The organism is Natranaerofaba carboxydovora (assembly GCF_022539405.1).
Taxonomy (GTDB): domain Bacteria; phylum Bacillota; class Natranaerobiia; order Natranaerobiales; family Natranaerofabaceae; genus Natranaerofaba; species Natranaerofaba carboxydovora.
In genome coordinates, this window is record NZ_CP054394.1 from 2,143,872 (window position 1) to 2,259,214 (window position 115,343).

Genomic DNA, 115,343 nt, shown 5'->3' on the forward strand with positions numbered 1-115,343 from the left:
TAATCATTGAAAAAAACACTTTCCAAAAAAACCTGGTAAAAATAAATATACTTGAATCTTTAAGGTATGCAGATAACAGTTTTGATATTCTAGAAAAATATTTAAACAATGAGATGGAGCAAAATTCAATACTAATGCTTGAAAAATACAACCATAACTCAGATATTCTTACCTGGAATTTAGAGGATTTAAAAGATCAATTTGAAAAATATGATATCTATATTTTAGATAAAGAGCTAAAGATAATTAAGACAACTTTTGCAGAAGATTTGGGGTTGGATTTTTCTGATTTTCCAAGCTTTGCAGCACTGTTACAAGAAAGGTTAGAAGGGAATAACTTTATCTCTGACAGACTAGATATATCTCCTACCACTGGCAAAATCAAAAAATACAGCTACATCCCAACTCCTGATAACAAATATCTTTTTGAATTAAGCATTGATATATCAAAGTACTTTCCGGCTTTAAAAGAGCTTAATATCTTTTCTAATGCTGAAATAATCAAAGAAGAATATGATCTAATCGAAGATATTTTATTTTATAAGTTTAATGAAGATGGTAGTGAGATAGGACTTGTTAGTCAAGAGGGTGGTCTTTATTTAGATACAGATAGTATATCAACTAGGGAAAGAGATCTTGTGTCAAAAGCAATTTCATCAAACTCTATCCAGGTCGTCAGTAGCAATTACAATCATACTACTCAAACGGAAAAATCCCTTGAATTTATACCTTATTTAAACTATTTTGATGATGAATATAATGATGAGCAAAAAGCACAACTTGATTGGTGGAGTTCTTACGTAGTAGGAATAACCTATGATGATAGTATAACCGAAAAAGAATTACTAAGAGAACGAAACTTGTTTATAGCAAAGATCACGATTATTTCCATAGTTTTTGTGGCTTTTACTTTTTCACTTAATTACCTTATAAATCATACAGAAAAAGTTGCTTCTTCTGATCCTCTGACAGGTCTTGTAAGCAGAAAACATTTCATGAATTATTTAAGCAAATTAATAAATAATAATACCAATAATGAATTAGTTGCTGTAACTTTTATAGATCTTAATAGTTTTAAATATATCAATGACACCCACGGACATGAAGCAGGAGATATTGTTTTGAAAGAAGTAGCAAAGAGGTTAAAGAGCTCATTAAGAAAAAATGATATGGTTACAAGAGCAGGTGGAGACGAGTTTTTAGTCCTTATCAATGGATTATCATCTAATAGGGACGTCGAAACAATAGCAAATAAAATCAAAGATCTCTTTAGTTATCCTGCAATTATAAATGATATTGAAATTAATATAGAAGCAAGTATAGGTATAAGTGTTTTCCCAAATGATGCTGTCCATCCAGAAGAGCTATTACAAAAGGCAGACTCTGCCATGTATAAAGCCAAGAAAAACAAAATACCTGGAAGTTCCGATTACGAAATATATTAAACTTTCCAAACCAAAAAAGACAGGGACAACCCTAAAAAAAGTTAAAAGTTGAGGGCTGTCCCCTAAAAGTTCAAACGATTGATTTGCCGATAAAAACTAACTTCTTATTGCCATTTCAGCAGTTAATTTTCCTACAAATTCATCTATGTTTTCTTCAATTATACCAGGTGGTTTAGCTTTATCGGACCTAGAAACAACTTTTACAATAAGTTTTTCTGCAAAATTCATTTTTTCTGTATTAAACATAGCCCCAAAATATTCTTTGACTCTAGCACTATCATAAAGCTCACCAAATGCTTCTTTCATCTGTTCCATTGCCTTATCTTGAAAACCACAACACACGAATAATCCCAAGGGCTTTTCTTTGATTAAGTAGCCACTTTGCTGAATTAATTCTTTAATCTCTTTTTGAATCCTTCCAGCATAGATAGAACCACCTAAGATAATACAATCAAATTCAATAAGATCAGGCGTTTCTTGTGTTTTTAGGTTTACTTTTGTTACATCACTACTAATTTGCTCTGAAATCTTTTCTGTCAATTTAGCAGCTGCTTTCTCAGTACAACCATATTTAGTTGCATACAATATAACGGTTTTCATCTTTTCTATCCCCATTCTGATATATTTTTGCAAATCACTATTTGAACGTCATCATTTTGATCATTCTAATTATATTTTTTCCAAATTATTCACTATTTATCACCTTGTTACCTGCCAGGCTCATAATCATGCCTGATAATTAAATATACGATAAGCCCAATCACCGGGAAAAACAAAGTAGCTATTAACACAAGCATTGAATACTCTTTGCTGTTTCCTTTGCTTAATGCGTCTCTGTATGCCCAGATACTTGTGATAACATTTAGCACAAGTATCCCTAGTGCAAAAGCTAGAAAAAAGGGTAATGCTAACATCCTCAAAGTAACTTCAGCTCCTCTCATAACTGTGATAAAGCTTAACTATATTTCATATTGCATTTAATATTACTTTAATGTACCTCGATTTGGTTTGTTTATATTAATTATATCATCTTTTCTGCAGTTAATAACATTAATTAATTTTTATTTTTGAATTATTTTACTTTGGAATCCCGGATTCACAAGGTACTTTAGTCTGACATTTGCCACAAGGGCTGTAGGGATAGCCAAATTCTTCTCTTTCTTTTTTAGTCAAATCTGTTTCTAATAGATGCTTAGCACAGATCGATTTATCTTTAGTTTCCTTAGATATAGCACCGGCCGGGCAGCGATCTATACATTTTCCACACTTTCCTTCTGTGGTATATGGACAATAGGAATATGGATCATCATATTCTCTTTTGGTAGGTATTAATTCCAGATCTGTGATTATACTTCCAAAACGCCCTGCTGTTCCTTTTGCTGTGATCAAGCTTCTAGAATGACTAAAAGTACCAAGTCCTGCAATATAAGCTACATGTCTCTCTGACCAGTTGCTAGTATACACCTCAAAATCCTTGAAAAATTTTTCCTCAAGTAATGGCCCCACAGCTTCTCCGCCTCTAATCTGAATTTCCTCAATTATCAATCGCCTGACATTATTATTGAATTCTTCACCTTGAAATCTAGCATGAAGCCACTCCGTTGAACAAGGACCATCAGAATAATTTGAACTTTTTACTTTTTCACTAAAGGGTAAGAAGTATGATATTACTGACTTTGCTCCAGACAACCATTCTTCGGGCATACAGAATATATCACCAATAATACTCTCATCTTCTTTAAACTTTTTAAAAAGTGGGTCATCAGTTTTGGTCACTCCGACTATAGGTACATCATAAATATTTGTCTGCCCATCAATAAAATTGGCGTCATCTCTCTCAGCCAACCTTGAAATACTTTCTTTTAATTCTTTAACTATTTCATCCATGACCTTTCCCCCCTATTTGATAAAAATACAAACGTGATTCTAGTGCAATATAAAACACTATAACTCATAACTTCTGTTTTTATATTACAATTCCTCTGTTATACGACATAATTGGCAGGTTTTTTTTGTTTGTTTTAGAATTAATTATTCTAAATATTTAAAATTATAATGGCTTACACATTTAATTAAATTATATAACGGGGTGATAATAATTGACCAATTTGCTTAGAATAAATCTTTCTAAAGTCTCAGTAGTAATAGCTTTTTATATGTTTATCCTCATCGGAGCCGGTTTTTGGTATGGCTTTGAAAAAAGTTTTATACAGGATCTGTATAATATTTCAATAGCACCTTCAGTTTTGATAACTGACTTTTTTGTCGTTGGTAGTGTTGGTATTTCTCTTGTTAATGCAGGACTTGTTGGCTTAAGCGGGATAGTAATTACAAAGCTTTGCCAGGTAAATATTAGAGGTCCGGTGATAGCAGCAGTTTTTACAATGGCCGGATTCTCTTTTTTGGGCAAAACTATTATTAATATTTGGCCAATTATTCTTGGGGTTTTCTTGTATTCAAAATATATGAAAGATACTTTTACGCATTATCTTTTAAACGCATTATTTGGGACCGCCCTTGCCCCTATCGTAACAAGTACTGCAGTTGCTTTAGAGTTAGGGATAATAGGTGGGATATTGACCGGCATTATAGCAGGATTTTTGGTTCCACCCCTGGCAGGCCATCTATTAAGTGCTCATCAAGGACTTAATCTATATAACATTGGATTTACTGCCGGCTTTATAGGAACACTTTTTACAGGTATTTTTAGAGGATTTGGGTATGACAAAGAATTGGTATTAATATGGGGCGAAGGATATACTTCTACAGTATTACCTTTCTTCCTAGTATACATAGCTTCCATGACTTTAGTTGGATTAATATATAGCAGGGGAAGTTTTAGCTCTTTTTTTAAAATCCATAAGATGTCGGGAGCTCTTGTATCTGACTTTGTAGAGCAAAGAGGTTTTGGAGCTACTTTTATTAATATGGGTGCTGTAGGAATTTGGGGAATAATATATTTACTCCTTATTGGCGCAGAAATTAATGGCCCAAGTCTTGCGGGTATATTCACTATGATAGGATTTGGAGCTTTTGGGAAGCACAGCAAAAACATCTTACCCATTATGCTTGGGGCATATATATCTCTGTTATTATTCAAATGGCATCCAACAGAACCTGGACCTGTACTAGGAGTATTATTTGGCACCACTCTCTCACCTATATCAGGGACATACGGTCCTTTGCTAGGGATAATAACAGGAGGATTGCATATTTCGATGGTTATGAACGTAGGTTACCTACACGGTGGTCTCAACTTATATAATAATGGCTTTGCAGGAGGTATTGTTGCTACAATTATGGCAGGTCTAATTAAAAATTTAGAGAGGGGCGATTAATATGGGGCCTGAATGGAGAAAAATAAAAGGCATATTAGATGAGCTTATTCGTAACTCGATGAAAGCTGGAGCCAAAATTTTAGAGGCGAAAATAGAAGAAAAAGATGATCACTTTGAGATATATATTAAGGATAATGGAGAAGGTATGGATGATAAAACCTTAGAACATGTTAAAGAAGCATTGTCTATGCCCCGTCGTTGCGAAATAGAAGAGTATTATGGCAATCTAGTTGGACACAGTAGTGGAGACTTTGGGCTTTCTATGATAGGAATGATGACTGATGATTTTTATATCAATTCCAAAAAAGGTAAAGGTACCGAAATTAAAATTATTAGGAAAAAAGAGTGCCGATAAACTAATTCTAACAGTTAAAAACTAGTTTAACTTTAGGCCTATCGAACTGTATGGTAGGTATAATTTGTATGATATAATTAATGTCAGGGTTAGATAGAATTAATTACTAACAAGGGGGAATGAATCATGGATATCTATTCTGCGCTTCAAAATAGGCGAAGTGTAAGAAAGTACACAGAAGATCAAGTCCCTGAGGATAAACTTAATAAAATATTGGAAGCAGCAAGAATTGCACCTTCATGGGCAAACAAACAGTGCTGGCGCTATATTGTAGTAAAAGACGATAACAAAAAGAAAGAATTACAAGCTGCAATCCCAGAAAAAAACCCAGCAGCGAAATCATTGGCTGACGCTCCAGTCGTTATAGTACAGTGTGCTAATCCAGAAGAGTCCGGCAATATGAACGGAAAAGAATATTACTTACTAGACTGCGGTATCTCCATGCAGCAGTTAATGTTAGCAGCCCACGCTGAAGGCCTTGGCACCTGCTGGATAGCATGGATAGAAGATGAAGATAAAATTAGAAACGCGTGTAAAGTTCCTGAAGATTTGGAAATCGTCTCAGTAACACCTCTTGGCTATCCTGCCAAAGAATCAAAAATGCCCCAAAGAAAAGAACTAACAGAAATTGTATCAGAAGAAGAGTGGAGCTAGTAAGTTAAGTTAGACTCTCTAAAAAAATAAGGGACCGTTCCCAAAGTAATTAAAGTTTTTGGGTTAGGGTCCCTTACCCCTAAGTTGGTCAAAACCACGACTTATAAAGGCTTAAGCACTACTCTTGTAGTTAAAAAAGCTACGAAAAACATTATAACCCCAGCTAATAAAAATATATTACTCATCCTTGTTGCATCTAATATTATCCCATTTGTAAATGTTCCTACAGCTCCTCCTACAAACATATTAAAAGATGCTAAGGACATGGCCGTTCCTTTTAGCTGAGGCATCACCTGTTGAGCACGCATAATCATTGATGATTGAAGTAATACAAAAGATAAGCCAAAGCCAAACAAGAAGATTATTAAAGTAAAGACAGAGCTTGATATTGAAAGTAATAATAAAGATATACTGCCCAAGATACCTGCAAAAATAAAGTATTTATCTTTAGCTTTTTCTCTAAACCAGCTGGCTTTTCTACCACCCAAAACTGTAGCTGCTCCAAATGATGACAGAATTACGCCCACCATCAAAAGATTTAAACCAGTCTGTTCTTCAACATAACTACCTGCATATGTGAAGCTTCCAAATATAGCAAATCCTATAATGAATATAGTTCCAACAGTTTTTAATAATAACTTGTTACCAAATGCTTTTCCATAGACCTCTCGATATTTTAATTCATCTACTACACCCTTACTTTTTACTAGAACTTTTATCATAATAAGGGCTGTTACAAGCTCGGCAATTCCATAAAAGCCATATACCAGTCTCCAGTTGCCTAAATAAGCCAAAGCTCCACCAAGGGCAGTAGCTGAAGCCGCTCCCATAAACATCATTCCCATTACTTTTCCTATTGCGTTTTGCCTGTGTTCATCAGAGAAAGTCTCGCCTATAAGTGCCATAGTAACGGGAAAAATACCCGCTGCAAAAGCTCCGTTAATTCCTCTTAGAATTATTAAAGATGGAAGGTTAAAAGAAAAAGCAGCCAAGGTACTAAAAATCGCAGTACCAAAGGCAGCAATATTTATAATTTTGGACTTCCCAAATCTATCACCTAACGGCCCAAATATTATCGTAAAAAGCCCAAATGAAGCCATGTAAGCAGTTACCGAAAACGCAGCCTGGGAAATACTAATATCAAGATCTCTAGCTATGTCCGGAAGTAGCGGTGCTGCAGCATAGTTATCACCGTTTGCAAAAAAGGCGATTATCCCTAGTATTAATAACATTTTTTTGTGTTTTTCTTGCATGATACCACTCCTTTATATTTGCCTGCATACTAACAATACTAAACTTTTGAATGCAGGTTATTCATTAAGCTACAAAATTTTCGTAATGTATAGCTTCTTTTGATAGACCTTTTTCTTCAAGTATTTTTGTCACATCGTCAGCCATAGCTTTTGTCCCACATATATAAACTACTGTGTTTGGAGCTATATCAATCTCTTTTAGAATTTCTGTCACATAGCCATTAGGAATATTTTCTTTGTCTTCTCTTGAGAGTGTTCTATGGTAATTAAAGTTATAATGTTTAGAGTCAAGTTCAGTAAAAAGATCATCGTAGATTAGATCTTTCTCATATCTCGCCCCATATAAAAGAGTGATCTCTCCATCAAAATTATACTTATCTTTATATTCTAACAAAGTCTTAGAAGCAGCAGCAAAAGGGGTAATCCCTATACCATTAGCTACAAATAATAACTTAGCTGCTTTTTGGTCTATCATTAGTTCTTTACCCATAGGGCCTTTGAGCTCTACTTCATCGCCTTCTCTAAATTTGTTAAAAATAATATTTGTTCCATAACCATCTTCTAACTTCTTGATAGTTAAACTTATTTCGTCTCCTTTTTCGTTAATTGAGGAAACGCTGTAAGCCCTATATAGTTCTTCGTTGGCATCTATTTTAATTATTACAAACTGTCCTGGAACAAGGTTCATTTTTTCTGGTTTATTCAATTTGATATTGTATTCTTTAATATCTTCTGTTAAGTCTCTTATTTTTGTTATCTCACCTTTGTAATAAGTGCTCTCTTCAAACCCAGTCAGGTCAGCATTTTCTTTACTGTCCTTTGCTTTTTCTTCATTAGTAATTTCTAATATTCCTGCTGGACAGTTTTCTACACAGGTATAGCACCTGATACATTTTTCTTCATGATACTGGTTATTATCACCTTTAAAAGATTTGTAAGGGGCTAACTGCATAGGACATACCCTTGAACACATACCGCAGGAGTGACATAGCTCAGAATGCTCGGCGGTAACTTTTTCGTCTGTCTTTTTAGTGGCACCAATGGCTTTGCCTAATTTGTAAAAGATTATCTGAATTGTACCCATTGGGCAAAAGTGGCACCAAGCCCTTGAACTAAAAAGAATACCTAATATTCCTCCGAATATTAACACCATCAAATAAGTGTTTGAAAATATTGAGCCTGCACTATATATAAGTGAAATCTCTCCAATATTCTTAAATGCATTAATAAAATTACCTGTAAAGTTATACATGAAGAATAAAAAGAATAATACCAACACAACTTTTGACCGTAAAATTCCCGGTATATTTTTGTTCCTGGTGAATGGTAATATTATAAAGTCATAAAAACTACCATGAGGACAAAAATTACCACACCAGTACCTTCCTTTGAAAAAACTCATTGCCATCAAAGCTATCATTATAAATGGAACAATAAGACCAATCGGTGGGAAAAATTGCCCCCCTATTGCAACTGCAACGGTTACTATCCATGCTGTCTTTCTTATGCTAGTAAAAGTTCTATTTGCTTTAATATAAAATTCAGGACTTTTCATAATTAATACCTCCAAGTTTGATTCCCCCTTGCCTTGTACCCCCAGGGGGTATATTTATAATATAAGATTTCCACTTATTTGTCAAATATTAATCCTAACAATTAATCCTGAACAAAGTAACCTGATAAATCTATAAATTTAATCTTATCAGTGTATATTTCAAACAATATTCTCAACTTTCCCCATTCTAAAAATAGGTTCAAAATCATTTCGAGGTAGAGGCTTACTGAACAAATACCCTTGGGCTAGGTAACAACCATATTGGGTTAATAACTCAATATGCTTTTCTTCTTCTACTCCTTCTGCTATTACATCAACATTCAAACTTTTTGCCATAGATATTATAGCTTTTGTAATAGCAGAGTCTTTTTGACTATCTATCATTTGATGGATAAAGCTCTGGTCAATCTTTAATTTGCTGATGGGAAAATTTTTGAAACTGTTAAGGGAGGAGTATTCAATTCCAAAGTCATCTATCGATACATTAATCCCTAATTTTTTCAACTCGTTCAGTTTTTCTAATGCAGTTTCCAAATTATACATAGCTACACTTTCAGTTATTTCTAACTCCAAGTATCTAGCTTCTAAGCCAGTTTGGTTAAGTACATCCTTGACCATTTGGACAAAATCCCCGTGATAGAATTGCTTAGCAGATACATTTACTGCAATATTAAGACAGGCAAAGCCATTTTCCTGCCATTCTTTGTTCTGCAAACAGGCATTCTCCAAAACCCATCTGCCAAGAGGGATTATAAACCCTGAATCTTCAGCTACAGGTATAAAGTCTCCTGGAGAAACAATACCCCATTCAGAGTGATACCAGCGTACTAACGTTTCTACACCAATTATTTCCATTGTTCTCGTATCTATCTGTGGCTGATAATATAATGCAAAATCATTATTATCTAGAGCTCTGACAAGCTCCCTTTCAATTGTTAGTCTTTTTTCAACTTTCTCTCTCATTTCAGGAGAAAATATTTGAATTCTATTTTTCCCTTTTGATTTTGCCTCGTGAAGTGCCAGGTCAGCGTTACTGATCAGCTTATCTAAATCATCTGCATGCTGTGGATAAAAACCTATCCCTACACTAGCTGACAAATTTAGTTGATAGTTATTAACTTCAAAGTGTTCCTGAAAGACATTTAATATAGAATGTGCAATTGGCTTGGCATTTTCTTGGCCTTTAATAATAATTACAAAAATGTCCCCGCCAAACCTATAGATATTTTGGTTCTCTGAATAGTTTTTCATAACAGTTTCTAATCTAAGAGAAACATTTTTAAGCAGTATATCGCCAACTTTGTGACCTAATGTGTCATTTATATTCTTGAACCTGTCTAAGTCTACGAAAAATAACGAACCTTCATTACCATGTTCAGAGGCCTGTTTAATCATATCACGCAAATCATCATAAAACTTTATCTTATTAGGTAGTCCAGTCAAAAAGTCATAATAAGCACTTTCCCTAAGCTTTTTATATGGATATTTTACACTACTAATAAAAATAGCCTTATAAATAAATACATAGGCTATAATCTTAAATATATGACCTACAATATTATAGATTTCACTTACATCTTTATATAAAGTAAATAAAAAGCTGCTTAGAGCCATAACTGACACAGCTGCAAGTAAGTTTACTTTATCATAAGGCTGTGGCATATTACGCATCAAAACTAAAGCCAATAAAGTTGCTACATGGATTCCAATGATTATATATTCTATACCAATTTTGAAAGATGTTAGACCTATATTTTCTATATAGGTAGGCGGGAAAATACCAGGATAGTATAATATTAATCCATACATCAACAAAGTAACTATTAAGGTAATAATTAAAAATATATATTTTGACAAACTTTTCTTTAAGGGCTTCCAAGGCAAGATCACAGCAGTTAATAGTCCAACAGCTGCAGCGAACCGAGCCGCAAGCCAAAATAATAGCATCTTATGGGTATTATTAGGCGTTATGAAGTCTGGCATACCGGGAAAAGACAAGGTATGGCCTAAGTCAAACAATCCTACCATTAAAAAAACACAGGCTATAATAATTATATTTACGTCCCTTTCTCTAGTATAAGCATGCCATCCAATGCTAAAGACCATTACTGATACAATTATAGAAAACAGTTCAGTTATATTGTGAAGAAGCAAGTACAAATCATAATCTTCGAGTACGTAGGAAGGACCAAAGATCAACATAGCTACTGTAAATAAAAAAGATAAAGCTACTATGAATACAGTGACATTAGTTGGTCTATGAATATAATAATGTTCATTATCAATATTAGGATAGATTTTTTGATCATCATTTTTATTAATCATAATGTTCACATCCCATTCAACAATAATATTCATATTCAACTATATTTCTATATCTTTCTATCTGATTAGTCAAATTACCTCCAGGGCTATAACTTTTGTTCTACAATTTTTAAAATTTCGAGAAATATTAACGGCCTTATAATATCTAACCATTACAAGGCCGTTAATTGCCGCATAATAAGTTTAATTTGTCTATTTATTCATATATCTTTTCTTCTTTTGCTTCTGCCTCTCTTGCATCTTGTTCATAATCACGTTCTTTTGTTATCTGTCTGTTTTTCTCATACTCTCTATACCATTCATGGGCTGTTACTACCGACATGACTTCATTTGTACCTACCCAGATTGAAGCAAGACCAAGGTCTCTTGAGTGACGTTCAATAGGATAGATATCAGTATATCCTATCCCTCCCATCACCTGCATACATTTCCTAACTGCCTCCTGACAGGACTCAGTAACAAATTTTTTGGTCTGGCAGATAAATCTTCTAATCTTTTTCTCTTCAACACCGTTATCAACAGCCGAACCAGTAGTATAAACTTGTGATCTGCAGGCATCTACTAATTTCACTGCGTCAGCCACTTGAAAACTAACTCCCTGAAAACGATTAATAGGCTGACCAAACTGCTTACGACGGCTGGTATATTTCGTAGCGACATCAAGGGCTGAACGAGCAGGTCCTATTGTCATAGCAGAAGTCCCTAGTCTCTCGGGAATCATCATGGTGTTAAAGACAGGATAAGCTCCGTGTAGCTCACCAACTATATTTTCTTTAGGAACTTTTACATTATCAAAAACTAACCTTCCTGTGCCTCCACCTCTACAACCCATCAGGCCATATATATAATCAACTCTAACATCATCTGTCCTGTCAACGATAAAGCATGTAAGAGCTTTTCTTGGATCTACATTTGGATCACTATTTGTCCTTGCATAAGCCAGGAAAAAATCCGCTCCCTCTGCCCCAACGATAAATCTTTTTTGGCCATTAAGCACAAAATGATCGCCTTTATCCTCGGCAATAGTCGACGTCCCAAAAAAATCAGAACCTCCTCTTGGCTCCGTCAGACACTCAGCAGCGAATTTTTCTCCAGCAAGCAAGGGTTTTACGTACTTTTCTTTTTGGTAGTCCGTGCCATGCTGAATAATTGCATCACATACAAGCTCAGCTCCTACTCCAAAGGTACAGGCAAATATATAACCAAGGGTTCCTATCTCTTCCATTACCATAGTCGTTGTCACCCAGTCCATGTCTCTTCCGCCCCACTTCTCAGGATATCTACAACCCATAAGATTTCTTCTACCAGCTTCCTGTAAAAATTCTTTTGGAAATTTAATTTCATCTGCATCCATATCAAGGATCATTTGCCTTGGCACCTGGGAAACAAAGTCTCTTACCTCTTCCCGAAATTTTAGCTGTTTTTCACTCAAAAGATGATCAAACATTTAAATATACCTCCATTTGATTTAATAAAATTCTATTCATAATCTCCAGTCATCTATCTAGTTCCTTTAGTTTCTCAACAAACTTAGAACGTAGATTTAGAATTTCTTCTTTTAAAAGTGTCAATTCTTCAATTTTTTCTTCTATTTCTTCAAGTTTTTGATCTCCGTATTCAATGGTTTTTTTTAGCTGTTCTTTTTCTGTTGGGTCTACTTCGTAGAGTTCAATCATTTCTTTAATCTCATTTAGTGAAAAGCCAAATTTTTTACCGCGAAGGATAAGTTTTAACCTTGCCCTGGCCTTTCGATCATAAAGACGCTGCTTACCTACTTGTCTTTCTAATGGCTGTATCAACCCAACTTCCTCATAATAGCGAATAGTACGTGTACTAATATCAAATTCATCTGCTAAGTCCGATATTGTAAAGACATTCATAATTCAAACAACTCCTTCCTTTTATTTTAACTCTAGTTAACGTTAACGTCAATATGTTAAATTTTCTAACAACTTAGAGCAAGCTTTACCTTATGTACTATGTTTACCTTTCATGCCATAAGGAGTTTTTAAATTAGCATGTATTTTGCTAATTTTTTATGAGCGTTGGCATGAGAGGCAAACATTTGCTAGCTATTTTACAGGAATATATTAGCAATTACACCTGCTATTAATATAGCTGGCAATAAATTTGCAATCTTTATCTCTATAATATTTAGTATATTAAGACCTATAGCCATAATCAAAAGCCCACCTACTGATGTCATCTCTGCTATCACTTCATCTGCCAAAAATCCAGAGATGCTTCCTGCCAAAAGAGCAATACTACCCTGATACAAAAAAACCGGGATAGCTGAAAACATAACACCTATCCCTAAACTAGAAGTAAATGCGATAGCAGAAGTCCCATCTAAAAGAGATTTGGTATATAATATTTCATGATTATTATTAATTCCACTTTCAAGGGAACCAACCACTGCAAGTGCACCTACGCAGTATATCAGACTAGCAAATACAAAACCTTCCGTAAATTGACCTTCTTCACTTCCGACCTTAGCTTTTAGTCTATCCCCTAGAGAGTTAAGCCGTTTTTCAATTCCAAAAGCCTCTCCTAATATCCCACCAAGGACCATACTAAAGATAGTTATCAGGATCTCAGCTCCTTCAAATGCCATAGACATTCCAAGATAAATAACCACGAGGGCAATCCCCTGCATAACTGTTGTTTTTATGTTTTCTGGTATTCCTTTTTTTAATATTACTCCAGCAAAGAACCCAAAATTACAGCACCAAAGTTAACTGCAGTGCCTGTAAGAGCATTTGCTAGTTCGAAGAACTGCATGATATTACTCCTTCCTGCCCAAATTACTTAGACAATTATGCCTGATTCCTTTTAATTGAAAATTGTTTTTGTAGTTTGAATTCCCATAAAACCAATATACCTGTTACTATAAAAGCAAGAAAATCACTTAAAGGACGCGAAAACCAAACTCCTTCCAAACCATATATGTTTGATAACAACAAAACTATAGGAATAAAGAGCATGGCTTCTCTTAGTAAAGACAGAAACAGCGAAGGAAGTCCTTTTCCCACGGCTTGAAAATACACAGAAGCCATATTATGAAGCCCAAGCAAGGGAAACATAATAACCATTATCCTTAGAGCACCCGTTCCAAGTTCAAGAAGCTCTGGATCCGTGGTGAAAAGGCCCAAGAAAAATCCAGGACTGATAAAATAGGCAGCACCAAAAACAGTTATGAATAAAGTGCTAATACCCACCCCTTTGACAAGTACTTCTCTAATTCTATCGTTATACCCTGCCCCATAATTATAACCGATAAGAGGAAGAAGCCCTTGCTTGAACCCAATAGCAGGCATTATCGCTAACATCTGAAGCCTGAAAAATAACCCCATTACTGCTACAGGCACATGACCATAGCCTGCAAGAATACTATTTGCCACCATGTGCGATATATTTATTGAAAAAGGAAGTACCATTGCCGGGACACCTATCCTATAAATTTCTAGAACTGTTTTAACAGTAGGTTTAATATTTTTTAATCTAAGTTTTAAAACACTATTTGGGCCTAGAAACCTCCAGAATATAATAATTATACCTGCAACTTTGGCAAGGACTGTAGCAACTGCAGCACCCTGAACTCCAAGGCCAAATAAAAAAATAAAAATTGGGTCTAAGATAATATTAACAACTGCAGAAACAATCATCACTTTCATAGAAAGAATAGGGCTCCCCTCTGCCCTAAGCACATTATTAAGTCCCATAAGAAGGAAAAACATTATTGATCCACTTGTAATAACTATTATATATTCCCACGCAAGAGGCAAAATTTCAGGTGTTGCTCCTGCCATAACCAAAATGGGTTCTAAAACAAATAACCCTCCAACAAAAACAATAATACTATAGATTATAGATAAACCAATCACCTGACCAAGAGCTTTTTCTGCTTCTTCATTATCTCCGCTTCCAAGGGACCTAGAAATCAAAGAAGCTGCCCCCACTCCAGTTCCTATAGCAACAGAACCAAGAAGCATCTGAATAGGATGGGCAACAGTTAAGGCAGCTATGGCTTCGCTTCCTAACATCCCGATGAAAAAAGTATCCATGATATTATATGTGGCCATTACCACCATACCTACAGTAGAAGGAAGGGAAAACTGAAGCATAAGCTTCATAATATTTTCTGTACCCATCCTTGCCGTATCATTTTGCTGCATTATTAATAATCCTCCCCAATCATATCTACGTAAATATCATATCAACTATATTAACTGAATAATCCTGGCTCAAATCTTTAAATGTTTCTCCCACTCTTATTAACGGTCTTGTAAGAGAATGCATGTTTAACATTACAATCTCTCCAATTTCATCATTATCTAATACTACACTTGCTCCAACAAACATATCAGATATTTTTTCCAAAAAGGTTCTGGCAGCTTTTGGGTCTAGTTTATGAAAGCTGTCATCATGAAGCTGTTCTACAGCCTTAAATGGGGAATCTTTAGATTTGTAAACCCTATTGCTTGTCATAGCATCAAAAATATCAGCAACAGCAACAATTTTGGCAATTGGATTTATTTCACTTCCTTTAATTCCTTTGGGATAACCGCTTCCATCCCTTTTCTCGTGATGCTGCAGAGCGCTCACAGTTATACTAGAACCATACTTTTCTTTCAATTCTTCTGCCTCATTTAAAATTTCGTATCCATAGACCGTATGTTTTTTTATCTCCGCAAACTCTTCTTTATTCAAAGGACCTGGCTTCTTTAAAATATTATCAGGAACATGGTATTTCCCAATATCGTGTAAAAGCCCTGCTATCATAAGAATTTGCTGATTTTCGTCAGAAACTCCAAGCCATCTGCCAAGCATGGCTGAATATATCCCAACGTTCATTCCATGCTGATAAGTATAACTATCTTTTCGCTTCAATTGATTTATTAACTTTAAATTGAAAAAACTTTCACTATAACCTAAAAGTTCATCCCCTAAAGTTTCAACTTCTTTTGCTGGAATATTATCTCCTTTTTTTACACCATCAAACAGGCTTTTTACCGAATCTAAGGATTTGTTATAACTTTCTTTGAACTCTTCATACTCCTGTTGTCTTTCCTGTTGAACCTCTTTTTCTTCTTTTTTTATCACAACTTTTTCAAATCTCCAACTTCTTATATATGAAATTATCTTTTCATTTAATATGGTATCTATAGGAATCAAGGTAACACCTTGAGAAGATACTATGTCCTGCCCCAATTTCATTCCCGGGGTAAGCTCTGACACCTTGTAAGTAGGCAAAACTAGCGCCCCTTTCTTTTTGACATGGTCATAATAATGGCGAAAATAATTATTTGCAATAGCGGAAATACTATGCAATAATATTATAACACAAGAACAAAATTTAAGGAGGGTCTACAAGTGCTAAAATTTTACTGCTACACTAAATGAAGAACCTGTCAAAAAGCGAAAGCGTGGCTTTCAGAAAAGGAAGTTGACTTCGATTATATTGATCTTGTTAAAAATCCACCAGAAGAAGACGAGTTAAAAAACCTGGCAAAACTAGCAGGTGAAGAAACTGATAAGTTAGTAAATAAAAAAAGTAAGGCCTATAAAGAATTAGATATAGATGTTAATTCTCTTAATGAAGATGATCTGGCAAAAACATTAACAAATAACCCAAAAGCAATTAAACGACCTATAATAACAGACGGTGAAAAAGCGCTAATAGGTTATGATGAAGATAAAATAAAAGATACTTTTTCAATCTAAAAAAACAACGCTATATTAATCTAAAAACCTTCCATCATCCTCAGATCCCTGAAGTCTATCAATATTTTTTTCTAGCCAGCCAATCCTTGTGTCTTTTCTTGCATCATATTCATTTACATAAGGTTTAATATCTAATAAAGGAGTTCCATCAACTACATCAATATCTCCAACATGGAGAATATTATCTTCTATGCCCATTAATTTTACAACAGAAAAACCTATAGGATTGGGCCTGGCAGGTCCTCTAACAGAAAATATTCCGCGTTCTTTGTCATCTAAGAAAGGAACACATCTTAATCTTGATCTTTTGATCAAATGAAAATGATATATAAGATAAATATGAGAAAAACCATCTAAGTCCTTAAGTCCATCCACATAATCTGAAAACACCTCAACTTCGCCTTTGTAACCCATTGCAGCTGTAGGCTGTATTGGAGTCCCTTCCGGTTTTTTGTGAGGCGATCTAATAATCCCTATTGGACTATATTCAATCTTTCTCATTTTTTAATCCACACCTCCCTTTTACTATATTTTAACTTATAAAGCAAAGTTAAACACTATAAAAATAATTTTCTTTAAATTACTTAAAACACTATTAATGTAGATTTAAATATAAGACACAAAAAATCAGTTGCAGATTGAAACCGTTGATTTTAAAATTATTAGTAAGTATGGGACAGATATTTTATCATTTCAGGATATTTGTCCTCTTTACAATTAATATTAAAGAGAATATAATCAATCCATAGCAACAGTTTGAGAATGATTCTCATTCTATGAGTTATTAAGCAATATTATGTGTTAATAAATCAAACAAAAATTTTTCACATTCATTGAGAATCATTCTCGCTGTTTCTGTTAAAATAATGCTTCTTAAAAATTCAGGGGGGAAGAGATATGAATTCAAAAAAACTAATAATTATTATGCTAGTGGGGGGACTATCACTCGGCTTATTACTTACAGGTTGCGGAGATGAAGCAGGTGGAAGTTCTGATGAGTTAGTAGTATATTCTGCTAGAAATGAAAGGTTTGTAGAAAACTTACTAGACAAATTCACTGAAGATACCGGTATTGAAGTAAGAGCGCTACACGGAGCAGACCCTTTGCAGGTAAAGGAAGAAGCAAATAATGTTCAGGCTGATGTTTTTATATCAAATGATTTGGGAGCTTTGGGATATTTGGATCAAGAGGGTTTACTACAGGGTGCAGACTTTGATGGAATAGAAAGTATCCCTGAAAACTTCCGATCCGAAGATAATTCATTCTTTGCAATCTCATCTAGATCAAGAGGGTTTATCTACAACAAAGATATGATAAGTGAAGAGGAAATGCCTGATAGTATTGAAGACTTGAAAGATCCAAAATGGACAGATATTGAAGGTGGTTATGCAATCACTAGAGGCGGTAATGGCGGTATGATAGGTAATGTATCAGCACTTCGTTATGAGTGGGGTGATGAGAAAACTTCTGAGTGGATTCAGGCAATTAGGGAAAATGCCGCCAGTATTAACCAGGGGCATAGTGATATTAGAAGAGCGGTAGGAGCTGGAGAACATGCCTTTGGTCTCGTTAATAACTATTATTTCCACCAGCAGTTAGTAGAGCCGGATAATAACAATGTAGGTTTCATCTACCCAGATCAGGGAGAAGATGAAATGGGAACTATAGCTAACGCAGCAGGGGCAGGGCTTATTAATAATGCCCCGAATGAAGAAAACGCCAAGTTATTTTTGGAGTGGTTATTAGAACCAGAAAACCAGGTTGCCTTCGTTGGAGAATCATTAGAGCTTCTAATAAATTCAGAATATGGAGCAGAATACCCTTCAGAGATCGAGCCTTATATAGTCGATTTTGACGATCTGAAAGTACAAGATATGCCAATCAAAGAGCTTGGCAACTATTATGATGATACCACCGATTTGATTGAAGATTCAGGGCTAGATCTTGATTTAAGATAAGGAACCAAAAGGCCAAAGGATAGCAATGATAATTTTACAGGTAGTATAGTGTGAAATAAGTTAATATGTAGATGGTTGGCAATAACTAGGAGGAAACAGTTATGAAAAAACTTGCAGAAAAGATTAACGAAAATCAAAATATTACTGAGGTTGGAGAAAAAAACTCTCCAACCTTTCTCCAATTTCTAAATAGAAAGTGGTTGCAGATTTGGAAAGGAAATCCACCTGGCTTTTTACTTCTTTTGATTGGTTTAATTATTGCTTCAATCATGATAATCCCAACTATATACGTGTTGTGGCAATCTGTCTTTGCAGGTGCAGAACGATGGATGAGGCTTTTGGACGAAAGAATTCCAGTGCTATTATGGAACACTATCTCTCTCACTGCTGCCGTATCACTATGTGCAGTAGTAATTGGAGTCTCTCTTGCCTTTATCGTTGTAAGAACCGATTTGCCGGGCAAAAAGTTATGGCGATGGCTCCTGGCATTACCTTTGGTCATACCTCCTTATGTTGGTGCTGTTACTTTCATTATTGTATTTGGTAGAAGCGGGTGGCTTAGAGATTTGTGGATAGAGTCTTCCTTTTTAACTAGCTTATTTGGGGAGTATCCTGTTGATATTTACTCATTTTGGGGAGTCTTTTTTGTTTTAACTATGTTTACTTACCCTTACGTTTATCTTATTACAAGTGCCTCTCTTCGAAAGATGAATAATAACTTTGAAGAAGCAGCTAGAATCCAGGGGTTAAATACAAAACAGGTTTTTTGGAATGTGACCCTACCTATGCTTCGCCCGGCAATAGGGGCAGGAGCTATTCTTGTCTCCCTTTATGTTCTGTCTGACTTTGGCGCTATTGCAATGCTTAGGTATGTTACTTTTACTGCTGCTATTTATTTTCAAAGAACAGGTTTTGATACAGCTTCTGCAGCAGTTTTAAGCCTGGTTCTTATTTTATTGACAGTTATTATAATGTGGCTTGAGTCCAGTACTAGAAAAACTAACAAATATTATCAGACTTCAAACAGCTTTAGAGAGCCTGCTATTTTACAATTAGGAAAATACAAACCTATCGCTTTATTCTACGTAAGCCTTGTGTTTATTTTTTCTGTTTTAATTCCTATCAGTGTATTAGCTTACTGGTCAAATATTGGAATACAAATGGGAGCTCTAAACAACCGGTTCTTTAATGCTGTTTTGAATAGTCTGCAGGTTTCAGTTATAACTTCTTTAATCTGCATGTTTCTTTCTGTACCGGTGATTTATCTAAAAGCCAGATACCCTTCAGTAATCTCAAGCGTTATTGATAGATTTAGTTATGCAGGTTACGCACTTCCCGGAGTAATAGTGGCTCTTGGTGTGGTTTTTATCTTTAACAACCATATCCCCTGGTTGTATGGCACATTCATAGTTATAGCAATAGCTCTGGTTATTCGTTTTCTACCTCAAGCGATGCAGGCAGGCGAAGCATCCTTAAGTCTTATCTCACCCAAAATTGATGAGGCTGCAAGAAGCTTAGGTTGTCCACCGTGGAAGGTGATGTTTAAAGTCATCCTGCCAAATATGCTCCCAGGGATTTTGGCCGGTGGGGCACTTGTTTTTGTAAGCTCAATCAAAGAGCTTCCAGCTTCGCTAATGCTAAGACCACCTGGCTTTGACACTCTTGCTATACGAGTATATTTTGAAGCACATGACGGCATCTACCACTTTGCAGCACCAGGCGCACTTTTGATCATTTTGGTGTCGATTATTCCTTTAAGGTATATGTTAAGTAAATACTGATACAATTACAAACAAAACTTTGTTCATATAATTTTTTGCAGTAGAATCAATGCTAAATTTTCTATAAGGAGTGGTATGATCATGTATGATATAGAGTTAAAGAATGTTACTAAAACATATATTGGTACAGAAGAACCGGCGGTAAAAAATCTTAATCTAAATGTCAATGAAGGTTCAATAGTAACCTTACTTGGACCTAGTGGTTGTGGTAAATCTACTACCCTCAGGCTTATTGCAGGTTTTGAACAACCCGAAGAAGGAAGTATTGCACTTGCAGGAAAAACAGTATGTGATCACAGCACCCATATCCCGCCTGAAAATCGGGGAGTAGGGATGGTATTTCAGGACTATGCTCTTTTCCCTCATTTAAATGTTTTTAAAAATATTGGCTTTGGCTATAAAGGAAAAGACTATAATTCCAGAGTTAAGCAAGTTATAGAATCTGTTGGCCTAAATGGGTATGAAGATAGGTATCCAAATGAATTGTCAGGAGGTCAGCAGCAAAGAGTGGCCCTGGCTAGAGCTCTAGTTAGAAAACCTGTTGTCATTTTGTTAGATGAACCTTTTAGTAACTTAGATGCTGATATGAGAGTACAGATGCGCCTTCAGGTCAAAAGAATTATTAAGGAAGCTGGAGCAACTGCGGTCTTTGTATCCCATGACCAAAAAGATGCACTGGCTATATCTGATAAAATTGTAGTCATGAATGAAGGTGTTATTCAGCAGTACGGCACACCAAAAGAAATCTATCAGTATCCTGAAAATAAGTTTGTAGCTAATTTTGTAGGTCAGTCTAACATTTTGGAAGGTAAGATGAATAAAGACGAAAAGTCTGTAATTACGAATATAGGAGTTATACCCTGTAACCATACTCACGGTTTTAAATCCGGAGAAGAAGTTTATATATCTATTAGGCCAGACAGCCTAGAGATGGATAAAAAAGGCAGTATGACAGGCTGTATAAAAGAAACAATCTTTACCGGTGAATCCATTGATGCAGTGGTAGAAGTAAAATTAGATGATGGTTCCAAGCAGGAATTATTAACACATATACACCCTGAAGAAGAAGTTAATATTGGAGACACTGTTAAACTCACAGTACTACCTCACTTTGTTGCAGTTATCAGACATGATTAATAGATGTATTAATAAAAAGACTAAATCAAAATTTAATTTTGCTATTGCCTATCACCTACTATATGTTATAATAGGTTTATAATATTTCATATACTACTATAGGATTGTAGGTGATTTGCTGTGAGGCATCTTTTTAGCGTCGGACCTTTTGATGTGCATTTTTTTGGGGTAATGGCTGCAATAGCAATACTAACAAGTATGTTTGTGTTCCTTTTTGAAGCTAAAAGAAGAAATTTAGAAACTGAGATATTAATTGATGCGTCATTATATGCTTTAGTCGGTATTTTTATTGGCGCAAGGTTAGCTTATGTGATCTTTTATAATCCTCTACACTTCATACAAAATCCCATAGAAATATTGTTTATCCATCAAGGTGGGCTTTCAGTACATGGGGGGATAATCGGAGGGTTTTTGACGGCTTATATATTTAGCAGAAAAAACAGTCTTCCGTTAATGAAAATATTGGACACAATAGCACCTGTGTTAGCTCTTGGACTTGCTATTGGAAGGATAGGCTGTGATGTTTTTGGTGCTCCAATAGAAGGGGCACTTCCCTTTGGAGTTGAAATCGAAGGAACGCAGTACCATCCGGCTCAAATATATGAAGCAGTTTTAAATTATTCTCTTTTTGCTTTCTTATGGATCAAAAGAAAAACTATTTTATATGAAGGTCAATTATTCTTGATCTTTGTCCTGGGGTATTCTGTTAATAGGGCAGTTGTAGAGTTCAGTCGTATCAACCCCGAAATAATAGGCCCTATAACTATCAGCCATCTACTAAGTGGTATTGGAATAGTGGTGGCTATATACTTCATGAACAAAATGAAAGCTGAAAGTATAAGCAATAATTCATTAAAAAACAAAAAAGCCGAACTCGAAGTTCGACCTATACAGACAATTCTGCTTACACTTGCATTAATAATCGTCTCCACCTTTATCTTTTATTTTGTTCACGGCTAAAGACAGCTTGACTCTCCCGCCGACTAAACCTAGTATCAATAAAAACACATGCCCTGCTACCATAAGCTTTTAATTTGCGAGATTTTTAGCAAATAAATTCCCCCGACACGTTGGTAGCAGGCAGGTGTTTAAGTTTGATAATCCATTCTTTTTCTGATTTTTTCTTTTACTTCGTGCCCTGCAATTTTTTCACAAATATATAAACCAACATCTATAGAAGAAGTTACACCCCTTGCTGTTATTATTTCACCTTCATCCACGATCCTCTCATTCAAAGATTCTTTGCAGTAGTCTTTAAGAAGGTCAAAATAATCTGGATGTGTGGTAGCTCTTTTATCATGTAAAAATCCTGCCGCTCCTAAAATCAAAGACCCTGTGCAAACAGACACGAGCTGTTTGCAGTCTTTTGCAGTTTTTATCCACTCGACAAAGTCCTTGTCACCAGTAAACTCTTTGGCCTTTAATCCTCCAGGTATAATTAGCATATCATACTGTCCTAGGTCAGTTCCCATCTTATCAGGCTTAAAACATAAACCATTAATATCCCGAATTTCATCTTTTGAATGTGATATTATATCAAAATCAAAATCTTCAACAAATCCCATTCCTTTTAGCCTTACAATTGGATCATAAGCTCCTACAAAATCTAAAGATGTCATCCCTTCAAAAATAACAAATCCTAATTTCAACTATATCATCTCCTTAATCTAACTAACTAAATAATTTTGCTAAGATTTTATAATTTTGGTATTAAATTCTTCAATAACTTTTAGCAGGTGACTATCTAATTTTTCTTTAACTTTTGTTAAAATGGACTCTGGTACCTCATTGTAATATGCGTATGCTATACTTCCTGCTATACAAGCAATTGTATCACTATCTCCACCTAAAGATATTCCTTTTCTAATGGCATCTTCTAGATCTTTAGATTCCAAAAAACATATTATTGACTCTGGCACAGAACCCTGACAGGTAACGTCAAATGAATACCCAGGTCTGATCTCTTCAACACATCTTTCTAAATCGTAGCTAAAATTGTTTGTTATATATTCTTTTATCTCGCTCTTATCATGATTATTTCTTGCTAAATAAACAGCTGCGGCTGTTGCCTGTGCCCCTTTTATGCCCTCAGGGTGGTCGTGAGTAGCTGCCGAACTCTTTTTAGCCTCTTCATTTACTTTTTCTAAATTATCATAAGCAAAACCTACAGGGCTAACTCTCATTGCCGATCCATTGCCAAAACTGCCATAGGGCTCGTAACTATCACTAAATATCCAACGCATAAAGTTTCCACCATAACCGGCATTAGGGTATTTTCTACCGTATTCTTTAAGTTTTTTGGCATAGTTAATATCATTAAGAATCGCATCAGCTACAGCCACTGTCAAAACACTATCGTCTGTATAAACACTCCCCATAGGGAAAAGATCGATCTCTTCTGATTTGACAGGATTTCCCTCATATGTCGAACCTATAATGTCCCCACAAATAGCTCCCCACAACAAAGAACACCTCACTAATGCTTCGATTTTCCATGATTTTCTAAGTAAAGGCTGTAAGTCAATGAAATTATAATTATCCCAAGAACAGGGGGGAAATATTCATAATTGATGTCTACATTGGCCCCCACTATTTTCCCTCCCAGTCTTCCGGTTATTTTACCGTCATTTTTAAAAACTTTTAGCTCTACATTATAGCCGACCTCTTCACCAATTCGGCCAGAAAACCCTTCAGTTATTGAACCTTCTAAAGAAACATCGCAGTAAGAAGCTTTTTCATTTAACTTGCCAATTATGTCGTAATAAATATTATTCTTAGGGCCCTCTTTATGAAGGGATAACTTTAGGTTTTTCTCCAAATTATCTCGCCCTAAACGACCAGATATTTCAGTTAGCTCTGACGATAAGTTAAGATCTATATCATGTCCTTGAAGCTTTCCTCCAAGGTTTCCTTTTATTTCAAGTTCATCGGATGAAATCTCGCTTTCAATATAATATCCTTTTGATTTTCCTCCTACTTTTCCATAAAGCCTACCCAATTATAAACCACCCCGCATTCAACGCTTTATTTTATAAACCTGATAGCAAAAGGGTATCTGTATGCATTACCTTTACTAGATTCAACTGCAGCAATAATACAAAAGATAAAGGAAAATATTCCTACAGCAAAAGCAAGTAAAAATCCGATTAATACTAACATTAAAACACCAGAAATTAAATAACCAATAATTATTGTTAACTGAAAGTTCAGTGCTTCAATGATTTGATCCCTATTAAAATCATTTTCTTTGTACACCAGATACATAACAAGCGGCCCCAAAAATCCAGTCAAAAGTCCCAAAACATGTGCTACCACAGACATGCTAGTATCTTTTGCCATTTGCCCCATATCATAAAACCTCACTTTGAAATATTTTTGAATAAATTTAAATGAATTTTCCACCAAGTTCACATATTAACCTTTCCGGTGATTTCCCCCGGTTTTCAAGATCCTCCTTTAATATATCTACTCTGTTAAACAATTCCTTATTTCCCATATCTCCAGCATAACGATAAAGTCCTAATCTTCTTCCAACACAAAAGTTCTGCTGTTCTTCCTCAGTTAGTTCTAAAAATTCATCTATAATACTAATCATTTTCTCTTTATCTTCAGGCAGTTTGCCATTTACTTCTTCAAGCAAATTCAAAATATGATCACTTCTAAAATAACTGTCTACATCCAAATTTTCAATCAGTAGTTTCTTTTCTTTAAGAATTTCTATATCACTGGCAAGCTTTAAACCTCCGTCTCTTACTTTTTCTACAAGAGGTATCCCCTCTCTTACTCCAAGGGTTCTAACTCTAATATAGTGAGGATTAATTTTGGATAATACCCTTGCAGTATCCAAAGCATGCTCTGTTGTCAAATCCTGACCTCCAAGACCTAGGATTACATATTCACTTAAAGACAAGCCAGCTTCTTTTAATTTTAGCCCACCTTCAATATGCTCATCAGGAGTAACACCTTTTTTTATATATTCGAGAAGTGGGCCGTGACCTGTCTCAAGTCCCAAATGAACTCTTGTCAAACCCGCTTTTTTTAATTCTTTTAATTCTTCAAGTGATTTCTTTGAAGCAGTTTTGGCTCTAGCATAAGTCGTTATCCTTTCCACCTGGGGAAAAGTTTCTTTTATGTTTCGTAGTATCTGGGCTAAATCTTCTGTTTTTACAGCAAGATTATCAGCATCCTGCAAAAATACATTCTTGCCTCCACCCTGTAACCATAATGCTATTTGTAAAAATCTTCTCTCATGGCTATACACTTCTTTTACTACTTCTTTTGTCACTTCCTCTTTGCCTGTTAGTTTGACTGCCATCTCTCTGACCTTCTTTTCTCCTTCTTTTATGTTATTTATGTCTGATAGTACCTCTTCCACAGATCTTTTAGAGAATTTCCGATTTTTATAAACAGGGCAAAACAAACATTTATTCCAGGGACAATTCCTAGTAACTCTAATCAGTAAGCTCTCTGCCTCATTAGGAGGCCTTATAGGCCCCATTTCATATATTTCCACCATCTTTTTCCACCTCCCAAAGGGCTTTCTTGGAGGTTCTATTTTATCTTAAATTCTTTAAAATCTAAAATGTTATAGAGCTATACAGAAAGAAAAATTTTAAGCCCATAAAAGAAAATATTACAATCAGGGCAATTACCGCGCCAACTTTAGCTAGGTTATTCTTTTTTTCGTACTTTTTAGTACATTCATCACATAAAACAACATTCTCATATTCAACAGGAAAGGTTTTACCAAATGAAAATTTTGTTCGTATCATTTGAGTCGAGAGTCTTTGATCTGCCACTCCACAAAAATTGCAGTGTTTTTCGTCCAAAAGTAGAGTCCCCCGATCATTAATAAATATTGTTTTATGACATTATATCATAAAGTCTTAACCAATTTCACAGTATTACCTTTATCATTATAATACAAATAGTCACAACCTTGTCTGGCTATATTTATACCCAGGCCTCTCCCATCTATCTCCTCCAGTTTTAACTCTTTACCAACCCTGCTTTTCCAGTGAAATCCACTTCCTTCATCTTGAATGCTGGTTTTTAAATAAAGATTAGATTTAGTAAGCCAAACCTTTACTTTTTTATCAAAGTCCAGGTTATTACCATGCTCCATAGCATTTAAAATCATTTCATTAATACTCATTATATAGGTATCAATATCTGGATTATAAGGCCAATCCTTTACATAGAAGTTTTTTATTTTTTCTAACAATTCTGGTACCAGGACAAAATCACTATTAATTTCAAAGCAGGTAGTTTCTGTGTCTTCTGGTATACTCTGAACAATCAGATATGTGATATCATCTTCTCCCTGATAATACCCGGTAAATTCTTTAAACCCTTCATTTATATTATGCTTTATAAGGTCTGGCGGTAAGTAATAATTTTTTTCAAAAATTTTTATAGATTTTTCTTCAAAATACTCGCCATTTTTTTCTTCTTCTGTAAGACCATCAGTTGTAATCAAAAGAGTCGAACCAGGAGAAAGCTTTTGGGTATATTCACTAAAATCATTAAACTCCGAGGAAATTAATTTAGATATTGGTAGTCCACCGGTTGGAAGGTGTTGTAAGTTATTGTTAGTAGAAGCAAACAAAACAGGAGTTTGAAATCCCACAGTTGAATATTTAAGCTCTAATGCGTTAAGATCAATAACACCTATAAATATACAGATAAAGAACTCCTGGGGGAAATTTTCATTATAATATCTTTTTTGAAGGTGTTTCATTAGTTTTTTTGGGGTTATATTTTTTTCATAATCGGAATCAAAAAATTCCATCACCGTAGATATATATCCATCCAAAGTATTTTTTATAAAGTTTGCCATTATAGTACTATCTAAACCATGACCCGTCACATCTGTTAGATAAAAGAATAGTTTATCCCCAACATTAATTACATTATAAAAGTCTCCTCCTATATCTTCTGCAGCTTGATAGTAGCCTTCTATAGAAATATTCTTTAGAGCCGGAAAATTCTGAGGTAGTGTATTTAAGTGAAGTATTCTAGCTTTTTTGACCTGATTGTTGATACGCTCATATAAAGAGCTTAGCTCTTCATTTTTGGTCTCAATTCTTTTTGTGTATTCTTTGATCTTTTTGTCTGCCCATTTCTTATCAGTTATATCCCTTATAAAACATGTCACCTCGCTACCTTCATTAGGGGCAAGTCTAACTTCATAAAAATTATTACTAAAAATCTCGTTACCATCATTCATAACACCAAACTCAAAGGTATTTAAACTGTTTTCGGATAGAGTTTTTTCTATGTATTCATACATTTTTTCTGTAAAATCATCAGGTAAAATCTCGTCAATTTTTTTGCCAAGCAAATCCTGACCATTATTAAAAAAGTATTCTTTATCTTTTTCCCATATTCCGATTAGTCTACCTTCCTCATTAATTCTTAAAAGGGTATCTGGAATAGCATCCACAATGGAACGGTTAAAAGTTTCATTTTCTTTCAAAGCCTGAAAGGCTTCCACCTTCTCAGTAATATCATAGCCGATTGCTAAATATTCCTTTGCTTTACCCTTATAATTAAAGAACCCCCTTAAGCTCCATTTAACCCACCGTAAGGTATCATCTCCAGAAAATATGCTATTTTCCAAAGTCCTAATAGAATTATTTTCATTTAATTCACTAACAAAGTCTTTAAATTCTTTTCTATAATGCTTTGGCATTAAATTCAAAAAACTTCTTCCCAGGAGATGTGAAGGAATAGTATTAAAAAAATAACAAAAGTATCCGTTTACATATACAACAGTTAATTTGTCATCAGCTGTAAATCGACATACCAATGCAGGTACATCATGAGCTAAATCATACGAACCGCTTTTTAGTTTTTCAATTAAAGAAGAAAATATTAATCTAACCATGACAAGTTCTCCTATTCATCAAATAAGTCGTCTAATCTTTCAATCTCCTCTGGAACCGTAGGCTGAAATACCCCTGAAAGAATACCTGACATATTCTCAAAAGGCCTCCCTATCGTCATTCCTCTACCATCTATGTTATATTCTCTTATCCTCTTATCGTGGGTAGAACCTCTCATCTTTAGTAAAGTTATAGCTCTTTTCATCTCACCAAAAGCTTCAACATATCTTAATAAAATAATTAAATCTGTTATAGTCGATATATGAGCTTCGGTTATAGTTGGACCACCTAGCAAGCTTGGGGTAGTAGAGGTAAATAAACCTGTTATTTGCATTTCCTTTAAAAATGAGGAAAGAGAAACTACAAATTCTCTAAAACCTTTGGTAGTAGAAACCCTTTCTAACGCTGACAAACTATCAACCGCTACCCTTGTTGGCTGAAATTCTTTTATGTAGTCTTGTATCAAAGTTAAGTGTTCTTCTAAAGTACTTGTTTCTGGATATTCACAAATAATTTTTAATTTTCCTTCTTTCTCCATACTTTCAAAGTCAACACCCCAGCCACTTGCATTTCTTAAAAGTTGATCCCTGCTTTCCTCAAATGCAAATAACATACACTTATCCCCTGTTTCTGTACCACCAGAAATAAATTCAGTGGTTATCAATGTTTTACCTGTACCAGTAGCGCCTGAGATTAATGCAACACAGTCTCTGAAAAATCCACCATCACACATCTTATCTAAACCTTTATTACCTGAAGTTATCCTTATATTTGTTGAGCGCTGTTCCATTTTCATAGCAGAAAGAGGAATAGCAACGATACCACTTGAGGGGTCTATAGTAAAAGGAAACTCACCCTTTTGGTGCATTGTTCCTCGAAATTTTAATATTTCAACCGTTCTTCTTCTTTTCTCTTTATCCATTGCATTTCTAAGCACAATGACATTATCCGTTACAAATTCTTCTATTCCAAAACGTGAGATATCACCATATTCTGCGCTTCGCTCTGCTGTTAAAACTGCAGTCACGCCCATTTTTTTAAGTGTATAAGCTATTTTATATATTTCATGTCTAACCAAAGAAGCATCTTCAAAATGGTAAAATATAGAACCAAGAGAATCTAAAGTCACTCTTTTTGCATCTACTTTTTTGACCGCGTGCTTTATTCTAGCAAGTAAAGCTTCTAGGTCAAACTCTCCGGTAAAATTTAATTCCTCTTCTGGCGAAGGCGAACCATCTACAAATACCCACTTGTTGTCTTCTTCCCACTTTTCTACATCCCAGTTAAAACTTTTTAGATTAGCTTTAATATCTTCCGGGGTTTCTTCAAATGTGACAAATACTCCCGCTTCTCCAATTTCAATCCCACCTACCAAAAACTGAGCTCCAAAAACAGTTTTAGCACTACCCGCAGTCCCACTAACAAGTGTAGTCCTTCCTCTTGGAATTCCGCCTAAACATATTAAATCAAATCCAGGAACACCTGTTTCGACTTTAGGCAAGCTATTTTTGTTAGAATTTTTCATTTGTTTAGTTTTCACTCCCAGCACTATAAGGTTTTAAGTCAAGCCCAAGTAAAACTTTTTCTCTATCTGACAGATCTCCAATAACTCTTCTTAAAGGCGGTGGAAGCTGCTTAACAAGAGTTGGAGTTGCCATTATTTTTTCATCTTCAGCAAGTTGAGGACGTTCTAAAACATCGACAACTTCCATTTCGTACTTTGTATCAAGTTCTTCTTCACATATTTTTCTTAAGTTTGCAATTGCCCTCTGAGAGCGAGGAGTCTTACCGGTCACATAAAGCCTAAGTAGATACAAAAATAGCACCTCTCTTAAAATTAAATAAATAAATTTTGATTCATATAACGTATAACATTCTGTAATAAAGCATTAAATAACCTAAAATTTCAATAACTAAGATCCTTCCCTCATCAATATAAATTTTTATATTGTGCTCAAGCATACTTTTATTAAGCTTCCTTAAAGCTTCTGTATAAATATCTAAAATATCTTTGGGCAGCGCCATCAAGTGATATAGTTCTCTAGCCATCTTATTTATTTCTTTTGATATTTCAAAATCTCCATTGCTTTTTTCCTGATAAATTCTTTTTCTTACAGCCTCTGTTAGTAATTTATAAAACTTTTCTAAGAGGTTTTTAAATGTATCCGGCAAAGTTACTTTGATTGGCAATTCTTTTGTTTGCTCTAAAACTTTATCCCCAAATTCTTTTTTTGCAAAAAAATCTTCTTTGATATTTAATTCGCCTTTTAATAACGATGATTTAAATGAATGTTCAGTTTTGTTATTTTTCCTAAACTTTTTCTCCTTTAAGATTAGCTCCATTTGATGGACAAGTTCTGATTCTTCAGGGGCTTTTAATAAAGCATCAATTTTACTTAACAGATAATAGTTTTGATCACTTTGTCCTTTAACTTCATATGAATTATAAATAACAAATATACTTAGCTCGCTATCTAATCTCTTCAAGTAGGAAACCTTATCCAATATTTTATCATCTAGTCTTAGAGTTACAAAAAAAACATTAGTAGTCTGAAACTCATTCCATAATAATTGACTAATCTCGTTAAAGCTACACTGGCAGATTTTTTCATCAATATAATTTTTTGTAATATAATTTACTACCTGTTCATAAAAATCATTCTTTTCACCAATTATCAAAAAACTCATTTTACTAGTTCCTTTCAAAATTATATCTACTTTCTATTTATTTGACGTAGTATAATTCTACGAAAATCATGAAAATTCCTACAAAAAAGCATAAATTAATAAAAATTATTATTCCAAATTTTCATCAAGGTCTTCTATTAAATCATTTACATCTTCTAAGCCAACTGACAGCCTGATCAAATTATCCTCAATTCCTAACCCTTTTCTCACATCGTCTGGCACAGAACCGTGGGACATAGTAGTAGGATAAGATATAATGCTTTCAACTGCTCCAAGGCTAACAGCCAAAACTGGGATTTTTACATTTTCCATCACTTTCAAAGCCTTATTTTTGTTTTTAACTTTAAAGCCAAGCACCGCGCCAAAACCATCTGCCTGCTCCAAATGTATCTCCCTACCAGGATGAGAGGGCAGTCCTGGATAGAAAACTTCTGCAACCCTACTATCTTCGCTAAGCCACTCGGCAATTTTTATCGCAGATTCTTCCTGCTCTTTCATTCTAGCTTTTAGGGTTTTAATACCTCTTAATGTCAACCAGCAGTCCTGGGGTCCAAGAACAGCACCAAAAGATGTTTGTACAAATTTCAACCTCTTAGCTAGCTTTTCATCATTCACAACTGCAAGCCCAGCCAAAACATCACTGTGCCCTGCCAAGAATTTAGTAGCACTGTGCACAACAATATCTATCCCAAGGTCAACAGGCCTTTGAAGAAGGGGTGACATAAAGGTATTATCTATTATTGATAAAAGGTTATTATCTCTAGCTATTTGGGCAGCCCCCTTCAAATCTGTAATCTTTAACAAGGGATTACTAGGAGTTTCTAAATAAACAGCTTTTGTGTTATTTTGAATAGCTTTTTCGATATTTGATAGATCTGTAGTATCCACAAAGGTTACTTCTATATCAAATCTATTAAATAATCCGGTTAAAGCCCTATAGGCTCCTCCATAGATATCAGCACATGCAACTATATGATCACCGGGGGCAAACAGCATGAATACCGATGAAATTGCAGCCATCCCAGATGAAAATGCAAATCCATGCGAGCCATTCTCCAAACTCGCTATGCTTTCTTCAAGAATCTCTCTAGTAGGGTTCTGTCCTCTAGAATACTCATACGGACCAATATCTGTAGCTTTTGTTTGCTTATAGGTAGAAGCATAATGGACAGGAGGTACGACAGCCCCAGTCATCTTATCAACTTCGTTACCAATATGAAGTAGTTTGGTTCCAATGTTCATTGATTTTTGCCTCCTTCTAAAGCTTTTTCTAAATCATAAATTAAATCTGACACACCTTCAATGCCAACAGACAGACGAAGAAGCTCATCTGTTATACCGATTTTTTCCCTGGTTTCTTTAGGAATATCTCCGTGCGTCTGCTCAGAAGGAAAAGTTATCAGTGATTCAACACCGCCAAGGCTTTCGGCAAATGAGATTAAATTTAATTTATTTAAAACTTTTGGCACTAGAGATCTATCTTTTACTGTAAAAGATATCATAGCACCATATCCCTGTGCCTGTTTATTCATAATTTCATATCCCGGGTGCTCGGGTAATCCAGGGTAAAACACTTTTTCTATTAAAGGGTGCTTATCAAGCCACCCGGCAATTTCTTTGGCATTTTGTTCCTGTCTGTCAAGTCTAATACCAAGGGTCTTTAGCCCCCTTAGCAAAAGCCAGCTATCCTGAGGTCCAAGCACTGCTCCAATAGAGTTTTGTAAGAACTCTATCTTTTCACCTAACTTTTCATCCTTCACAGCTACTATCCCGGCAACAAGGTCATTATGTCCGCCCAAATATTTCGTTGCACTGTGAATAACAATATCTGCTCCAAGCTGTATTGGCTTTTGAAAATAAGGGGTTAAAAAAGTATTATCTACAATTGTCATAAGATCATAACTTTTGGCAAGTTCATTAACCGCCTTTAAATCTGTTATTTTCATCAATGGGTTTGTAGGGGTTTCTACAAATATTGCTCTGGTATTTTTGTTAATGTTTTTCTCCACTTCTTCTAAATTATCTGTCGGAACATATGATACTCTCAAATCAAACTGACTAAAAACCTGATCAAATAACCTGTATGTTCCACCGTATAAGTCATCAGATACTATTATGTGATCATTACTCCTAAAAAGAGGTAATATACTTGTTATTGCCGCCATTCCAGAAGAATAGGCAAATGCTCTGCTTGCATTTTCAATTTCTGCAGCTGTCTTTTCTAAAGCTTCTCTTGTAGGGTTTAGGCTTCTAGAATAATCATAACCTGTGCTTTCTCCTTTTGACGGATGGCTAAAGGTAGCTGATTGATATACGGGAACGCTAATAGCACCTGTCTTAGAGTCAAAGTTAACTCCACATCTAGCAAGGATAGTATCTAGCTTCAATTCTTTCTCTTCTCTCATTTAGTCACACCTCCGGTTCACACCCATTTAATATTCCTTTAATCATATAGGAGTGAGGGTGATTTTGTCAAGAAAAAAACAAAGCCTTGATAAGCTTTGTTTTGTATAATGTGAATAAACTTTTTGCAGTACAATCATATTTTTACTTGTCTTAATTTAAGGCTCACGCCTTTGTATTGGCATGCTCATACATCTTGGGCCACCCATACCTCGTATCAACTCAGATCCTTCAAAGTCTAAGACCTTTACTCCGTTACGAGATAATATTTCGTTAGTGATTTCATTCCTGTTATAGGCCACTACTTTACCCGGGGAAACAACAAGAATATTATTAGAACCGCTCTGCTGTTCCCTGGATGATGTTAAATCATCACTTCCTCCCGAGTAAATTATTTGTATAGAAAAGCCAAATGCATTTTCTAATAATTTTCTAAGAGAGTTTTCTTTTTCGCACCTAATATATCCTTCTCCATCTTGATAGCCAGACGTTAATCTATAACAATGGACTTTATTCTCAATCCCTGGAAAAAGCAAAAATTTGTCCCGGTCTACCTGATTTAACACCATATCTAAATGAAGATACTGTTTCTTGAAAGGAATCTGAACAACAAGAACTTGCTTACAAATCCCTTTATCAATCAAAAGGTGTCTGGCTGCTTTTTCTATTGCTTCTTCAGTAGTTCTTTGACTTAAACCAACCATCACCGTATCCGAAGAAAGTACTAGTACATCTCCGCCTTCTAAACCTTTTGGCAGCGAAAATTCCATGCCTTTATCAGCGTTTGAAAATAAGGGATGATAGTAAGTCAAATATTTTATAAATAAACTTTCCCGTTTTCTTACTGGGTATACCATTGATGTTAACAAAATATTGTTATCAAGCATAACCCCTTGGTCTCTAGTAAAATACATACTGGGAAGAGGGGGAATATAAAAAGGAAATGAATGCTGTGTATAGTCACTCAATGATTTAGTTTTTTTTAAGTTTTGCACAAAGTTTTTGTTAAGCCCTCTTATCAAGGCATCAACTGTCTCAGATGGCGTTAACTGAAGTAAATAGTTATAAATAGCTTCCATTGTAAAGGGTTCAGTAATTCTAGATTCTTTTAGATTTTCTTTTATGAAGCTTACCCTTATTTCTTCATCTCTTAATATCTCCTCCATCAACTGATCTAAAAGAAGTACTTCAACGCCTTCTCCCCTCAACCTTTCAATAAATTGTTCATGCTCTTTTCTCGCACCATGAAGCCATGGTATTTCATTAAAAAGCATTTGTTCTAAATATGTAGGATATATATGCAGTAATTCTTTACCTGGTTTATGTAGTATGACCTTTTCAAGATATCCTATTTCGCTTGTCACCTTTGGATATGTTCCTACTTTCATGTTATTCCCCCATTTGAAGAAATTTAAATAATAAAACTTTGAATCTGGTGCAAAAAGTCTATTCACATAAGTAGAGTGTTTTTAATTAATACATCTAAAACTCGTCAGCAGTCGAAATAAGGCTTCCGCATCAAGATGTATTATAATTAAAAACAAAACTTTGCTCATATGACTTTTTCCTCAGTATTAGTTGTTCCCATTAAACAAAAAAAGATGCTAGCTTAGCTAGCATCTTTTTGGGATATTTCCTGTTTTTCCATAAGTTCTGTTAGGGTTAATATCTCTATATCTTGATCTACTGCATACTCTACAACAGATTTAAACTTATCCGTAGTTATACCGTAATCAAAAGGGTCGTCTTGAACATCATGGGTAAAAAATATAACTATTTTACGCTTCTCTATTGCCTTATCTATTAATCTTTTAAGTCCATCTGTCGAATGTATCCCCATATCAACCGCATCTAAAAATTTGTCCTCAAGAGGGAAAGGATTTAATGTGTTCTCTGCTTTTCTTACAGTTGTTCTATATGAAAAAAGTAAATCTTTTACTGTGTCATTGTAAGCACCGTGGGGTAGAGCATGATGTTCTGGTATATCTAATCCTTTCTTTTCAAAAGTTTCATTTACTTTCTCCATCTCCTGGTGTATATCTTGTTCGGTCAGTTCTGTCATATTTGGGTGGGAATATGTGTGATCTTCCACGTCCCATCCGGCTTCATCTAATGCTTTTATCTGCTCCCAATTCATATATTCACCTAATTTTTTTTCGGCAAAAATAGGAGATATATAGGTCACAGCTTGTATACCCTTTTCTTCTAAAATAGGATACACCACTTCATAATCTGTCTTATATCCGTCATCAAAGGTTAATATCATTCCGCCGTTGTCTAATACTTCTCCACTTTCATTATTCCTACCGTTATTGCGATCATTATTACTTTTACTTTCACCATTTCTATCAACATTTTGCTTTTCGTTATTTGTAGTCTCTTCATTAGTGTTGCAGGCAGTAAAATTTAAAAGACTTGCAGAAAGAATTAACATCAAGCTTATAGCTAGTAATCTCTTTTTCATCATATATCTACTCCTATCCCTATTGTATCATGTTATGCTTCTTTACTCTATCCACTAATTATAATAGATATTAACTATAATGTCATCACTCAAAAAGTATTTTAAATTTTAAATTTTTGTTAATTTTTATTTAAAAATCAAAATAAAATATATAAAAGCCAGTATACCATTGCTGAAATAGCTAGAAAAAAACCTAGTGGTATTTGAAAACGAACTTTTTCTTCATTTTCTAGATCGATCAATTTTAAGTTCAATGATAATTTAACTTTCACTTTTCGGCGAAATAAAATATATATTGATATAAATAAAAGTAATATACCTGTTCCTAAAATGGCTGAAGTCAAAATAGTATCCGGACCAACAAAAGAACCCAGGGTAGCAATCAACTTAATATCATTAAGACTGACCCAACCTAAAAAATAAGGTACTACCATCAAAATTGCACCAATTAATACCCCTAGAAACGCTGAATTAAACCCCTGATTTCCATTAAAGCCTACATTCACTAAAAAACCAATAACAAGAAAAACACCTACAAGAATGTTATATATTTTTTTAAATTTGACATTACAATACAAAGCCATGCTTAGAAAGATAAGCATCAAAAATGTTATTAATAATATATCTATTTTAATAATTGCTTTTCCTCCTTTCCGGTATTTAATTAAAATATTTAAGTTTATTCAGGAAGGAAATACATATTCCTGTTTATATAATGTATTCATAATATACTCTCCTGTTAATTTTTTAAGTTAATTAATGCTAAATGAAAAAATCATAGAGGAAACTGTCTTTTTTTGTAGAATCTAGTTACTCAAAATAGTCTATAAAAAGAGGTGTTAGCAAATTGGATAAAAGTCAAAAAATTATTATTACAGTAATAGTGGCCGCTCTTTTCTTTACAATCGGCACTGCCTTTCAATCATACTTCTCTCATGCAGATGCTCCACCAGATGAAGAAGTAACAAGCGAAAATGGAGACAAAAACGAAGATAAGGAAAAGGATACCAAAGAAGAAGACAAAAAAGAAGACAAAGATAAAAAATTAGAAGAAAAAGAAGAGGAAGAAAAAGAAGAAAAGCCTGCTCATGGTCTTGAGTTTAGTTATCCTGATGCTGTTCGGGGAATTTATCTTACTGGTCACTCTGCCGGTGGACAGAGATTTGACGATCTTGTAGAGCTTGTTGATAATTCCGATCTAAACTCAATGGTAATCGACATAAAAGATGATACGGGGAACATAACTTTTAAGCTTGAAGATACCCCTTATGATGATTACAGTAGAAATTATATTGGAGACCCAGAAGAAGTATTAAAGACTTTAGAGGAACATGACATTTATCCCATCGCAAGAATAGTTGTTTTTAAAGATAATGTTTTTACTGCTGATAACCCTGATCTTGCACTGCGTAACCCTGATGGTAGTTTGTGGACTAATAGAAGGGGCGAATCTTATGCTAACGCATTTAAGGAAGAAGTTTGGGAATACAATTTGGAAATCGCAAAAAAAGCTGCAGAAATGGGCTTTCAAGATATTCAATTTGATTATGTGAGATTTCCGGAAGGATTTGAAAATAGAGAAGATGAACTAGACTATAGTTTTGGTAATTATACCGAAGAGGAGCTAATGCCAAAGATTTTGGATGAATGGGAAGAAGAAATACAGGAAACTGAAGAAAAAATGGAACAAGCAGAGCAGCAAATTGAAGAGGATGTCGAAGACGACAGCGATGAAAAAGAAAATTCAAATGAAGAAAATAATGATAATAATGACTCAGATAATGAAGAAGAAAATGATGAGCCAGAGCCTCCAGAGTACAGCTATGGACTTGCAAGAACCCAGGCTATAACAGATTTTGTAGCCTATGCCTATGACGAGTTGAGCGAATACGATGTTGATGTTTCTGTAGATATTTTTGGATATACAGCTGTTGATATGGATGCTCATGGTATAGGTCAAAATTTCTTGGATATTAGCAGAAATGTAGATGTTATCTCCTCTATGATTTACCCAAGTCACTGGGGACCTGGTTATTTTGGAATATCTACACCTGATACAGAACCTTACAGACTTACTGAAGAATATATTATAAGGGAAAACAAAATTTTGGGGCAATTAGAAGATCCACCAGTGTCAAGACCTTGGATTCAGGACTTTACAGCCACATGGCTTGGGTCAGGCAATTACATCTCTTATGGCAAAGAAGAAGTTGAAGCACAGATTAGAGCATTGAATGAACATGGTGTTGATGAATTTTTATTATGGGACTCAAATAATAATTACACCAGAGATGTAGATTACACACCTCTTGAAGATTAGAGATTAGAAGAAAAAAAGGCCTAGACACCCAAAATTTGGGGGTTAGGCCTTTTTTTATATATCATACATCGTATTACACTTCTTCCTTTTACACATCGAGCACTTTTTCTATAGTAATTTCTCTATTTTTTTTCAGGTCTACAAATTCATCTCTCACCTTAATCAATGGTCTACCTGGCTCATCTCTATTAACCATTATTACCTCTGCTATACTTTCATCATTTAATAAAACTTTTGACCCTATAAAAAAGTCCATCAGCCTATTCATGAAAGTTCTAGAAACAAGTGGATCTAGCCTATTAAAGCTTTCTTTATTAAGATGCTCTATAGCTTTGAATACACCCTTTTTTTCTCTTTCAAACTTTACTGAAGTCATCTGATCAAATACATCAGCTACTGCAATAATTCTAGCAAAAAAGTGTATTGAAGAACCTTTTACTCCATCAGGATATCCTTCCCCATTCATCCGTTCATGGTGCTGTAATACTCCTTTGGCTACATTATCGTTAAACTTAGTCTGGCTTTTTATAATTTCGAAACCTTTTCTTGGATGTTCTTTATCTAGTTCTTCATTTTCTTTGCTTTGGCTAGTAGCCTGATCATTACTTTTAGTCATTGTTCTGCCCATATCATGCAAAAGCCCTGTTAAACCTATTTCTTGAACAACAGAGTCATCAAAGTCTAGCCATCTTGCAAGTAGAGAAGAATAGATACCTACATTAATACTATGCTGAAACAACCGATTATCGTCATCTTCTAGCTGAGTTAAGAGCTTGAAAAAGTAATAATAATCCTCTGTAAAATCCATCAGCTCTTTGGCTGTTTCTTTTACTTCTTGTTCGTATATTGTTTCTCCGCTCTCTAACCCTTCAATCATCTTGGAGACTTTTTCAACAGATTTATTATATTTTTCCTTGACCAATTTTTCTGTATCTCTTCTAGTTTGAACGACCTCTGCCTCTTCATCTTTTACATAAACACTTTCTACATGCCATTTGTCTAGATACTCAATAATCTTTTCCGTTACAATATTATCTTTTGGGTATAGTACCAAACCATCAGGAGAAACCACATCTTTGCCGAGCTTATATCCTGGTTCTAATTCAGTCACTTTTATCTTTTTCATTTTACTTACCCCCTGACATTCGCTTATCTACAATATTTTATTAGCCTTGTTAAAACTTTTGTTAAATCTTACTTAATAACTTTTCTAAAAATATCAAAATATACCTTCTTCTTTCATTAAAAGGGGTATAATAGACTAGTTTAATCTAAGTTAAAAATCCTATTTAAATTAATACAATAGTCCCGGGCCAATAAGCTTGTTTTCATATTAAAATTATTATATAGTTGAATTGCTAATAGATAAAAAAGGAGTTAAAAGAATGGTAAATTTAACCTGTCCTCGCTGTAATAGTGAAAATATTGAACAAAATAAAGTTAATAAAAACAATATAATAAGCGTCATTATTATATTGATAGTTTTTATCTTATTTTTAATGCCTGTACTCTCATATTTCTTGGCTGTATACTATTCAGTCTCTTTTGAATTATGTTATTTGTTTATAATAATAACCGGAGTAATAGTACTTTTCAGGGAATTTTTAAAGAGGCATAACTTTTGCAAGCAGTGTCTATACAAGTGGGATAACAAAAAATCAAAGCAAAAAAGTTACTAAGAATTTATTCGTCATACAAAATATTTTTTTCTTTTAGAACATCTATTATTTCTTTTGTATTAAAGGCAATCCCTCTCACTTCGTCTTCATTTATTTTTCTTGCAGCATATATAATTCCTACAACTTTTCCTTCATCATCAAAAATTGGACTTCCACTGCTCCCAGGATATATAGGAGCATATACTTCTAAAAGTGGCTCAGCATTTCCTGTTTTAACTACATTTACAAGTTTCCCTTCTTTGGCGATTCTTGTAAATCCTAAAGGGTTGCCTATAATTATCACTTCATCGTCAATCGACATGTTCGGATCTTCTGACATTTTGACACTGGGAAGATCATTTGCATCCTGTAATCTCAAAAAAGCCAGATCAAGATTAGTAGATGGGATTATTACCTCTTCAACACGATAAACTCCATCTTCTTCAAAAGTCACTGTCATCATACTACCATTTTCCACAACATGTCGGTTAGTGACTATAAATCCATCCTCTTTTATATTAAACCCAGACCCTCTAAAGGTTTCTTTTCTAACTCCAGGGCCCCCTCCACCGTCTACTTGTATTTGAACAACTGATTTTTGAAGTCCGGATATCTTGGGGTCCTCTAATAATTCTCCTGATTTATGTATAAAATCCAAAGGCGGCAAGGTAAATATCCTGAGAAAATTAGATAATACAAAAATAACAAATACGACCAATAGTACTGATCCTGTTATTCTAAAAAATATCTTTCTTCGTCTATATTGATCTTCTAGATAGCTTGAATCTTCGTCAAAGTCTTCTTCTGTAAATTCCTCTAATTCATCAAGTTCTTCAAATTCATTCTCGAAACTATCGTCTTTGTAATTATTATCTTTGTATTTCATATCTAGTCCTCTCTTTTAATCATTAAAATCTTATTTCAAAGCTATCATATTTACCCTCCGCTTCAAGCCACTCAGCATCAATTTTGTCAACTCTGCCGGTTCTGCTATTTTCTATTCTTGAATACAAATCCTTTAATTTTTCTTCCGTACCTTCACCAGCCAACTCTACTCGACCATCGGGCAAATTTCTTACAAAACCAACAATTCCTAGATCATCTGCCTGTTTTTTTACGTAGTTTCTCATACCTACTCCCTGAACAATACCTTCCAAATAAGCATGCAAACACTTTTTTGCCATATCAATAATCCCCCTTTCACTTAAGTTCTATTCTAAACTAATCAATCTGCTTCCTGTTCATAAATTCTCTCAAATTCTTTTTCGAGGGCTTTAAAACTTTCTAAAACCCGGGGACAAAAATGTTCTGGTTCGACCCTACCATCACCTTCGGTAATTATTTTATAAGCTTTTTCGTGGCTAAAAGAAGGTTTATACGGTCTTTTGCTTCTCAATGCATCATACACATCACATATTGCTACTAACCTAGCAGTAAAAGGTATCTCTTCTCCTTGCAAACCATAAGGATAGCCTGTTCCATCATAGCGTTCATGATGATACATTGCAATTTCTCTTGCCATTGCAAAATATGGAGAATCTCCCAGAATCAAAACACCATATATAGTATGGTTTTGCATTTCCATAAATTCCTCTTTGGTCAAAGGCCCTTCTTTTAGGAGTATATCAGGTCCTATTTTAATCTTGCCTACGTCATGCATTTTGGAAGAGTACGATAGTTCGTCTAGCCCTTTACCAGAAAAACCAAATTGTCTTGCAAGTAAAAGACTATATTTACTAATTCTTTTAATATGATTTCCTGTTTCAAAATCTACAGCCTCTGCAGCTCTTGAAAGAGCACCTGCTGTATATGTAAAAGCACTTCTAAGCTCTTTTGTCTGTTCATTCATTCTTTTGTATACAGTTATCTGGTTAACTAACCCTCTCAAAATTTCTTTTTGTAAAAAACCTATTTCAGCCATAAAGTTTACTGCCACTACAGACACATCTTCATAAGATGAGGTTATATAATTAACTACATCATTCAAATCCAATATATACCTATAAATATTACATGTCTCACATTTTAAAGAAAAGTAACTACTGTTTTCTTCTCTGTCAAGTTCCATCAAACATGAAGTAGTGCCAGTACCCCTCCTAAGCACATTACACATAACCGGCCCTTCATTTGAGGCCAAAATATAATTATCTACTAAAATATATCTGCTCATTTGGAACAGATATTTTCGACATCTTACATAATCATTTTCCCTTAAAAATATATAGACCACTTCAGGTGCAGAGATACTATACTCTGAAAAAAATACCTTATCAATTAATTCTTTTTCCACCGTTTCTAATTCGAACCACATCAGATCATACTTATCAAACATCTCTTCTGAGTATGATAGTATCTGAGTGAGGCTATTGTTAACTGTTTCTAATTCAAGGTTAGAAGTTCTAAGCTCTAGAAGGTTATTTAATCTATACCAGAGTTCTTTATCATCTAGGGGCAGATAATATATATCATCCACGCCTTTACTAAGCGCCTCAATCCTTTGCTCTCTTGTAATATTATTACTTACCAATATAATAGGAAGTTCAAACTTTTCCTTTTTGTTTCTTATTTTTTCACAAAGTTTTAATGAGTGTTCTGTATTATCAAAATCAATGATAACAAGGCGTAGAGACAAGTCAAAATTTATTGTATCTAACATTTCGGGGTCATTTTCTACCTGTTTAAGATTAACTCCCAAAGAAGATAATACTTGCTCCATAATATGTATTATATCCTCTTTTTTATTTGATATTACCAATGCATTTCCAGCTCTATACAAAGCGGTTTCCCCTCTTTCTACACAAAAATAATCTCAGATACTTTTAATCATATTAACCCGATTTCCCCTGGAGTTATAAAACACATAATCAAAACAGCATTTAGCTATGATAAGGCCTCTACCTTCATCGGAAAAATCATTCGTATTTAAATTTTTTTCTATTCTACTATTCCAGTCAAAACCCTCTCCTTCATCCTGTATGCAAACTTTAATATAGTCAGAGGTTTTTTTGAACATGATATGAATTTTCTTTGAATCATCGTGTTTGTTACCGTGCTCGAGGCTGTTGTTAAGCATCTCGTTTACTCCAAGCATAACTTTGTCCACATCTAATTCATCTTTATAATTATCTATTAAATAGTGATAAATGTTCTTCTTAGCAATATGGATTTCATCAAAAGTACTATTAATGGTGAAATTTTTTTCGATCAATTCATTCGGATCCATTTGAAGGGCCAAAACTATAATGTCATCCTCTTTAGGGGAAATCCCTAGAAACTTTTTGTGATCACGCTTAATTAACTCTGTTATTACATTTGGATCATATCTATGATGTTTGTAATAGATCTTTTCTAAACGTTTTAGACCATAGATTCTATTCCTTACTCTAGTATTTAGAAGACCTTTAGTATAAAACAAAAGGGTATCTCCTTTGTTAATTTTACATGTTTTGTTGTCAAACTCAAACAATTTTTTATCAATTGATGAAGATACAGGAAGCCCCTGACATTCTAATTCTTGTATTTCACCATCCCACCTAGATAACAAAGGTGGTAGATAAAACCCGGCATTACTATATTCAAACACATTAGTTTCAAGATCCAATACCCCAATATAAATGCAGATTAAATAGTCTGAAGGAAAGTTTGCTTCAAGAAATTTTTCAGTAAGATAATATAAAATATCTTTGGGGTTGATATTTAGCGATCCAAAATTTTCTAAGAAAAAGTTGTTTATTGAGTTTTTTATGAAAATATTTAAAATTAGGCTTTCGTAATCCTGTGTGCTAACATCGGCAAAAAAGTAAAATATTCTACCTCCTATTTTTTGTATATCACAGTAATTACCTTTTAAGTTTTCAGCAGGCTTGTACCATGAAGAAAATGTCAAACCATTAATCTCTGGATGGTTAACGTTTGACATTTGTTTGGACAGTACATTATTTTCTTTTAGCGTTCTATTGATTTTTTGATCCAGCCTGCTTAATTTTTCTTCAGCTTCAATTCTTCTTTTTCTCTCATTCTTGGTCTCAAACATATACTCCATACAACATCTTATAATGTTTGGACTTAACTCATCTTTGGCCATGTAACAACAAAGGCTGGGTTTTCTTTTAATTAAAGACAACTTATCTTCAAAGTTAACTTCCTCGTAAATTATAATTACTGGTAAATTAATGTTGTCTCCAATATTACAAACTTTTAAGGCAAAATTTTCATCCAACATATCGAGAGTTTTTTCACAAACAAATACCATATCATAATAATTATGTTTTAATTTTATTTTAGTATCTCCATAATTAAATACTCTATCAATAATAAGTTCTTCTTTTCCTAAGCCTGCTTTTAAGTACTCATATAGCCTTGAATACACATCCAAATTTTTTTCAAATAACAATAGCCGCACTTAACTACAACCTCCACAGGAAAAATTGTTATTTTTTAGCATCGCCATCTTCTATTTCAATTACTTTATTCAAATGTATCATGGAAAACATTTTATTTACATAGTCACTTGTAACATTTATTATCTTTAACTTTCCATTTCTTTCGCTGAGCTTTTTCTGGATTAAAAGTAATTTGCCAAGTCCAGAACTATCAATCCCATAAACTTTCTCGAAGTCTATAATTATAGTATCGTAGCCTTCATTATAAACAGAAAGTAGGGTTTCTTTAAGGTCTGAAGAATTTGTAATATCAATCTTACCTTCAGGAATAATTAGTACACTACCGTCTTCTTTTTTTTCTACTTTCATAACTAACCCTCCATCCTAACAAGTATTATGTAACGTATATACATTAAACCATTTGCCGTTAACTACTTCTAGATAAGCTTAACAAATCCTTTTTTTCTCAATTTTTTTCAATTCAAACTGATAACTAGTTCTGCTTAATAAAAAAAATATTTTAAGGTCTCCAAAACTAACACTGACATAGTCTCCCGGAAACCTTAAAAAAATTTGAATCAATCCGCTTTTAATCACATTTCCAAAGTGTTTTTTGTACCTGAGTAAGTCCCAACAGCTGCTAAACCAATAGCTGTCCCAATTAACACAGCCTTTGCTGGTTCATCGGGTGCTAAATAAATTAAGCTCAGAATATTACCAATAACAATAGCCAAAATTGGTGACGCTTTTTTTGGGAAACCAAGCATTTTGGCCACCTGAATAAGTCCTACCACAAAAGGAACCAGGACAACATCATAAACTTCAAATTCCAACAATTTTCCCCCTTACCCTTTAAGGTATTATAATTTTAGAAAAACCTAAAGAAAGGCTTAATTATTAATATTTCTATTTGGATACAAATATCACCTTAAAGGGCAAGAAAATCTCATCTGATTAAAAACGTTTGCCAATATCTCCATGATAAACACTTATTCTACCTTCTTTAATCATTTTATTTATTTTTTTATAGACTATATCCTTGATAATACCTCTTGTTAAAGGAATAAGAAAACTAAAACCAGCCAAATCAGTGACAAGACCTGGAGTTAATAAAAGCGCACCTCCAACTAAAACTGAAGCAGCATTGAAGAGTTCCTTTGTAGGAAGTTCACCAAAATTAAGTCTCTCTCTAAATCTTCTCAAAACCTGTACTCCTTGACTTTTGGCCAAGAAAACACCTATTGAACCCGTTGCAGCTATAATGATTATCGTTGGCAAAGTACCAATTAGTCCTCCCAGTTCAATCAACAGCCATATTTCTAATAAGGGGCCCAGGGTAAACAGCAAAAAAAGCTTAAATAACAAGTCAGAAAGCCTCCTTTAATAGGATTCACCTTTTTCATTTCCTGAGTTTTTCATTAAGCTTATCATATAATTCACTAGAATTCTTCTTTAAATTCACTGGTTTAGCGTTGTTGTTTACAAAAGCATGTATAGTTTCACCAAATGCAAGCAGCATATTATCTGGCTTTCTATATATATTATAACAAAAAGTTAGCCTTGCAGGTGTAAAATTTTTGACACTTGTTTTTAAGCTTATCAGGTCATCATAATAAGCTGGTGATTTGTACTCACAACTTGATTTCACCACCGGCAAGAAAAGACCTTCTTTTTCAAGTTCGACATACGGAAAACCCAGTTCCCTAAAATATTCATTCCTACCTACTTCAAACCATATAAAATAATTGGCATAATAGACTACTCCCATTTTATCAGTCTCCTGATATTTTACCCTTAAAGATATTTCTTTTTCCATCATAATATTTAACCACCTCATACATTCCGATGATTCCGGTGCAAAAAGTCATATGAACAAAGTTTTGTTTTACAAAATTACAGCTTCTCCTTCATATACTAACCCTCTAAAAGGATCTATTGTAACTACTTCTCCTTCTTCTAATGCTTCAAAAGCTTTTTTTACACCAACAACTACAGGAATATTAAGTTCAATGCCTATGATGGCTGTCTTACATGTCAGACCATCTTCCACTGCTATGATCCCTTCCACATTAGACAGTTTGGGCACTATATTTCTTGTTGTTCTGTCTACAACTATTATATCTCCACCTGATATTCTGTTTATTTTCTCTTCACTATCTATAATATTAATCCTTCCTGTAGAAGGCTTTTTGCCTATCCCCGTTCCTGATGTTTTGATCTGGCCTACAGTATGTACTCTTATTAAATTTGTGGTCCCTGATATTCCCACGGGCACCCCGGCAGTTAATATTACTAAGTCACCATTTTTTAGATATCCAGCTTTCAAAGAAGTACTTATGGCCTCACTAAACATCTCATCTGTTTCATTAGTTTCTTCACACAATAATGGATATACCCCCCATGACAGATTTAGCCTCCTCACTATTTTTTTGCAGGGAGTAACAGCCAAAACTGGGATAGAGGGTTTATATTTTGCCACCATTCTTGCCGTATAGCCCGATTGAGTACTAGTCAAGATTGCTCTTGTTCCAAGACTTAAAGCCATCTGGCAGGTAGAAAATGCTATAGCATCTGTCACACTTGTATTTGTATTTCCTGCACTACTTTCAAATTGTTTCTCTCTGTTTTTGCTATAATAACTGCTATTATCAAATAGCTCATCTTCTGTCCTTTTAACAATACTATACATAGTCCTTACGGTTTCAATTGGATATTTTCCAATGGCGGTTTCTCCGCTTAGCATCACAGCATCAGTTCCATCAAAAATAGCATTTGCCACATCACTTGCCTCAGCCCTTGTAGGTCTTGGGTTGTTAGTCATAGATTCTAACATCTGTGTAGCTGTAATAACTGGTTTACCAAGGTGATTAGCCTTTCTTATTATTCTTTTTTGAATCAAGGGGACATCCTCTGCTTGAATCTCAACACCCAAATCACCTCTAGCAACCATAACACCATCTGAGACTTCCAAAATTTCATCAAGATGTTCTACACTTTCCTTCGTCTCTATCTTTGAAATAATCGGTATATTGCTTCCCTTATTTTCTAAAACCTTTCTTACTTCCAAAATATCTTCAGCATTTCTAATAAAAGATGCCGCAATAAAATCTGCAGATTCGCTTATGGCTATATCCAAATCTTCTTTATCTTTTTCAGTTACCACAGGAATGGACAAATGTGCACCGGGAATACTGACACTTTTTTTATCTTTGATCACTCCACTGTTTTTTACAAGACAATGTACACCGTTATCCTTAATTTCATTAACCAAAAGCTCTATCATTCCATCATCTAATAGGATTGTTATGCCAGGTTTTATCTCATCAATAATCTCAGGAAGATTTATTGCCGCCCTATAGGAATCCCCTAGTATATCACTTTTGGTTAACACAAATTCCTGACCTTCTTCTAACCATGTTTCTCCGCCTTCAAAATCTTTAAGCCTAATTTCAGGACCTTTAGTGTCCACTACTACAGCACCTGGCCTTCCCAAATCATCAAAAACTTCTTTAACCATTCTAATATTTTCCCTGTGCTTTTCTTTCTCTCCATGAGAAAAATTAATTCTGACAACATCCGCTCCATTTTCCACCATTTTGGCAAAAACAGCCTTGTCTTCTGACGAAGGCCCTATTGTAGCAACAATTTTTGTCTTCTTAATATCATTCATACTAGCCGCCCCTCTCTTCTATAACATTATCGTCTCCCTGTCAGCTTATCAACCACCATACCATAAGGGAACTTTTGATCCCTAACCAATAATCTGGTTTAAAAAGTCTTACGAGTAAATTTTTGATTTTATTGTTAATACATCTTATCGAAGAAGCAGTTGAAATAAGGCCTGATGACATGAGGTCATCAGCTAATCTAGCTCAGGAAGAGCTAATTGATTAGGAAGCCTTATTTCGACTGCTGATGAGTTATAGATGTATCAATAAAATCACTTACTTTGCGAGTAGACTTTTTAAACCAGATCTTTAGTGGTACTTTATCCTAATAGCATCACTTCCTAACATATTTTTTACTTCACCTATAAATTTTCTATCTAAGCTCGCCCAGTATTCTTGAGGAACTTTTTTCACCCTCTTTTCCTTTGGAAAATAAATAAAAACCGGCAGTTCCCTCTTTTCTTTTTTTAGTAGTTCTTTTAATTTTTCTAGTAAATGGTGCTGGCTATCTTCGATTTTGATATAAATACTTTTATTATTTTCTATTTGATCTGAGCTATAGCCGTTATTATTAACATTGTTATAACCATTATTTTTATTTTTTAATTCGCCCTTATTAACTTCTTTGAGTAAACGTATATCTTTACAGATTATCTTTATTTCATCGTCTTCTTTTTTGTCTAGCCTACCTTCTACAAAAAGTGGGTCTTCGCTATCAATATAGTCTTTAATTCCTTCGTATTCAGGCGGAAAAACCACAACTTCTACAGAACCCGTCATATCTTCAAGGGTAAGAAAAGCCATTAGATCGCCTTTTTTGGTTGTAATAACGTTTATATTATTTTTTATCCCACAAATGTTTACATTTGAACCATCGCCGTATTGATTAATAGTTGATATATAAGGGATAGATAGCTCTTGGGTCTTATCCCTATATTCTTCTAAAGGATGTCCACTTACATAAAAGCCTAAAAGTTCCTTTTCCATTGACAACCTTTCCTTTAAGCCAAATTCTTCAAAATCAGGAAATTTCACTTCTATGCCCGGAGCTTCTTCATCAACTAGATCCCACATAGACATTTGACCCTTTTCTCTTTCTCTGTTTAGAACCTGGGCCTGGTGTATTACTTCATCAAGTACAGATAAAAGTTTCTTTCTGTTGGTGCCAAAATCATCAAAAGCACCCACTTTTATAAGACTTTCTAAAGTTTTTCTGTTACACGCCCTGAGATCAACCCGATTCACAAAATCTAAAAAAGAAGTAAACTTTTCATCTTCTTCTCTAGTACTTATTATCTCTTCTACTGCTGCTTTGCCTACATTTTTGACAGCAGCAAGTCCAAATCTTATCTTGCCAGGCTCTACCACAGTAAAATTAACCAAAGATTCATTGATATCCGGCGGCAAGATCTCTAGGTCAAGCTGCTTCAAATCTTCAATGTAAAGAGATATCTTATCACTATCATCCATAGAGTTGGTTAAAAGTGCAGCCATAAACTCCGTTGGATAGTTAGCTTTTAGATAGGCAGATTGATAAGCAAGATAAGCATAAGCAGCAGAGTGGGATTTGTTAAAGCCATAATCAGCAAATTTAACTATCAATTCATATATTTTTTCCCCTAACTCTCTGTCATAACCGTTATTTACACAGCCCTCAACAAATTTTACCCTTTGCTCATCTAGGATATTTTTTTTCTTTTTTCCGATAGCTCTTCTTAACAGGTCAGCTTCTCCAAGGCTAAAGCCAGCTATAATGTTAGCTACCTGCATAATTTGTTCCTGATATACCATTATTCCGTAAGTTTCTTTTAATATGGGTTCTAATTTTGGATGCGGGTACTCAATTTTCTGCTCTCCATGTTTACTTTTTATGAAAGTTGGTATCTGTTCCATAGGACCCGGCCTAAATAAAGCTGACACAGCAATTATATCTTCAAAACGCCCCGGCTTCATATCTTTTAGGACATTTCTCATGCCGCTAGATTCAAGCTGGAAGATCCCCAGAGTCTTGGCATCCTGTATAAGTTTAAATGTTTTCTCATCTTCAAAAGATATTTTGTCTAGGTCTATCTTTTCTCCCCGGCTATTATAGATTATCTGTACAGCATTGTTTAGCATTGTCAAAGTTTTAAGTCCCAAAAAATCCATCTTTAATAGACCAAGTTCTTCGAGGGTTCCCATAGGAAACTGGGTAACAACCTGGTCGCTATTTTTCTGCAGAGGAACATATTCAGTAAGAGGTTCTTTGGATATAACTATGCCCGCTGCATGAGTAGAAGCATGTCTATAAAGGCCTTCAATTGACCTCGAGATATCTATCAACTCTTTTATATCGTTATCAGCTTTATAAAGTTCTAACAGCTCATTATTTTCTTTAAGAGCATCATCTATGGTCACACCAAGCACATGGGGAATCATCTTGGCAATTTTGTCTACTTCCCCGTAGCTATAACCAAGAACTCTACCGACATCTCTAACAGCAGCTCTTGCCTGCATGGTACCAAAAGTCATAATCTGAGCTACATGCTCACCACCATACTTCTCTACAACATAATCTATTACTTTTTCCCTTTTTTCATAGCAAAAGTCAATATCTATATCTGGCATGTTTACCCTTGCCGGATTCAAAAACCTCTCAAATAACAAGCCATATTTTAAGGGGTCAATGTTCGTTATGGATAGACAGTAAGCCACCAAGCTGCCTGCAGCAGAACCCCGACCAGGACCAACAAGTATGCCATTTTCATGGGCAAATCTAACAAAGTCCCATACTATCAAAAAATATGAAGAATAGCCCATTTGTTCAATAACATCTAATTCATAATCTAGCCGTTCTTTTATTTCAGAAGTTATTTCACTATACCTTTCTTCAAGGCCCTCGTAACAGAGTTTTCTTAAGTAGGTTTTTTCATCGTAACCTTCTGGAACTTCAAAATAAGGCAGGTGCAAACTGCCTAAATCTAGCTCCACATCACATCTCTCTGCTATTTTGGCTGTATTTGCTATAGCACCTGGACATTCTGAAAAAAGTTCTTTCATTTCATCAGGAGATTTTAAATAAAATTCATCACAGGGAAACTTCATACGTTCGCTATCATTAATTTCTTTACCCGTCTGTATGCATAAAAGCACATCATGAGTGGAGGCATCTTTTTTTTCAAGATAGTGAATGTCATTTGTTGCGACAAGGCCAATATCTAACTCCCTTGACAAGCGTACAAGCTCAGCATTTACCTGCTTTTCTTCTGGCAGGCCATGATCCTGCAGTTCCAAGAAGAAATTATTTTCTCCAAAAATACTTTTATATTGCATAGCTTTTTCTTTTGCCTTCTCATAGTCACTCTTAAGTATACTAGTTGGGATCTCTCCACCAAGACACGCACTAAGGGCAATCAACCCTTCTGAATGCCGCTCTAAAAGCTCGGTATCTACCCTCGGCTTATAATAAAAACCTTCAAGGTAACTTTTGGTCACAAGTTTCATAAGGTTTTTATATCCTGTTTCATTTTCTGCCAAAAGAACCAAGTGGTACTGGTTAGAATCAATCTTGGGGTCTTTGTCAAATCTTGTTCTTGGAGATACATATACCTCCGAACCAAGAATCGGTTTTATCCCTTTTGCTCTAGCCTCTTTATAAAAATCCACCACACCATACATAACTCCGTGATCTGTTATTGCAACAGCATTCATGTTTTTTTCTTTTACCATTTCAATAAGTTCTTTAACACGGCTAGCACCGTCCAAAAGGCTGTATTGTGTATGCACGTGCAGGTGAACAAAGTCATTACTCATATTAAATCCCTCGCTAAAACTATCAAGTTATAATAATAAAATAAGCCAGCACCTGCCCGCTGGAGGCGTGTCGCAAGAATTTGCTACAAATCTCGCAAATTAAAAGCTTTGTATATGTTTTATATTATTAGTTCTCCTACCAAAGAAAAATATCCTTCCAAAATCATTCTATAGAATCGAACTTTAGCTAGTTGAACCTTTTTCTCATATTTAATAATCTAGAAAAATAAATTAAACTAAAGAGTGATTCTGGTGCAAAAAGTCCGCATGAAAACCAGGGAGGTTGTATTATGCCTAATACATTTTTAAGCACTTTATTTTTAAATTTTTTTATTGCCTTTGGAGTTGTTTTAGGCGGTTCCATATTTGGTGGGATAGGCTCAGTATTTGGTGGAATTGCTCCCATGCGTACTATGATAGATACAGCAGAAAATTTAAAACTCTGGGGAATGTTTGCAGCATTAGGTGGAACATTTACTGCTATGAAAGAGCTTGAACTTGGTTTTATTGAGGGTCAATTAAATTCGGTAGTTAAACAATTTATTTTTATATTAAGTTCTTTTATGGGAGCACATTTAGGTGTTGTAACTATAAATTGGCTCTCAGGAGGTAGCGGTACGTGAACAAAAAAAATATCAGCTTACTCCTAATTGGAATTTTGATAGGATCATCTATTACAACCATTTATCTTGGCCATGAATTAGATAATTTATATATTGAGGTACAAACTTTAGAACATGACTTGCAAAAAGCAGAAGAAAGGGCCAAACAGTTAGAAGAAGATATCCAAAAAAAAGAAGAACAGCAGGGTGCTCCCGCAGTTCAACTAGTTAAAGACGTTGATATAATTATTGATTATCAAGATGATGAGTTCACAAGTTTATATATTCAAGAATACTGCGAAGAAATAACAAAAAAGCTCCTTGGTCAAGAGGTGCAAAGTCTTGAACCAGAGCTTATTTTTCAAATTTTGGATCAGCGTATTGTAAAATTAGAAGAAAAAGAATACAGACTTTATGTTAAAAGCCTAATCATAGCAGAAAAAACATCATTTCATATTGAGCCAGTACTTTTAGAAGAAGATGACGAAGACTAAAATTTATTTTAATTCTATTTGCTGCTTTTTAATATTTTAGCTGCAAATAAAGCACTTGCTACGTAATAATCATTATGGACTATCTCTACACCAACTTTACCAGCGTTTCTTGTTTTCTCAATAATCCTTGCCCTTACTTCAATTTCTTCATTTAGCTGAACAGGCTGCAGATAATAAAGGGTAAAGTTCTCTGGGACAACCTCGTAATCATTGTCATTGCGAAGGGCTGCATGAGCAGCAGCAAGAATTATAGTGTTAAAAACACCACTGTTTAAACCTCCCATTTGATCTAACATTACAGAAGTCACTTCACCTTTAAATGTTATACCATCTTTATGTTTTTCATAGGTAAAGTTATCAAGCACTATATCCCAGTAGCTTGATTGTACTTTCGTCCCTTTGGGGCCAAATTGCAAAGCTTTCATAACATCGGTACGGGTAATAACTCCTACCAAATCACCTTCATCAACTACAGGTACAAGTTCTACTCCTTCCCATACCATCAAATGAGCTATAGAAGCTACAAGGGTCCTAGGAGAGGTAGTCAAAGGATTCTTCGTCATGATTTTGTCTACTTTAGATTCCATATTTCTTTTGTTAGTTATATCAACAGAAGTTATAACCCCTCTTACCTTCATATCATCATCAACTACAGGAAACCTTGTATAATTGGTATCCTCAAACATTTGCTTCCAATCCTCTATACTATCTTTTACATTTAGGTAATAGGGGGTTTTGTTCATTACATCCTGAACAAGCAAAATATCTTTTCTAACGTCATGATCATACAAAGTACGATTTATCAAAGTGGCTGTAGTATAGGTGTCATATGGGCTTTTAATAAGAGGAAGCTCAAGTTCGTCTGCCAATTTTTTATTTTCTTCATTGGTATCAAATCCTCCTGATATAAGTACAGCAGCCCCTTTTTCAAGTGCTAGCTTGTGAGCATTGTATCTATTACCAACAATCAATAAACTTCCTTCAGAGATATACTCTGCCATCTCTTCAAGTTCCATAGCTCCAATCAAAAACCTTTTTAGAGTCTTGTGAAGTCCTTCTTTCCCACCCAAAACAGTACCATCCACTGCACTAGCTAGTTCCGCAAAAGTAACTTTTTGCTCATATGTTCTTTTAGGACTTTCTATCCTAATTGTCCCAATTCTAGGCACAGTACTTACAAATCCCTTGGCTTCCGCATCCTTGATAGCTCTATATGCAGTTCCATCACTAACATTCAAGTTTTTAGAAATACTTCTAACAGATATTTGACTTCCTACCGGAAGTCTCTCAATATAGCTTAATATTTTTTGATGCTTGTTCATAAAATTGCCTCCTAAATTGTTTTCAAATTAACCTTAGCTCCTTTTGTATTCCCGACTTTTGCTTGTTTCTATTTTAATTTCCTCCTCTTGCTCATCCTCAACACCAAGCTTTTCTTTTTGATAAAAAGCAACCCTCAAATGAGAAGCTAAAACTACTATAGCAAACAATAGCCAAACAAGGGTAAAAAGTGAATCAACCCCCGCCAGCCCTATATCAGGCAATCGGGGTAAAAATACAGCTATAGCAAAAGCCAATATAATACTTACAATATAAGAAATCTTCTTTTCAGAAAATCTCAGCATAAGTCCTTCCTCCATAATTAATATACTTATATTACTTTTCATATCTCTTTGTTTTATATTATACTTTTTATTACATTATGATTCTTGTTGAAATATATTATGGAGAAATAATTATTTTTTAGCCAAAAATCCTGACAACTTCTTAATAAATCCTTTCAGGCCCTGATTGTCTGGATTCTCTCTTCCCAATATTTCATTACTTATCATTTCTATTTCTTGTGCAGTTTTTGATCTTGGCCATTCTATCATTATGGGTTTTTGCTTTTTAATAGATTGAGAAAAGGTGGTATTATCCATTACATGACCTAAATACTTTACTGATGCACCAAGGAATTGCTTAGAGGCCATTACAATTTTTTCTCCCACATAATCGCCTTCTCTTTTGTCATCCACTTTGTTAACAATTAATCTAATAGGAAGCTCTGGACTCTCTCGCATTATAATCTTTATCATGGCATAAGCATCAGTTATTGCGTGTGGTTCAGGTGTGGTAACAAGCAACACCTCATCAGAAGCTAGTAAAAAATTAATTACATTCTTATTAACACCAGCACCTGTATCGAGAAGAATTACGTCAGCATAGTCATCTAATTTGTTAAAAGCTTGTAACAGTTTACTAAACTGAGAATCTCTAAGGTTTGCAATCTCTTGCCAACCAGATCCTCCTGGTATAATCAAAATACCTTCCGGCCCTTCCAAAACTATATCAAAAATGTCTTTGTATCCCATTATTAAATGAGTCAAGTTATATTTTGGACTTAAATTCAACAATACATCTACATTAGCCATCCCTAAATCTGCATCAACCACGCAAGCTCTTTGCCCAAGTCTTGCCATGCTAATAGCTATATTTATAGACAAACTGCTTTTTCCTACTCCACCCTTACCACTTGTCACTGCAATCACTCTAGCGCTTTTATTATCAGTCATATTATCCCTCTGCCCCCTGAAAATTGATCCGGGTCTAGCTATTTCAAGGTTTTTGTCATTTCCTAATTTTCTCGAAAGAACCTCTGAATCAAATGAAAACGAACTATTGCTTACTTTTAGTTTGGTACCTACAGCCAGGGGAATAAGTTTTCCCTTGTCAAATGGCACAGAGATTACGATATGGTTATTATTGATTTCTATTACTTCACTGATATATTTGCCGCTATAAACATTAGTCGCAGGCTCTAAATAAATCTTGTCTCCGGGGTTAATTGAAATATTATTATCCAAAAATAAACCTCCTATGCCATATATAAGCACAACATACTATGCCTTAATACCATATTTTCTATGGGAATGAAAATTTTCCTTCTTTTATTTGACAAGATTCATCAAGGAAAAAATTATCATACTCTAATACGAGGCATTTTTACAAGTTCTACAAAAAAATAAGGAGGGGAAAAATTGAAAATTAATATTAGCAACAATTGTAAACTCAAATCTTCGGTTAAAAATGACAAACACAAAGGTAAGTTAGAAGAAATAGAATTAGTTAGGCCCTGGGCTGAAATTATCAAAATGGAAGGAATTCAAGCAGGCAATAATTTAAACGCCAGGGCAACAATTAAAAACATTGCTTTTCAAACAATTTCTCCAGTTAAAATCAATATTACTGGAAATATAGACGTAACAACAGAAAAATATAACCAAAAAAACTCTACCAAACCCATCAAGCTAAAATGGGATAAAACTTTAAGAACAATACCTGAACAGCATAAAAGCATCTCACTAAATACCCTGTTAAAAATTCCAGAAAACAAACCTAAAATAAAACAGCTAAAAACGATAAAGCCTGAACTAAAATATATAAGCGCAAAAACTCTACCTAATAGAATTGCTATAAAGGGAGAAGTGATATTTAAGATTTGGTACTACCACAAAGATTAGCTGCATTTTTCGCAGAACCCATAAAACTCTAGTCTGTGATTAACAACTTTAATATTATTTTTTTCTTGGGCCCTTTCATTCAAATTGTCTTCTACTGGCAAGTCTAAATCAATCACTTCATCACAGCTATTACAAACAAAGTGATAGTGGTTTTCAGGGTTACCATCAAATCTACTATAAGTGCTACCATAATCTAACTCCATTATTTCTCCCATTTCCTTTAATACTTTTAGATTTCTGTAAACAGTACCAAGACTTATATTTGGCAGTTTTTGCCTAACTTGGTCATATATCCAGTCCGCAGTAGGATGACATTTAGTATTTTTTAAAACTTCCAGTATCACTTTCCTTTGTTTAGTCATTCTTTTCTTTTCAGCCATATTCAAAAACTCCTTTGCCTTTAATTAGTAATTAATACTATTCCGCCTTCAGTATATACTATAACATAACGTACTCTTTGTCAAAAAAATTAAACAATTCTTTTAGTGAACCCTGCTTGTCCGGTAAAAGCTTGTATTTTGTACCACTATTTGTATTACTATCATGCCCTTCAAGATAATCAGTTACCATAAATACTTTCATCCCTGTTTTTTGGGCAGCTAAATCATATCTATAATCATTGCCGACCATCAAGCAGTTCTCGGGGGATTCATTTATATACTCACAAATTTCTAAATAATACTCTGGGTTAGGCTTTGCAAAATGCATTATTTCGTATGAAGTTATCAACTCAAATTCTAGATCTAATATACCTGCCCATTTCATCCTGGTTTCAATTGCCTTCCTTGGGAATACAGGATTAGTTGCTATTACTACCTTGGTTCCCCAGGAGTTTAATTTATTAATTATTTTGCGGGGAAGGTCATTTTTTTCTTTGACCATACTTTCTAACTGATTAAACTCATTTTTATAAAATTCATCAAATAAATCAAATATTCTTCTTTCCGTAACACTGAGTCCTTTTAAAAATTCTTTCATAAAAACTTCCTGGTTAGTTCTAAGAGGATTATTTTCTTCAATCATTTTATTTGTACTCATTAAAAATCTATCCATAAATTCATTGCTGTCCATAATTGTTTTTGCTTTATTGGTTATAAGTTGGATATATTTTTCAATAAAATTTTCAGTATCTATAGGCAGCAAAGTACCATCCAAGTCAAACATAACAGCATTATACATATTAGTATTCTGCCCCCTTAAATACATTCTCAATTGTACATTTTATATTATAATACAAATTTAATAAAGGGCCCCGGTAAAAAACATACCGAAGCCCTAAATATACAACCTTTATAGTACTACTTTTATACTAAATCATCTATTCATTTTTTCCCAGTAAACTTTAACTTCAATACCAGCATCTTTTAGCAAATTAAGCCCCGGACAACGTTTTTCAACTTCACCCTGCAGCTCTTCTAGCCTGCTTTTTGATTCCATTGTGTCTAAGTAAATATACTCTTCTACCTTTTGAAAATGCTGGTTTACCCCATCTACTCCCATAGCACCTCTTTCGTCAATCACACCCTGTGACTCAATTTCGATGGAATCAACCTGAAAATTTAATTCCTCTGCAATCGTAGATATCATAACTGTACTGCAGCCACACAAAGAACCTATTACATACTCCATCGGATTTGGCGCTGTATCATCCCCTCCCATTTCTTTTGGTTCATCCATACAAAAGGGAGAAAAATCCCTAACATATATGGAGCTTTTAGATCCTCCCTGCCATTTTGACGTAGCTTTTATTGGTTCTAATTTGGGCTCTTTCAAAGGTTCTTTCTGCTTCACCTGGTGTCCTCCTTTATTTTCAACACTTTATTTTGCAATAGTTTTCCGCTATAATTCAATAATATTCTTCTTCAAATTAATCCTTCGAAATTATTTTGTCTTAAAGCTTCATAAGTAACCACTGATACAGCAGTACTCAAGTTAAGTGATCTTAACCCTTCTTTCATCGGTATCCTAACCTGTGACTTTTTATATTTTTCCATAATCCAGGAAGGCAGTCCAGCAGTTTCTTTCCCAAATATCAGTACATGTGAATTTTTATAGTTTAACTCAGCGTAATTTTTTTCCCCTTTTGTAGTAATTAAAAAAAAAGGATATCCTTTTAGCTCCCTTTCTACCGAAGTAAAATCTTTATGTAATCTATAACTTAATTGATCCCAATAATCAAGTCCAGCTCTTTTTAGATGCTTTTCATCTACAGAAAAGCCAAGAGGTTCAACAAGGTGTAGTGTACTTCCTGTCACAGCACATGTTCTAGCAATATTCCCTGTATTTTGAGGGATCTCTGGTTCTACAAGCACTACATGCTGATCTATTGAATTTTTTTCTGTCAACATCCTATCACCTTCATCCAAATATTTTTTCTATTAGTTTTTGATATTCATCTTCTAGTTCTTCTGACCATATATCTTTTCTCTTTCCTCTAAAGTCTTTCAATATGTTTTCTACTATTACCTTTTGTTTATTAGTTAGATTATCATATATCATACCAATAGACCATAAGGAGTGACAAGTTACAATTTCACCCTTTTCTTTTATACTTTTTAATAGAAGATCTAACCCCCGTGGATCCTTCAAATTGCCAGCAGCTATGGCTGCATTCCTTTGAATTACAGCTTTCCCCCGCCACGAAATTGCTGTATTACCATAATACATTTTGAATTTTTTATTTGATAATCCAAGCAAAAAATCAAGCCTCGGAAAAATGTCATCTTTTGTTAGATCTTTTGGCAATAATTCATCTATATCCTTATCAGTATTTCTATCTACACATTTATCTTCATGTGAATAGTTAACAGGACAAACCTCAACACATCTATCACATCCATATATGTTATCAGCCATCATTGGTCTATATTCTTCTTCAATATACCCTTTTTTAACAGTCAAGTAAGAAACACACCGCTCAACCTTTAGCCTGTTACCGTACAAAAGAGCATTCCCTGGACAGCTTTTAATACATTTTTCACATTCTAGACATCTTTTAGATGCTTTTTCTGCTTCGTTATCAATTAATCCACGTGGTAGTTCTTTGTCAGTTAAAAGCCCTCCTATAAATATAAAAGATCCACCCTGGTTGGAGATTAAATTATTATTTTTGCCAAAAGTTCCAATCCCCGCTCTAAAAGCAAGTTCTCTATCCGCAAGAGGGCTTGTATCTACAAAAGCTTGATATTTACAGATCACATTTTCTCTTCGTAGCTGTTCCCCTAGGGCGTTTAATTTGTCTTTCAAAACGAGGTGATAATCCTTACCCCATGCCGACTTAGAAATTCTTCCCCTCAGATGTTCGTCCACAGGTTTTTTAGTAAGCCCGCCTCTAAAATTATACGGGAAAGTAACAACAATAACAGAGTTAGCCCAAAAAGCATACTTTTTTGGGCTAACTCTAACGGTGATATCCCGCGGTACAAACGGTGTGTTTTCACCTAGTTTTTTTCTTTTAAGGAGACGTTTTGCACTATTAACGGAAAATTTAGCATCTATTATTCCAATATCCAAAAAACCTAAGTCATTAGCTTCGTTTTTTATCAAATCTAATAATTCCATTTAGAATTCAACTCCCGGTATATCTTTCATCTATTCACATTCACCGGTTTAAGATTTATTAATGTTTTTATTCATAAAAGTCAGAATTATATTCGACATTTCATTATCTTCTAGCCTGTAGTACGCAATTTTTCCTTCTTTTCTATAATTGCAAAGACCCATATCTCTAAGAAGTCTCAAATGATATGAAGCCCTTTGTACAGAAGAATTAACTATCCCTGCAATATCACAGACACATAACTCCCCTTCATTGTGCAGTGAGTATATTATTTTTAGCCTGTTTTCATCGGACAATGCTTTAAAAACCTGAGTCAAATCAAGCACGTCTTTTACCTGCTCTCTTTGGCGTTTTACTTTGTCCGGAGAACATAATAACTCGTCAGGAACTACTTCCTCATAATATTCCTCGATAATCTTTGTATATTTTTCTTCTTTATTTGACATGTTATCCCCCTCCTCACTGATATTAATGATAGTTAATATGGATTAGTCCACGGGATTATCACAATTAATATATAATGAACAAGTTTTACATTCAGGTTTTCTTGCTTTACAAATATTTCTACCATGATATATTAACAAGTGATGAAAGATCCCCCAATATTCCTCAGGTATTTTCTCTGTTAGTTCTTTTTCTACTTCTAAGGCTGTATTTCCTTTAGATATGCCAAGTCTATTTGCCACCCTAAACACATGAGTATCAACAGCAAAAGCTGGAATATTAAAAGCATTTGCCAAAACCACGTTAGCTGTTTTTCGTCCTACTCCAGGGAGCTTTTCTAAATTTTTTCTGGTTTTTGGCACCTCACCTCCGTATTCATTTAATAAAATTTCACAACTTTTCAGTATATTTTTACTTTTATTATGATATAATCCTGCACTTTTTATATACTTAATTAATCCTTCTCTTCCTAGTTCTAAAATTTGCTCGGGTGTATTTGCCACTTTAAACAGCTCGTTAGTTATTCTATTCACTTTTTTGTCTGTACATTGGGATGAAAGAATAGTAGCTACCAATAACTCGAACGCTGTCCTATACTCCAATCCACATCTAGCTTCCGGGTAAAGCTTTGTTAGTTCATTATAAATTTTCTTTAACTTATATTCCATCAAGGCTTCCCTCTTTCCTGCCAAATAGATTAAATTTATTATAAAATAAATCCACGTAAAAATCCATTGACAGAAGCTTTAGCATTTATTTCTCAGCTCCATTTTCTTTTTCCTCGTTAAGTTCTTTAAGATCAATACATTTAATACATTCGTTATAAGCACATGGGTCAACATGAACAAAAACCCGTTCCACATCTTTTAGATCGCTTTCTAACAAAGACCTGACATCTGCAGCAATAGAATGGCCTTTCTCCACCGTATAATCCTTATCCACGCAAATCTTCAGGTCAACATAAACTCCCATTCCATGCATCCTAGCCTTTACTTCTCTGGCATTTCTAGCACCGGGAATGGTTAATACCCTATATCTAATTTGTTCTATCTTCTCAGTTTCTGGTGCTGTATCAATTAATTCTTTAATGGACCTAAAATATATTTTTAGACCCATCCTCAAGATAAGTAAAGCTACAACTCCTCCGGCTATCGGATCAAGCACCGGGTAGCCTATTCTTGCTCCAAGAACACCTATCAAAGCCGCAACAGAAGAAAGGGCATCAGAGCGGTTATGCCAGGCATCGGCTATCAACGCACTGCTATTTAGCTTTTTGCCCATGTAACTAACATACTGATACATAATTTCCTTAACCAAAATAGAAATCACAGCAATCCAGATCGCTCCAACCTGGGGAGTAGTTACCTCCCTGGCAAAGCTGTAGACAAAAGAATAAATCAAACTGACTCCAGTAACTATTAGTATTAAAGCAACTATTTTTGCTGCAACCGATTCAATTTTCCCATGTCCGTAGTGATGACTGCTATCAGGCGGACGACTGGCAAACCTTATCCCAAGTATAACAACACCATTTGATAATAGATCACTTAGTGAGTGAAATGCATCAGCAACAAGTGCAGCACTTCCAAATATAAAACCAAAAACACCTTTTAAAATCGTCAAAAATAAATTACCAGCTAGGCCTACATAAGATACTTTTTGAGCTTTTTTATTTTTATCTATCATATACTTTTCACCTAACTTTTTTCTACTACCTATAATTTCATTACTAATTTATTATACATAAATAAAATATTCAAGTACATTTGAAAATGATTTTGAAAATAAATCAGAGGAAATATTTGAACCGCCGCATAAAAACGGCGGTTCAAATTTAAACCTCTTTAATCGCCTCTGTAGGACAGTCTTCAATGGCATCCTTGGCATCATCTTCTTTTCCTTCTGGGACTTCTTCTGTGCTGGCCTGGGCTATGCCCTCGTCATTCCATTCAAAAACCTCAGGATATTCATCAACACAAAGGCCACAACTAATACAAAGCTCTTGATCTACTTCAACTTTCATACTCCATTCACTCCTTGTTTTATGCTTTGATTTCTACTATATTTATTGTTGCATCAATGATACCTTATTATTCCACAGAATTTTGTACCAGGTTTTTTGCCGATTCATATTTTGTCTTATCAACATAAATATCTACATTTTTGACCGTTCCAAGTATAACCTTCGAAGACACCCCTCCACCAGGATAATGTTTTCTTGCAGGTATTTCATGACTTTTTAACAGTGATATTACAATATCAGCTTCTATATCATCAGAAACATTCATCAAATATGTCCATTCTTCTGAACTCAAATTTTTCACCTCTAAATAACAAGCTTTGCAAATTTACTTCTATGAATGCCCATAATTATCCATGTTAACTCCGGTTTAGTAGGGTCCATCTTCCTGTTTAGCTCAGTAAATCCACATTTTTCGTACAGCCTTATTGCACGTTGATTAAATGATGCCACACTTAACCAAGCTTCCTCTAGCCCTTTTTCATAAAACAAATGAGCTAACAACTCTCCTATCGCTGACTTTCCTATACCTTTGCCCCAATACTTTCTGCCCAAACGTATAGCTATTTCCACTCTTTTTTTCTTCCAATCAATATTTCTATATCTAATATATCCAACTCTTATATCTCCAATGTATTCATCCCACAACATAATTGTAAACCAACCGGGCACATATCCATCTTGTACCTGCCTGGTAAATTCCGAAACAGCACTTTTGGATGGGGTGCCTGTAACACTACCTAAATCAAGATAATTAGAAAAGGACTCATTCCACCAGCTTACATAGTGCTTAACGTCACAAGCTTTAGGGGGGCGAAGATATATTTTATTTAAAAACTGATAAGAAATAGCCATACGCTTCACTCCACTTTACATAATAATTTAAACTTTTTAAAAGCTTTTCGCTGCATAACACTTTTTATGCCTAATTTTAACTATCATTTGAAAAAAGGCGCTATTTTATATTCTAGGATCTAATAACGTATTCCTTCTTGAAAAATAAAGATAAAACTTTGGTCCCGAAATTTTTAATCAAGCACTAAAAGTCCTATTTCACTTGCCCATTTTTTAACTTTCATTATTTCCATCATCCCAGGCCGTCTGTCTAATTCTATGTACTCTGATGCTCTATAGGCAGGGAAATATTGACCCATTATATTTATAGGAATATCTTTTGATATTTTACTAATTTCATTAAAAATTTTATTGCTGTTTGAAAGATCGCCCGGCATTACTAGGTGTCTTACAAGAACCCCTTTATATGCAATGCCCTCATTATCTACGGCCAATGGTCCTACCTGCTGATACATCATTTTTAAATTCTTTTTTACGGTTTGATAATAATTTTTAGCACCTGTGTATTTTTCAGCAGTATCATCATCACCAAACTTAATATCAGGAAGATAAATATCAACTACCCCGTCTAACAGTTCTATCACATTATTAGAATCATAACCACCGGTATTATATACCAAGGGAATATCAAGCCCCTTTCGGGCAGCTAAGTTTAGGGCAGCAATCACTTGAGGCACAACATGGGTAGGTGATACTATATTTATATTGTGACACCCTCTATTTTGAATATTAAGCATTATATTTGATAGTTCGTTTACTGTTATTTCCTCTCCGCCACCGTAATGACTGATATCATAGTTTTGACAAAATACACACTTCAAATTGCAATATGAAATAAAAATTGTCCCGGAACCGTTTTTGCCAACGAGGGGTCTTTCTTCACCAAAGTGTGGGAAGCATGACGAAATTTTTAATTTAGCGGTCGTATTACAAAAGCCTTTTTCACCTTTTATTCTATTAACCATACAATTTCTTGGACAAAGAGTACATTCATTTAATAATTTATAGGCTCTTTTTACTTTTTTGTTTAGTTTCCCCTCTTCAAATAATTTGACATAGCCAGGCTTTTTTGACATAACACCACCCCTTAATTTATTCTTTTTATCTCTTTATAAGGTTTTATTTCTTGAAGATAGGTGTTTAACTCCGCCAAAAACACCTCTTCTTTATCCGGTGTTATCCCAAATTTTTTTAATTCAGTTTCTATTAGAATAATATCTTTTTTTGATCTTGTTGCACACATAAAAACTTTTCCTTCATCCTTATAAGAAGAATAAAAAATTGAAAAACCGGGAAGCTTTAAACTAGGCCAGAAAGTATGATTTAGATTTTTAGTTCTAACATTTACAACTGTTTCTAAATCTATGGCATATTTCAAAGGCCCAAATTTAACAACAAGAGACTTTGGAGAAAGTTCATATCTCATAGTAAAAAACCAAACTGTCAAAACTAAAAAATCTATTACTAACCCAACCGAAACGATAAGGGTGAATACCGCGCCAATATCACCTGTCATTCTATAAGCCTGCAGTGCAAAGTATGCCAAAACAGCAAAAATCAGAGCAGCAATTAAAAGTGATATCCAACCGTATGATTTTTTTGGAAAATATATTGACACTTTTTTTGCATCACCATTTATTGATGCTTCTTTTACTAGTCTACCCTGAAACATTTAAGGAAACACTCCTTTATGGAGTTATTTATTAGGTAGTATATCAACCTTTTAATGGTAAAGCAAACTCACTTCGTTAAAGTAGTAATAATTTAGCAACGAATTAAATCTTAATCCGCTGGGAAAACTATGTATCAAACGATAAAAAAAGGAGTGATTTTTGTGGATAGAGTAGCCCTCGTTCTTGTAATTATTGGCGCAATAAACTGGGGACTTATTGGCTTTTTTGGTTTCGACCTAATAGCCAGTATTTTTGGCGGCCAGCTAGCTACCGTAAGTAGAATTATATATGGTATCGTCGGCTTGGCTGGAATATATTCCATCTCCTTCCTATTAAAAGAAAGAGAAAAAGTTTAAAAAAAATAAAACAATCATAGGAATTAGTTAAATTTATACTTATATTTCCTATGATTGTTTGTCAAAATTTATAACCCGTTTCTTAATTATTAGTCAAAATTAAGTAGTCCAAAATCGACATCTGGGCTACTTAATTTTTTCTTGTTTAATCAAGCTTGTTTAGAACAAGTCCACTAATTAGTTTCGGGAAGAAGTAAGTAGACTTTTGCGGCAGGCGCTCATTAGTCTGTGCTAAGTTAACAGTTTGGTCTAGTCCTGGCGGGTTAAGTATAAATGACACCTGTGCCTCCCCATTAACCACCAGATCTACTGCTTCCTGATCAACTCTAGTATAGGATAGACTGTCTCCTGATTTTATATCTTCTGGTGTAAAGTTTAACCTTTCTTGTAACACTTTTTCTTGTAGCCAGCTAACATCGAGTTTTTCATCTGAATATTTTTCTTTTGATTCTAGCATATAAACCTTATCCTTAGTAACCATCCCAAAAGCAAAACGATCATCGCCTCTCTCATTAAGCTTTTCAGTAAAATTGTCTATATCAATTTCAGTTGGCGAAGACCATTCCTCCAATTCGAATTCATCTTCTAAGCTAGAAACCAATTTGTTCAAGTCTAAATTTTCCATACCTTTAATAACCCTGTGAGTTGGAAGTATTAAAAGTCCTGGGCTATAAAGATTTACTAAAACTGCTAATACTCGATCATATCCTTCTTTTCCTTTAGCTTCCATTTCTTTGGCAAAATCGAGTTGAGTCTCATAACGATGATGACCATCAGCAATAAATATAGTAAAGTCTTCAAATTCCTCTTGAATTTCTTTTTGAATAGAAGCGTCTTCTATAACCCAAAGTCGATGCCTCTGCCCGTTATAATCATTAAAATCCATAATAGGTTCTTTTTCTTTTATAGATGCACATTTATTTTCTACAGCTTTTTCTTTATCTGGATAAAGACCAAAAATAGGACTAAAGTTAGTCTTACAATGACGTAGAAGCTGTAATCGGTCCTCTTTCGGCTTAGATAAAGTCTCCTCATGAGGTATAACTGATTTATTTTCATAAGGCTCTGTCTTTAAATTGGCAATAAGGCTATCTCTTTGATAACTATTACCTTCCCAGGTATATTGCTGCTCGTACAGATAAAAGACTGGCTTATCTTCTTGAATCAGGACATTTTCCTGCATCCACTGGGCTAAATCATTAGCCGCTCTAGTATAACGATTATCATCTGGAGTATCCTCCTTGGATTCTTTACCGTACTCTAACCGTATAATATTGTACGGACTTATTTTGTAGAGCTGCTCCTGCTCTTCAGGCCCGATTACATCATACGGAGGTGCAATCACATCCGCTGGTGAGCTTATCTTTTCAGTATTGTACCTTAGGCCTGAAAAAGGATAAATGGTTGTCATATTATTCCTCCTTGTACTTACTTTAATCATTTGGATTGACAAAAAACATTTTAATATAACAAGTATAAAAATGCAAATATACGGGTCACCCTTGGACCAGCTATAAGGGCAAGAGGAGTATTTGAACTTAACTAAAATGATATAAGGTGATTATTCTTCCGATTACGGTAAGAAAAGCAATAAATGTTAAATTATCATTATGATATCCATTCTAAACCATCATCATCATTATGTAAACAAAACATAGATAAAAAAAGAGCGTACAAGTCAAGAAAGTTTCCTTAGTGCTTACCTTAAAAATAGCAAGTTGCCTTTTACTTAACAGCGCTGCTATAATCTCCTTTAGTTATGTAAACTAAAACAAAGGGGGAATTACATGTTAAAAAAGGTATTTTGTAGTTTGTTGGTCTTAGGTATATTGTCAGTAGTACCAGCAGCAGGTCTGCAAGAAACTACTTATGCAAGTAGCTCTAACTCTCAAACATATACTGTAAGATGGGGAGATAGTCTTTGGAAGATTGCTAACCATTATGGGACAAGCGTAAATGCCCTGAGACAAGCAAACAATATTTGGGGGAATTTGCTTTATGCCGGACAAACGATCAGCATTCCTACTTCAGGAAATACAAGTTCTGGCAGTACAAGCAGTACAGACAGTGATAGTGGTTGGAGAAGATTATATGTATCAGATTACGAGAGAGATCTGATGGCGCGAGCTGTTTATAGTGAAGCCAAAGGAGAAAGCTATACCGGACAGGTTGCAGTTGCAGCTGTAGTAATTAACAGAGTTCACGACCCGGATTATCCAGGCACTATTGAAGGAGTTATATTTGAACCCTGGGCTTTCTCACCAGTACACGACGGCAGGTTCTGGATGCAACCTGATAGCACTGCTTACAGCGCAGTAGAGGACGCTCTAAAAGGCTGGGATCCTACTTACGGAGCTACAGTATTTTATAACCCTGTAACTGCAGAATCGCCGTGGGTTTTTACTAGACCAATAATCACACGTATAGGAAACCATGTTTTTGCAAGCTAAAGACTAAAAAGCAAGTAATTAATAGTAAAATAAGCAGGAAGTAGTTACTATATTACATAGGGTCGAATTCTAAAATCTCTTTATTGTGTATTTTAGGATTTGGCCCTATCTTTTTTTGTTTTTTTAGTGTTGTTATATAATAATTTCGAAAAATATGTGAACTTTTATAAAATTATATGTATTGCTATTGCATAACAATTTTAGACCTGTTATAATAACAAGCATCTCAAGGGAAAACAAACATCAAGAGGAGGGGTTATAATGAGAAAGTTAGAAAAATTACTAAACAGAGTAGCTGAAACTAACAGAAAAGTATTTGGAGGTGGGAGAATAAGTTACCAGAAATTAAAGAAACACTTTTAATTAAAGCTTTCTTCCATAATGGTTCTCCCATTATTTTATTTGTGGTCTTATTATAGTAATACATAAAAAAAGCTATCCCGGGTTGTTATAATACACGCCTGGGATGGCTTTTTTTAACTTATTTTAGAATATTTCAAATAATTACAATGCTCTATATTCAATCTAAACCGATTTAAAAAGAAGGATATTAAAAAGAAAGAGAGAATATATTAGGTATGGAGCGCTAATTCTAAAGGAAGGTGATTATTTTGAAAATTTATCGTGTAAACCTCAATACTGAGGAAGTAAAGACAGAAGAAGTCCCTGAGAGCTACGCCCCACTAGGTGGAAGAGCTTTGACCTCTCAGGTAATAAGTGACGAAGTAGACCCGGGAGCTCACCCACTTGGTGAAAACAACAAACTAGTATTTGCGCCTGGTCTATTGTCAGGAACAAGGGCACCAAGCTCCGGACGTCTATCAGTAGGAAGCATCAGCCCTCTAACAGGAGGAATCAAAGAGAGTAACGCAGGCGGAACAGCTGCACAGTATTTTGGCAAATTAAATATAAAAGCACTCATAGTAGAAGGTGCTAAAGATGACGGCAAAAACGTCCTTGTAGTAAATAAAGACGGAGTAAAATTAGAAAAAGTTGACGGCCTAAAAGGCCTCGGTAACTACGAAGCAGGGGACAAGCTAAGAGAAAAATACGGCAAAAACGTCTCGGTTATGACCATTGGCCCTGCCGGAGAACACAAGATGACAGCAGCAAGTATCGCAGTCTCAGATATAGACAAAAACCCGGCAAGAGCAGCAGGCAGAGGTGGCCTTGGGGCTGTTATGGGCTCAAAAGGGCTAAAAGCTATAGTCATAGACGATACCGATGCACCTGGCGTAGTAATGCATGACGAAGATGCCTTCAAAAAAGCAAGTAAAAAGTTCTCCAAGATTATCCTTGACCACCCGGTATCAGGAGAAGCCCTAAGAAACTACGGTACCGCTGTACTAATCAACATCCTAAATGAAGCTGGTGGCCTACCCACTAAGAACTTCGAATCAGGAAGATATGACAAAGCAGATGACACAAGCGGTGAAACCATGGTAGATATAATCAAAAAACGTGGTGGCAAAGCAAGTCACTCCTGCCATCCTGGATGTATAATGGGATGCAGCCAGATCTACAACGATGAAGATGGTAACTACTTCACTGCAGGATTCGAATACGAAACAGTCTGGGCTTTTGGGGCTAACTGCTTGATTAACGATATGGACGCTATAGCATACTATGACAGATGCTGTGATGATATCGGCCTTGACACCATAGAAACAGGTGTAACCATGGGTGTTGCCATGGAAGCTGGAATAATAGAATTTGGCGACAAAGACGGGGTAAAAAGACTTTTTGACGAAGAGATCAGAAAAGCCACACCTCTTGGAAGACTCCTTGGTTCAGGTTCAAAAGTAACCGGCCAAACTTACGGGGTTACCCGTGTACCTGAAGTAAAAGGACAGGGTATACCCGCTTATGACCCAAGAGCTGTCAAAGGTGTGGGTGTAACTTACGCTACAAGTACCCAGGGCGCTGACCACACAGCAGGCTACTCTGTAACTGCTAATATCCTAAAAGTCGGTGGAGAAGTAGACCCACTGAAAAAAGAAGGCCAAACAGAACTATCCAAAAACCTTCAGGTAGCTACAGCTGCAATTGATTCTACAGGGCTTTGCCTCTTTGTAGCTTTTGCAGTACTTGACAACGAAGAAGCTGTGCCTACTATAGTGGATATGCTTAATGCGCAGTACGGTATCAGCCTTACACCTGACGATGTAACAGAGCTTGGTAAACAAATCCTTAAGGTAGAGCGTAACTACAACAAAAAACTAGGCTTTACCAGGGAAGATGATAGAATGCCTGAATTCTTCCAGAAAGAAAAGCTGCCACCACACGATGTTACTTTTGACTTTACAGATGAGGAGCTTGACTCTGTTTATCAGGATTTAGAATAAAAGAGTTCAAAGTAAATTAGGATAGATTAATTGATTAGGTTAAAAGTTTAGCCAGTAATATTCAGTAAGTTAGTTTTAACTATTTGCTTCAAAAAAGGGCCGGGTAAATAATTATACTTTTCCCGGCTCTATTTATTCAACTTTATTAACATTTGATCATTTGGTTATTAATTGTTAATAATAAGTAGTTTATAGTAGTTATAGGGGGTAAATAAAATATGACTGTTGAAATAAGATGTCATGCAACCCTTAGGGATTATCTCCCGGAATCGGCCAAAAAAGGGATCTATCAATACGAGCTTAAAGGCGAAAAAAATGTCCGTGAGGTTGCAAACTCTTTAGAACTTCCTGTAGAAGAGCTTCATTTGATTATAGTGAATGGTGTACAGAAAAACTTAGACGCACCCATACAAGACGGGGACAGAATAGGACTTTTCCCTCCTGTGGGAGGAGGTTAATTTTTATGGACAAAGATCATGTAAAAATAAATGTTTCAGATGGAGTAAAAGTCATCCCAAAAAAAACAGACCTAAAAAAGCTTTACATCGAGTTAACCACAAGGTGTAACTTTAATTGTACAACATGCATCAGAAACTCATGGGATGAAGAAATAGATCATATGTCAGAAAAAACTTTAAAAACTATATTAGATCAAATTGATGAACTCCCAGAACTAAACACAGTACACTTAGGCGGATTTGGTGAACCTTCAACTCATCCTTCGTTTTTTGAGGTTTTAGAAACAATCAAAAAACACGAATTGAAAGCTGAATTTATTACAAATGGACATTTTCTTACTGCAGAAAACTCTAAAAAAATAATTGATCTTGGTGTAGATAGGATAATTATATCTGTAGACGCTCCAGAAAAAGAAACCTTTGAAGAAATAAGGCTTGATTCTGACTTTAACCAGTTGATAAAAAATATCAATTATATCAATGAATTAAAAAAAGAAGCTAGAGCAAAAAAACCCGAGTTATGGATAGAGTTTGTCGCAATGAAAAAAAACTATGAGATGCTTCCCACCCTTGTTAAAATGGCAGGCAAATACATGATAGACTCAATAATTGTCACCAATCTTCTGCCTTACACTGAAGATATGATAAATGAAGTTTTGTATGATACAGGAGAAGATGAGCTTGATATTGGAAGTGGTGGAGGTCTTATATACTTTAAATCCAAGCTACCTGAAATGAAGTTACGAACTACGAGATACTGTAATTTCGTTGAATCAAATTCTGCTGTTATAAATAGACATGGAAAAGTTAGTCCTTGTTACGGTTTTTTGCATGATCACACAGAATATATTTATGGGCGAAAAAAGATTAATAACAAGCATTATTTCGGTGATGTTAATAAAGAAAAACTAAAAGACATCTGGCAAAATGATAGTTACGTAAAGTTTCGTTCATTAGTAAAAGACCAGCAGTTTCCATCTTGTACAGATTGTAAGTATCTAGAAGGATGCTCAATGACAGATGATAATTTCCTTGACTGCTGGGGTAACTCCCCAACATGTGCTGATTGCTTATGGTACCGAGGAATCATTATATGTCCCTAATTAATTTCGTGTTATGAAGATTAAACGCTCCGGCGGAGAATAAACTAAAATTCTTCCCCGGAGCTTAATTTATCATATAATCTTTTTATCTCCTGTAAGTCTTCCCATGACTCCTTCTTCTTAGGTGGATTTCTAAGCAAAAATGCCGGATGGTATGTTGGCATTATAGGAATATCTTTTTTCTCATGCCATATTCCTCTAACCTTAGTTATTTTGGCCTTTGGGTCAAGCAAACCTTTTAATGCAGCAGAACCTAATAAAACCAATATTTTGGGCTTAATTAATCTAAATTGCTGTCTAAGTATTGGAAGACACGTCTCCATTTCTTTCAAAGTAGGGGTTCTGTTATTAGGTGGTCTGCACTTTACGGCATTTGTAATATATACATCTTCCCTTTTAAAATCTATAGAAGAAATCATATCAGTAAGAAGCTGCCCTGCTCGTCCTACAAATGGCCTTTGAAGCTCGTCCTCTCTAGCACCAGGACCTTCTCCTACAAACATTACATCTGCTTTCGGATCACCCTCACCAAAAACGACTCCTTTGCATCCTTCTCTAAGATGACAAACATTACATTTCAAAGCTTCTTCTTTTAGCTCTTCTAATGATTCATAGCTATTGTTAAAATTCATAAGATTAAGGCTCCTTTCCCTCAAAAATCATAATTTTTATTTCTCTGTTATCTTTTTTTATCCTGCATAAAATACTTCAATTCTTTATTATTAAATCTTCTTTTATCAATCTTTTTCAAAAGTCCCTTTTACAAGTAAGCTCCCATTATTAAACATAAGCCTACCACCAGAAATCACAGTTTCTATTCTTAAATCATCTTTGTTTACTATTAATATGTCTGCATCCATGTTTTTTCTTAAAATACCTTTTCCAAATAACCCTAATATCCTGGCCGGATTTTTTGTCACCACATTTAAGACATCTTGTATGTCAAGACCTTCTTCAAAAACTGCTTCCCTTACAGATTTATAAAGTGAGGTCAGTTTACCACTATAGAGGCCACACAGCACCCCATTTTCATCATAATCAGGTAGACTTCCCTGCCCATCTGATGTAAAAGTTATATTATCCAACAATACTTTTTCTTCTAATAATAGTTTTAAACCTTTACTTGCTTTAATTTCACCTTCTTTTAAAAACTGTTCAGTAGTTGTAGTTGTCATGTCTATAAAACCACCTCTACGCGCATAGTCAGCAGCTTTTTCAAATAATTCTCCCGTTCTATTTACATGAGTGGGCAAAAACTGTTCTAAAGGTAACTCAGATTCTTTAGTTAAGTTTTCAATATGTAATAAATGATCTTTACCACTACCAAGATGAAAATGCACAACTGCCTTTTTACCCGATAATATCCCACCAAGTCGTGTGGCTGAAGCTATTTTTATAAGTTCTTCTGAACTTGGATGGGATGATCTGTGGTCTGAGAGGGCAATCTCACCTACTCCAATTACTTTATCTATAAAAATTAAATCTTCCTCAATTTTTCCTGTTATCGTAGATAAAGGAAGTTGATAGGAGCCAGTATAAATAAAACTAGAAATTCCTTCTTCTTCTAGGGCTTTTGCTTTTGCATACAAGCCCTTCATATCCCTTGTGATTCCATCGGTTCCTAGACAACCTACAACAGTAGTTATACCTGCTGTGATCAAATCTGATAACTGTACCTCGGGGGTCCTTGTTTTGAATCCGCCTTCTCCACCTCCACCTGTAATATGTACATGAGCGTCGATTAACCCCGGGACAACTAGCTTATTTTTTGCCTGTATTACTTCCTTTCCAATAATGCTTTTTAGATTAGTATCCAAGTCAATTCTATCTTCAATTGCACCAATTTTTTCGCCAAGTATCAAAATATCCTTTTGGCCCAAGTACCCAGGAGCATAAACTTCGCCACCTTTGATAACTTTAATCATTAAATTGCATCTCCTCCGTTTAGTTTTATAATTTTTAATTAAAACTTTGATTCTGGTGCAAAAAGTCTATTCACATAAATATAGTGTTTTTAATTCAATTAAAAACAAAACTCTGTTCATATGACTTTTTACACCAGAATCAATCTTGCAAATCAAAATCTCACTTATAGTATGCAGGCTAAATTATACTCCTATTATAATAAGCATAATTAGGCTAATACTATAGTATTTCAAGTATAATTTAGTTATATAAAAAAATAGAGGAAGAATCATTTAATGATCCTCCCTCCGTTTCTTTTTCTATTCATTTTCAAGATGTTTTAATATCTCTCTTGCATCAGGTGGGCAGCCTTTTACTGATTTTTTAAAGTCTTTGGTACACAGCCCAATACCAAGGCCATCCAGGCTTTTTTCTTTATAGCCAGTGCCTATACATATTTTTTTATCTTTTATGGTATATAGTTGGTTTTTATCGTCTAGTCTTGCCAAGGCATGAATTAAGCTGCCATAGCACGGCGAACAGGCACCATCCTCTTGTACATAGTCTGCATACTTTTCAGCCAGGTTACTATTTTCAACACTTATCTTTGGCTTTTTATCCCTGTCTAGCTCTACAAGCTGTTCATCACTAGCAAAAAACTCACCAACTCCAAGCCCTTCTGCTATCTTAAGATGCCCTACGTCTTCGATTTCATAACCCAATAATTTGGCCGCATACGAATCAAGTAATACCGGATCTTCGCATAACATAATCCTGCCCATCTCAACAGGATTACCCCCACCTTCATAAGTAAGGTCGCCGATAATACCATCAACTATTACTAGATCAGACTCAATAATAGTATTTAACCTTGCTATTGGCTCATCTAACCCAAGAGAGTGAAACCTTCTTTTCTCATCATTAGGAACACAACCTTTAAGGTTTTTCAAAGCACAGGTTAGATTAGTTTGGCAGTGTGCTTTTAAAACGGGCAAATTAATAAAATAATCTACATTCATAGGCCTTTTAAATACATTTATTTCATAAGACCCGCTTTTTACAGTCTCGTATTCATGCTCCTGCAGATTTAATAATGGAATTCCATACTCTCTTGATAGCTGTGTATAACCACAAACATCAAAAGCCTTTTCGGTACTGGTCTCTACCCATGAGCTTTCCATAATAACAATATTATTAAACCCTTTATCTTTGAGGAATTCTAATACACCGGCAACCATCTCAGGCGAAGTAGTAGCCCCAGAATCAGAGTATTTAGGCTTTACCAAATTAGGCTTCAACGCTATCCGGGCGTCTTTAGTCAGATCCTCCATTTTGGGTGGATATTGATCAAGTATTTTTTTAACCATTTCCTTTGGAGAATTCCCATAAATCGTGTATATTTTGCCTTTTTCCATCATATCAGACCCCTCCTGATTGGGCATTAATTGTAAACAATTATAAGCCACACTATATTTATTCTAAAAAAGCCTTAATTATCCTTTTAAATTATCTAAATCAATTTAATCTTATATGTTATAATTTATCATTAATAGCAAAATATTAAATAATTGATTTTGACGAGTAAAAATCGATAACGATAACAGGTAAGAGGTGAATATCTGTGAATAATAAAATCATAAGGCTAGAAACAATTAAAAAAATATTCAATGACAAAGCCCCCAAATTACTTGGGACACACAGCAAATTTTCAGTTTTAGTTCCAATAGTAAAGGTAAATAACCATCTTCATTTATTATTTCAAATTAGAGCCCAAAAATTAAAAAACCGCCCTGGGGAAATTTCTTTTCCTGGCGGTGCTTTAGAACAAAATGAAACTTTTGAAGACGCATGTATTAGAGAAACCAGAGAAGAGCTAAATGTCAAAAAAGAAAATATAAATCTTTTTGGTGAGCTTGACTACATACTAACCCCATACGATGCCTTTGTTAAACCTTTCATTGGAGCTTTAGAAAATATAAATCCAGACAACCTTGATTTTAATAAAGATGAAGTAGACGAGTTATTTACAATCCCCCTAGAATTTTTCGAAAAAAATTCTCCCGAACTTCATTATGTTTATCTAGAGCCAAAAACAGGCGACGATTTTCCTTTTCATAAGGTTCCCGGGGGAAAGAAATACCCTTTTAAAAAGGGAAAATATCCGGTCTATTTTTATAATCATGATGATTATAATATCTGGGGAATTACAGCGAGGATAGTTAATAATTTTATTGAAACTTACAAGAAATTTCTTTAGTAACAAGGGTATCAAATAATATCTTCATATTTTTGCTTGCTATATAATACTCGCATAATAATAACTTCGTTTTTTTCTTCATTTATAATATAGAAACCAACGTAATTTTCAATAATAAGTTTGCGATAACCTTTGTTTTTGAGGATTTCGTCTTCTACAAGATTGCAGAAAAACGGGAATTCCCTTAATCGTAAAAAAGCTTCTTCTATTTTATCTATCAGGTTTTCTGCAGCAGGTCTATTATAAAGGTCATTTACAATGTATTTGTAAATGTTGTCTAGGTCAGCATAAGCCGCAGGAGTCACTTTTAAATTGAATTTATTTTTTGACATGTTTGTTCCTAAGTCCTCTAAATACATCATCAGCTTCTAGTAGTTCTTCCCCGTTTTTTGCCTGTTCCTCTGCTTTAGCTAATTTTTCATACAAACCTAACTTAGCCATTTTCTTTTCATAAGCTTCAATGCTCATAACAACTAAATCCCCATACCCATTTTTTGTAATGTAAATAGGCTCATCCGTTGCGTGACAAAGTTCAGAGATTTCTGTTGTATTTCTTAAATCTTTCATAGGTCTAATTTCAGGCATAACATCAGCTCCTTTGTCTTTATTATGACATAATTATAGCATAATTATATATGAAATCCAAATGTATTAATCACCTATTCTTTTAGGAGCTTTCTTAGTAGACTTAAACGAAAAAGGGGCTGTCCCAAACCTCCAACAAAACAGCCCTTCTATTTATCCACCCTTGACATCAATACTACACACTCCACATGAGCAGTTTGAGGAAACATATCTACCGGTTGGATTTCCTCTGCTTTGTATCCATGTTTAGCTAAAAACTTCATATCTCTTGCCTGAGTTATTGGATTACAGGAGATGTAAACCACTTTTTTCGGCGATATCTTAACTAGTGAGGACAAGAATTTTTCATCGCTTCCGCTCCTTGGAGGATCCATTATAACTACATCTAGTTTTTCACCGCTTTCCTTCATCTTGAGCATAAACTCTCCAGCATCTCCTTGATAGAAGCGAGCATTATTTACTTGGTTTTGTTTAGCATTTTTGATGGAGTCCCGTACTGCATCTTTGTTCAATTCCACTCCTATCACCGATTTGACATTTTTGCTTAGGATTATCCCTATTGTTCCTATGCCTGAATAGGCATCCATGACCACTTCATTGCCTTTGAAATTGGCCATCTCTATGGCTTTACCGTACAGTTTTTCTGTTTGTTTAGGGTTAACTTGATAGAATGATTTTGATGATATGTTAAAGGTGTAACCGCATAGTGTATCCTGAATGGTTCCTTTTCCGTACAAGACTTTTTCTCTGTCACCCAACACCATACTAGTTCTTTTATTGTTAATATTCATGATAATAGTTTTGATTTCAGGGTGCTCTTTTCGCAAAGCCTTTATAAAGTTATTCTTCGATGCAAACATGGTACTAGGGGTGACTAGGATTACCATTATTTCCTTTGTGGCAAACCCTACCTTTACTAGGACATGCCTAATTAGGCCTCTGCCGGTATCTTCATCATAGGGGTTCATTTTAAAGGACTTCATAAGTTTTCTTATGGTTTTGTGTATATCATCGGCCTTAGTACTCTGAATTAGACACCGATCCACTGGAATCACCTTATGGCTTTTTTCTTCATAGAAGCCTGAAACTATTTTTCCGTTTTTATATGAATATGTAGCATGGGCCTTGTTGCGGTAATCATAGGGGTTATCCATTGTAATAATGGAGTTTACTTTAGCAAAGGGCTTCATTAATTTTTCTACCATTAGCTGCTTATGTTGGAACTGATCCTTATATGACATGTGCTGCAGTTGACATCCCCCACATTTATCGTAATGGGGGCACCTCGCTTTAACCCTTTTGGGAGATGGTTTCAATACCTTCAAAAGATTTCCTGTTATATGCCTTCCCTTTTTTATAATTTCTATTTTTGCAGTTTCATCTTTTATTAGGTTTGAGATTCGTATTTCTTGACCATTATAATTAACTATCCCTTTGCCCTCTGCATCTATGTCGATACATTTTGCTTCCACAATTTCTTTTTTAGAAGAGCCTCTTTTGCCGCTTGCTTTTTTGCTATTATTTTTTTTATTGTTACCTTTAAATTTTTGTTTTGTTTTTTTCATAATATCCATCCTTACTCTCAAAACTTTTTTCTGATGATGTTTGAGTCGTTCATACTTTATCAAACTTTTATAATAGCATCAACGTATTCCTACTGATATAATTTATTTCTGTTCTATCAACACTATCGTCTCCACATGCACGCTCTGCGGAAACATATCCACTGGCTGCACAGCTTTGACATGATACTTAGTTTTGTCTGAGTTCACAAGTAGGTTCAAATCCCTTGCAAGAGTTGAAGGATTACATGAGACATATATTATTTTTTGAGACTTTAGATCCAATAATGCCTGCAAAAAATCTTTGTCACACCCTTTTCTAGGCGGGTCAACTACTACAATTTCAGGTTCTTGCTCTTTATGTTCTCTTAATTCATAAATAATCTCTTCTACTTTTCCATGCCAAAATACAGCTTTGTTTTCTAAATTATTTATCCCGGCATTATCCCTGGCATCATTAACAGCTTCCTTAACAACTTCCATCCCTATAACTTCATCAGCATATCTAGCAAAATTTAGAGCTATCGTACCAATCCCACAATAAGCATCTATAACCAGTTTATTTTTTATATTTGTTTCATTTGTTTCATTATGTAAACAAGCTAGCTCTATACTCTTGTTATATAGCTTTTCTGCTTGAAAAGAGTTAACCTGATAAAAGGCAGCCGGTGAAATTTTAAATTCTAAATTTCCCAGCTTATCTTTTAGATATGATCTACCCCAGATTGTCTTTTCTGCATCACCTAGGATCACATTTGTACGCTTTTGATTAATGTTATGTACTATCCCTACTAGGTCTGTAACATTATCTTCTAACTCTTTAATTATCTTCTTCTTGTTGGGAAATTTGTTTTCCCTTGTTACAAAAACAATCAAAATCTCTCCGCTATTTGCACCAACTCGAATTATCACATGACGTAATAACCCCTCATGTTTAGTTTCATCATAAGGAGGAATGTCGTATTTTTTCAGGATTTCTCTAACTTTTTTCAAAACTAAGTTGCCTCTTTCATCCTGGATCATGCAGTAGTCCACTGGTATTAGATTATGAGACCTTTTCTTAAAAAAACCTAATTCTGTCTCATTGTCTATTTTTCGCACCGGCAGCTGAATTTTATTTCTATAGTTCCAGGGATGTTTCATACCCATTATCGGCAAAAATTCATACTCTTCGCTATCTATTCCACCAATTTTCTCTATATTCTCTTTTACCTGCTTTTCTTTAAATTTTAACTGCCCCTCATAACTAAGATGCTGAAGCTGACAACCTCCACAATCTTTATAATAAGGGCAGGGCGGGCTCACTCTATCTTTCGAGCTAGTCTTTATCTCTGTAATCAAAGCCCTGGCATAATTTTTCTTAGTACTTATCACTTCACATTCAACCTCTTCTTCGGGCAAGGCTTCAGGCACAAAAATAGCAAAGCCCTCATACCTTCCTATACCTTCTCCCTGGTGATTCATATCATCTATATCAACGGTTATTCTGTCTCCAACTTTCACCGGGATGGTTTTTTTCTTACCCATTTCGTCACTCGCTCCTTCGTTAATGAAATTATATTTGATTTGTACTGTTTCACAAATTCTAGAATATATTTCTTATCCCAATAACAAATATCATTCCGGTAAATACAGTAAGCATCATATTTTTAGTCTTAATAGCAGTCAAAAAAGTAGGTACTGCTGCTAGTAGGAAAGGATTATCAAAAGAAATAAACAGTTCTGACTCTTCCATCATTACCCCTGGAGCTAGAAGAGCTGCTAATATTGCAACAGGTACGTAGTTTAACCACCTAATGACAATATCAGGAATTTCTAAGCGACTAAAAAGTGCTAGGGGTAAAAACCTGGGGATATAAGTGACAACCGCCATTCCGATGAGTATTAACAATACTTTATGGTCCATATTATTTCCTCCTAGATCAACCCTTTAAATTATTCATCTTTTTATTTATCTTTAGTTATCCTTATTAGTTTTACTATTCTGACCGTCTGTTTGGTTTTTATGGTTATTTTCCATTATAAGCCCAATCGTTGCAGCAATAATTGTCGAAGCCATTATATACCAGTTGTTATCCGGAAAGAAAACATTAAAAACCAAGGCAAAAAAAGCAGAAATTAATGCAATCTGAATTAATCTAAAATTATTAAGCTGAATTGTTAACAAAAATATAAACATGGCATACAAAACAAAATCAAAGCCAAGAGCTTCTGTATCAGGAACAAGCTGATGAAAATAAGCTCCTGCTGCACTTCCCAATATCCAGGCGCCATGGGAAGTAAATTGAAGCCCCAAAACAAACTTCTCATCTCGATCATAATTTTTAAACTCTACAGAATTAACTGCATAAGTTTCATCAGTGATTCCAAAGGCTGCAATAGGCAAAATTTTCCCGGGGAATTTTTTAAAGTTAACAGAAAGGGATGCACTCATCAGTAGATGACGCAAATTAACAAGAAAAGTAGTAGTAATAATACTAAAAGGATCAGCGCCCCTACCAAAAAGTTCTACTCCTATAAACTGAGCAGAACCTGCATAAACCAACACACTCATCATAACTGTCTCTATTAAATTTAGACCAACCTCTCTAGCTAAGACCCCATAAGCAAATCCAATGGGAATATATCCTAGTACAATCGGCAGTGCTTTTTTGGCACCTACTAAGTACATTGTTTTTCACCCCTAACGGAAGCAGCTTCTACAAACAGCATTAACAGACACAAACTTAATAAAATCCTGCTAAACCTCGTTAAAGATCTAGCAGGATTTTATTATACATTGTTAAACAAAATTTATTTAATGATTCTGGTGCAAAAAGTCATATGAGCAAAATTTTATGAATAGACTTTTGCACCAGAATCAAACTTAAATTTTTTCTTTTAAAAGATCATTAACCATTTGAGGATTGGCCTTACCTTTAGACTTTTTCATTACCTGACCAACCAAAAAGCCCATTGCTTTATCCTTACCATTTCTAATATCCTCTATAGTTTCTGGGTTTTCTTCGATTACTTCTTCAACAAATTGCTCTATCTCACCCTGATCACTAATCTGTTTTAGACCTTTCTTTTCTACTACTTCTTCTGGTTTGTCTCCATTTTTGTACATTTCTTCAAAGACTTCTTTTGCAATTTTGCTGCTTATTGTTCCATCCTCTTCAAGTTTACAAAGTTCTACTAGCATATCAGATGTAATTTTTATTTCATCAATTTCTCTATTTTCTTCATTTAAAACCCTTAACAGATCACCCATTATCCAATTAGCTGGTTTTTTGGGATTTTCGGATTTCTTAGCGCATTCATCAAAATAATCAGCAATCTTTTTATCCGAAGTCAAAACTCCTGCATCATAGTCGCTCAAATTATACTCTGATACAAAGCGCTCTTTCTTTTCCTTGGGTAGTTCTGGAATATTGGCTCTAATCCTCTCAAGTTCAGATTCTTTCATCACAATAGGTGGTAGATCAGGTTCCGGGAAGTATCTGTAATCATGAGCTTCTTCCTTCGAACGCATAGAGATTGTCACCTGCTTACTCTCATCCCAGCGCCTTGTTTCCTGAACTATTTCTTCTCCGTATTCTAACGCTTCCATTTGACGCTCTACTTCATATTCAAGGGCTTTTTCTACAGCTTTAAAAGAGTTCATATTCTTAACTTCTGTCTTAGTCCCAAACTCATCGCTTCCTTTTGGCATTATAGAAACATTGGCATCACAGCGAAGGCTGCCCTCTTCCATTTTACAGTCAGACACTTCTGTATACTGCAAAATGTTTTTTAACGCCTCAAGGTAAGCTTTGGCTTCCTTGGGACTTCTGATATCCGGTTCAGTAACTATCTCAATAAGGGCAACTCCGGTTCTATTAAAGTCAACCATCGAGTCCCCTCCGGCAGCATGCACAAGTTTACCTGCATCCTCTTCCATGTGAATTCTATTTATACGAACTTTCTTTTTCTCGCCTTCCACTTCTACTTCTATATAGCCGTTTCTTGCAATTGGCAGGTCAAATTGTGATATCTGATAAGCCTTGGGCAGATCAGGATAAAAATAGTTTTTCCTATCAAACTTGCTAAATTCGGCAATTTCACAGTTCAAAGCCAACCCAGCAGTTACTGCAAGATCCAAAACATTTTTATTAAGAACCGGCAAAGTTCCAGGCATCCCTAGGCAGATGGGACATACATTCTCATTTGGTTTCTTACCAAACTCTGTAGAACACCCACAAAATATCTTTGTATCTGTTAAAAGTTCGGCATGAACTTCAAGGCCAATCACCGTTTCATATGACTGCATATGTTTTCCCCCTTTATATTGCTTAAACTTACAACAAACTTATAACTTACCTGCTATTTTAGCTCTCTCCTGGTATCTTTTGCCCCAAATTCAGTGTTTTTTCTAATTCTGATGCCACCTGCAGTACTTTAGCTTCATCAAAAGGCTTACCTATAATCTGAATACCTACAGGGTTTCCTTCAACAAAGCCGCAAGGAACTGAAATTGCAGGGAGTCCGGCAAGGTTAACCGGTACGGTACAGATGTCGTTTAAATACATGGTAGCTGGATCATCAATCTGCTCACCTATATTAAATGGCAGAGTTGGAGTAGTTGGCGCCATCAGAACATCATATTTTCCAAATATGTCTTCGAACTCTCTTTTAATCAGAGTTCTAACTTTTAAACCTTTAAGGTAATAATCATCATAATACCCAGAGCTCAAAGCATAATTTCCAAGCATAATTCTTCTTTTAACCTCTTCTCCAAAACCCTGACTTCTAGTTTCATAGTAAAGACTCTTTAGATTCTCATCAGATAATCTTGTTCCATACCTTACACCATCAAATCTGGCAAGGTTACTTGATGCTTCTGCAGGACTTATAAGATAATAGGAAGTAAGTGCATACTCTGTGGTTGGAAGTGATATATCTTCCACCATAGCTCCTTGATCATCAATAGTATTTATAGCATTTTTGACTACATTTTTTATTTCACTTTTTACCCCTAGTTGGAAATATTCCTCCGGTATACCAATTTTCATTCCATTGACACCTTTGTCTAATGATTTAGTAAAATCAGGTGCATCTATGTCAGCAGAAGTGGAATCCATCTCATCATGGCCAGATATAACGTTCATACTAAGAGCAACATCTTTAACATTTCTAGCAAAAGGACCTATCTGATCAAAAGATGACGCAAAAGCCACAAGTCCGTATCTAGATACTCTTCCGTATGTAGGCTTAAAACCCACTACACCACAAAAGGCTGCAGGTTGTCTGATAGAACCACCCGTGTCTGATCCAAGAGCAAGGGGTACTTCCGCTGAAGCAACAGATGCAGCAGACCCCCCACTTGAACCACCAGGAACTTTATTCAAATCCCAGGGATTTTTGGTGGTAAAAAACGCAGAGTTTTCGGTAGATGAACCCATGGCAAATTCGTCTAAATTAGTTTTTCCTACCATAATAAACCCTGTATCTCGAAGCATTTTGACAACGGTCGCATCAAAAGGAGGCACAAAATTTTCAAGTATTTTTGATGCACACGTAGTCTTAATACCATCAGTACACATATTGTCTTTAATTGCGACAGGTACCCCAGCGTAAGGCGGGAGTTTTTCTCCCTTAGCCCTGTTGTCATCTATTTCTTCAGCTTTACTTATTGCTGTCTCTTCATCTACGGATATAAACGCATTAATTTTTTCATCTACTTCATTAATTCTTGAAAAGGTTGAGGTGACCAATTCTTTTGCACTAAACTCTTTTTTATCAAGTCCCTCTTTAGCTTCATAGAGACTTAGTTTATGTAATTTCATAGGCATATCTCCTCCAATCGAATTAGCTTTATTCTTCTATAATTCTTGGAACTTTAAAGTATCCATCTTCTTTATCAGGTGCATTTTCAAGAGCCTTTTCTGTAGATAGAGATTCTCTTCTTTCGTCATTTCTAAAGACATTTTTCATATCTAGAGCATGAGCAGTTGGCTCTACCCCATCAAGGTCTAACTCCTGTAATTTGTCTGCCCACTTTAGTACCTCTCCTAGCTGCTCTGCAAAAGCGTCCACATCTTCATCCTTGACATAAAGCCTCCCTAGATCCGCTACATGCCTGACAATATCCTTATCAACCTTCATATCACTTACTCCCTCCTTTTATCGATTTCTGTTCATAATTGTAAAACTTGATTCTGGTGCAAAAAGTCTATTCACATAAGTAAAGTGTTTTTAATTGATACATCTAAGATTCGTCAGCAGTCGAAATAAGGCTACCTAATCGAATAACTCATCCTGAGTCAGGTTAGCTAATGACATCGGGGTCATTAGACCTTATTTCTACCAGCTCCCTCATCAAGATGTATTGCAATTAAAAACAAAACTTTGATCATATGACTTTTTGCACCAGAATCAAAACTTTCATAGAATCATCACTTCTTAAGTCCGCTGCCACAAATCCCCAAAGGTAGGCTATGTGTAGTTCGAACGATTTAGGATTTTTCGCTTTCTAAAAATCCGCTAAGTGAGAACTACAAATAGCCTACCTTATCTAAGAATTCCTCCCCACTCATAATCTCTACCCCAAGCTCTCTTGCTTTATCAACCTTTGAACCTGCATCTTCACCTGCTATTACAATGTCTGTATTCCTGCTAACACTATTTTTAACATCAGCACCAAGCCTGTCAAGGATTTTTTTAACCTCTTCCCTTGAGTATCCTTCTACTTTTCCTGTCAATACAACGCTTTTGCCATTAAAAATACTACCTTCAAAACTTCTATCCTCACCTTCATCTTCTTGCGTTTCTTCCATATTAACTCCTGCTTCTTTTAACTTATTGATTAAACTTAATGAGTTCTCATCACTTAAAAACTTAACTATGCTGTCTGCTATTTTTTCTCCCATACCGGGGATTTCTGCGATATCTTCTTCTTTAGCGTCTAGAAGCTTATCAATAGTGCGATACTTCTTTGCCAAAAGGCCTGCTGCTTTCTTACCTACAAATCTTATCCCCAGAGCGAAAATTAGATTAGTAAGGGGGCGGCTTTTACTTTCTTCAATTGCATTTATTAAGTTCTCAGCAGATTTTTCGCCAAATCCTGACAGACCAGCTATATCATCTTTTGAAAGATAATAGAGATCTGCAACGTCTTTAATTAATCCTTCGTTATATAGTTTTTCTACTAATTTGTCACCTAACCCTTCAACATCCATTGCATCTCTAGAAACAAAATGAATTATCTTTTCTACTGTTTGGGCAGGGCATGAAGGGTTGATACAGCGAAGTATTGCTTCATCTTCTAATCTCACAGCTTCAGTTTTACAGACTGGACATTCTTTAGGGTAGACAAAATCTTTTTCTTCTCCAGTTCTTTTTTCTTCTATAACCCTTACTATTTCCGGTATAATATCCCCTGCCTTTTGTATTTCTACAAAATCCCCAATTTTTATACCCTTTTCATTCAATATGTCTTCATTATGTAAACTTGCTCTCTTAACTACCGAGCCTGCAACATTTACTGGCTCCAAAAAAGCCACAGGGGTAAGGGCTCCAGTTCTACCTACATTTATTATAATATTTTGAACTTGGGTAACTTTCTTTTCAGCAGGAAATTTGTATGCTATAGCCCACCTGGGACTTTTTGCAGTTGTACCAAGTTCATTCTGTATTGAAATCTCATCTACCTTTATCACAATTCCATCAATATCATATTGTAATTCAGGTTTTCTCTCCAAAAAACCAGTACAATAATCAACGACCCCTTCTATAGTTGAAAACTTTTCAATATATGGATTAACCTTAAAACCAATACTTTTGATAAACTCTAGAGTTTCATAGTGACTCTGAAACTCTTTTTTTTCAATATTTTCTTCAATATCGATATAAGGTACAGAATATAAAAAGATATCTAACTCCCTTTTGGCAGCTATCTTGGGATCAAGCTGTCGCAGTGAGCCAGCAGCAGCATTTCTAGGGTTGGCAAAAGGTTCTTCGCCTTTTTTTTCTTTCTCTTCATTAAGTTTATAAAAAGCACCCTTTGGCATAAACACTTCGCCTCTAACTTCCAGGTTATAACTGCTGTTTAAACTTAGAGGAATAGATCTAACTGTTTTTAAGTTATTAGTGATATCCTCTCCAACTAAGCCATCTCCCCTGGTAGCCCCTCTAACAAAAACACCATTCTCATATACCAAAGATACAGCAAGTCCATCAATTTTTAGCTCACAAACATAAGAAAATGACCTATCATCACCTATTAGACGTCTCAATCTGTTATCAAACTCTCTAAGCTCCTGTTCATTCTCAGCATTAGCTAGACTAAGCATAGGAACAGTATGACGCACCCGGGAGAATTCGTCTAATGGTTCTCCTCCAACCCTTTGACTAGGAGAGTCTGGTGTTTTTAATGAAGGATAGTTTTCTTCAAGTTCTATAAGCTCCTTCATCAGCCTGTCATATTCTTTATCATCAATTTCCGGGGAATCTAGTACGTAGTATTTATGATTGTGATATTCAATTGTCTTTTTTAGTTCTTGAATTTTCTTTTTAGCTTGTTTTTCATCCAAGGTTACACCCCCGGCTATTTGATCTTTTCAATCGGGGCAAGACCAGCAGCTAGCTTTTTGATCCCTTCGTTTTCGAATTTGACAGTAAGCACCCAATCTCCACCAATTTCCTGTGCTTTAAGAACTTCTCCTTCGCCCCATTTTTTGTGTTTTAAAATCTCACCTTCTTTATAACTTTCGCCACTTTGTTGTTTAGGCGTTTGCGGTGTATTAGAAGTGTTAAAAGAAGGAGGCTTTGGACTTTTTAGATTTGAAGAGCTGTCAGTTTTGCTGTTATTATAGGATTTAGATTTATTATTCTTAAAAGAACTATCATTAAAAGAATTAAAGGAGTTAGACCCATAAGAAAACCCTTTAATAAATGAATTTTCATTTGCAATAGATTCCGACTCATTGGATAGATCTTCTATCAAATTTTCGTCTATTTCATTCAAAAATCTTGAAGGCAAGAAAGGCCTATTTCTTCCATATAGAGTCCTTCTATTTGCTCTTGTTAGATATAATAGATTTTCTGCCCTGGTTATCCCTACATAGCAAATTCGCCTTTCCTCTTCCATCTCTGTTTCATTTTCTAAAGCTCTAAAGTGAGGAAAGATCTCCTCTTCCATACCAGTCAAAAACACTACAGGAAATTCTAGACCTTTGGCACTGTGTAGAGTCATCAGAACAACTCCATCGTTATTATCCTGATCTTCTTCTTCATCTAATTTGTCCAAATCAGTTACAAGAGATAAGTTAGTCAAAAACTCATGCAAAGTCCCACCATATTCCACGTCAAAATCCGCAGCCGTTGAATAGAGTTCTTTGATGTTCTCTATCCTGTCCTCTGCTTCCCTGGTGTCTTGCTTTTGTAAGGCCTGGATATAGCCGCTTGTCTCAGCTACCTCCTGCAGCAGTTCTTTTATCGTTAAGTATTCCCTCATTTTTCTAAAATTACTAATCATTTCAGTAAATTCTTTGATTGATTTTACTGCTTTATTCCCAAGACCTATCTGATCACACTCTAACAATGCATCAAAAAAGGAAATCCCATTTTCTTCTGCATGATTTTTCACCTTTTCTATAGTACTCTTACCAATCCCACGTTTTGGTTCATTAATAACCCTCTCTAACTGCAGATCTGCACCTGGATTTTCTATTACCATCAGATAAGCCAGGATATCTCTTACTTCCTTACGATCATAAAAACTTGTCCCTACAACTTTATGCCTAATATTTTCCTTTAACAAAGCCTCTTCTATTGCTCTTGACTGGGCATTTGTACGGTATAATATGGCAATTTTCGAGTAGTTATTTAGGCTTTCACTGATTTCCCGGGCAATAAATCTAGCTTCTTCATATTCATTCTCACCACAAAAATATTTTATCTTTTCGCCTTCACCATTATCTGTATACAGTTTTTTGGGTTTTCTATTTGGATTATTGCAGGCAACTTTGTTGGCCGCATCAAGTATATTTGTAGTTGAACGGTAATTTTTTTCTAGCTTAATCACCTTACACGAACCATAGTCCCTTTCAAAATATAATATATTTCTTACATCAGCTCCCCTGAATAAATAAATCGACTGATCATCATCTCCAACTACGAATAGATTATTTTCCGGGGAAGCAAGTTTTTTTATCAATTCATATTGAATCTGATTTGTATCCTGAAATTCGTCCACCAAAATATGGCCAAATTTATTTTGATAATACTCCAATACATCCTGATTATCCTCAAATAATTTGAGTGTAAATAATAATAAATCATCAAAATCAAGAGCATTATTTTTCTTTAACTTCTCCTGGTATATTTCTTTAATCCTCTCTACATTCTCATAAAAATAGCTTGGGTTATCTCCATAATTTGTTTCGCCAGAATCCAAAGGTTCATTTTTCACTCTGCTAATATGGTTAGAAACCACGGCAGGCTTGTACTTTGTACTATCTAAATTTATTTCATTAATACACTCTTTAACAAGAGCATTTTTATCCTTAGTATCATATATCAAAAAATTGTTATCATACCCTAAATGGTGTATATCTTTTCTTAGTATCCTAACACAAGCAGAGTGAAAAGTTGACACCCAGCTTGGTGGAGCTGTTTTCACAAGGTTTCCTACACGCTCTTTCATTTCGTTTGCAGCTTTGTTGGTAAAAGTAAGCGCAAGGATACTCTCTGGATGAACACCCGCATCTTCAATAAGATAGGCTATCCTATGGGTTAATACCCTAGTTTTCCCACTACCTGCCCCTGCCAATATTAGAAGAGGACCTTCCCCGTGACATACAGCTTCTCTTTGAGCTTCATTCAACAATGAATCATCCACCACATTCATCACCCTTACTTTACATGTTTTTTCATACCTTAATATTTTACCATTAAAATAAAATAAACAAAAGAAAAGTAATCCAATATATTTCATGGATTACTATTGCGAGCTTTTGATTTGTGAGGTCTTTAGCAAATCCTAGCGAGTCGTTGGTATTATAGATTAACTCCCTTATCGCCAATATCCCTTCTATAATGCATATCCTTAAAATCTATCTGACCAAGTCTTCTATACGCCTTTTGCTGGGCATCTGCCAAAGTGTCAGCCATAGCAGTCACACCAAGAACCCTGCCACCTGCAGTGACAGGAACACCTTCTTTATCTTTGACGCCTGCTCCAAAAAGCATCACATCACTTGAATCATCAAAATCATCAATTCCCTTTATCTCATATCCTTTAGTATAAGATCCAGGATAACCCCCAGATGCTGCTACCACACACACAGCAGGTCTATCATCCCAATCAAGGGTAATACTATCTAATTTACCATTACATGCTGCGATCATAACATCCACCAGGTCAGTTTTTAACCTTGGAATCACAGCCTGAGCTTCAGGATCACCAAATCTGACATTAAACTCCAATACCTTTGGCCCTTGTTCTGTCATGATCAGTCCGGCATAAAGAATGCCTTTAAAGGGAACCCCTTTTTCACCCATTGCTTTGACTGTAGGCTTTAGAACATTTTTTGTGGTAAAGTCCATGTCTTCATCACTAAAGATGGGCGCTGGCGAATATGCTCCCATGCCACCGGTATTTGGCCCTCTATCACCATCATAAGCAGGTTTATGGTCCTGACTAGATACCATGGGAATAATATTTTCCCCATCACAAAAAGCAAGAACCGATACTTCCTGACCTTCTAAGTACTCTTCAATCAAAATTTTGGCGCTAGCATCTCCAAACTCTTTTTCTTCCATAAAACCTACCACTGTCTGCAAAATCTCTTCTCTACTTTGTGCAATTACTACCCCTTTCCCGGCACAAAGACCATCAGCCTTTATGGCAACTGGCGGGACAAGAGAAGCGGCGAATTTTTTTGCTTCATCACTATCTGTAAACTCACTTGCTCTTGCCGTTGGTATATCATTTTCCTCCATTACCTGCTTGGCAAAGACTTTACTAGACTCTAATTTGGCAGCTTCTTTTGAAGGGCCAAATATTTTTAGCCCTTCCTTTTCAAATTCATCTACTATTCCTAAAGCAAGGGGGGCTTCAGGTCCTACTATAGTTAAATCGATCTCCTTTTCCTTGGCAAAAGAAACAAGAGAAGATATATCTTCAACTGAAATATCAACACAGCTAGCTTCCTTTTTAATCCCATAGTTCCCGGGTGCCACGAACAGCTCTTTTACTTTGGAACTTTCATTTATCTTTTTGCAAAGGGCGTGTTCCCTACCCCCTGAGCCAACCACCAAAACTCTCACCAAAAATCCCCCCTATTAACTCTATTTTTTAAATATATTCTTGATTCTGGTGCAAAAAGTCATATGAACAAAGTTTTGTTTTTAGATGTATCAATTAAAAACACTTTACTTATGTGAATAGACTTTTTGCACCAGAATCATTTTTTTGCAGGCAAAATTAGTGTTTAAAATGTCTTGTTCCTGTGAAGAACATAGCTATATTATTTTCTTCGGCAAGCTTAATAGAGTCTTCGTCACGCTTAGAACCACCTGGCTGTACTATAGCTGATACACCAGCATCTACTCCCTGCTGCACTGTATCATTAAATGGGAAAAATGCATCAGACGCCATAACACTTCCCTTTGCTTTCTCACCAGCCTCTTTTATAGCTATGTCAGCAGAGCCGACTCTTTTCATCTGTCCTGCACCAACGCCAACTGTCTGGCCGTCTTTAACAAGAACTATAGCGTTTGACTTAACATGCTTAACAACTTTGTAAGCAATTTCCAGATCTTTCATCTTATCCTCTGACAGATTTCCACCGGTCTTTTGCTCCCAGGTTTTTACACTTGCTGTTTTGTTATCTTTTTCTTGACATATATATCCCCATGTGAGTGGTTTTATGTCTAGTTTAGTCCCTTCTCTACCATAATCTGTCTCAAGGACTCTAATATCTGGCTTTTTCTTAAATACCTCTAAAGCCTCTCTTGAGTACTGAGGCGCTATAACAACCTCAACAAAAATTTCTGTTATAGCCTCAGCAACTTCCTCACTGCACGGTCTATTTAGAGCTACTATTCCACCAAATATACTTACAGGATCACTGTCATAAGCTTTTCTGTATGCTGTAAGAAGATCGTCACTTACACCAACACCACAAGGGTTAGTATGCTTAACTGCTACAACACAAGGGTCGGTAAACTCTTTGACAAGGTTTAGGGCAGCTTCTGTATCATTAAGATTATTAAAGGATAACTCTTTGCCCTGATGCATCCTTAGATCTACATCTTCTGTGTGATAGAATGCTGCATTTTGATGAGGGTTCTCACCATATCTTAAACTGGTCTTATTGAAAAACTCAATACTATCTTTTTCCTTAAATACTTCTGCATCATCTTCACCAGTATCAGTTTCTTTATCATCAATGTTTTTACTCAAATAGTCAACTATCACACTGTCATAATAATTAGTGTGTTGAAAAGCCTTTAAAGCAAGCTCTTTTCTAACAGATTCTCTTATCCCACCGTGGTTATCAAGTTCTTTTAAGATATCAGAATAATTACCTGGGTCAACAACTATACTCACACGGGGCCAGTTCTTAGCTGATGCCCTTATCATAGTAGGGCCGCCAATATCGATATTTTCTAGAGCATCATCCATCGTGACATCAGGCTTACTAACAGTTTCTTCAAAAGGATATAGGTTTATTGCTACAAGATCGATATATGAAATACCATGCTCTTCAAGCTGTTTTTTATGTTCTTCATCTTCTTTAGCTAGAATACCCACATGAATATAAGGATGCAGTGTTTTTACCCTTCCACCCAAAATTTCCGGAAATGAAGTAATCTCACTAACTTCTTTATGAGGAATATCGTTTTCTTTTAGTTTTCTTGCTGTTCCACCCGTAGAGATTATCTCTACACCTTGATCTGCAAGCTTTGAAGCAAATTCCACCAAACCCGACTTATCTGATACACTTATCAGCGCTCTTTTAACTTCTTTTACATCACTCATTGATTATAATCCACTTCCTTTCGTCTATTCTTTTTAAGTTACCAGTTACCAAAGCCCTTACAGCCCTTGGCAGTAGCTGCCATTCACGTTTTTGAATTCTTCCTTTTAGACTATCTGCAGTATCGTTTTCAAACACTTTTACCGGTCGCTGTATCAATATAGGACCTGTATCTACACCTTCATCAACAAAATGAACTGTACACCCCGTAAATTTAACACCATAATCAAGAGCTTCTTTAACAGAATTATCACCTGGAAATGCCGGCAAAAGAGAGGGATGAACATTTACAATTTTGTTTTTGTACTCCTTTACAAAAATTGACGTCAAAAGACGCATATATCCCGCAAGTATTATGTAATCAACTTCTCGATCTTTTAGCTCTTTGATCATTTCCCTCTCCATAGCTTCTCTATTTTGATATCTTGAAGGATAAAAAATTCTAGTATCTATATTCGCTTTTTTAGCCCTTTTAAGAGCTACTGCCTGAGCGTTGTCAGTAATCAACAGCTCTATACTTGCAGGTATATAACCAGTATCGACAGAATCAATAATAGCTTGAAAATTCGTTCCACTTCCAGAAGCAAGGACTGCTATTTTTTTCCCCTGACTTTTATCAGTTTTGTTAGTTTTATCAGTCATAGAAAATCACCGAATCTTCCATATTATTTTCACTTACATCTTCTTCTATATTCTCTTTTGGCATAACCTTTCCTATGATATTAGCCTCTTCATTTGATGAAGCAAATAGATCCATAGCTTTTTTGGCTTCACCTGCACCCAGTATTAATACAAAACCAATCCCTAAATTAAATGTTCGTCTCATTTCCTGCTTTGAGATATTACCTTCTTTTTGGATCAAATTAAAAATCGAAGGCTCTTCCCAGGATGACTCATCCAAAAATGCAGCTAGTCCCTCCGGTAATATCCTGGAGATATTTTCAACCAATCCTCCCCCGGTAATATGAGCCATACCTTTGATCTCTATATCTTCATTAAGTAAAGAACCTACCTCCTTAACATATATACGTGTAGGTTCTAATAGCTCTTCGCCAAGAGGACGATCAAGTTCTGGAGGTGTATCCTGTAGGCTATACTTGCCACCTCCACCCTCTTCTTCAAGCAAGACCTTTCTGACAAGAGAGTAACCGTTACTATGAATACCTGTTGATGGAAGGCCTATCAAAACATCTCCATCTTTTATACCTTTACCATCAACTATCTTATCCCTTTCTACGCCTCCAACAGTAAATCCTGCCACATCAAACTCACCAGGGGGATAAAAACCCGGCATCTCAGCAGTTTCACCACCTAAAAGAGCACATCCTGCTTCTCTACAGGCGCTATCTATTCCTTTAATTATCTCTTCTACCTGACCCGGATCAAGCTTTCCCGTAGCTAAATAATCAAGGAAAAATAGAGGCTTTGCCCCCTGACACAAGACATCATTTACACACATTGCTACAAGGTCTTTTCCAATGGTATCATAGATCCCCGTTTTAAAGGCCAGTCTTAGCTTTGTACCAACCCCGTCAGTTGCTGCAACAAGTACTGGATCTTTATAGGCACCACCAAGGGAGTAAAGGCCCCCAAACCCACCTATACCAGAAATCACTCTATCATCTGCGTTAGAATCAGTGATCTTCTTAATTCTATCAACAGCATCCTGCCCCGCTTCAATATCAACTCCTGCTTTTTTGTAACTATCCTCTGTCAATTACGCCTCCCTCCTCCTTCTTTTAATCTTGGTGCAAAAAAGTCACACTTAGCACCCTGCCCACTCAATATCAACAAGCTTAGTGGGGTAATCACCATCAAAACAGGCAGTACAAAAGCCACCTTTGGTACCACCTATACTCTCTACAGCCTTTATCATTCCCTCTTTACTTAAGAAACCAAGGCTATCAGCACCAATAGCTTCTCTTATTCCTTCCGTATCTTTCTCGGCACCAATTAGTTCACCTTTGCTCGAAGTATCAATCCCTAGATAACATGGATGGGTTATTGGTGGGGAGCTTATCAGCACATGAACTTCTTTTGCACCGGCATCTTTTAGCATTTGAACAATTTTCATCGAAGTAGTTCCTCTAACAATTGAATCATCAACAAGGATAAGCCTCTGTCTATCAACTGTTTGGTTAACCGGGTTAAGTTTAAGTTTGACACCGAGCTCTCTTAATTTTTGGGTAGGTTGGATAAAAGTACGCCCAACGTAACGATTTTTTATTAGCCCCATCTCATATGAAATCCCAAGTTCTTCAGATACACCAGAAGCTGCAGACAAACTAGAGTCAGGTACACCGGTAACAACGTCAGCTTTCACCGGGTACTCCCTGGCAAGCTGTCTGCCAAGCTCTTTTCTAACAAGATGAACATTTCTTCCATAAAGGTTACTATCAGGTCTTGATAGATAGATGTATTCAAAAATACAGAGACTACTTTTTTGCTCCTCCATAACATCTATTGACCTTATACCCTGTTCGTCAATAACAACCATCTCACCAGGGTCTATATCTCTTACAAATCTTGCTCCAATGGTATCAAAAGCACAGGTCTCGGAAGCAAGAACATAACCTTCACCAATTTTACCAAGAGAAAGAGGTCTAATTCCATTTGGATCCCTAATTCCAATAAGTTTTGAAGGTGTAACAACCAAAAAACTATAGGAACCTTTAATTTCTGGTATTGTTTCTTTTAAGGCATCTACAATATTGTCTTTTTTTGATTTTGCAATTAGGTGTGCTAAGATTTCGCTATCAGTAGTAGTTTGAAATATAGTTCCTTCTTCTTCTAATTCATACTTTAGCTTCTTAGAATTAACTAAATTCCCATTGTGAGAAAAGGCAAGTTTCCCAAGGCGACCGCTAATATATAGAGGCTGTGTATTATTAATTGAACTATCACCTGAAGTAGAATATCTTACATGCCCTATAGAGACTTTTCCTGTCAGCTCTGATAATCCTTTATCATCAAAGACTTCATTACAAAGTCCAAGTCCCTTTTGAATCCTAAAGTTTTCACCATCACCTGTTACTATCCCCGCACTCTCCTGACCTCTATGCTGCAGGGCATACAGGCCATAATAAGTCAACTTGCCAATCTCATCTATTGGCGCAAAAGCCCCAAAAACTCCACATTCATCCTTAGGTTTGTCAAAATTCTCAGTTATATTATTTAACTCATGGCACATGGGATACTATCCCTCCATTTTTTATTCAAAGTTTCAAAAGGAATAACCAATTCCTTGTCATTAACCACTAACCCCTGCTCTTTTTCTTTTACTTCCCCTATAACTTCTGCAGATATACCTGATTCTCTTGCTTTAGATAGTAATTTTTCTTTATTTTTTTGGGGTAAAGAAACAACTACCCTTGACTGACTCTCTGAGAATAGAGCCGTGAATAAATCTTCACTGACTTTTGTCAGGTCAACTACCACTCCCCTGTCACCCTTTATCATACTCTCACTTAGCGCAGCTGCTAGCCCTCCCTCAGACAGATCATGAGCAGAGCTTAAGAGCTTTTCGTCATTGGCATTTATTATTAGCTCTTGCAGCCTATTTTCTTTTTGTAGGTCAATCTCAGGTGGTCTGCCGCTAGTTTTGCCAAGAAGATGATATACAATTTCCGAACCGCCAAATTCTTCTTTGGTATCACCAAGTAAAACTATCAAATCTCCCTTTTCCTTGAAATCTGTAGTCAATCTATTGTTTACATCCTGGATAAGTCCTACCATACCAACAACAGGGTTTGGCTTAATTTGTCCATTTTGACTCTCGTTATATAGACTTACATTCCCACCTGTAACAGGCGTATCAAAAACCTTACAGGCTTCACTCATACCTTTTATTGCCATAGCAAGCTGATAATACCCTTCGGCCTTTTCTGGAGAACCAAAGTTTAGACAGTTTGTTATTCCAAGAGGAGTTGCTCCTGCACAGGCTACATTCCTAGCAGCCTCTGCCACAGCAATCTGTCCTCCGATATAAGGGTCTAGATAAACATACCTCGGGTTGCCGTCTGTAGATAAGGCTACCCCTTTGCCATTTTCTCTTATTCTTATCATAGACCCATCCCCACCAGGGTTTATAACTGTAGAAGTCCTAACCATATAATCATATTGGCTATATACCCATTTTTTGCTAGCTATATTTGGAGAAGCTAAAAGATTTGTAAAAACTTCATCCATCTCATGATTATCCAAAATCTCTTTTTTTATTTGATCCGTGTATTCATCTTTATCTTTTTCTTGATTAAGTTCTTTTATATATTGAGGTTTTACTATATCCCTCTTGTATTCAATAACATCATCTACAAGGGCATTAACAGGAATTTTTGCAGCTACTTTATCTTTATCCCTAACAGTTACATTTCTGTCCTCAGTAACCTCACCTATCTTTGTAGCTGTTAACTCCCATTTTTCTACAACATCTTTAATGTCATCTTCTTTACCTTTTTGTACGATTACAAGCATTCTCTCCTGGGATTCACTAAGCATAACCTCATAAGGAGTCATCTTCTCTTCCCGGCGGGGAATCTTGTCCGAGTCAATTACAACACCTGTTCCCGCGCGGCTTGCCATCTCTGGTGCAGAAGATGTAAGTCCTGCTGCTCCAAGATCCTGGATACCAACCACAGCAGGAATCTTGGCTAATTCTTGACAAGCTTCCAAAAGAAGTTTCCCCATAAAAGGATCTCCCACTTGAACAGCAGGGCGATCTTCTTCAGATTCTTCAGTCAGTTCTTCCGAGGCAAAACTTGCCCCTCCAATACCATCTCTGCCTGTTTTTGAACCTACTAATATGAGAGAGTTTCCAACGCCTTTGGCAAAACCTTTTCTGATCTTATCTTTTTCTACAAGGCCTACACACATTGCATTAACGAGAGGGTTGTCTTCATAAGAAGAGTCAAAATACACTTCTCCTCCAACAGTAGGAATTCCAACACAGTTGCCATATCCACCTATCCCGGATACAACCCCATCAAATAAAAATTTAACTCTGTTATTATCCAAATGACCAAATCTTAACGAATTAAGGAGAGCTATTGGCCTTGCTCCCATGGCAAATATGTCCCGGAGTATCCCCCCAACACCTGTAGCCGCTCCTTGATAAGGCTCAATTGCAGACGGGTGATTATGACTTTCTATCTTAAAGGCAAGTCCAAGACCATCACCAATATCAAGCACACCTGCATTCTCTCCCGGGCCTTGAATCACCTGTTTCCCTTCAGTAGGGAATTCTTTTAACAGAGCTTTAGAATTTTTGTAACTGCAGTGTTCACTCCACATAACCCCAAACATTGCCAGTTCAAGGTCATTTGGTTCTCTATTCATAAGTTCTGTTATTTTATCGTACTCTTCTTTGGTTAGACCCACCTCTTTATACTTTGTTTGCTCCATCCTCTTCCCTCCAGTAGCCAAGGATTGAATTAAATATTTTAAGTCCATCGTCCGAGCCCAAAATCTCTTCTCCCACCCTTTCCGGATGAGGCATCATACCAAGGACATTTTTCTCTTTATTACAAATCCCTGCAATATTATACCTTGAGCCATTTGGGTTATTATCTTCTGTGATATTGCCATCTATATCCGAATATTTAAATATAATTTGATTATTATCTTCCAAATCTTTGATAACATCATCAGATGCATAATAATTACCTTCATTATGGGCAATTGGTATTTTAAGAATTTCACCTTCACTGCACTTTGCTGTAAAAGGGGTATTATTATTTTCTACTTTTATATAGACATCATCACAAATAAATTTCAGATTCTTATTTCTCATCAGAGCACCCGGCAAAAGGCCAGCCTCTACAAGTATCTGAAACCCATTACATATCCCTATAACAAGTCCACCTTTCGAGGCAAAGTCGACAATGTCTTTCATTATGGTTGAAAACCTGGCCATAGCACCGGGTCTAAGATAATCACCATAGGTAAAGCCCCCTGGCAAAATCACACAATCTATATCACCCGGCAGAGAGTCTTCATGCCAGAGATACAAAGCCTCTTCTTCTAGGACATCCTTGACAAGATGGTATGAATCTAAATCGCAGTTAGAACCGGGAAACATCACCACACCAAATTTCATGTTGATACCTCCACAATTTCGTATTCATAGTCTTCTATTACCGGATTTGCAAGTAATCTCTTGCACATCTCTTCTACGTTTTTTTCTGCTTCATTTTTTGATTCATTATCAAGCTCTAAGGTCATATATTTCCCTATGCGAACATCTTTAACTTCATCATAGCCCATGGCCGATAACGAGCTCTGTACTGCTTCACCCTGGGGGTCAAGAACTCCTTTTTTCAACATTACCTTTATTACTGCTTTGAACATCTACTGTTCACCTCCGGATATTCTCTGCAAGATTTCACTGTAGCCTTCTAGTACTTCCCCCATATCCTTCCTAAATCTATCCTTATCTAATATTTTATAAGTTTCTCTATCCCACAACCTGCATGAATCAGGTGAAATTTCGTCAGCAAGAATAATATTTTCATCAGAATCCCTGCCAAATTCTAGCTTATAATCAACAAGGAGTAAATCCCTTTCATTAAAATACGGCACAAGAAGTTCATTTATCTCAAGTGCTTTTTTGGTGACTGCTTCCACCTCTTCTTCAGTTGCTATCTCTAAATTCTTTATATGATATTCATTAATCATAGGATCACTTAATGAATCATTTTTATAATAAAGTTCAACTACCGGATATTTTAAAATCGTCCCTTCTTTAAACCCAAGCCTTTTGATCAGAGAACCGCTAACTATATTCCTGATAACTACTTCTAAAGGTATAATGTCAACTCTTTTTACCAGCATCTCTTTAGAATTAAGCTTCTTAACAAAATGTGTAGATACATCTTGTTCTTCCAGAAAGGTATAAATTATTGAGGAAATCTTATTATTCAACACACCTTTTTCAGGCATTTCATCTACTTTAACACCATCAAAGGCAGATATACTATCTTTGAATTCAACAAGAAGGTGTTCCTTAGGGTCAAAACCATCCTCACCTTCGGTATCCTCTAAGGTATACACTCTTTTTGCCTTACCTTCGTGGAGTAAATAGCCTTTATCCAAGTCCAACCACTCCTTCTAAATATTTTTAGATACCAAGTCGCTCGAAGATTGCATTAATATTCTTCAAATGATACTTGGGATCAAAACAGTCATTTAACTCCTCTTCAGAAAGATAATCCAATATCTCTTTGTCTTCTTTTAGGATAGATAAGAAACTTCTTTCCTCTTCCCAGGATTTCATAGCATTTCTTTGTACCATGACGTAAGCATCATCCCGAACTACGCCTTTATCAATAAGCTTTAATAAGACCTGCTGGCTAAAAACAAGACCATAGGTCCCCTGTAGGTTCTTCTCCATTCTACTTTCATTAACCTTTAAATCTTTTATGATTCTGGTAGCCTGTTTTAGGATATAATTAAGGATTATGGTGCTATCAGGAATTATTACCCTTTCTGTCGAAGAATGGGAAATATCTCTTTCATGCCAGAGGGGCTGGTTTTCTAGAGCAGCTTGAGCATTTCCTCGAAGGATTCGTACAAGGCCGGATATCCTTTCACTTACAACCGGATTTTTTTTGTGAGGCATGGCAGATGAACCTTTTTGACCTTTGTAAAATGGCTCTTCTACTTCTCTGGTTTCTGATTTTTGTAGGCCTCTAATTTCTGTTGCCAACTTATCTAACGTGCCACCGATTATCGCAAGGGTGGTCATAAGCTCAGCGTGTCTATCTCTTTGAATAATCTGGGTAGAAACAGGTGCCGGACTAAGGCCCATCTTTTCACATACATATTCTTCAACATAAGGTGGTACATTTGCATAGGTGCCAACCGCACCTGAGATTTTACCTGCGGCAATAGAATCCTTAGCTCTTTCTAATCTTTCTTTATTTCTTAGCATTTCTGAATAAAATAAAGCAATTTTAACTCCAAGGGTTGTAGGCTCTGCATGGACCCCATGGGTTCTACCTATCATGACTGTATCTTTATGTTCTCTTGCTTTTTCTTTAAGTGCTTCTGTAAGTTCATCAAGATCATTTAACAAAACTTCACAAGCTTCTTTGATAAGAGCAGACATTGCAGTATCTACCACATCAGAAGATGTAAGCCCATAATGAAGATATCTTTTCTCAGGACCAAGACTCTCTGCAACACAGCTTACAAAAGCTATCACATCATGCCTTGTCTCTTCTTCAATCTCTAATATTCTAGAAACTTCAAAGCTTGCATTTTCCCTAATTTTTTTGACATCATCTTCTGGCACAACATCCAAATTAGACAGAGCCTCTAAGGCGTAGATCTCAACCTCTAACCATTTTTTAAACTTGTTTTCAAGACTCCAGATCTTTTTCATCTCAGGACGTGTATAACGTTCAATCATTTTATATCAAATCCTTTTTCTAAATATTTTTCATACCCAAATTCTTTAAGTCTTTCTGATTTTTCTTTAATATTATCTGACATATCTTTTTTGAACTTAATCAAATTATCTCTAACTTCATCAGAGTGAATTCCTATCATTGATACTGCTAATATCCCTGCGTTTCTGGCTCCGTTAATAGCTACAGTAGCAACCGGCACCCCAGGTGGCATCTGCACTATTGAATGAAGCGAATCCACACCGCTTAAACTCCTAGACTTAACAGGTACACCTATTACAGGAAGATGAGTAAGTGAAGCAACCATCCCAGGAAGATGAGCGGCCCCCCCTGCTCCTGCTATTATAACACTTATTCCATTTTTGTGCGCATTTTTGGCATACTCATACATCCTATCAGGTGTCCTATGAGCTGAGACAATCTCTTCCTCATAGTCCACTCCTAGCTCGTCTAATACCTTACAAGCTTCCTGCATAACAGGAAGATCAGAATCACTACCCATAATAATCCCAACTTTAAAATCCATCTATCCAAACCTCCTTTAATCTCTACTATACCAAGGTCTTCATCACCACCATGAGCCAAACCTTAAGCTAAACTTGACGATTCTACTGCAAAAAGTCTTATGAACAAAGTTTTGTTTTTTATTGTCTACCACTGCCGTTACCTGCTTGTTTGGTACATACCCATTAGTGAATATTTATTTGTACTAAATCTAAGGTGCGCAAGAGGTTTTAGAAATGTCATGTCAATGTCTGAGCGAAAGCGAGTTTTGATACATCTCTTGGCCAAGGTTTGCATCATTACCATAAGCTAAACTTTTAATTTGGACGGTTTTCCCAAATTCTTGTTTGGCGTTGGTATGATGCAAACCCCTCACTCTCCTATTATCCTCAATACCTCAAACGCCTTATCCGCCTTTTCTTTCGCGTCTGCCACCGTATTAGCAGTTACTGTAAAGTGTCCCATTTTCCTTCCTGGCCTAGTTTCATTCTTTCTGTACAAATGCAAACTTAAACCCTCTATCTCAAGTGCCCTGCCAAGGCCTTTAGCCACTGGCTTACCTTTTTTCTCTCCAAGAAGATTCACCATTACAGCAGGTCTTAACAACGTAGGATTAACAAGAGGAAGATCTAATATAGCCCTAAGATGAGTTTCAAACTGAGATACATCACAGGCTTCTATGGTATAATGACCTGAATTATGGGGTCTAGGCGCTATTTCATTAACAAAAACCTCATCCTTCTGGTCAACGAAATATTCTATCCCAAAGATACCCACATCCCCATAGAGGGCCATTATTTCCGCTGATAATTCTTTTACTTTTTCTACAACACTCCTTGGAAGGCTTGAAGGAACTGTTGTGGTGTGAAGAATACTTTCATGATGGATGTTATGGGCGACAGGATAGATAACAATCTCTCCTTTGTTATTTCTTGCAGCCATAACCGATACTTCCATTTGAAAATCTATATGATTTTCTAAATACAGGGAGTTTTTGTCCCCGCCAAGCTCTTCATAAGCTCTCTTTAAACTTTCTTCGATATCTTCTTCTATTAGATAATTACCTTTTCCATCATACCCGCCTTTACTGGTTTTTAACATAGCGGGGATACCAAGGCTTTTGACTGCTTCTTTTAAACCATCTAAATCATCAACACCCATAAAAGGAGTCACCGGTATATCATGGCTTTCCAAAAATTCCTTTTGTCTTCTTTTATCCTGGATAATTTCAAGAGTATTAGAAGAAGGTCTAACAATATGCCCTCTGTCTTCAAGCTCTTTTAGGTAACTTGCACTTATATGCTCAAATTCATAGGTCAAGACATCTGATTCACCTGCTATCTCCAAAAAACCATCCAGGTCAAAAAAATCACTGACAATCTGCTTGTCACAAACTTCCCCTGCAGGAGATAAAGGGGTAGGGTCAAGAACAACGACCCTCAGCCCCATGGTTTTTGCTTTCTGTGCAAGCATTTTGCCAAGCTGTCCTCCGCCAATTATCCCAAGAGTAACACTATATATCTTTTCTGGATCAAAAACCATCTCTTTCTCCTCCCTAAACTGGAAAAACAAAATTAATTATTCCGGTGTAAAAAATCATATAAAAAAACTGTTGATTCTGGTACAAAAGTCATATGAACAAAGTTTTGTTTTTGATTGCAATACATCTTGATAAGAAAGCAGGAAAAATAAGGTCTCATGACGCCGAAGTCATTAGCTAATCGAGCTCGTAGATGACTTCTTAGATTAGGTAGCCTTATTTCGACTATCGGCGAATCTTAGATGTATCAATAAAAAACACTTAATCAACTATAAAATGGATCACAGAAACCACTGCAAGTATATATATAAACCAGTGAACTTCTTTACCTTTACCTGCAAATAGCTTTACCAGGGGATAAGCGATAAATCCACCTGCTATACCGTGAGCTATACTAAAAGTAAAAGGCATTAACGCTATAGTAACAAAAGCAGGAAACGCTTCTGTAAAATCCTCAAAATCTATATCCTTTACCGCACCCATCATTAAAACGCCTACAATTATTAGAGCTGGTGCAGTAGCATACCCTGTAACAAGACCAGCAAAAGGAGCCAAAAATAGTGTTAGCAAAAACAATACCCCGACAACAATTGAAGTAAAACCTGTTCTTCCACCTTCAGATACACCTGCTGTACTTTCAACATAAGTGGTAACAGTACTAGTACCCATCAAAGCACCACCCATGGTCCCAACTGCATCAGCTAACATGGCATTTTTTACTTTTGGAAGCTCGCCTTTTTCGTTCAAAAATCCTGCTCTCGCACCTGTTCCAAGAAGTGTTCCCATGGTATCAAAAAGGTCAACAAAAACCAAAGCAAATAAAACTATTATTCCAACTTCTAAAACTGCAGCAAAATCTAGCTGAAAAGCAATTGGCTCCAGACTATTAGGAGCGCCTACAATATGGCCGACACTAGTTGGCACATCTGCCACTCCAACGAAAAAGCTAAATATGGTAGCACCGATAATTCCAAGTAGTATAGCTCCTCTTACCTTGAGTGCCATCAAAATAGCAGTCAACAAAAGCCCAAATATGGCTACCAGAGGTCCAGGAGCTGTTACATCGCCCATAGTAACAAGAGTACCTTCATATGCAACAATGAGCTCTGCATTTTGAAGCCCTATAAAAGCAATAAACAAACCTATCCCTGCGGCAACTGCCCTTTTCAAAGTTGTTGGCACAGCAGCATCTATTTTTTCTATTAAACCTAAAATAGCTAAAAGACCAAAAGCCACACCTGAAATAAATACTGCTGCTAGAGCTCCTTCCCATCCTACTCTTGGTGCAACGTTAAATGCGAAAAAAGCATTTAACCCCATTCCACTAGCAAGGGCAAAAGGATAATTAGTTAATAGACCCATCAAAATAGTAGACAATGACGCAGCAATTATAGTAGCTGTCATTACAGCACCTTCGTCCATTCCAGCTCCAGCCAAAATATCTGGGTTGACGAAAATTATGTAGGCCATTGTCATAAAAGTAGTGATTCCTGCTATTACTTCTTTTTTGTAATTTGTGTCATGCTTTGAAAACTGAAAGAACTTTTCCATCCTGATGATTCCCCCTTTTTTAGTTTTAAGCAACAAACCTGCAGTTTAACCTGCAGGCTCTTTGACATAGTTATAAATTTGTTCTACTTTACTCCCATTCAATAGTTCCGGGTGGTTTTGAAGTAATATCATACACAACTCTATTTATTCCTTGGACTTCATTTACTATTCGATGGGATATTTTTTCTAAAACTTCATAAGGAAATCTATACCAATCTGCAGTCATTCCATCCTGACTGTTAACCGCTCTAATTGCAACTGTGTGTTCATAAGAGCGCTCATCACCTTTTACACCGACACTCTTAACGCCTGGCAAAACCGCAAAAAGCTGCCAAATATCATTGTAGAGGTCTGCTTTTCTCACTTCATCTATCAGTATATAATCTGCTTCCCGTAGTATCTCCAATTTTTCTTCATTTACTTCTCCAAGAACTCTTATCGCAAGACCAGGCCCAGGGAAAGGATGTCTCCAGGCAAGCTCATCTGGCATTTTTAGTTCTTTTGCCACTTTTCTAACCTCATCTTTGAATAGAGAAGTCAAAGGCTCCAAGAGTGATAGCTCCATCTTTTCAGGAAGCCCACCAACATTATGGTGAGATTTTATAACACTAGCCGAATCAGTACCACTTTCTATCACATCAGTATATATTGTCCCCTGAACAAGAAAGTCAATGTCACCTATTTTGTTCGCCTCTTCTTCAAATACACGGATAAATTCTTCTCCAATAATCTTTCTTTTCTTTTCAGGATCTACTACACCTTTTAATTTATTCAAAAACCTGTCTACAGCATCAACATAGATAACCTTCATATTGTATTCGTCTCTTAATGTCTGAAGTACTTCTTCAGGTTCATTTTTACGAAGCAGTCCATGATTAACGAATATACAGGTAAGATTATCGCCCAAAGCTTGATGCACAAGAAGAGCTGCAACTGAAGAATCTACACCACCTGAAATTCCACATACTGCTTTTTTGTCGCCTGCTTCTTTATATATCTTTGAAACCATACTTTCCACATAGGAATCCATTGTCCAACTTCCAGAAAAGTTTGCAACATTAAATAAAAATCTATCAAGAACATCTTCGCCATATTCTGTATGCTTTACTTCAAGGTGAAACTGAATACCATAGAAGTTTTTTTCCGGGTGATAAATGGCCGCTTTGTATGAGCTTTCTGTCAAAGCTGCAACTCTAAACCCTGAAGGAACTGATTCAACAATATCCCTATGGCTCATCCATACATTTTGTTTTTGTGGAAGGCCTTCAAAGATAGGCACAAGCTCATCAGAATGTTTATCTTGTTCTATATTTATAACACTTTTGCCGTATTCGCCGCTATCGCCCTTTCTTACCTCACCACCTAGCTCTTTTACCATTAACTGCATACCATAGCATATACCAAGGACAGGTACTCCAAGCTCAAATATTTTAGGGTCAATACCGGGCGCCCCCTCAGCATAAACGCTTTGAGGACCTCCAGACAAAATTATTGCTCCTGGAGAAAGTGCTTTTAATTTTTCTGCGTCTGTAGTATGTGGTAATATTTCACAATATACATTTTTCTCTCTAATTCTTCTTGCAATTAATTGAGTGTATTGGGCTCCATAATCAAGAACAACAGCAAGTTCCTCTCTAGACAACTTAAACCACATCCCATCCTTAATAGTTTTACATTCTTACTTCAACTCTTCTTCTATCTCTTTGATATCTTCTTCATCTTCTATTATTTCTTTTTCTTCTTCTATTTCAATACTTCCAAGGATCTCTTCATACTGTTCAATCATACTTTCATAATGTGCTCTCTCTTCCTCTGATATATCATCAAGTTCCAAAATCTCTTCCCACTTAGTCAGGGCTTTTTCAATATCTCCTGTTTGAAGATGATATATACCATAGACTTCGAGAACATTTGAATTGTTCGGGTCTAGTTCATAGCCTTTCTCAATATATTCTTTTCCGGCTTCTAGGTCATCCATATATATTGAGACAAGTCCTTTGTTAGATAATGCTTCTACATTTTCTTCATCTATATCAAGGGCTCTATCAAAAGATTCTTGAGCATCTTCTAAATATTCATCAGCCATATCTTCACTACCTTCCTGAAGATACTCCATTCCTGCAAATAACTGAAGCCCTCCTAGCTCTAACCAATTTGCTATTTCGTCCGGATTTTGATCTACTTCTGCTTTAAATGTATCAATATATTCGTCAATGTCACCCTGCTGCGGGGCACCTTCTTTCATGCCACCACCACCTAAGCCACCCACTCCCGTACCTAATAGAGTAGAGCCTATTAAAGCTAGGCCAGCAAATATAGCAATCACAAGGACAACTGTCTTTTTTCTTTTTCTAAAATAATTCGTAATCATTACATTATACTCCCCTTTTGTAAGATGACTTTTATTAAACACGAACATTAGTCTCAAATAAACTATTTTTTTTATACAAACTTATTATAATTCCCACAGGTCACTGCTGTCAATTAAATTAAAAACAAAACTACCCCCGTCTTAAGACGAGGGTAGTCTTATATCACTCTATTACATTGGGGGCATGCCGCCCATGCCTCCCATGCCGCCCATGCCACCTGCCATGTCGTCTCCTCCATCTTCTTCAGGAAGATCTGCAACTACTCCTTCTGTAGTTAAGAACATGGCAGCTATACTGGCTGCATTTTGTATAGCATTTCTGGTAACTTTCTTTGGATCTACAATTCCTGCATCTAACATATTACCATACTCATTCTTCAAAGCGTTATATCCGTGGTTAGTCGCCTCTGTTTTAACTTTTTCTACAACAATTGTACCTTCTGCCCCTGCATTATGAGCTATCTGCTTAAGCGGCTCTTCTAGGGCTTTTCTTACTATATCTACTCCGGTAGCTTCATCACCTTCAGCATCGACATTGTCAAGGGCTCCAAGGATATCAATCAACGCTGTACCTCCACCGGCAACGATTCCTTCTTCTACCGCAGCTCGTGTGGAATTCAGTGCGTCTTCTATTCTTAATTTCTTTTCTTTCATCTCTGTTTCTGTTGCAGCACCAACTTCTACAACAGCAACTCCACCAGCTAGCTTAGCAAGTCTTTCTTGAAGCTTTTCTTTATCAAAGTCAGAAGTTGTCTCTTCTGCCTGAGTTCTAATTTGAGAGATTCTCTTTTCGATATCTTCTTCGTTACCCTGACCATCTACTATGATAGTTTCATCTTTAGTTACTCTAACCTGCTTTGCTTTACCTAGCATGCTAATGTCAGCATTCTTAAGCTCTAAACCAACATCCTCGCTTATAACCTGACCACCTGTTAGAACAGCTATATCTTCTAGCATAGCTTTTCTTCTATCTCCAAATCCAGGCGCCTTAACTCCTACACAGGTAAATGTTCCTCTAATTTTGTTAACAACTAATGTAGCAAGGGCTTCTCCTTCAACATCTTCTGCGATTAATAATACCTGTTTTCCTTGCTGTACTACTTTTTCTAATAGTGGTAGTACTTCCTGTACATTAGCAATCTTTTTATCAGTTATTAGTATATATGGCTCGTCTAAGATCGCTTCCATCTTTTCATTATCAGTAACCATATATGGAGAGACATATCCTCTATCAAACTGCATACCTTCAACTACTCTCAAGTCAGTCTTAAAGCTCTTAGATTCTTCTACAGTGATTACTCCGTCTTTTCCTACTTTCTCCATAGCTTCTGCAATAAGGTTTCCTACTTCTTCGTCATTTGCTGAGATAGAAGCAACCTGAGAGATTGACTCTCTATCTTCAACCGACTTTGAGTTCTTTGAAAGCTCATCTACCGCAGCATCCACAGCTTTTTGAATACCTTTTCTTATGATCATTGGGTTAGCCCCTGCAGTAACGTTTTTAATTCCCTGTTTGATCATAGCCTGCCCAAGAATTGTAGCAGTTGTAGTACCGTCACCTGCAACATCGTTAGTCTTTGTAGCAACCTCTTTTACTAGCTGAGCTCCCATATTTTCAAAATGGTCTTTTAACTCAATTTCTCTTGCGATAGTTACACCGTCATTAGTTATCTCAGGAGAACCAAACTTCTTCTCTAAAACAACGTTTCTCCCTTTAGGACCAAGGGTTACCTTCAAAGTATCTGCAAGTTTATCAACACCAGCTTCTAGTTCACGTCTGGCTTCTTCTCTAAATTTAATCTCTTTAGCCATTTTGCATTACCTCCTTTGTTCTTTATTTATTTATTCGATTACGGCCAGGATATCATCCTGACGCAGAATTAAGTACTTTTCATCATCTCTCTCAATTTCATTACCAGCAAACTTTGAGTAGATGATTTTATCTCCAACTTTTACTTCAGGCTCTACTCTATTACCATCATCTAATATCTTTCCAGAGCCTACTGCTACTACTTCACCTTCTTGAGGTTTTTCTTTAGCCTGTTCCGGCAATACTATGCCGCTTTTAGTCTTTTCTTCCTGCTGCTCTACAAGCTTAACTAAAACTCGATCTCCAAGTGGCTTGATACTCATCTTTTGTTACCCTCCTTTAATCTATCTATTTTTATTTATACACATTGTTAGCACTCGCAGTTATCGAGTGCTAATTACATTTATAATAATATACAAATTATGAAGCAAAATCAATAATTAAGCTAAAAAATACAACCCTCTCTCCTTTCAATATTTAAAATTATCTCCCACTATCTCTTACTAATTATAAATTTTACTTGATTTTGCATCTATCTGTTTTGGTATTATGGACTAGTTGAAACATATTTATACATTATCTGAACATTTTTATCCAGTGTTAATTCAACGGCAAAAAGTCTAGTAATACAACAGTGCAAATTTTTTAATAATAAGTTACAAATTAGTATTGTTTTTTCAGAAAATTTTTAATACTATATATATACCACCAAAAAAGTAGCTAATATTAAGGAGGTTTTTATTTTGCAGTCAACAGATCTAAAACAATGGTTTAAAAGTTACCCTGATGACATCCCTAAATCATTAGACTATCCAGACATCCCTCTATACGAAATTCTAGAACAAACTACAAAAAAATATCCGGATAAAACTGCTACCATTTTTTATAATGCTAAATTAAATTATAAAGAACTATATAAACAGGTGAATGCATTAGCAAAAAGTCTTCAAGACCTTGGAGTACAAAAAGGTGATCGTGTTTCTATAATGCTTCCAAATACACCTCAGCTTGTAATTGCTTACTATGCTGCTCTTAAGATAGGAGCAATAGTTGTACAAACAAATCCTCTTTACAAAGAAAATGAACTAAAACACCAAATGGTAGACAGCGGTTCAAAAGCCATCATTTCATTAGATATGTTTTATCCCACTATTCAAAGCGTAAGAAAAGATACACATTTAGAAAATGTTATCCTGACAAGTTTAAAAGATTATCTTGCTTTCCCATTAAACTTAATATACCCATTAAAAGAAAAAAAAGAAGGAAACAGCGTAAAAATACCAGCTCAAGAAGATATAATCTGGTTTAACTCTTTAGTAGAAAAAAATAAAGGCAGAGAACCACAAGCTCCTGACATTGACCCAAACGAAGACCTAGCCTTGATCCAGTATACAGGCGGAACTACAGGTACTTCAAAAGGAGCTATGCTAACACACAAAAACCTTGTATCCAATATCTATCAGATGAAACACTGGATCCCTGATCTAAAAGAAGGCGAAGAAGTAACGATGGGTGCTCTCCCATTCTTCCATGTTTATGGAATGACGGCATGTATGAACTACTCGATTGCCGCTGCCGGAACTTTAATACTAGTGCCTAAGTTTGAAGTAAATACTGTATTGAAGTTGATTAAAAAATATAAACCTACGCTGTTCCCAGGAGTTCCAACAATGTATATAGCTCTTTTAAATCATCCCGACATTGAGAAATATGATATTTCGTCCATAAGAGTCTGTTTAAGCGGGGCCGCACCATTGCCAGTAAAAGTTCAAAAACAATTTGAAGAAATCACAGGCGGAAAATTAGTAGAAGCCTATGGTCTTTCTGAGACTTCCCCCGCTGCCACCTGCAATCTAATATACGGCCATAGAGAAGAAGGAAGTATAGGTATCCCTGTACCAGATACAGACTGCAAGGTAATTAATCTAGAAACAGAAGAAGAGGAAGTCCCTATCGGCGAAAGGGGAGAGTTAGCGATAAAAGGTCCCCAGGTTATGAAAGGATACTGGAACATGCCTGAGGAAACTGAAGCTGTCCTTCGTGACGGTTGGTTCTATACAGGTGATATAGCAATAATGGACGAAAACGGCTTCTTCTATATTGTAGACAGGAAAAAAGATGTTATCCTAGCAGGAGGATTTAACATCTATCCCAGGGACATAGAAGAAGTACTCTACAAACACCCAAAAATCTCTGAAGCTTGCGTTATAGGAGTTAGTGACGATTATCGCGGCGAAACAGTAAAGGCATATGTAGTACCTAATGAAGGTGAAAATTTGACCGAAAGTGAACTTGAAAAATACTGCAAGGAACATCTGGCATCTTATAAAGTACCAAAGATTTTCGAACTAACCGATGAGCTTCCAAAAACCCTTGTTGGAAAGGTTTTAAGACGTTCATTAAGGGAACAAGAAGAAACCAAAGCAGTAAAAGAAACGGCTACATCAGAAGAACCTTCAGAAACTGGGTAAAGGTATTATCCTAACGTACCAACGACTCGCTAAAAATTTGCAAAACAAATGCAAATTAAATGCTCGCTTATGGTACGTTAGGATAATACGCCAAATACAAAAAAACTAAACGGATTACTCTCTTGCACATTCTGAAGCTTGGCCTGATAATGTCTCAAGAGCATGAGGGATTGCTGGAATTATTACATCCATGCATTCTTCTACAGCTTTTGGGCTTCCTGGCATATTGATAATAAGGGTTTTTCCTCTAACCCCCGATACCCCTCTGCTTAACATACCATGAGGGGTTTTTTTGATACTTTCATAGCGCATAGCTTCCGCTATTCCTGGTACCTCTTTTTCAATTATTTTTAGAGTTGCTTCCGGGGTAAAGTCTCTTGGACTTAGACCAGTACCTCCTGTAGTTAGTATTATATCTACTTTCTTTTCATCTGATAAATAACACATAACCTTTATTATTTCCTGTTCTTCATCGGGAAGAACCCTATACTCTTCCACTTCTATATCCAATTCATTAAGTTTTTTTTCTATTAGTTTCCCACTTTTATCTTCTCTTTCACCCTTTGAACCTTTATCACTTAGCGTCAATATCCCCGCTCTAAATGTCATGATCTATCTCCACCACCCTACATAATATCTTGATTAAAATATTTTTATATAATAATTTTGCACCTAAATTTCTGCCATTACCTCACCTGTTTTTGATAAGTCATAACCAGAGAGTTCGCCGACAGATTCTTTAAACTCATCACTTTTTAAACTTTTTAAAAGGTTTTTGATCCCGGACATTTCATAATATTTTTTTGGTATAATTAGATCAAATCTTTCCTTAGCCAAAAAAACAAAGTCAAGGTCTAAGGCTTCAGCTGCTGCCCTAATACCTAGTCCGACATCAGCCGCACCTCCGCTGACCGCTGCTGCAACAGATAGATGGTTTACCTCTTCCTTTTCATACCCCTTAATGTCATTAGATGAAATCTTTTCATTTTCTAGATGATAATCTAGTAACACCCTGGTACCTGCACCCCTTTGTCTATTGACAAGTCGGACATCTTCTCTTAAAAGATCTTTTATGTTTTTAATACCTTTAGGGTTATTTTTCTTAACAATAAACCCTTGATCTCTGTATATTAAGTTTATCACAATCAACTCTTCATCTTTGATATATTTTTTGATAAAAGAAGTGTTATATTCCCCTGTCTTTGGGTCAAGTAGATGAACACCTGCTAAATGGGCTTCTCCCCTAGCAATTGCCATGATACCACCCATACTACCTACATTAGTTGAAGCAAGATTATATGGATAATGGTTTTTGTGTAGGATTTCACCCAGCAGGTCTAGAGTTATATCATGGCTACCTATACTTACAAGGGTATTGTCCACCAGCTGTCTGGGTTTTAAAAGCTGTACCGTAACTTCTTCATCTTTGTCTAATCCTTCTTTCATTTGAGGAACTACGACTATCCCATCAGCCTCAACCATAGACATAACTATACCAGCACCTCTTTTTAGAGGAGAGGCAATATAATCACCATCTAACAGCCCAAGTTTAACTCTCACATATTCGGACGCATTTAAAGATGAGACTAATTTTTTGGATATTTTTGCTTTAACTTTTTCTCTTTCCAAATTTTCTTCACTTATCTTCTTCTGTCCCATTAACCAGTAATCAAGTAAAGGCTTAACAAAACACTCAAGGGCAATAAGAGCTGACACAGGATAACCTGGTATTCCAATTACAGGAGTATTATTTACCATACCAATTACAACTGGTTTTCCTGGTTTTATAGCAACCCCGTGGACCAACACTTCTCCTAGTTCGTCCACCACTTTATATGTATAATCCTCTCTACCTGCCGATGAGCCTGCGTTAATTATCACTAGATCAAAAGCATTTGAAAGATTATTAATTTCAGTTTTTAGCTTTTCATAATCATCTTCAACTTTCTCCTGTCTATAAGGTTCTCCGTCCCACTCCAAAACATTTCCTGCTATCATCCTGGAGTTATATTCTATTATGTCTCCTGGCTTCATATTTTCCCCAGGCTCGATTAATTCATCTCCTGTTGGCAAAACCCCAACTTTTGGAGGAATTTTTACCTTAATCTCTGTGATCCCCCCTGCCAAAAGCGCACCTATATCAACAGGGCGAAGTTTATGATTTGAGGGAACAATCATTTCGGTAGCTACTAGATCTTCTCCTATAGTCCTGACATTCTCCCACGGCGAAACTGATTTTACGATCTCTATCTCATCATCATTTAACCATTCAACCTCTTCAATCATGATCACAGAATCTGTACCTTTAGGGATAGGATCACCTGTATCAACTACAAAAGCCTCGCCTTTGGCAAGAGACAATGTCACTGGGTTTCTAGAGCTTGCTTCTCTAGTGTTTTTAGAATTAACAGCCACTCCATCCATTGCACTGGCATGATAATGAGGCGACGATACTCTGGCAAAAACGGGCTCACTTGTATACCTACCGCGGGCATTATCAACAAACACTTTCTCAGAACGTACATCACCCATTTCGCCTAAATCATCTAGTGCATCAAAAAGCTTTTTTCTTGCTTCTTCTAATGAAACATTTTCTAGATAAACCTTTCTATCATCTTTCATCGTTCAACCTCCTCAAAGTCTCTACGGAAAAAATATATAATTATAGTAAATATACTTCCACTTCTTCTCCTGACCTAAGCCCTTCTGTATTTCTTGGAATTTTAAGTAACCCTTCCGCCTCTACAAGGGTAAATATTAGTCCTGACTCTCCAAGTACCGGTATGACATTATAATTCCCATTTTCATTTTCTTGTAATTTGACCCGGACATAATCTTCTCTTCCTCCTCTTGAGGAAAGGTTGCGGGTAAGTTTCCCTCTAATTGTAGGCACAGGAGGTGAATCTTTTTTGCCGCTGATAATATCAATAGCTTTTTTGACAAATAACCTAAAGGTAACCATAGCACTCACAGGGTTGCCGGAGAGGCCAAATATGGGCTTATCATCAACCATCCCAAAGATAGTTGGTTTGCCAGGTTTTATTGAAATACCGTGAAATATCACCCCTGGATCACCGATCAAATTAATTACATCCGAAGTTACATCCTTCTCCCCTACAGAACTACCACCTGATACAATAACAAGGTCGTTTTCTTCTAAAGCCTTACTTATATATTCTTCTACTTTATCCTTATTATCAGGGCATATACCATAATTAATAGGCTTAGCCCCTGCTTCAAGAACCTCTGCGCTAAGAGCCCAGGAGTTAATATCCCTTATTTTGCCCGGGGTAAGTTCTTCAGAGGGTCCTATAATTTCATCTCCTGTTGAGATAATTCCTACTTTAGGTTTTTTATATACTTCTACTTCAGTAATCCCAAGAGCTGCCAAAGCCCCTAGATCCTGTGTTCTAATCTTATGACCACCTTCCAAAACTTTCTGGCCTTTTTTTACGTCTTCTCCAACTTTTATCACATTTTCACCTGGTGAAATAGGTTTGTTTATCAGAATAGAATCTTCTCCAAGGGCTTCTGTTTCCTCTATCATCACAACTGAATCGGTTCCCTGTGGAAGCATCCCACCAGTAGCTATCTCAACAACTTCTTCTTTTTTCACTTGTACTTCAGAAGCCTCTCCCATTAGTACCTTGCCTGCAAGAGTAAAAACTCCAGGAAAAGATTCACTGACTCCATAAGTTTCATCTGCCCTCACAGCATATCCATCAACTGTTGACCTAGAAAAAGGAGGCAGATCTAAAGAAGAGTGTATATCTTTATACACTATCCTGTTTAAAGACTCTTCTGTTGAAATTACTTCATTTAATTGTTTGTCATTATAATAACCTACACTTTTAAGAGTATAGATAATTTCGTTTATAGCTTCATCAACCGTCAAAACTTCTAGCATAGCAACCCGTACACCTCACTTATCTGATAACAAATAACAATTCTATCTCAATATAATCCCCATTCTAAAAACATCCTAATTGACAGCTAACTATCTTTATATCCATCTCATCTGCCATTTCTCCTACTTTTTTTAGGCTGTAAGAGTGCTTTTCACTTATCTCATAACAGCTAGAACATGATATTTTGCCATCTTTAGAATTCTCTTTTATTAGCTCTTTTAATCTTTGATCTTCATTTGACATTTCATCTACCCCCAATTATTAATTTTGATTCAACTGCAAAATTCATATGAACAAAGTTTTGTTTTTAATTGCAATACATCTTGATAAGAAAGCAGGAGAAATAAGGCCTAATAACAGGAGGTCATTAGCTAATCGAACTCAGGATGAGTTCTTAGATTTGGAAGCCTTATTTCGACTGCTGCCGAATCTTAGATGTATCAATTAAAAACACTATAATTATGTGAATAGACTTTTTGCAGCCTGGATCAATTTTCTATATATACTTTATTATAAAGTGATAATAATATCAAGCTAAGTTAATAAAAGAAGGACACGGAAAAAATAGGTTCTCCGTGTCCATTCTTCTACCATTAACCATTACGTTCATCACTTGCTTTAATTAACCTTCATATACCTCTTTTAAAACTTCCTGTGCATCTTCACCATCAGGTGTTTCCATTCCATCAACCCATTCGAGAACTAAGTCAAGGTTTTCTTCTACCCACTCTTGGGCAACTTCTTCAGCTGGTCTTTCATAATAACCATGCTCGTATACCCAATCATTTACAATATCTTCATCAACGTCAAATTGAATA

Annotated in this window: 110 protein-coding genes and 1 pseudogene (2 of these 111 cut by a window edge); 20 read left to right on the forward strand and 91 right to left on the reverse strand. The window is 35.6% G+C overall.

Annotated features, from left to right (window positions below; genetic code table 11):
• Nucleotides 1-1,445, forward strand: the 3' portion of a protein-coding gene (locus ACONDI_RS10235) for a GGDEF domain-containing protein (RefSeq protein WP_241078449.1). 100 nt of this gene lie to the left of the window's left edge; 1,445 of the gene's 1,545 nt are visible here — the last part of the coding sequence; the start codon falls outside the window, past its left edge; the stop codon is at nt 1,443-1,445.
• A 96-nt stretch (nt 1,446-1,541) separates the two neighbouring features.
• On the opposite strand, the gene ACONDI_RS10240 is transcribed toward ACONDI_RS10235, so the two are convergent.
• The 3 genes from ACONDI_RS10240 to ACONDI_RS10250 all read right to left on the reverse strand — a co-directional run bounded on the left by ACONDI_RS10240 (nt 1,542) and on the right by ACONDI_RS10250 (nt 3,332).
• Nucleotides 1,542-2,045 (reverse strand): flavodoxin domain-containing protein, encoded by a 504-nt coding sequence (locus tag ACONDI_RS10240; RefSeq protein ID WP_241078450.1) that lies wholly within the window; start codon nt 2,043-2,045, stop codon nt 1,542-1,544.
• A 107-nt stretch (nt 2,046-2,152) separates the two neighbouring features.
• On the reverse strand, nt 2,153-2,359 hold the full coding sequence (locus tag ACONDI_RS10245) for a PLDc N-terminal domain-containing protein (RefSeq protein ID WP_241080949.1): 207 nt from the start codon (nt 2,357-2,359) through the stop codon (nt 2,153-2,155).
• Nucleotides 2,360-2,522: 163 nt separating this feature from the next.
• Complete coding sequence (locus tag ACONDI_RS10250) at nt 2,523-3,332, reverse strand: hypothetical protein (RefSeq protein ID WP_241078451.1); 810 nt, start codon at nt 3,330-3,332, stop codon at nt 2,523-2,525.
• 212 nt (nt 3,333-3,544) lie between these two features.
• Between ACONDI_RS10250 and ACONDI_RS10255 the strand changes: the two genes are divergently transcribed.
• The 3 genes from ACONDI_RS10255 (at nt 3,545) to ACONDI_RS10265 (ending at nt 5,792) form a co-directional block, all read left to right on the forward strand.
• A complete protein-coding gene (locus ACONDI_RS10255) occupies nt 3,545-4,783 on the forward strand; it encodes a DUF1576 domain-containing protein (RefSeq protein ID WP_241078452.1) in 1,239 nt (412 codons plus the stop codon).
• Nucleotide 4,784: 1 nt separating this feature from the next.
• Entirely contained in the window at nt 4,785-5,138 is a 354-nt protein-coding gene (locus ACONDI_RS10260) for an ATP-binding protein (protein WP_241078453.1), read from the forward strand.
• 126 nt (nt 5,139-5,264) lie between these two features.
• On the forward strand, nt 5,265-5,792 hold the full coding sequence (locus ACONDI_RS10265; RefSeq protein WP_241078454.1) for a nitroreductase family protein: 528 nt from the start codon (nt 5,265-5,267) through the stop codon (nt 5,790-5,792).
• A 101-nt stretch (nt 5,793-5,893) separates the two neighbouring features.
• Here ACONDI_RS10265 and ACONDI_RS10270 read toward each other — a convergent pair whose 3' ends face one another.
• The 8 genes from ACONDI_RS10270 to ACONDI_RS10305 all read right to left on the reverse strand — a co-directional run bounded on the left by ACONDI_RS10270 (nt 5,894) and on the right by ACONDI_RS10305 (nt 16,178).
• Nucleotides 5,894-7,045 carry an MFS transporter gene (locus ACONDI_RS10270; protein WP_241078455.1) on the reverse strand — a complete coding sequence of 384 codons (1,152 nt, stop codon included), beginning with the start codon at nt 7,043-7,045 and terminating at the stop codon, nt 5,894-5,896.
• A 64-nt stretch (nt 7,046-7,109) separates the two neighbouring features.
• Nucleotides 7,110-8,600 carry an FAD-binding oxidoreductase gene (locus tag ACONDI_RS10275; protein ID WP_241078456.1) on the reverse strand — a complete coding sequence of 497 codons (1,491 nt, stop codon included), beginning with the start codon at nt 8,598-8,600 and terminating at the stop codon, nt 7,110-7,112.
• Between the two features lie 159 nt (nt 8,601-8,759).
• Nucleotides 8,760-10,925 carry a bifunctional diguanylate cyclase/phosphodiesterase gene (locus tag ACONDI_RS10280; RefSeq protein ID WP_241078457.1) on the reverse strand — a complete coding sequence of 722 codons (2,166 nt, stop codon included), beginning with the start codon at nt 10,923-10,925 and terminating at the stop codon, nt 8,760-8,762.
• Nucleotides 10,926-11,121: 196 nt separating this feature from the next.
• On the reverse strand, nt 11,122-12,372 hold the full coding sequence (locus ACONDI_RS10285) for an acyl-CoA dehydrogenase family protein (RefSeq protein WP_241078458.1): 1,251 nt from the start codon (nt 12,370-12,372) through the stop codon (nt 11,122-11,124).
• Nucleotides 12,373-12,421: 49 nt separating this feature from the next.
• Nucleotides 12,422-12,805: a MerR family transcriptional regulator gene (locus ACONDI_RS10290; RefSeq protein ID WP_241078459.1), complete on the reverse strand. Its 384-nt coding sequence runs from the start codon at nt 12,803-12,805 to the stop codon at nt 12,422-12,424.
• A gap of 197 nt (nt 12,806-13,002) precedes the next feature.
• A complete protein-coding gene (locus ACONDI_RS10295; RefSeq protein ID WP_338086498.1) occupies nt 13,003-13,623 on the reverse strand; it encodes a DUF554 domain-containing protein in 621 nt (206 codons plus the stop codon).
• A 118-nt stretch (nt 13,624-13,741) separates the two neighbouring features.
• Complete coding sequence (locus tag ACONDI_RS10300) at nt 13,742-15,100, reverse strand: MATE family efflux transporter (RefSeq protein WP_241078460.1); 1,359 nt, start codon at nt 15,098-15,100, stop codon at nt 13,742-13,744.
• Nucleotides 15,101-15,125: 25 nt separating this feature from the next.
• Nucleotides 15,126-16,178 carry an HD-GYP domain-containing protein gene (locus tag ACONDI_RS10305; RefSeq protein WP_241078461.1) on the reverse strand — a complete coding sequence of 351 codons (1,053 nt, stop codon included), beginning with the start codon at nt 16,176-16,178 and terminating at the stop codon, nt 15,126-15,128.
• A 165-nt stretch (nt 16,179-16,343) separates the two neighbouring features.
• Between ACONDI_RS10305 and ACONDI_RS15850 the strand changes: the two are divergent.
• Nucleotides 16,344-16,649 (forward strand): annotated as a pseudogene (locus tag ACONDI_RS15850) (arsenate reductase family protein); the annotation flags it as partial.
• A 15-nt stretch (nt 16,650-16,664) separates the two neighbouring features.
• On the opposite strand, the gene tsaA reads toward ACONDI_RS15850, so the two are convergent.
• On the reverse strand, nt 16,665-17,150 hold the full coding sequence (tsaA, locus tag ACONDI_RS10310) for a tRNA (N6-threonylcarbamoyladenosine(37)-N6)-methyltransferase TrmO (protein WP_241078462.1): 486 nt from the start codon (nt 17,148-17,150) through the stop codon (nt 16,665-16,667).
• 396 nt (nt 17,151-17,546) lie between these two features.
• Here tsaA and ACONDI_RS10315 point away from each other — a divergent pair, with 396 nt between their 5' ends.
• The 4 genes from ACONDI_RS10315 (at nt 17,547) to lgt (ending at nt 22,486) form a co-directional block, all read left to right on the forward strand.
• Nucleotides 17,547-18,608: an extracellular solute-binding protein gene (locus ACONDI_RS10315; protein ID WP_241078463.1), complete on the forward strand. Its 1,062-nt coding sequence runs from the start codon at nt 17,547-17,549 to the stop codon at nt 18,606-18,608.
• Between the two features lie 101 nt (nt 18,609-18,709).
• Entirely contained in the window at nt 18,710-20,389 is a 1,680-nt protein-coding gene (locus ACONDI_RS10320; RefSeq protein WP_241078464.1) for an ABC transporter permease, read from the forward strand.
• 81 nt (nt 20,390-20,470) lie between these two features.
• Nucleotides 20,471-21,526 (forward strand): ABC transporter ATP-binding protein, encoded by a 1,056-nt coding sequence (locus ACONDI_RS10325; RefSeq protein ID WP_241078465.1) that lies wholly within the window; start codon nt 20,471-20,473, stop codon nt 21,524-21,526.
• A 120-nt stretch (nt 21,527-21,646) separates the two neighbouring features.
• Nucleotides 21,647-22,486: a prolipoprotein diacylglyceryl transferase gene (gene lgt / locus ACONDI_RS10330; protein ID WP_241078466.1), complete on the forward strand. Its 840-nt coding sequence runs from the start codon at nt 21,647-21,649 to the stop codon at nt 22,484-22,486.
• Nucleotides 22,487-22,614: 128 nt separating this feature from the next.
• Here the strand turns inward: lgt and ACONDI_RS10335 are convergent, their stop codons facing one another.
• The 15 genes from ACONDI_RS10335 to ACONDI_RS15765 all read right to left on the reverse strand — a co-directional run bounded on the left by ACONDI_RS10335 (nt 22,615) and on the right by ACONDI_RS15765 (nt 36,570).
• Complete coding sequence (locus tag ACONDI_RS10335) at nt 22,615-23,175, reverse strand: DJ-1/PfpI family protein (RefSeq protein ID WP_241078467.1); 561 nt, start codon at nt 23,173-23,175, stop codon at nt 22,615-22,617.
• Between the two features lie 39 nt (nt 23,176-23,214).
• Entirely contained in the window at nt 23,215-23,988 is a 774-nt protein-coding gene (locus tag ACONDI_RS10340; protein WP_241078468.1) for an ADP-ribosylglycohydrolase family protein, read from the reverse strand.
• A 14-nt stretch (nt 23,989-24,002) separates the two neighbouring features.
• A complete protein-coding gene (locus ACONDI_RS10345; RefSeq protein ID WP_241078469.1) occupies nt 24,003-24,524 on the reverse strand; it encodes a hypothetical protein in 522 nt (173 codons plus the stop codon).
• Nucleotides 24,525-24,550: 26 nt separating this feature from the next.
• Nucleotides 24,551-24,874, reverse strand: coding sequence for a DUF4870 domain-containing protein (locus ACONDI_RS10350; RefSeq protein ID WP_241078470.1), 324 nt, complete (start codon nt 24,872-24,874; stop codon nt 24,551-24,553).
• Nucleotides 24,875-24,911: 37 nt separating this feature from the next.
• A complete protein-coding gene (locus ACONDI_RS10355) occupies nt 24,912-26,042 on the reverse strand; it encodes a radical SAM protein (RefSeq protein ID WP_241078471.1) in 1,131 nt (376 codons plus the stop codon).
• 61 nt (nt 26,043-26,103) lie between these two features.
• Entirely contained in the window at nt 26,104-26,355 is a 252-nt protein-coding gene (locus ACONDI_RS10360; RefSeq protein WP_241078472.1) for a hypothetical protein, read from the reverse strand.
• Nucleotides 26,356-26,402: 47 nt separating this feature from the next.
• The gene (locus tag ACONDI_RS10365; RefSeq protein WP_241078473.1) at nt 26,403-28,415 is read right to left on the reverse strand and encodes a SpoIIE family protein phosphatase; all 2,013 of its coding nucleotides are present in this window, start codon (nt 28,413-28,415) and stop codon (nt 26,403-26,405) included.
• Between the two features lie 11 nt (nt 28,416-28,426).
• On the reverse strand, nt 28,427-29,938 hold the full coding sequence (gene kaiC, locus ACONDI_RS10370; RefSeq protein ID WP_241078474.1) for a circadian clock protein KaiC: 1,512 nt from the start codon (nt 29,936-29,938) through the stop codon (nt 28,427-28,429).
• A gap of 4 nt (nt 29,939-29,942) precedes the next feature.
• Nucleotides 29,943-30,230, reverse strand: a complete 288-nt coding sequence (gene kaiB, locus ACONDI_RS10375) for a circadian clock protein KaiB (protein ID WP_241078475.1) — start codon at nt 30,228-30,230, stop codon at nt 29,943-29,945.
• 40 nt (nt 30,231-30,270) lie between these two features.
• Entirely contained in the window at nt 30,271-31,119 is an 849-nt protein-coding gene (locus ACONDI_RS10380; protein ID WP_241078476.1) for a hypothetical protein, read from the reverse strand.
• 90 nt (nt 31,120-31,209) lie between these two features.
• The gene (locus ACONDI_RS10385; RefSeq protein WP_241078477.1) at nt 31,210-32,343 is read right to left on the reverse strand and encodes a trans-sulfuration enzyme family protein; all 1,134 of its coding nucleotides are present in this window, start codon (nt 32,341-32,343) and stop codon (nt 31,210-31,212) included.
• Nucleotides 32,340-33,506 (reverse strand): trans-sulfuration enzyme family protein, encoded by a 1,167-nt coding sequence (locus ACONDI_RS10390; RefSeq protein ID WP_241078478.1) that lies wholly within the window; start codon nt 33,504-33,506, stop codon nt 32,340-32,342. The genes ACONDI_RS10385 and ACONDI_RS10390 overlap by 4 nt, the downstream gene beginning before the upstream one ends.
• A 156-nt stretch (nt 33,507-33,662) precedes the next feature.
• Nucleotides 33,663-34,892 carry an arginine deiminase gene (locus ACONDI_RS10395; RefSeq protein WP_241078479.1) on the reverse strand — a complete coding sequence of 410 codons (1,230 nt, stop codon included), beginning with the start codon at nt 34,890-34,892 and terminating at the stop codon, nt 33,663-33,665.
• A 221-nt stretch (nt 34,893-35,113) separates the two neighbouring features.
• On the reverse strand, nt 35,114-35,968 hold the full coding sequence (locus ACONDI_RS10400; RefSeq protein WP_241078480.1) for a polysaccharide deacetylase family protein: 855 nt from the start codon (nt 35,966-35,968) through the stop codon (nt 35,114-35,116).
• 137 nt (nt 35,969-36,105) lie between these two features.
• A complete protein-coding gene (locus tag ACONDI_RS15765) occupies nt 36,106-36,570 on the reverse strand; it encodes a prepilin peptidase (protein WP_338086446.1) in 465 nt (154 codons plus the stop codon).
• Between the two features lie 245 nt (nt 36,571-36,815).
• Here ACONDI_RS15765 and ACONDI_RS10410 point away from each other — a divergent pair, with 245 nt between their 5' ends.
• Nucleotides 36,816-38,288 carry a putative glycoside hydrolase gene (locus ACONDI_RS10410; RefSeq protein ID WP_241078482.1) on the forward strand — a complete coding sequence of 491 codons (1,473 nt, stop codon included), beginning with the start codon at nt 36,816-36,818 and terminating at the stop codon, nt 38,286-38,288.
• 88 nt (nt 38,289-38,376) lie between these two features.
• On the opposite strand, the gene ACONDI_RS10415 is transcribed toward ACONDI_RS10410, so the two are convergent.
• From ACONDI_RS10415 to ACONDI_RS10465, 11 genes are all read right to left on the reverse strand, one after another.
• Nucleotides 38,377-39,414, reverse strand: a complete 1,038-nt coding sequence (locus ACONDI_RS10415) for an HD-GYP domain-containing protein (RefSeq protein ID WP_241078483.1) — start codon at nt 39,412-39,414, stop codon at nt 38,377-38,379.
• A gap of 557 nt (nt 39,415-39,971) precedes the next feature.
• The gene (locus ACONDI_RS10420; protein ID WP_241078484.1) at nt 39,972-40,832 is read right to left on the reverse strand and encodes a S1 family peptidase; all 861 of its coding nucleotides are present in this window, start codon (nt 40,830-40,832) and stop codon (nt 39,972-39,974) included.
• Between the two features lie 22 nt (nt 40,833-40,854).
• Nucleotides 40,855-41,130, reverse strand: coding sequence for an acylphosphatase (locus ACONDI_RS10425; RefSeq protein ID WP_241078485.1), 276 nt, complete (start codon nt 41,128-41,130; stop codon nt 40,855-40,857).
• Nucleotides 41,131-41,171: 41 nt separating this feature from the next.
• Nucleotides 41,172-42,722, reverse strand: a complete 1,551-nt coding sequence (locus ACONDI_RS10430) for a response regulator (protein WP_241078486.1) — start codon at nt 42,720-42,722, stop codon at nt 41,172-41,174.
• A 33-nt stretch (nt 42,723-42,755) separates the two neighbouring features.
• Nucleotides 42,756-44,348 carry an ATP-binding SpoIIE family protein phosphatase gene (locus ACONDI_RS10435; RefSeq protein WP_241078487.1) on the reverse strand — a complete coding sequence of 531 codons (1,593 nt, stop codon included), beginning with the start codon at nt 44,346-44,348 and terminating at the stop codon, nt 42,756-42,758.
• 28 nt (nt 44,349-44,376) lie between these two features.
• Entirely contained in the window at nt 44,377-44,697 is a 321-nt protein-coding gene (locus tag ACONDI_RS10440; protein ID WP_241078488.1) for an STAS domain-containing protein, read from the reverse strand.
• A 224-nt stretch (nt 44,698-44,921) separates the two neighbouring features.
• Nucleotides 44,922-45,161: a hypothetical protein gene (locus ACONDI_RS10445; protein ID WP_241078489.1), complete on the reverse strand. Its 240-nt coding sequence runs from the start codon at nt 45,159-45,161 to the stop codon at nt 44,922-44,924.
• Between the two features lie 121 nt (nt 45,162-45,282).
• Nucleotides 45,283-45,693 (reverse strand): FxsA family protein, encoded by a 411-nt coding sequence (locus ACONDI_RS10450; protein ID WP_241078490.1) that lies wholly within the window; start codon nt 45,691-45,693, stop codon nt 45,283-45,285.
• Between the two features lie 34 nt (nt 45,694-45,727).
• Nucleotides 45,728-46,147: an acyl-CoA thioesterase gene (locus ACONDI_RS10455; RefSeq protein ID WP_241078491.1), complete on the reverse strand. Its 420-nt coding sequence runs from the start codon at nt 46,145-46,147 to the stop codon at nt 45,728-45,730.
• Nucleotides 46,148-46,213: 66 nt separating this feature from the next.
• Entirely contained in the window at nt 46,214-47,998 is a 1,785-nt protein-coding gene (gene pyk / locus ACONDI_RS10460; RefSeq protein WP_241078492.1) for a pyruvate kinase, read from the reverse strand.
• A gap of 307 nt (nt 47,999-48,305) precedes the next feature.
• Nucleotides 48,306-51,788, reverse strand: coding sequence for a DNA polymerase III subunit alpha (locus ACONDI_RS10465; protein WP_241078493.1), 3,483 nt, complete (start codon nt 51,786-51,788; stop codon nt 48,306-48,308).
• A 290-nt stretch (nt 51,789-52,078) separates the two neighbouring features.
• Between ACONDI_RS10465 and ACONDI_RS10470 the strand changes: the two genes are divergently transcribed.
• On the forward strand, nt 52,079-52,411 hold the full coding sequence (locus tag ACONDI_RS10470; protein ID WP_241078494.1) for a YtrH family sporulation protein: 333 nt from the start codon (nt 52,079-52,081) through the stop codon (nt 52,409-52,411).
• Nucleotides 52,408-52,884 (forward strand): sporulation membrane protein YtrI, encoded by a 477-nt coding sequence (locus ACONDI_RS10475; RefSeq protein ID WP_241078495.1) that lies wholly within the window; start codon nt 52,408-52,410, stop codon nt 52,882-52,884. The genes ACONDI_RS10470 and ACONDI_RS10475 overlap by 4 nt, the downstream gene beginning before the upstream one ends.
• Before the next feature lie 14 nt (nt 52,885-52,898).
• Here the strand turns inward: ACONDI_RS10475 and ACONDI_RS10480 are convergent, their stop codons facing one another.
• The 3 genes from ACONDI_RS10480 to ACONDI_RS10490 all read right to left on the reverse strand — a co-directional run bounded on the left by ACONDI_RS10480 (nt 52,899) and on the right by ACONDI_RS10490 (nt 55,730).
• Entirely contained in the window at nt 52,899-54,206 is a 1,308-nt protein-coding gene (locus ACONDI_RS10480; RefSeq protein ID WP_241078496.1) for a DRTGG domain-containing protein, read from the reverse strand.
• 33 nt (nt 54,207-54,239) lie between these two features.
• Nucleotides 54,240-54,509, reverse strand: coding sequence for a hypothetical protein (locus ACONDI_RS10485; RefSeq protein ID WP_241078497.1), 270 nt, complete (start codon nt 54,507-54,509; stop codon nt 54,240-54,242).
• Nucleotides 54,510-54,620: 111 nt separating this feature from the next.
• Nucleotides 54,621-55,730 carry an AAA family ATPase gene (locus ACONDI_RS10490; protein WP_241078498.1) on the reverse strand — a complete coding sequence of 370 codons (1,110 nt, stop codon included), beginning with the start codon at nt 55,728-55,730 and terminating at the stop codon, nt 54,621-54,623.
• Between the two features lie 174 nt (nt 55,731-55,904).
• Here ACONDI_RS10490 and ACONDI_RS10495 point away from each other — a divergent pair, with 174 nt between their 5' ends.
• Nucleotides 55,905-56,387: a hypothetical protein gene (locus tag ACONDI_RS10495; protein ID WP_241078499.1), complete on the forward strand. Its 483-nt coding sequence runs from the start codon at nt 55,905-55,907 to the stop codon at nt 56,385-56,387.
• On the opposite strand, the gene ACONDI_RS10500 is transcribed toward ACONDI_RS10495, so the two are convergent.
• The 13 genes from ACONDI_RS10500 to ACONDI_RS10560 all read right to left on the reverse strand — a co-directional run bounded on the left by ACONDI_RS10500 (nt 56,384) and on the right by ACONDI_RS10560 (nt 64,937).
• A complete protein-coding gene (locus ACONDI_RS10500) occupies nt 56,384-56,767 on the reverse strand; it encodes a Fur family transcriptional regulator (protein ID WP_241078500.1) in 384 nt (127 codons plus the stop codon). The genes ACONDI_RS10495 and ACONDI_RS10500 overlap by 4 nt on opposite strands.
• 58 nt (nt 56,768-56,825) lie before the next feature.
• Nucleotides 56,826-57,566 (reverse strand): HAD family hydrolase, encoded by a 741-nt coding sequence (locus ACONDI_RS10505; protein ID WP_241078501.1) that lies wholly within the window; start codon nt 57,564-57,566, stop codon nt 56,826-56,828.
• Nucleotides 57,567-57,701: 135 nt separating this feature from the next.
• The gene (locus ACONDI_RS10510; RefSeq protein ID WP_241078502.1) at nt 57,702-58,178 is read right to left on the reverse strand and encodes an OsmC family protein; all 477 of its coding nucleotides are present in this window, start codon (nt 58,176-58,178) and stop codon (nt 57,702-57,704) included.
• A 71-nt stretch (nt 58,179-58,249) separates the two neighbouring features.
• The gene (locus ACONDI_RS10515) at nt 58,250-58,732 is read right to left on the reverse strand and encodes a tRNA (cytidine(34)-2'-O)-methyltransferase (RefSeq protein WP_241078503.1); all 483 of its coding nucleotides are present in this window, start codon (nt 58,730-58,732) and stop codon (nt 58,250-58,252) included.
• A gap of 13 nt (nt 58,733-58,745) precedes the next feature.
• On the reverse strand, nt 58,746-59,948 hold the full coding sequence (gene queG, locus ACONDI_RS10520; protein WP_241078504.1) for a tRNA epoxyqueuosine(34) reductase QueG: 1,203 nt from the start codon (nt 59,946-59,948) through the stop codon (nt 58,746-58,748).
• 48 nt (nt 59,949-59,996) lie between these two features.
• Entirely contained in the window at nt 59,997-60,392 is a 396-nt protein-coding gene (locus ACONDI_RS10525) for an ArsR/SmtB family transcription factor (RefSeq protein WP_241078505.1), read from the reverse strand.
• Between the two features lie 42 nt (nt 60,393-60,434).
• The gene (gene nth / locus ACONDI_RS10530) at nt 60,435-61,058 is read right to left on the reverse strand and encodes an endonuclease III (RefSeq protein WP_241078506.1); all 624 of its coding nucleotides are present in this window, start codon (nt 61,056-61,058) and stop codon (nt 60,435-60,437) included.
• Nucleotides 61,059-61,143: 85 nt separating this feature from the next.
• On the reverse strand, nt 61,144-62,076 hold the full coding sequence (locus ACONDI_RS10535) for a cation diffusion facilitator family transporter (protein ID WP_241078507.1): 933 nt from the start codon (nt 62,074-62,076) through the stop codon (nt 61,144-61,146).
• 148 nt (nt 62,077-62,224) lie between these two features.
• Nucleotides 62,225-62,413 (reverse strand): ferredoxin, encoded by a 189-nt coding sequence (locus ACONDI_RS10540; RefSeq protein ID WP_241078508.1) that lies wholly within the window; start codon nt 62,411-62,413, stop codon nt 62,225-62,227.
• A gap of 67 nt (nt 62,414-62,480) precedes the next feature.
• Nucleotides 62,481-62,705, reverse strand: a complete 225-nt coding sequence (locus tag ACONDI_RS10545; RefSeq protein WP_241078509.1) for a putative signal transducing protein — start codon at nt 62,703-62,705, stop codon at nt 62,481-62,483.
• Nucleotides 62,706-62,716: 11 nt separating this feature from the next.
• Entirely contained in the window at nt 62,717-63,265 is a 549-nt protein-coding gene (locus tag ACONDI_RS10550) for a GNAT family N-acetyltransferase (protein ID WP_241078510.1), read from the reverse strand.
• A gap of 173 nt (nt 63,266-63,438) precedes the next feature.
• On the reverse strand, nt 63,439-64,341 hold the full coding sequence (locus tag ACONDI_RS10555) for a radical SAM protein (protein WP_241078511.1): 903 nt from the start codon (nt 64,339-64,341) through the stop codon (nt 63,439-63,441).
• Between the two features lie 11 nt (nt 64,342-64,352).
• Complete coding sequence (locus tag ACONDI_RS10560; RefSeq protein ID WP_241078512.1) at nt 64,353-64,937, reverse strand: PH domain-containing protein; 585 nt, start codon at nt 64,935-64,937, stop codon at nt 64,353-64,355.
• 162 nt (nt 64,938-65,099) lie between these two features.
• Between ACONDI_RS10560 and ACONDI_RS10565 the strand changes: the two genes are divergently transcribed.
• Nucleotides 65,100-65,294: a DUF378 domain-containing protein gene (locus ACONDI_RS10565; RefSeq protein WP_241078513.1), complete on the forward strand. Its 195-nt coding sequence runs from the start codon at nt 65,100-65,102 to the stop codon at nt 65,292-65,294.
• A gap of 145 nt (nt 65,295-65,439) precedes the next feature.
• Here ACONDI_RS10565 and ACONDI_RS10570 read toward each other — a convergent pair whose 3' ends face one another.
• Nucleotides 65,440-66,705 carry a DUF1015 domain-containing protein gene (locus tag ACONDI_RS10570; protein WP_241078514.1) on the reverse strand — a complete coding sequence of 422 codons (1,266 nt, stop codon included), beginning with the start codon at nt 66,703-66,705 and terminating at the stop codon, nt 65,440-65,442.
• A 376-nt stretch (nt 66,706-67,081) separates the two neighbouring features.
• Here ACONDI_RS10570 and ACONDI_RS10575 point away from each other — a divergent pair, with 376 nt between their 5' ends.
• The 4 genes from ACONDI_RS10575 (at nt 67,082) to ACONDI_RS10590 (ending at nt 71,650) form a co-directional block, all read left to right on the forward strand.
• On the forward strand, nt 67,082-67,744 hold the full coding sequence (locus tag ACONDI_RS10575; protein WP_241078515.1) for a cell wall hydrolase: 663 nt from the start codon (nt 67,082-67,084) through the stop codon (nt 67,742-67,744).
• Nucleotides 67,745-68,355: 611 nt separating this feature from the next.
• Nucleotides 68,356-70,089, forward strand: a complete 1,734-nt coding sequence (locus tag ACONDI_RS10580; RefSeq protein ID WP_420848140.1) for an aldehyde ferredoxin oxidoreductase family protein — start codon at nt 68,356-68,358, stop codon at nt 70,087-70,089.
• A gap of 218 nt (nt 70,090-70,307) precedes the next feature.
• Nucleotides 70,308-70,547: a MoaD/ThiS family protein gene (locus ACONDI_RS10585; protein WP_241078516.1), complete on the forward strand. Its 240-nt coding sequence runs from the start codon at nt 70,308-70,310 to the stop codon at nt 70,545-70,547.
• A 5-nt stretch (nt 70,548-70,552) separates the two neighbouring features.
• Nucleotides 70,553-71,650: a tungsten cofactor oxidoreductase radical SAM maturase gene (locus tag ACONDI_RS10590; protein ID WP_241078517.1), complete on the forward strand. Its 1,098-nt coding sequence runs from the start codon at nt 70,553-70,555 to the stop codon at nt 71,648-71,650.
• A 44-nt stretch (nt 71,651-71,694) separates the two neighbouring features.
• Here the strand turns inward: ACONDI_RS10590 and ACONDI_RS10595 are convergent, their stop codons facing one another.
• From ACONDI_RS10595 to ACONDI_RS10605, 3 genes are all read right to left on the reverse strand, one after another.
• Entirely contained in the window at nt 71,695-72,282 is a 588-nt protein-coding gene (locus ACONDI_RS10595) for a uracil-DNA glycosylase (RefSeq protein WP_241078518.1), read from the reverse strand.
• Nucleotides 72,283-72,387: 105 nt separating this feature from the next.
• Nucleotides 72,388-73,575, reverse strand: a complete 1,188-nt coding sequence (gene iadA / locus ACONDI_RS10600; RefSeq protein WP_241078519.1) for a beta-aspartyl-peptidase — start codon at nt 73,573-73,575, stop codon at nt 72,388-72,390.
• Between the two features lie 300 nt (nt 73,576-73,875).
• Entirely contained in the window at nt 73,876-74,973 is a 1,098-nt protein-coding gene (locus ACONDI_RS10605; protein WP_241078520.1) for a DUF362 domain-containing protein, read from the reverse strand.
• 203 nt (nt 74,974-75,176) lie between these two features.
• Here ACONDI_RS10605 and ACONDI_RS10610 point away from each other — a divergent pair, with 203 nt between their 5' ends.
• The gene (locus ACONDI_RS10610) at nt 75,177-75,812 is read left to right on the forward strand and encodes an NUDIX hydrolase (RefSeq protein WP_241078521.1); all 636 of its coding nucleotides are present in this window, start codon (nt 75,177-75,179) and stop codon (nt 75,810-75,812) included.
• 11 nt (nt 75,813-75,823) lie between these two features.
• On the opposite strand, the gene ACONDI_RS10615 is transcribed toward ACONDI_RS10610, so the two are convergent.
• The 28 genes from ACONDI_RS10615 to groES form a co-directional block, all read right to left on the reverse strand.
• A complete protein-coding gene (locus ACONDI_RS10615; protein ID WP_241078522.1) occupies nt 75,824-76,144 on the reverse strand; it encodes a type II toxin-antitoxin system RelE/ParE family toxin in 321 nt (106 codons plus the stop codon).
• Nucleotides 76,131-76,397, reverse strand: coding sequence for a type II toxin-antitoxin system prevent-host-death family antitoxin (locus ACONDI_RS10620; RefSeq protein WP_241078523.1), 267 nt, complete (start codon nt 76,395-76,397; stop codon nt 76,131-76,133). Before ACONDI_RS10620 ends, ACONDI_RS10615 begins: the two co-directional genes overlap by 14 nt.
• Before the next feature lie 149 nt (nt 76,398-76,546).
• Complete coding sequence (gene rlmD, locus ACONDI_RS10625; protein WP_241078524.1) at nt 76,547-77,962, reverse strand: 23S rRNA (uracil(1939)-C(5))-methyltransferase RlmD; 1,416 nt, start codon at nt 77,960-77,962, stop codon at nt 76,547-76,549.
• Nucleotides 77,963-78,064: 102 nt separating this feature from the next.
• The gene (rlmD, locus tag ACONDI_RS10630) at nt 78,065-79,486 is read right to left on the reverse strand and encodes a 23S rRNA (uracil(1939)-C(5))-methyltransferase RlmD (RefSeq protein WP_241078525.1); all 1,422 of its coding nucleotides are present in this window, start codon (nt 79,484-79,486) and stop codon (nt 78,065-78,067) included.
• Nucleotides 79,487-79,544: 58 nt separating this feature from the next.
• Nucleotides 79,545-79,865: an AzlD domain-containing protein gene (locus ACONDI_RS10635; protein ID WP_241078526.1), complete on the reverse strand. Its 321-nt coding sequence runs from the start codon at nt 79,863-79,865 to the stop codon at nt 79,545-79,547.
• A 51-nt stretch (nt 79,866-79,916) separates the two neighbouring features.
• A complete protein-coding gene (locus tag ACONDI_RS10640) occupies nt 79,917-80,630 on the reverse strand; it encodes an AzlC family ABC transporter permease (protein ID WP_241078527.1) in 714 nt (237 codons plus the stop codon).
• Nucleotides 80,631-80,825: 195 nt separating this feature from the next.
• Entirely contained in the window at nt 80,826-82,250 is a 1,425-nt protein-coding gene (gene gatB, locus ACONDI_RS10645) for an Asp-tRNA(Asn)/Glu-tRNA(Gln) amidotransferase subunit GatB (RefSeq protein ID WP_241078528.1), read from the reverse strand.
• Between the two features lie 58 nt (nt 82,251-82,308).
• Complete coding sequence (gene gatA / locus ACONDI_RS10650) at nt 82,309-83,766, reverse strand: Asp-tRNA(Asn)/Glu-tRNA(Gln) amidotransferase subunit GatA (protein WP_241078529.1); 1,458 nt, start codon at nt 83,764-83,766, stop codon at nt 82,309-82,311.
• A 28-nt stretch (nt 83,767-83,794) separates the two neighbouring features.
• Nucleotides 83,795-84,085, reverse strand: coding sequence for an Asp-tRNA(Asn)/Glu-tRNA(Gln) amidotransferase subunit GatC (gene gatC / locus ACONDI_RS10655; RefSeq protein WP_241078530.1), 291 nt, complete (start codon nt 84,083-84,085; stop codon nt 83,795-83,797).
• A gap of 389 nt (nt 84,086-84,474) precedes the next feature.
• Entirely contained in the window at nt 84,475-86,511 is a 2,037-nt protein-coding gene (gene ligA / locus ACONDI_RS10660) for an NAD-dependent DNA ligase LigA (protein WP_241078531.1), read from the reverse strand.
• A 14-nt stretch (nt 86,512-86,525) separates the two neighbouring features.
• Nucleotides 86,526-88,829 carry an ATP-dependent helicase gene (locus ACONDI_RS10665; RefSeq protein WP_420848142.1) on the reverse strand — a complete coding sequence of 768 codons (2,304 nt, stop codon included), beginning with the start codon at nt 88,827-88,829 and terminating at the stop codon, nt 86,526-86,528.
• Between the two features lie 149 nt (nt 88,830-88,978).
• Nucleotides 88,979-90,250 carry a phosphoribosylamine--glycine ligase gene (gene purD / locus ACONDI_RS10670; RefSeq protein WP_241078533.1) on the reverse strand — a complete coding sequence of 424 codons (1,272 nt, stop codon included), beginning with the start codon at nt 90,248-90,250 and terminating at the stop codon, nt 88,979-88,981.
• 157 nt (nt 90,251-90,407) lie between these two features.
• The gene (purH, locus tag ACONDI_RS10675) at nt 90,408-91,967 is read right to left on the reverse strand and encodes a bifunctional phosphoribosylaminoimidazolecarboxamide formyltransferase/IMP cyclohydrolase (protein WP_241078534.1); all 1,560 of its coding nucleotides are present in this window, start codon (nt 91,965-91,967) and stop codon (nt 90,408-90,410) included.
• On the reverse strand, nt 91,960-92,607 hold the full coding sequence (gene purN / locus ACONDI_RS10680) for a phosphoribosylglycinamide formyltransferase (RefSeq protein ID WP_241078535.1): 648 nt from the start codon (nt 92,605-92,607) through the stop codon (nt 91,960-91,962). The genes purH and purN overlap by 8 nt, the downstream gene beginning before the upstream one ends.
• Nucleotides 92,600-93,682 carry a phosphoribosylformylglycinamidine cyclo-ligase gene (purM, locus tag ACONDI_RS10685; RefSeq protein WP_241078536.1) on the reverse strand — a complete coding sequence of 361 codons (1,083 nt, stop codon included), beginning with the start codon at nt 93,680-93,682 and terminating at the stop codon, nt 92,600-92,602. Before purM ends, purN begins: the two co-directional genes overlap by 8 nt.
• A gap of 48 nt (nt 93,683-93,730) precedes the next feature.
• Entirely contained in the window at nt 93,731-95,155 is a 1,425-nt protein-coding gene (gene purF / locus ACONDI_RS10690; RefSeq protein WP_241078537.1) for an amidophosphoribosyltransferase, read from the reverse strand.
• Nucleotides 95,140-97,365 (reverse strand): phosphoribosylformylglycinamidine synthase subunit PurL, encoded by a 2,226-nt coding sequence (purL, locus tag ACONDI_RS10695; protein WP_241078538.1) that lies wholly within the window; start codon nt 97,363-97,365, stop codon nt 95,140-95,142. The genes purF and purL overlap by 16 nt, the downstream gene beginning before the upstream one ends.
• Nucleotides 97,346-98,059, reverse strand: coding sequence for a phosphoribosylformylglycinamidine synthase subunit PurQ (purQ, locus tag ACONDI_RS10700; RefSeq protein WP_241078539.1), 714 nt, complete (start codon nt 98,057-98,059; stop codon nt 97,346-97,348). Before purQ ends, purL begins: the two co-directional genes overlap by 20 nt.
• A complete protein-coding gene (gene purS / locus ACONDI_RS10705; RefSeq protein WP_241078540.1) occupies nt 98,056-98,310 on the reverse strand; it encodes a phosphoribosylformylglycinamidine synthase subunit PurS in 255 nt (84 codons plus the stop codon). The genes purQ and purS overlap by 4 nt, the downstream gene beginning before the upstream one ends.
• On the reverse strand, nt 98,311-99,054 hold the full coding sequence (gene purC, locus ACONDI_RS10710; protein ID WP_241078541.1) for a phosphoribosylaminoimidazolesuccinocarboxamide synthase: 744 nt from the start codon (nt 99,052-99,054) through the stop codon (nt 98,311-98,313).
• Between the two features lie 25 nt (nt 99,055-99,079).
• Nucleotides 99,080-100,372, reverse strand: coding sequence for an adenylosuccinate lyase (purB, locus tag ACONDI_RS10715; RefSeq protein ID WP_241078542.1), 1,293 nt, complete (start codon nt 100,370-100,372; stop codon nt 99,080-99,082).
• Nucleotides 100,369-100,896 (reverse strand): 5-(carboxyamino)imidazole ribonucleotide mutase, encoded by a 528-nt coding sequence (purE, locus tag ACONDI_RS10720; protein ID WP_241078543.1) that lies wholly within the window; start codon nt 100,894-100,896, stop codon nt 100,369-100,371. The genes purB and purE overlap by 4 nt, the downstream gene beginning before the upstream one ends.
• Before the next feature lie 350 nt (nt 100,897-101,246).
• Nucleotides 101,247-102,416, reverse strand: coding sequence for a 5-(carboxyamino)imidazole ribonucleotide synthase (locus ACONDI_RS10725; protein ID WP_241078544.1), 1,170 nt, complete (start codon nt 102,414-102,416; stop codon nt 101,247-101,249).
• A gap of 259 nt (nt 102,417-102,675) precedes the next feature.
• Nucleotides 102,676-103,965 (reverse strand): NCS2 family permease, encoded by a 1,290-nt coding sequence (locus ACONDI_RS10730; RefSeq protein ID WP_241078545.1) that lies wholly within the window; start codon nt 103,963-103,965, stop codon nt 102,676-102,678.
• An 88-nt stretch (nt 103,966-104,053) separates the two neighbouring features.
• The gene (gene guaA, locus ACONDI_RS10735) at nt 104,054-105,607 is read right to left on the reverse strand and encodes a glutamine-hydrolyzing GMP synthase (RefSeq protein ID WP_241078546.1); all 1,554 of its coding nucleotides are present in this window, start codon (nt 105,605-105,607) and stop codon (nt 104,054-104,056) included.
• A gap of 36 nt (nt 105,608-105,643) precedes the next feature.
• Nucleotides 105,644-106,336 (reverse strand): tetratricopeptide repeat protein, encoded by a 693-nt coding sequence (locus tag ACONDI_RS10740; RefSeq protein WP_241078547.1) that lies wholly within the window; start codon nt 106,334-106,336, stop codon nt 105,644-105,646.
• Between the two features lie 171 nt (nt 106,337-106,507).
• The gene (gene groL, locus ACONDI_RS10745) at nt 106,508-108,148 is read right to left on the reverse strand and encodes a chaperonin GroEL (RefSeq protein ID WP_241078548.1); all 1,641 of its coding nucleotides are present in this window, start codon (nt 108,146-108,148) and stop codon (nt 106,508-106,510) included.
• Nucleotides 108,149-108,178: 30 nt separating this feature from the next.
• The gene (gene groES, locus ACONDI_RS10750; protein WP_241078549.1) at nt 108,179-108,469 is read right to left on the reverse strand and encodes a co-chaperone GroES; all 291 of its coding nucleotides are present in this window, start codon (nt 108,467-108,469) and stop codon (nt 108,179-108,181) included.
• A 420-nt stretch (nt 108,470-108,889) separates the two neighbouring features.
• Between groES and ACONDI_RS10755 the strand changes: the two genes are divergently transcribed.
• Nucleotides 108,890-110,617, forward strand: coding sequence for a long-chain-fatty-acid--CoA ligase (locus ACONDI_RS10755; protein ID WP_241078550.1), 1,728 nt, complete (start codon nt 108,890-108,892; stop codon nt 110,615-110,617).
• Nucleotides 110,618-110,731: 114 nt separating this feature from the next.
• Here ACONDI_RS10755 and ACONDI_RS10760 read toward each other — a convergent pair whose 3' ends face one another.
• The 5 genes from ACONDI_RS10760 to ACONDI_RS10780 all read right to left on the reverse strand — a co-directional run.
• Complete coding sequence (locus ACONDI_RS10760; protein WP_241078551.1) at nt 110,732-111,226, reverse strand: MogA/MoaB family molybdenum cofactor biosynthesis protein; 495 nt, start codon at nt 111,224-111,226, stop codon at nt 110,732-110,734.
• A 63-nt stretch (nt 111,227-111,289) separates the two neighbouring features.
• Nucleotides 111,290-113,239 carry a molybdopterin biosynthesis protein gene (locus ACONDI_RS10765; protein WP_241078552.1) on the reverse strand — a complete coding sequence of 650 codons (1,950 nt, stop codon included), beginning with the start codon at nt 113,237-113,239 and terminating at the stop codon, nt 111,290-111,292.
• Nucleotides 113,240-113,279: 40 nt separating this feature from the next.
• Nucleotides 113,280-114,524: a molybdopterin molybdotransferase MoeA gene (locus ACONDI_RS10770; RefSeq protein ID WP_241078553.1), complete on the reverse strand. Its 1,245-nt coding sequence runs from the start codon at nt 114,522-114,524 to the stop codon at nt 113,280-113,282.
• 64 nt (nt 114,525-114,588) lie between these two features.
• Nucleotides 114,589-114,768 carry a hypothetical protein gene (locus ACONDI_RS10775; protein WP_241078554.1) on the reverse strand — a complete coding sequence of 60 codons (180 nt, stop codon included), beginning with the start codon at nt 114,766-114,768 and terminating at the stop codon, nt 114,589-114,591.
• Between the two features lie 379 nt (nt 114,769-115,147).
• On the reverse strand, nt 115,148-115,343 hold the final stretch of the coding sequence (locus ACONDI_RS10780) for a glycine betaine ABC transporter substrate-binding protein (protein WP_241078555.1). It continues 758 nt past the right edge of the window; the window shows 196 of its 954 coding nt (coding positions 759-954); its start codon lies off the right edge, out of view; the stop codon is at nt 115,148-115,150.

What these genes read in the sequence shown, in the direction of transcription:
- ACONDI_RS15765 (WP_338086446.1), bottom strand. Translation starts at nt 36,570, where the DNA reads ATGCTTATCTTTCTAAGCATGGCTTTGTATTGTAATGTCAAATTTAAA.
- ACONDI_RS10315 (WP_241078463.1), top strand. Translation starts at nt 17,547, where the DNA reads ATGAATTCAAAAAAACTAATAATTATTATGCTAGTGGGGGGACTATCA.
- purQ (WP_241078539.1), bottom strand. Translation starts at nt 98,059, where the DNA reads ATGAAATTTGGTGTGGTGATGTTTCCCGGTTCTAACTGCGATTTAGAT.
- ACONDI_RS10635 (WP_241078526.1), bottom strand. Translation starts at nt 79,865, where the DNA reads ATGGACCATAAAGTATTGTTAATACTCATCGGAATGGCGGTTGTCACT.
- groES (WP_241078549.1), bottom strand. Translation starts at nt 108,469, where the DNA reads ATGAGTATCAAGCCACTTGGAGATCGAGTTTTAGTTAAGCTTGTAGAG.
- ACONDI_RS10485 (WP_241078497.1), bottom strand. Translation starts at nt 54,509, where the DNA reads ATGCTGAGATTTTCTGAAAAGAAGATTTCTTATATTGTAAGTATTATA.
- ACONDI_RS10250 (WP_241078451.1), bottom strand. Translation starts at nt 3,332, where the DNA reads ATGGATGAAATAGTTAAAGAATTAAAAGAAAGTATTTCAAGGTTGGCT.
- ACONDI_RS10415 (WP_241078483.1), bottom strand. Translation starts at nt 39,414, where the DNA reads ATGAAAAAGATAAAAGTGACTGAATTAGAACCAGGATATAAGCTCGGC.
- gatC (WP_241078530.1), bottom strand. Translation starts at nt 84,085, where the DNA reads ATGAAGGTTGATAAGGATATTGTCAGGCATGTAGCGGATCTAGGGAGG.
- ACONDI_RS10725 (WP_241078544.1), bottom strand. Translation starts at nt 102,416, where the DNA reads ATGGTTTTTGATCCAGAAAAGATATATAGTGTTACTCTTGGGATAATT.
- ACONDI_RS10245 (WP_241080949.1), bottom strand. Translation starts at nt 2,359, where the DNA reads ATGTTAGCATTACCCTTTTTTCTAGCTTTTGCACTAGGGATACTTGTG.
- ACONDI_RS10425 (WP_241078485.1), bottom strand. Translation starts at nt 41,130, where the DNA reads ATGGCAAAAAAGTGTTTGCATGCTTATTTGGAAGGTATTGTTCAGGGA.
- ACONDI_RS10285 (WP_241078458.1), bottom strand. Translation starts at nt 12,372, where the DNA reads ATGTTTGATCATCTTTTGAGTGAAAAACAGCTAAAATTTCGGGAAGAG.
- purF (WP_241078537.1), bottom strand. Translation starts at nt 95,155, where the DNA reads ATGTGCCATGAGTTAAATAATATAACTGAGAATTTTGACAAACCTAAG.
- ACONDI_RS10420 (WP_241078484.1), bottom strand. Translation starts at nt 40,832, where the DNA reads ATGAAATACAAAGATAATAATTACAAAGACGATAGTTTCGAGAATGAA.
- ACONDI_RS10740 (WP_241078547.1), bottom strand. Translation starts at nt 106,336, where the DNA reads ATGATTACGAATTATTTTAGAAAAAGAAAAAAGACAGTTGTCCTTGTG.
- ACONDI_RS10500 (WP_241078500.1), bottom strand. Translation starts at nt 56,767, where the DNA reads ATGGCTGAAAAGAAAAGAATGACTAAACAAAGGAAAGTGATACTGGAA.
- ACONDI_RS10540 (WP_241078508.1), bottom strand. Translation starts at nt 62,413, where the DNA reads ATGAAAGTTGAAGTAGATCAAGAGCTTTGTATTAGTTGTGGCCTTTGT.
- ACONDI_RS10270 (WP_241078455.1), bottom strand. Translation starts at nt 7,045, where the DNA reads ATGCAAGAAAAACACAAAAAAATGTTATTAATACTAGGGATAATCGCC.
- ACONDI_RS10265 (WP_241078454.1), top strand. Translation starts at nt 5,265, where the DNA reads ATGGATATCTATTCTGCGCTTCAAAATAGGCGAAGTGTAAGAAAGTAC.
- ACONDI_RS10320 (WP_241078464.1), top strand. Translation starts at nt 18,710, where the DNA reads ATGAAAAAACTTGCAGAAAAGATTAACGAAAATCAAAATATTACTGAG.
- ACONDI_RS10290 (WP_241078459.1), bottom strand. Translation starts at nt 12,805, where the DNA reads ATGAATGTCTTTACAATATCGGACTTAGCAGATGAATTTGATATTAGT.
- ACONDI_RS10605 (WP_241078520.1), bottom strand. Translation starts at nt 74,973, where the DNA reads ATGATGGAAAAAGGCAAAATATACACGATTTATGGGAATTCTCCAAAG.
- ACONDI_RS10615 (WP_241078522.1), bottom strand. Translation starts at nt 76,144, where the DNA reads ATGTCAAAAAATAAATTCAATTTAAAAGTGACTCCTGCGGCTTATGCT.
- gatB (WP_241078528.1), bottom strand. Translation starts at nt 82,250, where the DNA reads ATGCAGTCATATGAAACGGTGATTGGCCTTGAAGTTCATGCCGAACTT.
- ACONDI_RS10275 (WP_241078456.1), bottom strand. Translation starts at nt 8,600, where the DNA reads ATGAAAAGTCCTGAATTTTATATTAAAGCAAATAGAACTTTTACTAGC.
- groL (WP_241078548.1), bottom strand. Translation starts at nt 108,148, where the DNA reads ATGGCTAAAGAGATTAAATTTAGAGAAGAAGCCAGACGTGAACTAGAA.
- ACONDI_RS10560 (WP_241078512.1), bottom strand. Translation starts at nt 64,937, where the DNA reads ATGTTTCAGGGTAGACTAGTAAAAGAAGCATCAATAAATGGTGATGCA.
- ACONDI_RS10730 (WP_241078545.1), bottom strand. Translation starts at nt 103,965, where the DNA reads ATGGAAAAGTTCTTTCAGTTTTCAAAGCATGACACAAATTACAAAAAA.
- ACONDI_RS10385 (WP_241078477.1), bottom strand. Translation starts at nt 32,343, where the DNA reads ATGAACATTGGAACCAAACTACTTCATATTGGTAACGAAGTTGATAAG.
- ACONDI_RS10505 (WP_241078501.1), bottom strand. Translation starts at nt 57,566, where the DNA reads ATGTATAATGCTGTTATGTTTGACTTGGATGGTACTTTGCTGCCTATA.
- ACONDI_RS10770 (WP_241078553.1), bottom strand. Translation starts at nt 114,524, where the DNA reads ATGCTAGAAGTTTTGACGGTTGATGAAGCTATAAACGAAATTATCTAT.
- ACONDI_RS10240 (WP_241078450.1), bottom strand. Translation starts at nt 2,045, where the DNA reads ATGAAAACCGTTATATTGTATGCAACTAAATATGGTTGTACTGAGAAA.
- ACONDI_RS10400 (WP_241078480.1), bottom strand. Translation starts at nt 35,968, where the DNA reads ATGAAAAAGAGATTACTAGCTATAAGCTTGATGTTAATTCTTTCTGCA.
- gatA (WP_241078529.1), bottom strand. Translation starts at nt 83,766, where the DNA reads ATGAAATTACATAAACTAAGTCTCTATGAAGCTAAAGAGGGACTTGAT.
- ACONDI_RS10640 (WP_241078527.1), bottom strand. Translation starts at nt 80,630, where the DNA reads ATGTACTTAGTAGGTGCCAAAAAAGCACTGCCGATTGTACTAGGATAT.
- purH (WP_241078534.1), bottom strand. Translation starts at nt 91,967, where the DNA reads ATGAGTGATGTAAAAGAAGTTAAAAGAGCGCTGATAAGTGTATCAGAT.
- ACONDI_RS10555 (WP_241078511.1), bottom strand. Translation starts at nt 64,341, where the DNA reads ATGTCAAAAAAGCCTGGCTATGTCAAATTATTTGAAGAGGGGAAACTA.
- nth (WP_241078506.1), bottom strand. Translation starts at nt 61,058, where the DNA reads ATGGAATATAAGTTAAAGAAAATTTATAATGAACTAACAAAGCTTTAC.
- pyk (WP_241078492.1), bottom strand. Translation starts at nt 47,998, where the DNA reads ATGAATGATATTAAGAAGACAAAAATTGTTGCTACAATAGGGCCTTCG.
- ACONDI_RS10760 (WP_241078551.1), bottom strand. Translation starts at nt 111,226, where the DNA reads ATGACATTTAGAGCGGGGATATTGACGCTAAGTGATAAAGGTTCAAAG.
- ACONDI_RS10525 (WP_241078505.1), bottom strand. Translation starts at nt 60,392, where the DNA reads ATGTCAAATAAAGAAGAAAAATATACAAAGATTATCGAGGAATATTAT.
- ACONDI_RS10355 (WP_241078471.1), bottom strand. Translation starts at nt 26,042, where the DNA reads ATGGTGGAAATATATGAAATGGGGCCTATAAGGCCTCCTAATGAGGCA.
- ACONDI_RS10390 (WP_241078478.1), bottom strand. Translation starts at nt 33,506, where the DNA reads ATGAGAGAAGAGAAAGAATTGAAGCTAGATACTATCCTTGCTAGATGT.
- ACONDI_RS10440 (WP_241078488.1), bottom strand. Translation starts at nt 44,697, where the DNA reads ATGAAAGTAGAAAAAAAAGAAGACGGTAGTGTACTAATTATTCCTGAA.
- ACONDI_RS10665 (WP_420848142.1), bottom strand. Translation starts at nt 88,829, where the DNA reads ATGAATGTGGTGGATGATTCATTGTTGAATGAAGCTCAAAGAGAAGCT.
- ACONDI_RS10325 (WP_241078465.1), top strand. Translation starts at nt 20,471, where the DNA reads ATGTATGATATAGAGTTAAAGAATGTTACTAAAACATATATTGGTACA.
- purN (WP_241078535.1), bottom strand. Translation starts at nt 92,607, where the DNA reads ATGACTGATAAAACTAACAAAACTGATAAAAGTCAGGGGAAAAAAATA.
- ACONDI_RS10280 (WP_241078457.1), bottom strand. Translation starts at nt 10,925, where the DNA reads ATGATTAATAAAAATGATGATCAAAAAATCTATCCTAATATTGATAAT.
- ACONDI_RS10590 (WP_241078517.1), top strand. Translation starts at nt 70,553, where the DNA reads ATGGACAAAGATCATGTAAAAATAAATGTTTCAGATGGAGTAAAAGTC.
- ACONDI_RS10300 (WP_241078460.1), bottom strand. Translation starts at nt 15,100, where the DNA reads ATGCAGCAAAATGATACGGCAAGGATGGGTACAGAAAATATTATGAAG.
- ACONDI_RS10350 (WP_241078470.1), bottom strand. Translation starts at nt 24,874, where the DNA reads ATGGGGCAAATGGCAAAAGATACTAGCATGTCTGTGGTAGCACATGTT.
- ACONDI_RS10455 (WP_241078491.1), bottom strand. Translation starts at nt 46,147, where the DNA reads ATGATGGAAAAAGAAATATCTTTAAGGGTAAAATATCAGGAGACTGAT.
- ACONDI_RS10480 (WP_241078496.1), bottom strand. Translation starts at nt 54,206, where the DNA reads ATGAACAAGCATCAAAAAATATTAAGCTATATTGAGAGACTTCCGGTA.
- queG (WP_241078504.1), bottom strand. Translation starts at nt 59,948, where the DNA reads ATGGAATTATTAGATTTGATAAAAAACGAAGCTAATGACTTAGGTTTT.
- ACONDI_RS10550 (WP_241078510.1), bottom strand. Translation starts at nt 63,265, where the DNA reads ATGGCTATTTCTTATCAGTTTTTAAATAAAATATATCTTCGCCCCCCT.
- ACONDI_RS10570 (WP_241078514.1), bottom strand. Translation starts at nt 66,705, where the DNA reads ATGACAACCATTTATCCTTTTTCAGGCCTAAGGTACAATACTGAAAAG.
- ACONDI_RS10595 (WP_241078518.1), bottom strand. Translation starts at nt 72,282, where the DNA reads ATGAATTTTAACAATAGCTATGAATCATTAGAAGAGCTAAAAGAAGAA.
- ACONDI_RS10365 (WP_241078473.1), bottom strand. Translation starts at nt 28,415, where the DNA reads ATGGTTAGATTAATATTTTCTTCTTTAATTGAAAAACTAAAAAGCGGT.
- ACONDI_RS10395 (WP_241078479.1), bottom strand. Translation starts at nt 34,892, where the DNA reads ATGAAAGTAGGAACATATCCAAAGGTGACAAGCGAAATAGGATATCTT.
- purS (WP_241078540.1), bottom strand. Translation starts at nt 98,310, where the DNA reads ATGTTCAAAGCAGTAATAAAGGTAATGTTGAAAAAAGGAGTTCTTGAC.
- ACONDI_RS10775 (WP_241078554.1), bottom strand. Translation starts at nt 114,768, where the DNA reads ATGTCAAATGAAGATCAAAGATTAAAAGAGCTAATAAAAGAGAATTCT.
- ACONDI_RS10620 (WP_241078523.1), bottom strand. Translation starts at nt 76,397, where the DNA reads ATGCCTGAAATTAGACCTATGAAAGATTTAAGAAATACAACAGAAATC.
- rlmD (WP_241078524.1), bottom strand. Translation starts at nt 77,962, where the DNA reads ATGAAAAAAACAAAACAAAAATTTAAAGGTAACAATAAAAAAAATAAT.
- ACONDI_RS10585 (WP_241078516.1), top strand. Translation starts at nt 70,308, where the DNA reads ATGACTGTTGAAATAAGATGTCATGCAACCCTTAGGGATTATCTCCCG.
- purB (WP_241078542.1), bottom strand. Translation starts at nt 100,372, where the DNA reads ATGATTGAACGTTATACACGTCCTGAGATGAAAAAGATCTGGAGTCTT.
- ACONDI_RS10575 (WP_241078515.1), top strand. Translation starts at nt 67,082, where the DNA reads ATGTTAAAAAAGGTATTTTGTAGTTTGTTGGTCTTAGGTATATTGTCA.
- rlmD (WP_241078525.1), bottom strand. Translation starts at nt 79,486, where the DNA reads ATGGGTAAGAAAAAAACCATCCCGGTGAAAGTTGGAGACAGAATAACC.
- kaiC (WP_241078474.1), bottom strand. Translation starts at nt 29,938, where the DNA reads ATGAAAAATTCTAACAAAAATAGCTTGCCTAAAGTCGAAACAGGTGTT.
- tsaA (WP_241078462.1), bottom strand. Translation starts at nt 17,150, where the DNA reads ATGAGAAAGATTGAATATAGTCCAATAGGGATTATTAGATCGCCTCAC.
- ACONDI_RS10535 (WP_241078507.1), bottom strand. Translation starts at nt 62,076, where the DNA reads ATGATAGATAAAAATAAAAAAGCTCAAAAAGTATCTTATGTAGGCCTA.
- purL (WP_241078538.1), bottom strand. Translation starts at nt 97,365, where the DNA reads ATGGAGCAAACAAAGTATAAAGAGGTGGGTCTAACCAAAGAAGAGTAC.
- purE (WP_241078543.1), bottom strand. Translation starts at nt 100,896, where the DNA reads ATGGATTTTAAAGTTGGGATTATTATGGGTAGTGATTCTGATCTTCCT.
- ACONDI_RS10470 (WP_241078494.1), top strand. Translation starts at nt 52,079, where the DNA reads ATGCCTAATACATTTTTAAGCACTTTATTTTTAAATTTTTTTATTGCC.
- ACONDI_RS10260 (WP_241078453.1), top strand. Translation starts at nt 4,785, where the DNA reads ATGGGGCCTGAATGGAGAAAAATAAAAGGCATATTAGATGAGCTTATT.
- ACONDI_RS10465 (WP_241078493.1), bottom strand. Translation starts at nt 51,788, where the DNA reads ATGAGTAATGACTTTGTTCACCTGCACGTGCATACACAATACAGCCTT.
- ACONDI_RS10765 (WP_241078552.1), bottom strand. Translation starts at nt 113,239, where the DNA reads ATGAAAGATGATAGAAAGGTTTATCTAGAAAATGTTTCATTAGAAGAA.
- iadA (WP_241078519.1), bottom strand. Translation starts at nt 73,575, where the DNA reads ATGATTAAAGTTATCAAAGGTGGCGAAGTTTATGCTCCTGGGTACTTG.